Below are 115,343 nucleotides of genomic sequence, written 5' to 3' on the forward strand. Positions count from 1 at the left end.
AGCGCCACCATGCCCATGCCGTAATGCGGATTGCATTTCACGCCGTAGACGCCCTCTTGCGTCAGCGTCACGGTGATCGTTTCACCAACCTTGCCCTTGAACTCCTGGGCGCCGTCGGGGATCATTCCCTGGATGGTTTCGACATTGTGGGTCTTGTCGCCAGGCACAAACTTGACCGTGTCGCCCGGTGCCGCCTTGATGAAATTGGGCTGGAAGAGCATGGAACCCTTGTCTCCCTTTGTCAGCAACTGGACAATGTGTTCCTCGGCATTTGCGGCGCCGGCAAGAGCGAGCAGGGCGGCGGCGGCGGTAATCAGGCGAAGTTTCATGGAAAAGTCCTTTCTTGAGTGCGTCACGGCTTCAACCGTTGCAACTTTCTAGCCCACGGCGCGGGCTAGCGATTTGCGCTGGCGCAACTGGTGCGCGAAATATAGCTGGGCCGCCTGGCGGCCGCCGTGGAGTCATGAGGCAGCGAGGAGCTAAGTTTGCCGCTTGACCGCTCGGTTATCGCGCGACTGTCGCTGTTCGGGGGCCTAAACTCCGCGGAACTCGACAGCGTTCTCAAGACCCCCGGTCCGTACGGTTTGCGAAGGAGTCGCCGATCTTCGAGCCGGAGTCCGAGGCGCGCTCAGTCTATGTGGTGCTTACAGGGCATGTTCGCGTCGTGCGGATCGCACCCGACGGCTGTCATGTCATCGCCCGCTACATTAGCGAAGACGCATATCCGCCGTCGCCGCGGCGCCCAGCAGACCGACTTATCCAGCGAGCGCAATTGCTGCGGTCGACTGCGCGGTCTCGGTCTGGCCGAACGCCGTTTGGCCGGATTTGTCGCCACGTTTCCCTGGCCTTGCCGCGGGAACAATCAAATCCGAGCAGGGTTGAGGAAGTTGCCCCATCGCATCGTGACGAATGTCAGGGAAGCTTCCCCTGCTGGATGGCGAGGCTAGTGATGCGAGCCGGCCAGCGCGCTGCCCGAGCGCGATGCGAGAGTCCGGAACATCGGTACGGTGAGCACAACGGCCCGGGAAGGTAGAGCACCGCAGGTCTATGGCGCATGGTGATGACACCGCCGCGCCAACAGCGCCGATCTGCGATGCCGGCGTGCCGGCCTCGATCCGTCAGTAAGCATTGGTCGCCGCGCCCATTTTTTTCGGATCAGGTTCCAACCGGTCTGCACTACCCCCCACTTTTACGGTGATCGTGCAGCTCTGATTTTTCTTCGCCTTGGCGGCCGCCTTCAAACAGTCAAACGTCTCTGCGTCTCGCTTGCCTCACTCAAAATCCAGTCGCGAAAGCTCTTAACCTTCGCAATACGCGCTTCTTCGGTGGGGGCGATGGCGTAATACCCATCTTGGGTAGGCACGGAATTGTCGATCGCGATGAGTATTTTTCCCGAGGCCAAGGCGTGGTTTGCGGAAACGTCGCGTACTACTGCGAGACCTTGACCCGTGCGGCAGCTTGAATCAGCAATGTGTTGTCGGGATAGCTTGGCCCTTTCATGGTGCCTTTGGGCAGCCTCAGCAGGCGGCGCGCCGGCTGTCACAATTCCGAAACCGTCGGCTGGCGAGGTTTTTTGTCGGCGCGGGAAAGGCCCACACCGATCGCAGTTTGCCGGCTTCAAGCTGGCCATCGCAAAGCAACCCAACCCCAATTGGGGCTCTTTCGATTCAACCGTGCAACATGCAGCCACATCGTGCCCGGCGTCATTCGAGGGCGATTTGAATTGGCGCAGCCTTAACCGCCCGCTTTCTTCGCCGACCGGCGAACCGGTCGAAGGTCAGGTAGATGACCGGTGTTGTGAACAGGGTCAGTATCTGCGAGATCACGAGTCCGCCAACAATCGCTATGCCAAGCGGCACGCGAAGTTCGGCGCCGGGGCCATGGCCTAGCGCCAGCGGCAGGGCGCCGAGCAGCGCGGCCAGTGTCGTCATGATGATTGGCCGGAAGCGCATCAGGCATGCCTGCCGGATCGACTCGGTCGGACTGAGACCCCGTTCGCGCTCAGCCTCCAGTGCGAAGTCGATCATCATGATCGCGTTTTTCTTGACGATGCCGATCAAGAGGATGATGCCGATCATGCCCATGATCGACAGGTCCTGCCCGAACAGCAGCAGCGCCAGCAACGCACCGAGCCCCGCCGACGGCAGCGTCGAAATGATGGTCAACGGGTGGATCGCGCTCTCGTAGAGCACGCCGAGCACGATGTAGACCGCGATCACCGCCGCCAGGATCAACCAGGGCTGGCTGGCCAGCGAATCCTGGAAGGCCTGCGCGGTGCCCTGGAAGGAACCGGTGACGCTGACCGGCATTCCAGCATTGATCTCGGCGGCGTGGATCGCCGTCACCGCATCGCTGAGCGACACGCCGGGCGCCAGGTTGAACGACAGCGTCGTCGCCGGTAGCGAGCCCTGGTGGTTCACCGTCACCGGCAGGACGCCGTTCTTCACACTCGCCAGCATGCTCACCGGGATCAGCTTCTGCGTTGTTGAGGAGCGGACATACAGGCGGCTCAGCGCATCCGTGTTGAGCTGGAAGCTCGGATCGAGCTCCAGCACCACATGGTACTGGCTGACCTGCGTGAACAGCGTGGCGACCTGCCGCTGGCCGAAGGCGTCGTAGAGGACGTCGTCGATCGCCTGCACGCTGACGCCGAGCCGCGCCGCCGTCGGGCGGTCGATATCGAGCGTCGCGCTGGTCGCCGCCGGCCGCGCGTCCGACGACACGTCGAGCAGGCCAGGCAGCGCCGCAATCGCCTTTTTCATGGTCGCCGCCCATTTGTCGAGCTCGGCGGAATCGCCGCTTTGCAGCGTGTATTGGTATTGCGCCGCGCCCTGGCGCCCACCGATCTGGATGTCCTGGCGGATCAGCATGTTCAGCGTCAGGCCCTCGATGTTGGCCGCGGCCGACTTGAGTCGTGCCATCACCTGCCTGGCGCTGGCCTTGCGTTGTCCAAAAGGCTTGAGGTTGACCTGGATCTGTCCAACGCTGACCGACGGGCTGGGGTTGATCCAGAAGCCGACGTTGTCGACATCGGGATCCTTCTGCACGATAGCGCCGAGCTGTTGCATCTTCGTCGACATCGCCTCGAAGGAAATGTCGGTGGCCGCCTGTGCCTGCCCCTGGATGTATCCGGTATCCTGCTCGGGCAGGAATCCCTTCGGTGTGATCGTGTAGAGCCATAGCGTCAGCGCCAGCGTGCCGACCGTGACCAGCAGCATCAGCGCGCGATGCGCCAGCACGACGTCCAGGCAACGCGCATAGCCGTTCGTCACGGCCTGGAATCCCCGCTCCGACCATCGATAGAACTGTCCATGCTGGCGGTCGTGGTCAGGCTTGATCAGCCAGGCGCACAGCATTGGCGTCACGGTCAGCGAAACCAGGCCCGATATCAGGATGGCGATGCTCACCGTCACCGCGAATTCGCGGAACAGCCGGCCGACCACACCGCCCATCAACAGGATGGGGATGAAGACGGCGATCAGCGATATGGTCATCGAGATGATGGTGAAGGTCACCTCGCGCGCCCCGTCTATCGCCGCCATGGTCTTCGACTTGCCCATTTCGAGATGGCGGGTGATGTTCTCGATGACAACAATCGCGTCGTCAACGACGAAACCCACCGCGATGACCAAGCCCATCAGCGATAGGTTGTCCAGGCTGTAGCCGAGCAGATACATCACGCAGAACGTGCCAAACAGCGACAGCGGGATCGTGATGCTCGGGATCACCGTCGCCCAGAAATTGCGCAGGAACACGAAGATCACGCCGACCACCAGCGCGATGGTGATCAGCATCGTGTATTGCACATCGGCGACGGATGCCTGGATGATCTGGGTTCGGTCGCCCACCACCGTCAGCTTGACCGATGCCGGCAAGCTTTGTGATAGCGCCGGCAGCCGGTCCTTGATCGACTGGATGGTGCTCAGCACGTTGAAGCCGGCCTGCTTGTGGATATCGATCATTACCGAGCGCGTGCCCTGCAGCCAGGCCGCCTGGTGCGTATCCTGGGGCGCGGTGAGAACCGTGCCGAGGTCGCCAAGCAGGATCGGTGCGCCGTTGCGATAGGCCACCACCATTCCCTGATAGGCCGGCACATCGACAAGCTGATCGGTGGCGCCGAGCACGACGGTGCGCCCATCGCCGCTGAGCGAGCCTTTCGGCGCATTGACCGTCTGCTGGCCGATGACGGTGCGCACGTCCTCCAGCGTCAGGCCGCGCGCGGCGACTTTTTCGGGATCGAGTCGGATGCGCACCGACGGGCGTTGCGGCCCGTGAAAGTCGACGAGGCCGACGCCCATCATCTGCGACAACTGCTGGGCGATCACGTCCTCGGCATAGTGGTCGAGCTCGGTCGTCGCCATGATGTCGGAGCTCAGCGAAAGGGTCAGCAGCGTCGCCTCTGCCGGATTGACCTTGTGGTATGTCGGCGGGCTGGTCATGCTTTTGGGCAGCAAGCCGCTGGTCGCCGAGATCGCCGCTTGCACATCCTGCGCTGCGGCATTGATGTCGCGCGTCAGGTCGAACTGCATGACGATCGTGGTGCGGCCCGACGCACTGGACGACGTCATCTGCGTCACGCCGGAAACGCTCGACAGCGAATTTTCCAGCGGTGTCGCAACCGTGTTCGCCATCGTGTCGGCGCTGGCACCCGGAACCTGCGCCTCAACCTCGATCGTCGGGAAGTCGATCTGCGGCAACGGCGCCACCGGCAGGCTAAAATAAGCCACCGCGCCCAGCATCAGGACGCCGAGCGCCAGCAGGCAGGTGCCGACACGGCGCCGGATGAAGAGTTCCGAGATGCTCATCATTTCGTCTCCAGCGCCACCTTCTGGGACGGGTCGTCGGCCTGCGTCACCTTCACGCTCGTCCCCTCGGTCAGGCGGGACTGGCCAGACACCACGATGTTGTCGCCGGCCACCGCGCCGGAGGTCAGCATGGTGACGTCGCCGACCACATCGCCTGTGGTCACCTTGGCGATGGTAACGGTGTTGTCCGGCTTGACGACGAAGACATAGGGGCCGCTCTGGCCGCTCTGCACCGCGGCCGAAGGCAGCACGACGGCGTTATGCTCGGTACGCACACCGACCTGAACCGTCACCAGTGCCCCCGGCCAGAGCGCCTTGTCGTTGTTGTCGAATTCAGCTTTCAGCTTGATCATGCCGGTCGTCGTGTCGATCTGGCTGTCGATGGCCGTCAGCTTGCCGTCAGCGATCTTCCTGGAGCTGTCCCTGGCGTCGGCGGCAACCGGGAGCGACCCGGCGGACTGGCCGGACTGAAGGTCGGGCAACTGGTCCTGGGGCAGCGAGAACTGCACGGCGATCGGTTGCATCTGGGTGATGGTGACGATGCCGGTGGCATCATTGGCATGCACCAGCGTACCCTCATTGGCCTGCTTCAGGCCCACGCGCCCGGAGATCGGCGCGGTGATCGTAGCATAGTCGAGATTGAGCTTGGCGGTATCGACTGCGGCCTGATCGCCATCAACCGCCGCCTGCATGACCGCAACCTGGGCGCGGGCCGTATCGGCCGCCTGCGTGGTGCCGGCCCCGGACTGGGTGAGCTTCGTCGCCCGCGCTTCATCGGCGCGCGCATTGGCGAGCTGCGCGACATCCTTCTGCAAAGTGGCCTGCGCCTGCGCGAGCAGCGCGGCATAGGCCCGTGGATCGATCTGGGCAAGGATATCGCCCGCCTTCACCTCCTCTCCCTCGCCGAAGAAGATGCGCTGTATCTGTCCGTCGACCCTGGCCTTGACGTCGACCTGGTTCAGCGGAAGCACGGTGCCGAGCCCGGTGCGCGCGATCGGCAGGTCGCGTACAGAGGCAATGGCGGCGGTGACCGGAATCGGCGCGGCGGCGATCTTGGCAAGCGGCGCGGTATCGCCCTGGCGGAGCGTCAGGGCTCCGGCACCTGCCGCCACGACAAGGATCACGCCGAGCGCCAGCCACCGTACCGTGCCGAGAGCGGACCTCTGGCCGTCTGCCGTCTTGCCACTAGTTGTCTGGTTGTCTTGGTTTTCAGGGTCGTCGCGCACAGGGGGCTCCATGGTTCGACTGCCGTTGTGGCGGAAGAGACGGCTGGCATTTCTCTGTTTCAACGGCGTGCCCAAAAAATGGGAGCGCCCTTGGAGACAGTTTTCGGCCGGCGTCCCGCTTCTCGACAGGCAGCGCAGTGCAATTGCTGCATTGCACAATCACCATGGGGTCGCGTTCATGTCGGCCCGTTCGCCCGAACATGAAATATCGTTCAGGTAGGAACATTCGCTAGGGCCGCTGCGGACTGAGAACGTAGCCCGAGCCCTGCACCGTGTGGATCAGCGGGGCGGCGAACCCCTCATCCACCTTGCCGCGCAAGCGGTGGATATGCATGTCGACGACGTTGCCGCGCGGTTCGAAATCATAGGGCCATGCCGTTTCGAGCAGCATCGAACGCGTCACGATCTGGCCGGCGTGGCGCATCAGCAGCTCCAGCAACAGGAATTCCCGGTACTGGAGATCGATGTGGCGTGCACCGCGCACCGCGCGCCGGCCAAGCACATCAAGCTCCAGGTCGCCGACCTTCAGCACCGCCTGCCGCCGTGTCGGCTGGACGCGCCTTGCCAACGCGTCGAGTCGCGCCAGTATCTCCGAGAAGGCATAGGGCTTGGCGATGTAATCGTCGCATCCCGCCTGTAGGCCTTCGATCCTGTCTTGCGTGCTGGCGCGGGCGCTCAACATCAACGCCGGCACCTGGTTGCCGTGGGCCCGGATGCCTTTGACCAATTCGATCCCGTCCATCTGCGGAAGCATCCTGTCGAGGACGAGAACGTCGTAGATGTCTTCCAGCGCCATGGCCAGGCCCGTCGCGCCGTCGCGAGCGCGGTCGACGACATGGCCGGCTTCCGAAAGCCCGCGCTTCAGGTAGCTTGCCGTCTTTTCATCGTCTTCGACAATCAGGATACGCATCGGACCGCCATTCTCGCCACCGGAAGATGAACCGTTCCCATGATATGGCGAAATTGCCGGATCAGAGGATCTGGAAGGAGAAACCGAGCTTCCCAGGACCAGGCTGACGCCAAACGCACCGACCGGATTTGCATCTCCCGCAAAACATAGGCGCGAGAGGCGACCATGACCAGATTTGCTCAGTCTCGTCGCGGCCCGCCAGTGACCTTCCTTTGCCATCGTCAGGTCGCCGCTGTGGACCTCCGCCGAGGGCTTTCCGGAATCAAACATGAATCCGATTTAATGTTGGCGCGAAACCGATCTAGGTCGCATGCGTCTAAAGGAATACCATATGCAAGCAACAACATGACCTTGCTCGCCGTCGGAGTGCAGTGTGACAACCATACTGGTGATAGAGGACGATGCGCAGACCTCGCGCGAAATCGAGGCTGCGCTTGTCGACTATGGATATGAGACGCGGACGGCCTTCACCGGCCGCGACGGTCTCGTGAAAGCGATCAGCGATCCCTATGATGCCATCGTTCTCGATCGCATGCTGCCGGGCAACCTCGACGGGCTGGGCGTGCTGGCGGCGCTGCGTGCGGCCGGCATCCATGCGCCGGTGCTGATCCTCAGCGCCTTGACGGCCGTCGATGAACGCGTTCGCGGACTGAAGGCCGGCGGCGATGACTACTTGACCAAGCCTTTCGATTTCCTTGAGCTGACGGCCAGACTGGATGTCCTGCTCCGCCGGCGCAATGCACCGATAACCGAATCCGTACTGCGTGCCGGCTCGTTGGAGGTGGACCTTCTGACACACACCGTTCGCCGCCAGGGCCAGCTCGTCGACCTGCTGCCGCGGGAATACCGGCTCTTGGAATATCTTGTCCGCAATGCCGGACAGGTGGTGACGCGCACCATGTTGTTCGAGGAGATATGGCACTACCGTTACGACGAGCCAACCAATCTCATCGATGTGCATGTCAGCAAGCTGCGGCGCAAGATCGACACGGCCGGCGAGCCGTCGGTCATCCAGACGGTGCGCGGCTCGGGTTACGTCCTCAATGCGGCTGGTTGAGCTCTCCAGGACAACCAGCTTCAGGCTGGCGATCGCGTTCCTGGCTTTGTTCGGCCTGGCGTCGCTGACACTTTTCGCCTTCATCTCATGGGAAGTGAAAGGCTTTCTCTCGAACAGGGTTGACGAGTGGGTGCAGCGTGAGGGCAAGGTGCTATCGCGTCTCGATGCGACCGCGCTGGCGCAGAGGCTGGACAACCGCCAGCGCGACGACGCCACCACCGAGCGGCCGATTACCCTTTACGATGCGACCGGCAAGGTCCTCGCCGGCAACCCGCTACCCTTCCCCGCCGGACATGACAATGCCACCGCCCCGTTCGAGTTTGGCCACGGAAGCCATCTTCCCATGGCGCCCTTTCGCGGGCTGACCTGGCGATTGCCGACAGGCCAAACCCTGCTTGTTGCGCAAAGCGTCGACGAATTGAACGAATTCGGCGACGTCCTGCTCGGCGCAATGTTGCTCGCCGGCGGCGTGACGACGGTTCTGGGATTGGTTGGAGCGATCCTGATCGGCGCCGGTGCCGTCCGGCAACTGGACGACATCACCAGGGCGACCCGCAGCATCGTCAAGGGCGACCTCTCCGGCCGCCTGCCGACGCGAGGCAGCGGAGACGTCGGGCGGCTTGTCGCCGTGGTCAACGAGATGTTGGACGAATTGCAGCGGCTGATGAACGAGGTGAAAGGCGTCTGCGACAACATCGCCCATGAAATGCGCACGCCGCTGACCCGCCTGCTTGCCGGTCTCGACCGTTCGAGAAGACGGTCGTCATCCACTGCCGACTATGCCGAAAGCGTCGACGAGGCGATTGCCGAAACGCAAGGCATCTTGAAGACCTTCGGCGCGCTGTTGCGCATTTCCGAAATCGAGGACGGCGCGCGGCGGGCCGGTTTCATCGACGTCGACCTTGGCGCCATCGTCACCGATGCCGTCGAGTTCTACGAGCCGCTGGCCGAGGACAAGAACATCACGCTCAGATCCTATTTCGAGGGCGAGCCCGCCAGACCCTCGCGCGGTGACCCGAGCCTGCTCTTCGAGGCTTTCGCCAACCTGATCGACAATGCGATCAAATTCACGCCGGCAGGCGGCTCCGTCGAGGTCCGGTTTGCCCGCAGCGGCGCAGCCGACATCGTCTCTGTCAGCGACACCGGCCCCGGTATTTCCGAGGCCGACCGAACCATGGTTCTGAAGCGGTTCTACCGCGCGGAGCCGAGCCGTCACGAACCCGGCAACGGCCTCGGCCTCAGTCTGGTGGCGGCGATCGCGCGCTTACATGACATGGATATGGTGATCGAAGGACCACCCGGTTGCCGGATAGCCTTGACCCGCGACCGATCCGAGACGCTGTCGCACATAGTCGAGAATTGAGAGCCTGCTTCGCTGAGCGCTGTAGCGCATCCAAAAACAGCCGGTTGTTCGGTTGCCGAACCAGGACGTAGTGACGCGATTTCGGCCCCCGTTTCAGCGATCTTTTCGTGCAGATGGTCGGCGTGGCGTCGCGGTACCGTGACCGGGCTGATCGATACCAAGCCAATTGCGCATCAGGATCCATTAGGTCCTTTCGTTGCCACAAGTGAAGGTGCCGGGTTCTGGTCACTCAGCGGGGCGATCGACACGACCGCAGGTCGCATGATGACGCAGATGGTCGGCTCCTTCACGGAATTCGAACGTGCCATGATCCGGGAAAGGACCACGACCGCTCTCGCCAAGGCACGAGCCGAAGGCAGGATCGGGGGACGGCGCAGAAAACTCGATCCGAAAAAACGCCGGGAAATCGCCGAAAGTGTCTTGTCGGGCCGCAAAAGCTGCGCCGAAATGGCTAGACTTTACGACGTGAGCGGACCGACTGTCTCACGTATCGTCGCCGAACACCGCCATAAACTGGAGATCCTCCATGCCGACCAGTCATGACCTCAAGGGTCTGATGAAATTCCTCGCCCGCGATGAATGGCGCAAGTATTTCGAGGAGGTGTTTGAGGATCATTTCGGGCCGGCCCTCGATGCAGGAGACATGGAATTCGAGGACGTCGCCGAAATCCTCGGCGACGATTGGGCCATGACGCTGTGGGGCTGCGCCTTCGAGGATTTCCTGACCCAGGACTTCGAGGTCCAGGGCGGCAACATTGTCGATGTATATCTCAAGCGTCGCGGCTGGAAGGAAAACGCCCAATCGAAGGCCTATATCAAAGCGCTGCGAACCTCCATCATGAGCTTGTACGAAGTCAGCGAGGTGGTCCCGGGGAAGTCGCTCATGGCGCGCGACCTTATTCGCGGCGGCGAGCCGATCGCCGTTAGCGAGGGGACGGCCACGAAAACGCTGAAGCAGTGGGACAGGATCGCCGCTCGCATCGTGCCCGTGGTGGGTAAGAATGTCTTTGCAGGGGGATTGTTACCGTTCACACCGCAGGCCGCCGACGCGCTGTTCGATGGCCTGCGCCGGCTGTTCGGCAAAAAAATGCGAAGAAGCTGCCGGCCATCAGGGATGAAGACCTGCAGGCAGCGGCCTCTATGTTCACTCTTTCATGGCTGTTCGACACGTTTGAGCGGACGATGGGGATGCCGTCAGTCCAGAATGCGGACGGTGACGATCTCGTATTCCACGATGTCAGGTTTCCGCTGGCAGCAGGGGTAGCGCGGGACATTGCCTTGCAGATGAACGCCATTCCCGGCATGTCGCAGGAAAACGCAAAATCCTGGACCTGGCTAGAAGAGAAACCCAAGGGGAGACTCGGCGGCACGCTTTCTCTCGACACCACGATGGATAACGGTTCTCGCGTGCTGGGAAATGTCGAGATGAAGGGACGCTTCCTGCACCTGGCGACAAATTCAGCAGAGCGCGCGGAGAAGGGAGCAGCCCTGATCCGGCAAGCTCTGGGTGATCTCGTCCGAACGCCCCTCACCGAAATCCGCACCGTTGAGCAAATGATGGCTGATCCTCCTTCCCGCATTCAGGCAGGCGCCACATCCGATATACCGCCCGAAATCGCCGAGCAGGTCGTCCATCAGTTCCTGGACCGCCAATATCGTGACACCCTTGATCAGCCGGTCGGCATGCTCGGCAACAAGACGCCACGTCAGGCTGCAAAATCAGCAGCCGGCCGCCAAAAAGTCGCCGAGTGGCTCAAATATCTCGAAAACCAGTCCTCAAGGCAACCCGATCCGGTGGACCCGATGGCCACATATAGTTTCGAATGGATGTGGCACGAACTTGGCGTCTTCGATCTTCGCCAGTAACCGCTACTCTATATCTGTGTCCCGTAATGTACTGAGGCCCATGCGTAGTCAAAGACAAGCGGATAAGCAGTTCGGCCGACCCAAATGAGCTTCGGCCGTTCCCGCGTAGCCGTCTCGCGCTCGCGGTCATAGTCATTGCTGCGTCTTTTCGTGCATCCCATAGGAGACGCACTGATAATCGGTCCCGGAAAAGTTGACGCCCAACCGTGAGTCAGATGGCCCCCTTCCGGAATGGGCAAGCCCATGACTTCGTCACCGGGGCTCAAAAGCGCGCGATAGACAGCCTGAGGCGGGCGAGCCTGAAATCTGTGAGGGCTCTCACTTCTATGCGGTCGGGCAGATAAAGCCGCCCGACCAATTGAACAGCACCGGCATCAGGTCCCTAATAGACGAGGTACTGAGCTTCGGTCTCGGTTGCCTTAAGCAATCAGGCAGCCTTGCGTTCCTTCAACGCTTTCTCAAAGGCATCCCTGATCGGCTTGGACATGTCCTCGCTAGCCCTCATCATCACGACCTGGAGGCCCTTGGCCTGCTCTGCGGACTTTTCGACCTGTTTGCGCAGGAAAGCGGTCTGCAGTTCGATGAACTCGGACGGCGACTTCACGGCAACTAGTGCTTCAAGGTGCGTGAAGCCGGCTTCGGCATTGGCTCGCAGAGCGTCAAGCATCTTCAGGGACACCTCGTTGCCGGTGGTCTTGGCCGTTTCAAAGGTCGACTGAAAAGCCCTTTGTGTCGTTTCGGCGTCCGAACTCAATTTGGAAAATGCCTGCTTCGACTGCTCAAGGCCCTGGTCGACAACAGCGTGAACTTGCTCGGTAGCCTTGGATGGGTCGAAGGCAGGGAATTCGACGTTTTCGATCGTTTCGGTCTTGCCGGGGAGCTTGGACATTTTTTCCATCCTGTTCCAGGGCGGCCTCAAAACAAAGCCGTCCCCTTCACGTACGGAGTCGTCGCAACGGATTTATGAAGCCCACATGAATTTTGCGAGCGGGCTGCGCCGGCGTTGCGCCAATAGGGGTCGCCAATGAAGGCTGCCGGCAGGCTCAGGGCTTTTTAATCGGCCGACCTATTACAGCACGCGAAGCTCGGGAGCTTTTTTATATTATTCGCGCTTCCTTCCACATCGCTCGGTGTTACGGTGTTTCGGACGCTCGACCGATACAGCTGGCCTTCTCTTTAAGTCACGAGAAGGCGCCACGGGCACCTTCCGGCGCGCTTGCGGTGGCGCCATGTCGCGTTCGTCAATTCAACGTCGTGACGCCGGCTGCCCGGAACGTTGGCAGCGCCTGCGGAAAGACCAACACCGCCGCGCCGTCAACCAGCAAAGCCAATGCATGAAGGTATCCCGACACCATATGGGATCAGGCATTGTTCGTTAGTTGACGTCGAATCTGCCGATCACCAAGGTGCTTATCGCTCCCTGTGGTCCTGCATGCTGCCTCAACGCCAGAAGCGCCTTGTGTTGACAAAGGCGTCGTGCGCTTCCGCGGCGCCCACAAGAAACTTGGCCTTGTCTTCGGCGCTGAAGAGATCCTTCGCACCAGCCACGTCCGAAAGCTCCAGGCCTGCCAGCATATCGGGGGCGGTGGCGAGATCGTTGAGGCCACCGAACTGATCCTGCAGGTCCTCCATCACCATGATGAACCGTCGATGGCGTTTGGCTTCCGCCTTGCTCTGGTAAAGCGGCTCGAAGAACTCCGCCGCGTAGCGCAGTTTCTTTGCGGCGATGCGCACTTTATGGCGGGTTTCGTCATCGGCATCGATGAGATTGTTGCCGCCCTTCGCCACCTTTTTCCAAAGTTTATCAAATACACCGGAGGCGAAATCCCTTGACGACTGCTCGTGTAACATTTCGTCCGATTGGGTTCGCCAGTCCCTGACGGAAATCCACTCGGCGGCATCGATCAGCAAGGAGCGGGCGCGCACCGAGGAGAGCGATGCTTCGACCGCCGCATAGGCGTCGTCGCGCGCGTCTTGAAGACGGCTTGAAAGAGCCTCGCTCGAAGCGCGGTCGATCATCACGTCGATTTTGCGTGCATCGCCAAATTCCGAGGCGAGCCATGTCAATGCTTCTCGCAGGTGGTCGAAACGGCTGTCGTCGAACAGCGACTTGCAGATCGAGCAAAGGGAGCGCAGCCGTCGCAGCGACACGCGAGCCTGGTGCAGGGCCTCGGCATCGCGGGGCCAGGCCAGCGCCGTTTCATTGAGGCGAAACTGTTTCTGAGACAGGCCGCGGCGATGTGCGCGAAAGCCGTTGCCGCGCTCGTCTTGGACGTGAGCGGGGTCGAAGCCGCTTTCACAGCACCGGGCGCCGAGCCAAGCAGACGATAGCCCCGTTCCGCTTTGCTCAGCACCCCGAGATGCGCCGGCGTGATCAGGGCGACTTTCCGGGCGAGGGCATACAGCGCTGTCGGTGGGCCCGCCTTCTTTTCCAACTCGATCTCGCAGAGCGGGGCCTCGCGATCGGCTGCAACGACCTTGCCAAGATCCAAAGCGACTTCGATCGTGGCGTCGCCATCCATCACATTCCAACGATGCCGTTTGACGTGAACCTCGAACAGGGGCGCGACTTTTGGGCCAGCCCCTGCAAGCAGGTCTCGGATCTGCGGATCGTCAAGTATCGGTGTATCGCCGGCGACCGGTCGCTCCCATTGCTCGCGTGTGAACGATCCGGCCTCGGCGCCATCGCCGGCTCTGACGGTTTGTATCCGTTCATTTCCCGATTGCCGAATGCGAAGCGACAGGCCGCGCTTGGACAGATCCCATCCGGGGGTGTCGAAATAGATGGATCTCTGCTGAAGAATGGTGGGCGAGGATCCGAACGGATTTTTCTTCAGGAGCGACCCCGCACCCGACCGCGAAAGCTCGAGCTTCAGTTCCGTTTCCTGCATGATGATGTCCTCGGCGCAGCGTCGCTTCACGGCAATCGAAGGAACGCCAACCCGCATGGTGCGTCACGAGACTGTCACAATCAACCGCCCGCCTCGACCAAAAGCGGCCGGACCTCAAGCCGGCAGACAATCCGCGAGCCGGCACCACATTTCTCAGCCCTCGTTCATTTGATAATGCAAGAGAAGGACACAGAGATGGCTACCAAAGAAAGAAGGAGGCGAGCCGCGTGGTGGATCATCGAGCGCGGACATGACTTTAAGCCATGTCGGCGGTCAGGCACTGCGGCGAGCGAGTTCGGCGTCAGCATCGTTTCCAGTCCGCGACACGCCGAGCCAGGATAACACCTCGTCGCGAAGCCGAATGAAATTCGGATCGGAGCGGTCGCGCGACACTGCGTCTCCGAGATAGACTGCTTCATCGACGTCGTGCGTGACGAGCACGGCGGTCGTGCCCTCATGCCGGACGATCCTTTGAAGCTCGTCCTGCAAGCGCAGCCGGGTCAGCGCGTCGAGGGCTCCCAGAGGCTCGTCGAGTAGCAGAAAGCGCGGCTTGGTAACAAGCGCGCGGGCGATCGCCACACGTTGCGCCATGCCGCCCGACAATTGGGCGGGATACGCTTTGGCGAATTGATCGAGGCCGACGAGATGCAGATGGTCGCGAACCAGTTCGCTACGTTCGGCAGCGCTTAATCGGCTTTGACGCAGCGCAGCCGCGACATTAGCCTCGACATTGAGCCAGGGCAAAAGCCTGTGCTCCTGGAAAACGATCGAGCGATCGAGACCCGGCCGTTCCACCCTGCGCCCATCGACCCGGATGTCGCCGTCATAGTCAGTGTCGAGGCCGAGGCCGAGGACGAGCCGCAGCAAGGTGGATTTGCCGCAACCCGAGGATCCCACGATGCTGACGAACTCGCCCTCGTCGACTGCAAGATGAATATGGGACAGAGCCTGGACCTGATGGCCGGCGACACTGAACCTCTTGCTGACGTCAATAATCTCCAAACCGTGGCTTTGCCCACGTCCCCGCTCAGAAATGGCGACAGGGCCGCTCATCGGTTCCTCCAGTGCAGAAAGCGGTGCTCCAGGGAGCCGGCGATGACATTGAAGACCACGCCGACGCCACCGAGGAGGAGTACGCACAGCAGCAATAGATCCATGTGGAACAGCTGCTGGCCCTCGTTCATGCGCCCGCCGATACCTGGTGCGATGTTGAGCAGAAGCTCGGCCCCCACCGTCGCGGTCCAGGCGTAGATCAAAGCGGCATGAAGGCCCGTGAAGATTTGCGGCAGCGCACCCGGAATGGCGATGATCCGGGCGAAGTCGAACCAGCCGAAGGTCAGCACGTCGGCAAGCTCGCGATAGCTGTGCGGGATGCCGGACACGCCCTGCCACGTGTTGATCAAGGTCGGCTGGAAGGCCGCGAGCGCGATGAAGACGACCTTTCCGGTCTCGCTTCCGCCGAACCACATCGAGATGAGGGGCACCCAGGCGAAGAGGGCGATCTGGCGGTGTACCAGCAGCACCGGCCCGAGCAGGCGTTCGACGAGGCGGGAAAATCCGATCGCCAGACCAAGCGCGATCCCGGCCACACTGCCACACGCGAAACCGATCAGGTCGCGCTCCAGGCTCGCCAGTAGATTGAAGCCGAGGCCACCGTGGCTGAACTCTGCAACGCCGCGGGCCACCACCTCTTCCAGTGGCGGTAGAAAACGCGGGTCAGCAGCGCCGGCATGGGCGAGCAACTCCCAAATCGCGACCAGCGCAATCGGCACCGCAAGCGGCCGCAAATGTCGGCCGGTGAGGCGGAAGGGCGGCGGTGCGATCGGTGCGCTGTGCGACAGCCGCTCCCGACCCGCCATCGTGATCAGGCTCATCGTGGGATCTCCGGACGCCAGCGTTGCAGATGGTTTTCGGCAAGCGTGAGCAGGCCATGGATCACCAATCCGATCAGGCCGACCACGATCATTGCCGAAAGAACGAGTTCCAATTGAAAGAGCTGACGGCCATAGGCCATCAGGTATCCGAGCCCTTCGAACGATGCGATGAGTTCTACCGCAACCAGGGTCTGCCAGCCGTTGGCAAGGCCTTCTCGCAGCCCTGTGAAGATCGACGGGACGGCGGAGGGTAGCACGATCATCGTGAGTTTCGACCAGCGGCTGAACGAAAGGACACGGCCAAGCTCCACATAAGCTTCCGGAACGTCGCGCACGCCTTGGGACGTGTTCAGTACGACGGGAATGAAGGCTGACCAGCCGATGACGATGATCTTCAGGCCTTCATCGATGCCGACGATGAGAATGACCATCGGCATCCAGCCGAGGGTCGGGACTTGGCTGAGGGCCAGGAACAGTGGATCGACGAATTCGCGAAGGGTCTTCGACAGGCCAACTGCCGTGCCGAAGACGAGGCCCACCAGCGCACCGGCAGCAAATCCCTCCGCAACGCGCTCAAGGCTCGTCACCATGCTGGAGAGCAGCGAGCCGTCCTGGATGCCTTCCAGCAAAGTGTCGAACACGATCCACGGCGGCGGCAGGATCTGCTCCGGCAATTGGCCCAGCAGAGCGGCGACGGTCCAGACCGTCAGAAGCCCCAGCGGCACCACGAGGCCGAGAACCAGGATGCCGGCGGCCGGGAGAATGCGCCGGCGAGTGGGGGCAGCACCGGCGGTGCTGTCCCCATGGCCGGTCTGGGCCGCGGCCTGGCCGCTGCTCATCTTAGTTGCTCGCCGCTTTGGAGTGTTCGACCTCGCCCGCGGTCACTTTCTGGCCCTTCGCGTCAAAGGTGGACCAGTAGTTCTCGAGTTTGAGGTCCAGCAGGGCCTGCTTGAGGTACTTGGTCTCGAACCAGCGTCGATATCGACGTCCTTCTTGATCAGGCCATAGGCCTTGGCGCGCTCGGTCTGGTCCTTGTAGCGCGCGATGATGAAGTCATCGACGACAGGCGACAGGCGATGGGCCAGGGTTTTGTCCTTGAAATCGGCCTCGAAGCTTTCGACCGGCAGGCCGGCCTTCGACCAGAGCTCGAAGACTGCCTGGCGATTGGCCTCGTCTGAGCCGAAGCGCGTGGCCTTGACGAAGGCGCGCACGACCTTGGCCGTGAATTCCGGGTGGGCCTTCTCGAACTCCGCGGTGACGAGGAGCCCGGCGTTGCGCCCAAGCGTCGGGTCGTCGTTCTTGGTCGAGTAGATGATCTTGACCGCGCCGCGTTTGGCGAGGTCGAGATATTCCGAACCGCCGAAGGAAGCCTCGACATTGCCCGACACGAGCGCGGCCGTGGCGGCATTCGAGTCGAGGCTGACGAAGCGGATGTCCTTTTCGGTGAGGCCGTGCTTTTCGAGAACGCGGTCGGTGGCGATCTGCAAATTGGTGCCGCGGAACTGCGCCACCTTATGGCCCTTCAGGTCCTCCACGGTCTTGAGCTGCGAATCCGGGGGTACCGCGAGATAGAGTGCATCATGGCTGCCGGCCGAGGCCAGATATTTCGTCTGCAGGCCGCGCGAGCGGCCGACGATCGAAGGCAGATCGCCGAGGCCGGCGGCGAAATCGAGCTGTCCAGCGGCGAGCGACTCGTTGAGGGCCGGGCCGGCGCCGCGGAAGAAAGTCCAGGAAACCTTGACGTCTGGAACGTCCTTGAACTCGGCCTCGACAAGCTGCTGCACGTTGGCCACGGCGATGTAGTCGCCATAGGCATAGGGCCGGTCGTCGATGCCGGTTCCGGGATAGCCGATGCGGATGAGGGTCTCGGCCGACGCGGGAGCGGTGGCGAGAAGGCCGCCAATCAGGGCAGCAATATGCGCGAATTTCATGAGTAAGGATCCTTGCTGGAGTGAAGGGTCAGGCGGCGTTGGCGACGGCGTCGCGAACTAGCTTCTTGCGGGTGACGCTGCGGCGGCCGTCGACGCTCACTGGCACGTCGCCGTCGAGAGTGGTGCGGCGCACGACACGGGCGCGGTCGCCATAGTCGTTCACGGCGTAATGCTGGGTGGCGCGATTGTCCCAGATGGCGACGTCGTTCGCTTGCCAGCGCCAGCGCACCGTGTTTTCAATCCGCAGCACATGAGACTGGAGGAGGGCGTAGAGCTGCTCGGAATCGCTCTTCGAATAGCCGACGAAACGCTGCACGAAGGAGCCGAGTACAAGCGAGCGTTCGCCGGTCTCCGGGTGGACGCGCACCACGGGATGATCGGTCTCGTAGACGGTGGAAGCAAAAACCTCCTCATAGTGGCGACGATCGGCCTCGGTGGCATGTGGGCGCTGTGCGGCATAGTCATAGGCATTGCTATGGGTTGCCCACAGCTGTTCTGCGGTCGCCTTGAGCGCCGATGGCAAGCTGTTGTAGGCCGCCACTGTGTTGGACCAAACCGTATCGCCGCCGACGTCGGGAATGGTCACGCCGCGCAGGATCGAGATCTTGGGATAGGCGTCAACGAAGGTGACGTCAGTGTGCCAGGCATCGGCGCGGCCACCTCGTGACGCGTCAAGTTCAAGGATCGACGTCGTGCCGTTGCGTACATGCTCGGTCGGATGTGGAACGAGATTGCCGAGGCGCTTGGAAAAACGCTCCTGCTCGGCATCGGTCAGCTGATCCTGGTCGCGGAAGAAGATCACCTTGTGCTGCAGCAGAGCGGCATTGACGGCTGCTATCGTCTCGTCGGAAAGGTCGCCCGAAAGCTTGATGCCGGCGATCTCGGCGCCGATCCGGCCGGCGACCGGTTTGATCGTCAGCGAGGACGCGTGTGCGGTGGCTTGGGTTGAGGTGGTCATGTCGGTCTGCTCCTTGGTTGGACCGCCGGCGTGGCTCGGCCCTTTGCCGGGTTAGTTGACTGGGAATGGATTACTCGGCCGCCTGGCTGCCGGGCTCGCGGTGAGGGGCACGATGAGCGGGATGCTTCAACCCGAGATTCTCGCGAAGGGTACGGCCCTCATATTCGGTCCGGAACAGGCCCCGGCGGCGCAACTCGGGAATGACCAGCTCGATGAAATCGTCGAGCCCGCCGGGCACGGTCGGCGGCATGATGTTGAAGCCGTCGGCGCCGCCCTTGTTGAAGCGCTCTTCGAGCTCGTTGGCGATGGTCTCAGCCGTGCCGACAAGCTGCCAATGGCCGCGCGCCCCGGCGATGGTCTCGTAGAGCTGACGGATGGTGAGATTTTCTCGCCGGGCGAGATCGATGATCAATTGCTGGCGGCTTTTGCCGCGCTCGGTCTCGGTCAGGTCCGGCAGCGGACCGTCGAGGGGATAGGCGGAAAGATCGACACCGCCGGAGAGGTTCGACAGGAGCTCCAGCCCAACGTCGGGATGGATCAGCGACTGGATCTCCTCGAACTTTTCGCGTGCCTCGGCTTCGGTTCGCCCCACCACCGGAAAGACGCCCGGCATGATCTTCAAATCATCGGGATGGCGACCATACTTCTCCAGACGTCCCTTGAGGTCGGCATAGAAGCTCTGAGCCTCCTGGAGCGTCCGCTGGGCGGTGAAGACAACCTCGGCTGTACGGGCGGCCAGCTCCTTGCCCGCCTCCGAGGAGCCCGCTTGGACGACGATCGGGTGACCCTGCGGTGAGCGCGAGACCGTCAGGGGTCCGCGCACCCGGAAGTGCCGTCCGCGGTGCCCGAGGATATGCAGTTTCTCCGGGTCGAAGAAGAGGCCGCTATCCTTATCGCGCAGGAAGGCATCATCCTCCCAGCTGTTCCATAGGCCGAGCACGACATCAGCGAACTCTTCCGCCCTTGAATAGCGGTCCTGGTGGGCGAACTGGTTGATGTTGCCGAAATTCTCTAATTCGAGCGGATTGGACGAGGTCACAAGGTTCCAGCCGGCCCTGCCGGCGCTGATCTGATCGAGCGAGGCGAATTTGCGTGCCAGGTTGAACGGCTCGTTGAACGTGGTGGAGGCTGTTGCCACCAGGCCGATGCGCTCCGTCACAACCGCAAGCGCCGACAGGAGCGTCAATGGCTCGAAGCCGACGGCCCATTCATCAGTCCGGGAGAGGGATTTGAGATCATCCGTATGGGCCGCTACCCCATCAGCCAGGAAGATCAGGTCGAATTTTGCACGTTCTGCCGCCTGGGCGAATGCGATGCGCTGCCTGAGGCTCGTCGTTGCATCCGCGGCGGTGTCCGGGTGGCGCCATGCCGCCACATGGTGGCCAGCTGGATACATAAAGGCGCCAAGCCGTAGCTTTCCAACCTTGCTCACCTTCAGTCTCCTTTTCAGTCAACAATAGAAATTCACGATGAGGACGGCGCCTCACCGGAGTGTGCGATCTGTCAGGATTTCGGCAGCTTTGCTGTCGGCCAACAAGTTGCCAGCGTCGTCATTTCCGCCCGCACAATGCTTAGAGGCTGTTTGGAAAATCGGATTTGAGGGGTTTCGTTTGCGCATGAAGTCTGATTCAGAGCGAGGATGTGGACCGAACAGAGCCGTGGCCGTGTTGCCAAGATCGCGCGTAAGACGAAGCGTTATCCGTGTGATCTGACAGATGAGGAATGGGAGCGGATCGCGCCACTGATGCCGGTTCCTGGTCGGCGTGGGCGTCCCCGCGAGGTGGATTTTCGGGAGGGAATCAATGCGGTGCGCTATCTGGTGCGCTCAGGCTGTGGGTGGCGGATGTTGCCCATTCATTTTGGGCCGTGGCAGACGGTCTATAGCTGGTTCCGCGAGTTGGCACGGCGCTTCCTGTTTCAGACGATCCACGACGTGGAACTGATGCTCGACCGCGAGCGGCAGGGTCGCGAACCTTCACCCAGCGCTGGTGTGATTGATAGTCAGTCGATCAAGGCACCCCATGCAAAAGCACGAGGCTACGACGCGGGTAAGAAGATCGTCGGGCGCAAGCGCCATATTGCGGTCGATACGGACGGACGGCTCCTGATGGTCAACCTGACCACCGCTGACATCTCCGACAGCGCGGGTGCGCAGGCGATACTCGACGGCATCCGCAAACGCTGGCCGTGGGTCAAGCATCTCTTCGCCGACGGGGCCTATGACCGGCTCAAGCTGATGGATAAGGCCTGCTATCTCGACTTCATCGTCGAGATCATCCGCCGCTCCGACGACCAGAAAGGCTTCAAGGTTCTACCGCGTCGCTGGGTCGTCGAACGGACGTTCGGATGGATGATCCGGTGGCGACGCCTCGTGCGCGATTACGAGCAGCGCATCGATGTCTCGCAGGCCATGATCCTCGTCGCCATGGGCGGCATCATGCTACGCAGAAACGCCCATCCGTGATTTTCCAAACCGACTCTTAGGCGGCCAGGCGAATGCTGCCCGTCTCTCCAACCAGCCGACACGCTTCGATTACGGCTTGTTCCGTGCGGTTGCGGATGGCTTCGGATATGATAGCGCCATCGGCGAAGTCCCGGTCGGAGGCATAGATACCTGTCGGGATGGTCAACGCCTCGAAGAAGCCGAAGAGCGGCCGAAGCTGATGTTCCACGACGAGGGAATGACGTTCGCCGCCCCCAGTCGCCGCGAGGATGATTGGCTTTCCCTTAAGCGAGGTCGGCTCCAGATCGGGAAATGCTTGAATAGCCCAGTGTAGCTGCCTTTGAACGTCGGCGAGCCGACCACCAGGACGGCGGCGCTCGACAATTGCTCGACGATGTTTCGGGCCGATGGGTCAAGGTCGCTAAGCCGTCTGACCTGTGCGAAGGAGGGGCCGAAATCCTCGATATCGAAGGTTGCCGAATATGCGCCAATCTTCTTCGCTACCTGCCCGACTATGTGGTCGACGAACGCCCTGGTCTTCGAAGGACGAGTAAGATTGCCCGACACCCCTATCGCGAACTTTTTCGACATTACCTGGCTCCTCAAAGCGATCACCGCCACTTAACCCTATCGATTCGATAGAAATAAAAGAGAGAGCGTATTTCAAAAAACAGTCCCCAATCGGATGGAGTTTGCGGAACATCGACTGCAATTGGTTCATTCGATGCAAACTGAGACGGGTCAGGCCAATTGCGATCGCGCATCTGACGGCCAGCTTCCATCAAGCGGTGACGGACCTTTCCGTCGTGTCGAAAGGCAGCGTTGGTCCATGCATAGGCTACAGGCGTGCCTGCTTTGCATCGTGCGAGCCTTCCTTTTTTCGTCGGCATGCGGTGTCGCGCGGGAACTAATGCATCAGTACCAGACAGAACTCGCACCTGAGCCGAAACTGAGTCCGCTCACTATCTTGTATGTTGTCGCTGGCCCGACAGGTGAGGCCGTGTCAGTCCCCCGCACCGCCTAAACACGGGCTAGCCGTCTCGAGGCGGTGCAAATTGAAACAGTTTGCGCGTGACCGTGCCGCATTCTGAGAACATTCACTATACAATATAATCGCATTGCGGCATTGATTGTCTCCGCAGGCGCAGGTGCCTCTCTGGAGTTCGTCCATTCATGTCGCCCGTCCGCAAGCCCCAGCCGGTCGATCATTCCATCCTCAATGAAATGCTGGCGCTGCAACTCCAGCAGCTTGAGATCGATAATGGTGGGATGGAGGCCTTCCTCCCCAAGACGGGGTTGGCGCGAGGGACCTACTACACGATGCTGCGCGGTATCGGAAATCCGACCCTCAAGACAATCGAGCGCATCGCTTCCAAGCTCAATATGACCGTATTCGAGTTGCTGGGCTTCGAGATCGACGATGCGCGCAGGGCGCTGAAGAAGCGCGGCGTCGACTATGATGAGCTGACCTCAGCCATCCGGAAAAAAGATGAAGCTACCCGGCGTGTAGCGCGGCAGACCCGGTCGCAGAAGCTGTCGGGCTGAGAGAAACAGAAGGGCGCGCAACCGCAGGACACCGTCATCCACGCCGGCGAGCGCCTGGAAGGCCACCCAGAAGAGCGTGGCACGGTCGGCGGGCTGTGGTCCGAGGTCGACCGGGAAATCGCAATCCCCCGCCGCATGAATGCGACCACGGCGGCGTCGGGCGTCAGCGCCCGCGTCCGGGGGGAATCGCGGCGATAGTCGTCCTCGCGGCGGAGATAGCCGAGTGATCCTCCTATGGCGGCAAGGCGGCAGGTGATGCCGCAAGTTGAGCATCGCTCGCACAAAGGAATGAACGATCGCGCCGAGAAATCGCATGTGCCGCTGCGAAAACGGTAACGGGCCACGCAGGGCAGCGAATTCACCTCGAACGCCATCCAGGCATGGGCCGGGTCCGTGTCGAATGGCACTACATCGTGCCTGGCAAGCCGATGCAGAATGCCTCCATCGAGGGCTTCGACGGCCGCCGCGACGAACTGTTGAACGAGACGCTGTTCAACTCACTTTCACTGGTCCCTGGCCCCGATGGCGCGGCGACTACAACAGCGCGCGGCTCAAGTCTTCGGAATGTCGAAGCCCCCAGCCTCCTTATCCAGATATTGAAAGGTCAGGCTCGATGACGGGGAAGGTGAAGGATTGACTGGTCTGGTTTGCGGGCCGAGCTTGTCGGCCGCTCAATCGAAAGCGTCATTTGAGGCACTTGCTCCCCCGCGTGCAACTGGAAGACACGCTCGTCCAGTTCCTTGTCTACTTCCGTCAGACGGTGATTGAGGCGAAGATAGTCCGTCCAGGTCGGCGTGCGGAATGTTTCTGTCCATTGCATGGGCTTCTGAAGGTTGCGCTGGAGCGTCCAATTCCGAGCGCCGACGCGGCTGTGGACATGACGCCGCTGCCGCATGAGGTCGAGGAAGGCCTCGAGATTTCTCTCGGCTATCAGATATTCGACCTTGACCACGATCGGCCCGCTTCTTGGCTTCAAATTGAGAGCGACAGCTGGGGCGTCGAATTCCTCCAAAGGATCGGGCTCGGACTCGCGGCGCTCGCGAAGAGGAAACAGGACGCCGGCTGCGGCGACGAGCAACAGGGCTCCAGCGGAACCCTCCAGCGCCCAGGTCAGGGAATAGTTCTGGGAAACCGTGCCCCATACCCAACTGCCGGCGGCGATGCCGCCATCTATCAAGGCATAGTAGATCGAAATGGTGCGCCCCACGACCCAGCGCGGGCTGGCCAGCTGCACGCTCACGCCAACCCCGGACCAGGCGGTGACCCAACCCGCGCCGCCCAAGGCGAGCGCGATCGCCGCCACCGCAATGGAAGAGGTCAGCGCCAAGGAGAGTGAGCATGCCGCACAGGCGACGCAGGCGAGCCTCATCAGCCGTTCTTGAGACAAGCTCCGTCTGAATGTGCTGTTGGAGAGGCCAGCGAAGACGGCGCCTGTGCCGAAGCCGGCCATGAGCGTGCCATAGGCGAGCGGTCCTCCCCCCAAATGATCGCGGACAACCAGCGGCAGCAGTGCGAGTATGGCGATGCTCGCCAGGCCAAAGAGGGTTCCGCGGGCGATCGCCGCCTTGATCTCCGATGACATCGCCGTGAAGCGCAGCCCGTCATAGATCGCCGTTTTCATCGACTCACGCGGGAGAGGTGACGATCGAACCTTCCACTTGCAGCGCCATATGGTGCCTAGCGGGACCAGATAGGTGAGGGTGGTTACGGTAAAAGCTGCCAAAAGCCCAAACGAGGCAACCACGATGCCGCCGAGAGCCGGGCCCACGGTCCGCACAGTGTTGAAGCCGACGGAGAGCAAGGTGACGGCAGCGGGAACATCGCGTCGGTGCACCATATCGCCAACCGAGGCCTGCCAGGCAGGATCGTTGAGAGCGCCGCCGCTTGCGATCAAGAAGCTGAAGCCGAGGATCATCCACGGACTGACAAAGCCCAGCGCCACGGACGCAGTGAGCATCGCAGAGGCTATCACCATAAGGCAGCGGCCGGCGAACATGACCCGGCGACGACTGTAATTGTCGGCGAGAACCCCAGCGAAGACGGACAAGATGAAAGCGGGCAGGTTCGATGAAGCCTGCACCAGCGCAACCATCAGATCGGAAGTCGAGATCGTCGCCATCAGCCAGCTGATGGCAACAGTCTGCATCAGCCAGCCGAGAGAAGAGACCTGGGTCGCGAGCCAGATCGACCGAAAGGTCGGATTCCCGAGCGGCGCAAATGTCGTTGGTGCAGCCAAATCTTCATTTGATCCAGCCACCCTACTCATTTTGCGAGCCTTTGCTTTCCGAATATTGGCAGGTGTCTCGCATGCAATCTCGACTGGATCGTGGCGGCTGGTAACTGAGAGATCATGCCAATCGCGAATTTCTTACGCGTCGACGCTCCCTGGAGCGGGACATCGAGCTCTTGCCGCCGACCAATGCCTGCACGGCGCCAGCAGGAGAGCCGGACGATCGCAGCGCCACTGAGGAACGGAGCGGGATCCAGCGGACCAGATTGTCCCGGAGTTCTCGGGCGCAATGTTTCTTCGACGACCTCATTTGTTTCTAGGCCTTTGACCAAAAAGGAAGTAGGACCCTTTACATCGGCGATAAGAGCCAAAGGGCATCGTCGGTTGAGCGATCGTCGCGCTTCGCGTTACAACAGGGAGAGAGCGATGACCCATTCGGAAAAATCCCCAAGCGGCATAGCCTACCCTGACGACCTCGCGTTGCTGAAGCGAGCTATGATCGGATCTGCGAAGAACGAGGACTCCGCGCAGGCTCTGCTGAAGCGGAGCAGCTGGCCACGCGAGCTATGGACCTATTTGGTATGGGCATTTTCGACGAAGATGCTCTTTACAAGAGCCTGGCATAGCCAGCTAATCATTTTTTGGGCCCAAAGAGGGGATAGTCGCGAACACGGGAGGAAATGATCGATGGACTACGAACTTGGTATTGGCAATCAAGATGACGATCAGCCTTATGAGCTTACCTGTTTCGCTAAAAAGCATGGCCTGACGCTCCCGATTGCGGATGCCGTACTGTTCGCAAAAGGGCACTCTCGAACGGCGTGTGACACCGCTGCTTTGGCTTTCCTCTGCGCTGTCGCCATTGCCAGAAAGCAATCGGCGCGCTAGTTTTCGTCGAGAAAATCCAAGTAGCGAAGCGCGGCGCAAGTCCGGTTTCCCTGGCAGGTGTCTGATACGCCCGGTCAGGCTGCCTTCACCCATTGTGCGGCCGGCGCCTCATGCCTTTCCGTACTGGCCGGGGCTGTCCCATACGTGCTTCCAAGCCAATCCGGCATCTCCCGTTCAAATTGATTGGGCACTGCCGACATAACGGTCGGTTTTGGCACTCCGACATAAGCGCAAAAGCCGGCTGAACTCGCGTTTGGACGCCAAGCAGATCGTATCAACGATCGGGGAGCTCATCTCGCCAGCCGGCGCGAAGCATTAGGTTCCGCCAAAGAAGCAAAGATGGAACCTAACCAGAGTTTTGCGGCCGAGAGCCGCGTTAAGCAGACCCGCGCCGGTTCATCTTGCCTTCAACCACGTCATCCAAGGTGCATAGTTATGGGAGCCCGGATTCTCGCTTGTCGTTTCGCTCATTATGCTTCATCAAAGGGCACTTTGCTGAGCGATGCCTTTTCGCGAAACGCGGCCATGTTCTTTCGTTGGAAACTCACTCACCAGCGGCGTTGGATGCGCTGAGTATGTCTTGGGGAGAGTGAGGACGCTTGCAGATCTTCGACAGGATTGACTCGCTGATTGACGCAGAAGATTTCGGGGCCGCGATCGAAGAGACGCGCGCCCTGCTGCTTCAGCTTGAACAAGGGTCTGACGCGCTCACACATGCGATCGACGACTTTCTGCTCGATCTGATGACGCTGGCTTTCATTGTTGAATGTTACGGACGCGGCTTTGAACTTTTGGCGCGAACGCTTGCCCGTAGAAGACTGGCAAAGGTCAGGCTTCTGTCGGGAGGGGTCCACTCCGCCAGGCAGAAATGACCCCAAAAGTCTGACGGCTGAAGCGGCGGTCGCCCCGCGCTGCGCACAGTGACGAAGGTAATGGTACCGCCAAAAAAATAGGGCCATCGGAAAACCGAGGCCCTTTAGGTGTGAAGGTCAAAACCTTCAGAGGAACAGCTGATACGATGGAATGGGAGGAGACCATCGCGTGCATCAGCTGCAGGCTTAATGGCTAAAAGTTGTGCAATGCGCAAACACATTTTGTGCAGTGCAGCTATGCAAGAACGGCGAGGCTCCCTCCTTCCCCAAAATTTGCGCCTGGAATGTTCGTGCTGTCCCCTGTGTGCGTGCCCGGTGCAATGCGGCGGTCACGCCCTTACCGCCATTCGCGGATGATGCGTTTCATGATCGCTTTGAGCATCTCGCGGTCTTCGCTGCGACAGCAAACACCGACGCGCCCGATTTCGAGTGTCCAATCGAAAGCCGGGGCTTAAATTCTTGCCTTGATACCGGCGTCAGGCTCTCTCCAGACTATAAGCAAGGGTTGCTCAAGTCGCCTGTGCTGCCGTCAACGCCGAAGCTCGCCGACAAGAGCGGGCTCTTTAGGTGCTGCGTTGGTCAGGACACTGCGCTCGTCAGCGGCAATTTCGACATGATTGTCATTGTCGCGTTTTCGGCCGGGCCGATTGCTGATGGCGGCCGAGCGAACGGCGTGACAGCAAAAATGACAGGGTAGCCGTTGGCGATCGGTTCGCGTCGGTGCAGGGCTTGCACGGTGCATCATGTGAGGCTATATCTTGCCTCATATGGGATGGAGAGTGGAATGCTGGCGTTCGGCAATGTCGCAGACGTGTTGGGGCTGCCCGTTAAAGAGGTGGCGGCGCGGTCGCCTTTCGGGCTGATCTCGCGGATCGAGGATGGGCTTCCCATTGGGGCGCTAGAGCGCGTTGCGCATCTTCTGGCGCCTGGCGATGCCCAGTTCAAGTACCGGCTGATCCCAAAGGCGACCTACGAGCGACGCAAGATGGTACATCGCCTCTCCTCGGACGAGGGCACACGATTGGCCCGCGTGGCGCGCGTCTGGGGGCTTGCTGTCGATGTCTGGCAGAACGAAGAGGAAGCCCGCGATTTCTTGTTTCGGCCGCACCCGATGATTGAGGACAAGCGACCGATCGACGTCGTTATCCTGAGCGAGTTCGGCGCCGAAATGGTGGTCGATATCCTCGGAAGTCTGAAGTATGGCAGTGCTGCGTGACGGCGCAGACTCTCGATCGCACGCTATCGTCCTTTCGCATCGGCGATCCGGCCGGCACCTACCCGATCTTCGATGCGACCGGCTCGACAATTGCGCCAGGGCGATGGAATACGCCTGGAAGTCCTGTCATCTACACCAGCGAGCACTATTCGACGGCCCTGTTGGAGAAGCTGGCGCATGGCAGCGGCCGACTGCCGCCCAACCAGCACTACATCGAAATCACAATCCCGCGCGGACTAAGCTACGAGGTCTTTTCCCAACCGTCACTGCCCGGCTGGGACACGATGCCGGCAATGGTGAGCAAGGGATTTGCCGAAGCCTGGTGTTCGGAACGGCGCAGCGTCATCCTGCTGGTGCCGAGTGTCGTGGCGCGTCTCGATTGCAATGTGCTGATCAATCCAGCGCATCCGGAGTTTTCAAGGATCCAGACAAGTCTGCACCAGCCCGTCTACTGGGACCGGCGGCTGTTTGGGGCGTAAGGGGAGATTGGGTTCTCTGATCGCGGCTGGCGGGTGGAACAGCGTTGGTGCATGGATCCTTTGTCAACGGTTTGGCGATAGGCAGGCAGGATCGAAATCAGCTTGATTTGAGTGCCATGCCGTACAAACACAACGCAGATCGTCGTCATCACGTCGGAAAGATGAAATTCAGGGTGACGAATTGGCGTGACTACGAAGCAGGTCTGCGCCGGCGTGGTAGCCTGACCTTATGGGTAACGCCGGAGGCACTGGCGGGATGGCGCGCTCCGCGACGCAAGACCCGCGGCGGCCAAGCCCGGTATTCCGATCTCGCCATTGAGACAGCGCTGACGCTGGGTTGCGTCTTGGCAATGCGGCTGCGCCAGACCGAGGGATTGCTCCACTCGCTGCTGGATCTCATGGGGCTGAAAGTCCCAGTTCCAGATCATACGACGCTGAGCCGTCGGGCACAGAAGTGGGAGCCATCAGCCCGACGAAACCCGCCGCTGCCGGACGGCCCGCTGCATGTGCTTGTCGATAGCACGGGATTGAAAGTCTACGGCGCCGGGCAATGGCTGGAGCAGAAACATGGCGCCAGATCACGTCGCAACTGGCGCAAGCTGCATCTGGCAGTGGATACCAAAAGTGGCGCGATCATTGCCCAAAGGCTGACAGATCAGGACACGGATGATCCTTCCCAGGTGGCACCGCTGCTCGATCAGATCGACGGCGAGATCGACCAGTTCACAGCCGACGGAGCCTATGACGGCAAGCCAACCTATCGGTCTATCCTGCAGCACAGCGCAACCGCGAACATCGTCATTCCACCGCGTTCCACGGCGGTGGAAAGCGGTGATACCGGACCGCCTGGTCAAAGGGACAAGCACATTGCCGCAATCGCAAGCGACGGTCGGCTGAAATGGCAGGCAGCCACCGGCTACGGCAAGCGGGCGCTGAGCGAAACAGCCATCGGACGATACAAGGGGCTGATCGGACGGCGCCTGCGAGCACGCTCTCTTCCGGCTCAACAGACCGAGGTTGCCATCGGTTGCATCGTTCTCAACCGCATGCTGGCATGGGCACGCCCGGAGTCTATCCGGCGTCAAGTCACGCAGGCATAACCAACTACGTCGACGATCGAAATGCGTTCGATTTCATATCCGCGCACCAACGCCCGCCGGAAGACTATCGCGGCCTCACGCCTCTGATCTACAGTCACGTCAATCCTTATGGCCGTTTCGATCTCGACTTGAATAGTCGGATCGATTTTGATCGGCTGGCGGCATAATTTTTGGAGAAGCCAATGGTTGAAATTGCTGAATCATGCCTGAATGTTCTCCACCAACATGGGCTGTCGTCGGTGCAGTTCCAGTTTTGTTTCGAGAGAGCAAAGCACGATCTTCTGGCCAATGACATGGCCTGCGACGCCATCGTTGCGGAGGTTATGCAGTCCATGGACGATCATCCGGATGTGGCAACCTTGTTCGGATTGTTGCTGGATGAGGCACGAATGGGCATCGAGAATGACAGCCCATATGGAAAAGCCTTCCTGGAAAATGCGGAGAAGGCGATCAAGGCTCGCATTGCTGCCGGCGCTCGCGAGCCGCTTCACCGTTTGAAAATCGCTGGCTTGTATCGGCGTGCCGGTCTGCCCGTGCCAGACATACTGATGCTTGACCCGGTTGGGGAAAGCCCCGCCGAGGAGATCCAGATGCCGGATCTTGATGGCGCGCTTGCCGTTTTAGCGGCGGAAGTTGAAGCTGAAGGCGGCGGCGCGTATGAGTTCTTCAGTGGCCTGGATGAGATGTCGGCAGGAATGCCGGAGGATGTCAAAGCCGCGTTTGTCAATCATCTATTGACCCTCGACAATCCCTTTTTGGAGCGCTGCGCGCTCTATTGGCTGGTGTCCGGCGCATCATTGACTCGAGAGGCTGTGGCCGCCGGCCTACGAGAAAGGCTCATGCGCGGGAAGCTGGAGCCTGGAACCTTATCCTATCTGCCGATCATTCGCGGCTGGTTGCCGGCGAGCGCCGCCCGGGCGGCTATCGATGACATTGGCAAGCTGGCTCGGCGACAAGGTCTTGCCAATGTTTCCAATCAAAACAGGGCGGAGCCGATAGTCAACGACATCATGGCGACCACCGCTGACGGTGTCGGAGCGCAAGGCCTGACGATTGTTGGAAAACTGCAAGCCCAGACATTTGTCGCGATGATCCTGTTAAAGACCGGATACGGCATCAAAGATGCCTTTGTCATTCGTTGCCGCTCAAAGCGCGAAGCAACCAGCATCGTCTCTTATGCCCGCCAGGAAGCAAACAGCGTCCGAATAGATCGAATGACTGCCGAGCTGCTGCTGGAGGCGGCTCTGGCGGATGGGATAGAAAACGGCCATCCACCAGCGCCAGGCTTCATTGACGTCATGGAGGCTTGCAGCTTGAGCCAATTGCGGCCCCAGGAAAGGGATCTGCAGGCTTTGCTGGATCACGTCGATCCGCAAAAGGAAATCCAGAATGCGCCAGCGGCACAACTGGATCGGATGCTCCACAACGAGACTGTACTGGATGCGCTCGTCCCGTTCACCGACAGCTGGTTTGAAGACACAGGAGAGACACGCGATATCATTCGGGGATCCCGCTCGGCGCGGACTGTTGAAAAAGAATCTGGGCCTTTCTCGAAGGCCGACGAGACATCTGGGCAAGGCGATTTCTGCAAACCGCGATCATTCTCAAATCGGCTAAAAAGGAGCGACTGTCAAAAGCACTGGCAGCCGCAGCCTTTGCACTGATACACAACCATCCCCTACAGGGCATCCCGCTCATGGAAGATATCGTTATGACCACACTGGATGCAGGCGGTGCACCTTTGTAGTGAATATTTCTGGTATACCCATCATGAACATTGTCAATGAACAGGTCGCGTTCGTGGTTTCCTGTTTATTTTGGGTCCAAAACGATATATTGAACAAATTGACACGATGGCAAACTCAAATTGAACAGTTAGCATGGTTAGAACATGGCTCGTATCGGATATGCCCGTACATCCACAACAGACCAGAACCTCGCCGCGCAAATCGCCGCGCTCAGGAACGCCGGCTGCGAGGTCATCCGCGAGGAGCAGAAAAGTGGTGCATCGCTCGAAGGTCGTCCGCAACTGATGACCATTCTCGACTTCATCCATGCCGGCGAAACTCTTGTCATCACCCGCATCGACCGGCTGGCCAGATCGTTGCGAGATCTTCAGGTGATAGTCGACCGACTCAAGGCCAAGGGCGCGCATCTGGTGGCCACCGAGCAGCCCGTCGATACCTCCACAGCCGCCGGCAAGGCGTTCTTCGACATGCTCGGCGTCTTCGCGGAATTCGAAACTAACCTGCGGCGCGAGCGGCAGGCTGAAGGTATCGCCGCCGCCAGGAAACGTGGCATCTACAAAGGTCGCCCACCGAAGATTGACCGCGCAGAAATCCTGCTTCGCCTCCAAAAGGGTCAGGGACCCAGCAAGATCGCCCGCGATCTCGCCATATCACGTGGCACGGTCTATCAGGTACGCAACGGTGCTTCCGAATGAGCAAGGCCAACCGCATCACCCGTTTAACATCCGCCGCCTGCGAGCAGATTCAGGCCCGCATGCTTGAGGCTTGCAGAAAGATCGCCTCAGATCACGGACTGGTCATCGAAAGTACCGGGTGGCGTGGCCTGGAACCTGGCTTCTCATTCGAACCAGCATTCCGCATCAGTATTCCCGCGCCAGACGGCAAGACGCTCAATCTGGATAAGGAGATGTTCGCCCTGCTGGCCGAACAGTACGGCCTGGAGGCTGCTGACTTCGAACGCGAGTTTATCGCTGGTGGCGAGCGTTTCCGGATCACCGGCATTGATCCACGAAGACCTAAATATCCCATCTCCGTCGAGCGTATCCCCGATCGCCGCGGCTTCAAGTTCACCGCCGACAATGTTGCCATGTTGCTCAAAGCTCAGGTCGAACCCTGACGTTCACCAATCGTTCTTCAACTTGGCCAAAATCCCAGCTTCGAGCCGACAGGGCCAACACGTCGAGAACAAACCCGTCCTGATCAACGGCGCGCCAAAGCCAGTGTTTCTTTCCACCGATGGTGATGACAACCTCATCGAGATGCCATTTGTCGCCGAGCTTGCCGGCCGATCGCTTCCGGATATCATTGGCAAAGTGTCTGCCAAATTTCTCAGCCCAAAGTCGCACGGTCTGGTGAGAGACGATGACGCCACGAGCTGCCAGCATATCCTCGACCATCCGCAGGCTGGTAAGCGCTGTTGTGGGGCCACCTTTCGGGAGTGGTCGCGATCTGTGAGGTTGCCGATCCTGTATTGGAATCGGAGATCGGCTTGTGTCTGGACTTGACCTTACGCTTGACCCGGAGCGGCAGCTTCGGCGTTTCGAGGTGATCAACGGTGCTGGCGGCCGGCGTCATTGGTCTGTGGATGACAAAGCGCGGATCATCGCGGAGACGCTGGAGCCGAATACAATCATTTCCGAGGTCGCCCGCCGTTATGGTCTCAGGCCGCAGCAGGTCTTCGCCTGGCGCCGGGAAGCGCGCAAACAGGCAGCTTCGGTGCAGCAAGATTCTCCTGCCTTCGTGCCGGCGGTTGTGGCGCCGGAACCTGTAGCCAGGCGTCCACCGAAGCAGCGGAAACTGCAAGCCACCCGAGATGCCGGCATGATCGAGCTTGAGATCGACGGCATCGCCATGCGGGTCGGCCGTGGCGCCGATACCAGGACGGTGGCGGCGGTGATCCGCGCGCTGAAGGCGACGTCGTGATCGGGCCGACGGGTGCGGTCAAGGTCATGGTGGCGACGAAGCCGGTCGACTTCCGCAAGGGCGCGGAGGGATTGGCGGCGCTGGTGCGCGAGACGATGGGCGCCGATCCGTTCAGCGGCGCGGTCTACGTCTTCCGGGCCAAGCGCACCGACCGGATCAAGCTGATCTTCTGGGACGGCACCGGCGTCTGCCTCTATGCCAAGCGTTTGGAGGATGGGGAGTTCCGCTGGCCGAAAGTGCATGACGGCATGATGCGGCTGACGGCCGCGCAACTGTCGGCGCTACTCGAAGGGCTGGACTGGCGGCGGGTCCACGAGGCGCGCCGGACCCGCGTTCCGGCGCAGGCAGGCTGATCCGCGACCAAGTGAATCAGCCTGGATTCCACTGTCGCCCGGCGTTGACGAATATGGTCTGATCCGGTCATGGCGATGACGGCTGACCAGCTTCCCGACGATCCGGACGCGCTGAAGGCGATGGTCCTGGCGCGCGACGTCGAGAATGCCCGCCTGATCCAGATCATCAAGGAATTGCAGCGTCATCGCTTCGGCCGTCGTGCGGAGACGCTTCCCGAGGATCAGTTGCTGCTGGGGCTCGAAGAGGCCGAGCAGATCGAGGCCGCCGGCGAGGAAGAGAAGGAACAGCCCGATCCTGGCGAACGTCAGGCGCGTGTCGCCAAGCGCCGGGCGAACCGCGGTGCGTTGCCACCCCACCTGCCGCGCACGGAGATGGTCGTCGACATCGAGGACCATGCCTGCCCGTGCTGTCGCAATGGCCTGCACCGGATCGGCGAGGACGTGAGCGAGCGGCTCGACATCGTTCCGGCGCAGCTGCGCGTGATCGTGGTGCGCCGGCCCAAATATGCCTGCCGCGCCTGCGAGGACGTTGTCGTGCAGGCTCCGGCGCCCGCGCGGCTGATCGAAGGCGGCCTGCCGACCGAGACCACCGTCGCGCAGGTGCTGGTGTCCAAATATGCCGATCATCTGCCGCTCTATCGCCAGGCGCAGATCTACGCCCGGCAGGGAATCAATCTCGATCGCTCCACGCTCGCCGATTGGGTCGGCCGCGCCGCCTGGCACCTGCGTCCGGTCCACGAGCGGCTGCTTGGCAAGCTGAAGTCCTCGCCAAAACTCTTCGCCGACGAGACGACCGCGCCAGTGCTCGATCCCGGCCGCGGCAAGACTAAGACAGGTCAACTCTGGGCCTATGCCCGCGATGACCGACCATGGGAAGGGAGCGACCCGCCGGGCGTCGCCTATGTCTATGCGCCGGACCGAAAGGCCGAGCGTCCGATCGCTCATCTCGCGGGCTTCACCGGAATCCTTCAGGTCGACGGCTATGGCGGCTATCGTGTGCTGGCCGACAAAAGCGGCGTGACGCTCGCCTTCTGCTGGGCACACGTGCGCCGGCGCTTCTATGAACTGGCCGTGTCCGGACCAGCGCCGATCGCCAGCGAGGCGCTCAGACGGATTGGCGAACTCTACAAGATCGAGGATGACATCCGTGGCCGATCGGCCACCGAGCGTCGTGCGATGCGTCAAGACAAAAGCCGCGCCATCGTCGTCGATCTCGAGCCCTGGCTTCGCGAGAAACTCGGTCTGATCAGCCAGAAGACAAAGCTCGCCGAGGCGATCCGCTACACGCTCTCGCGCTGGGAAGGCCTCTCGCGCTTCCTTGACGACGGCCGCATCGAGATCGACAGCAACACCGTCGAACGCTCGATCCGTCCGATCGCGCTCAACCGCAAGAACGCGCTCTTCGCAGGCTCTGACGGCGGTGCCGAACACTGGGCAGTCATCGCCTCGCTGATCGAAACCTGCAAACTCAACGATGTCGAACCGCTCGGCTATCTCGCCGATGTCCTCTCCAGGATCGTCAACGGCCACCCCAACAGCCAGATCGACGACCTGCTGCCTTGGGCTTACATCCCGGCTCCCGAGCTCAAGGCCGTGGCCTGAGAACACCGCTTACGCAGGCTGAGCGGAAACCGGAAATAGAGCCAAACGGCATGGGCAATCACCTGCGCCGGAAATCGGTGGCGACGATAAAGAGGATCACGGGAAAATCTGGTCATGCCGCCAGATCCCACATTTTGATCGATGCCCGGTTAACGTTACGGTGCCGGATCGGCTTCAGCGACCGCCGTGACCGATCCCGGAGCCGGGTTTCCGCATCGCAGAGGCATATCGCCGCGTGATTGGTATGGCTGCCGTCGATGACCATGCGATCTGGTCGGCCATGGCGCGCAAGAGCCTGACGAAAGAAGCGCTTAGCGGCCGATAGGTCACGGTTTTCGCTGAGGAAGAACTCCACCGTGTCACCGACGCTGTCAGCATCCGAACAAGGAGGCTATCCCCAGGTCCGCTCAATTGATCATCGACCTCGTGCCGCGCTCGGCTCGATCCGCTTCTGCGACGGTACGCCGCGTCCGCCCCGGCGCCACACGAAGAAGCTCGCCACCTGGTAGGCGCGAAGCCAATCGCTGAATAGAAAACGTTTCAGACCGCATAGATAAAGCCGCGTGCCATAGGAGTCGTGCCCCTGGGTGAAGGTCAACATGCCATCATCATTAGGAATCGCCAGGAAGGTGTAGTCATCACGCGCTCGCTGCTTGAGCAAGCAAGCAGCGCATCGCTGCGCGACCTGCGTGAATGTCGATCTTGGGTCTAGCGCAAAACCCGACAATCGAAGTGCTGCCTATGTGATGGATGCTCTCGACCATGTCGCCGATCACCTCCAAGATCCGACGCTTTTGCTCTTCGAATATCCCTGGCCATGCTGGATCGTAGTCGACGACTTTATCGCATTCATTTAGGCAACGGATTTTCGGCGGCTTGCCTGATTCGCAGAGCTGCCGAAATGCGCTCAGCCTTGCGCTGGCGATCGCGTGAGTTTGCCCGAGGGGGTAAGTGTGCGACGGCTCGCCGGTCGCAATGACCGAGATCCGTTTCTGGTTGAGGTCGCTGAGGGTACTGTGGCGCGGCGGACGGACCGAATGATCGATCTCTGGGACATCGGCACCTACGACAGCGAGATAAAGGATTATCTCGAGTCCCACCGAGACATCATCGACGGCTATTCTGCCCTCGAGCGGAAGAAGGACATCATGGTCGCCAAGCTGGCGACCTGGGTGCCGATCCAGCCGAACCGGTTCCAAGGCGACTACGCGGCGACGGTCGATGGCCTTGCCGAAATCATGTCAACGAAAACGTTGCGGACATTCCACTACACCCGGATGACTGACGACGAGGTTGAATCCGTGCAGGCCGAAGGCATGGTTCCGACCTCGGTGGATTCCCTGACGGATGTATTTGACAAGGGCCGTTCTGCTCTGATGTCCTGGAAGTGTGCTCTCAGGGCGTTCTGTCCCGGCAGACGGTCGAGACCGCGGCGCGCGCAGCAAAGTCAGGGCTGGCCGGCAGGCCAGCGAGCAGTATGCACGACTTGGCCTTGACGGAGCGAGCACGTCGCTATCGTTCGCCGGCTGCGGGATGGATCGGCGAAGCTGTTTTTGTTATTCTGTCGCGGCTCGGGTGACCGCGTGGCGAAGAACAGGGTCGAGGTTGCAACCCTGTCGCTCAGCCTATGATCGTCGCACCTCATGTGCGGCGCCCGAGCGCCCCTTCGGCGATTGCTGTTTCCATGTAGCGACGAAGCGACGGTAGACTTCCTCGGCGTTGCCGATCGTCTCGCGCTCGCTCTCGCGTACCGACTTGTTGCTGTAGTCGGCAGCAGATCCCTTTGTCTTGCCGCCGCGAAGAGACGGATAGCCGGCGGTCAATTCCAGCTTTCGGAGCTTCCAATCCAGGAGCGCCGAGCGGCTCCAGATGTAGTTTTCGTCCTTGGTCAGCATGTGCCAGACGATGACCGCCAGCTTGCGCGCAGTCGCGACCGCGGCAACGTGCTTACCTCGCTTGTCGCGGATGCGCATGAAGAAGGCCCGCAGCGGGCCAGGCACGCCGGAAATGACCCACGCCGCCTCGACCAGCATCGACCGCGCGTGGGCTCGGCCTTGTTTGGTGATGCGGCCGTGATAGGCCGGCTTGTCGCCGGACTGCCGGACCCGCGGGTTGAGCCCAAAATAGCTGACAAGCTTTTCCGGTGATGAGAACCGTTCGACATCGCCAATGGCCGCCACGATACTCAGCGCGACCGTGACGTTCACGCCGGTGATCGTCATCAGTCGCTTGCCCCGAGGCTCCTGGAGGGCCGTCTGCGCGAGACTCTTGTCTACTTGTGCAAGCTCACCACCAAGGCGATCGAGTTCACCGGCATGGCGAAGGACGACACGGCGCTGATCCTCGGCGAGCGGCTGAGCCTCCAGCCAAGCCCTGCCCCGCTTTGAGAACAGGGTGCCCTTGTAGGGCGGGATCAGGTTGGCGTGCAGAACGGAATGGATTCGGTTTTTGAGACGGGTCATCTGGGAGACGAGCTGCGTTCGTTCGGCCACCACGCGACGACGCGTCTCGGTTTCCTCGTCCGGCATCCAGACTTCAGGCAGAAAGCCACTCGCATGAAGCTTCGCCAGCACTGCCGCGTCGATCTTGTCGGTCTTGACCTTGGCCCAGGCGATGGCCCGGACCAGGATCGGATTGGCTATAACCACGCGGCCCACAAAAGGCGACAATAGTCGCACGATCGCACTTGTATTGCCTGTTGCCTCGATGACGATCTCGTCATCCGGCTTGAGCTTCATGGCGAACTGCAACAGGCGGCTGCGTTCAAGATCGATCCTCCCCGCATCCCGGATTTTGCCTTTCTCCAAGATCGCCATTTGGGCGAATGATCGGTGAACATCAAGGGCAATGATTCTCATTCCCGGCTCCTTTCCAGGGTCAGCAACCATGGGAGCCGGCGGGCTACACGACAACTACGGATCCGCGCTCGCAGCGCAACCGGGCAAGTCGAAGGGGGCGGCCAGATAACAACTCGAACTCTCAGTTCATCAGGTACTTCGGCCTGCCCGCCATGCGTGCTCCCGACACCCCAATCCCGGTAGGTGGACGGTAGTCGATCCATCCGTGCAAGAAAATACGGATTGGCGCGTCGCGCCTATTCATGCCTGATAACAACCGCGTCGATCGTCAGGTCGCTGCCGGAGGGTTGACACCGGAACAGGGCACTAGGATCATCAAGCGACCCCGCCTGCGCACGGATTTCGGCGTCCGCAAAGGCTTCTGGTCAACAACTGTGCCGCTCCATCCGGACGAATCCGCCGTGAAGCTGCTCGTCCAGCACTGGGGCGGCGAATCCGCTTACTGGCTGCTTGTTGGAACGGAAGATGAGGACGTGATCAGCGTTCTGAAGGAAATCGGCCGCGGCAGAGTCTTCGAGATCACGGTACCGCTTGCGGAAGCCAACGGTGGCTTGGCAGGCTTTAGCGCCGCCAGGATTGCCGTCAGGGAATATGCGTGCAGCCTGGGATCCGAATTCCTTCGCGAAGGCCTCGATCTCGGCGTCGAACACAAGCTGCCCCCCTCCAACATTCTCAGGATTCTTTCGGAGGGTGAGGAGGGGTACACGGTGATCGGGAGGGGCTACCCGACCACCTATAAGAAACCGGAGTAGGGTGACAGGCGCGCAGTCGAGTTTTCCCACGGCATCGGTCAATTTCTCAGTTTGGGGAACATGACGTGCGCCAGGATGGACATTCTGCTGAATTTCACCTGCCGGCGCTGTTTCGTGGACGCGCGATTGGGACCAGTTCTATTGCCCGTCTCGGCTCAAGCCGGGGCGAGCATCTTTGCGTTATGGGAGGATTTGCTCACCATGACTCAAAGTGGCGGCCATGGAGATCGCCTCAGAAGCGGCGCCCGATTGGAAACATTAGCACCTCCGCGTTTTGGCGTGGCTGCTTGAACTCTTCGACGGCAACCGCCTCAATTAACAGGTCCAAGGCTTCGCGTCCCCTCTGGCTCATCGGGTCATCGCCACGAAGGTAGTGATACGCTCGATCTAAATGCACTCGGGCGGCGGAAAAATCGCTTGTCATATGACCCTCTCAGTAGCCGCCCGCATTAGCCGTCTACGAGGTGAGGGTCGCGCAATCGTCAATATCCACAGACGGATTTGATTTAAATCGGGGATAATCCGGGGGATTAGCCAGGTCGCCGGCTGCCTTTTGCGAGATATAGCGTGCATTCGAACAGGATCGCCCGGATGTCAGGGTGCTCCGGTCTCAGGCGCGAGAGGAATGCCGGGCGTTGTCCCGTTGTTTGAAATGTGGCCGCGTGAGGCCGACACCGCGCTTTTCAGGCAGGCCGTGCACTCACGGCTTCCCACGCGGCCATTGCCTGGCGTCGATGGGCTCGAATTCGCGCTGCGGAGCGGTTGGTCTGGGATGGGACGAAGAGATTTCGGACGGCGGAGAAGATCATCAAGGCGGTTAGCCGCCTTGATGCACGGCGATGAGGTTTTGGCGGCCTGGAGCGGCGATCTGGCCGCCGTTGCAGTGCTTTTCCACGCGCCCCGTCAGGCGCCGGGATTGCTCCGTCGTGATGGCAGGCGGGGGTTTGCAGGTTGCGGTCGACGGGTTCGTTTCGGGCGCCTGCGCCCCATCGTTATGTCGCGAGTTGGGGGATGCGATCGAGGACGATGCGCAGGATGCGCTGGTCGGGGCATGATGTCGGCAGGTGCAGGCGGATCTGGGTTTTCATCTCGACCACCCGCGCGGCGATCTTGATGAGGCGCAATCGCAGCGTGTCGAACTGGGCGACGGCAAAGCTCGAGCGTTTGGGCATCGCAGCGCGCAGGCCCCACATCAGCCAATAGGCGCCGGCATGCAGGAACAGCCGGAACTGGTTGGCCGTCGCTCTTGTGCAGGACGTTCGGTCGGCGGCGAGATGCGTCTTCCAGGACTTGATGTGGTTCTCGGCCGCTCCGCGGCGGCAGTAGAGATCCTCGTAGAGCGCCTTGGCTTTCCCGCCTGCAAGATTGGTGACGATGAAGCGGGTGTCAGCACCTTGGGCGCCGACCTCGACGCGGGCGATGATGCGCTCGACGCGGCTCCAGCTGGCGGCCCCGTCAACAAACTCCTTGAACCTGCGGACCTTGTTCGTCTTCGACGCTTCAAAGCGCGCCATCGTGCGGGCTTCCAGGTCCGCGACATGCTTGCGCAGCGTCGTGGTGGGCGCCACGCCGAGGATGAAGTCGACATCGTTGGCGCGGCACCAGTCGATGACCTGCGGACTACAATAGTGGCTGTCGGCCCGGATCAGGATCCGTGTGTTCGGCCAATTGCTCCGGATCGCCCGCACCAGGCGGCGCAGATGGGGGCAGATCTCAGCCCCGCTCGGCCGACTGGCCGGTCGCAGGATCGCGCTGACGAACCGGCCCGCACCGTCGAACACTACGATCGGCTGGAAGCCGTATTCGTCGTAATGCGCGTTGAACAGGCGCAATTGCTGGCCGCCATGTACGGCGTCAAAGGAAACATCTCCAGACTGCCCATCACCAGGACCTTCCCGCCTCGGCAACGATCATGCGGGAGGGCCACGCCTTTGAAGGGCGGCCTCTGGCCGTAATCAGCCGCCTCAAACGCCGCGGCGAGCCAACGCTGCTTTTAGAATTGCCGGACGGCAGCCGGACCTACATTCCCGTCGCGTGGACGGATCTCGGGGGCCTGGGGGGTGATTCCACAGCCTCGCCGGCTAATCACTCCAGCATTGGGCGGCTTTCAGACCTTCTGCATCTGCGCTTTCTGACCGACGCTCTTCTTGAACGGCGCGGCGAGTCGCCGCCCGATGACAAGGAGGAGCGACATGCAACTGAAGCTGAGATTCGCCGAGGAAGACCGCAAGCGGCCTCCCGACCCACCCACCTGGGAGACGCTGGACGCCGAGGCGCGGGCGGAGGCGTTGCGCCGGCTCGCCCTCGTGATCGCGCGCATGCTGACAGTGAGGGAGGCCGGTCATGACTGAACACAGCAAAATCGCCGCCGGTCACCAGGCCCGGCTGGCTGTCGTCTACCTGCGCCAGTCGAGCGCCTCACAGGTGGAGAACAACCGTGAATCGACCGAGCGGCAATACGCGCTCTCCGGTCGGGCGCGCGAGCTGGGTTGGCCGGACGAGCGTGTCCTGGTCATCGACGAGGACCTTGGCCTGTCCGGCTCCGGCAGCGTCATGCGCGCCGGCTTTGCGCGGCTGACCAGCGAGGTGGCGCTGGCCCGGGTCGGCATCGTGCTTGGCCTGGAGGTTTCGCGGCTGGCGCGCAACAATGCCGACTGGCACCGGCTGATCGAGTTGGCCGGGCTGACCGATACGCTGATTGGCGATGCCGACGGGATCTACCACCCGGCTCTGTTCAACGATAGGCTTTTGCTCGGGTTGAAAGGCGCCATGAGCGAGGCCGAATTGCACGTCCTGCGCGCCCGCCTCAATGGCGGCATCCGCAACAAGGCAGCGCGCGGTGAATTGCGCCGCGGCCTACCGATCGGCTTCGTCTGGGGCGAGGCGGACGGCGAGATCCTGATCCATCCCGACGAGGCCGTCGCCCATGCCATCCGCACCGTCTTTGCCCGCTTTGCCGAGCTCGGCTCGGCGCGCCGCGTGTGGCTGTGGTTCCGCGAGCAAGCGATGAAGTTCCCGCTGTGGCTTAATGCACGCACCGAGCTGCGCTGGGGCGAGGCCAGCTACCACGCGGTTCACAGCGTGCTTGCCAATCCAGTCTATGCCGGCGCCTATGTCTATGGCAAGTATCGCCGAGAGACGGTGCTCGACGAAACCGGCGCGCGGTGCAAGCGGATACGCAAGCTGCCGATGGAAGACTGGCAAGTGCTGATCAAGGACCACCACCAGGGCTATATCGATTGGCCCACCTTCGAGGCCAATCGAGAGCGCATGGCGGCCAACACCCAACCCCGGACGCACGCCAAGGCGCAGGAACAGGCCGGTGGCGCCGCCAGAGAGGGTGGCGCCCTGCTGCAGGGCATTGCCCGCTGCGGCCACTGCGGGCGACGGCTGCACACCCATTATCGCGGCCGCACCGTGACGCCGGGCTACCATTGTCCCGGCAAGGTGGTCGTCGAGGGCAGAGGCGTCCATTGCCTCAATGTTGGCGGCGGGCAGATCGATGAAGCCGTGGTGGCGGCCTTCCTGGAGGCGCTGGAGCCGGTGCGCCTGACCGCCACGCTCGAAGCGGCCGAGCGGCTGGAGAACGATCGCGACGCAGCACTCAAGCAATGGCGGCTCGACGTGGAGCGCGCCGCCTTCGCCGTCAACCGCGCCGAGCGCCGCTATTGCGCCGTCGATCCCGACAATCGCCTGGTCGCCCGCAGGCTCGAGCAGGAGTGGGAGGAGGCGTTGCGCGCCCTGGAGGCGGCAAAGGCGGAACTGGCGCGGCGCGAGGAGCAGCGTCCGCGCGTCCTGTCGGCCACGGAGCGGGAAAAGCTGCTTGCCCTCGGGGCCGATCTGGCGAGCGTTTGGTACGCGCCCACCACCACGCCGCGTGACCGCAAGGAATTGCTGCGCACGCTCCTCGATGAGGTCACCCTCCATGTCGATCGCGACGAGGCAGCGGCGCTTCTCGTCCTGCGCTGGAAGGGCGACGCTACGAGTCGCCTCACCGTCGCCTTGCCGCGCTCGCGGCCGGCGACGGTTCGTACCGACGAGGACACGCTGGCGCTGCTGCGGCGGCTGGCACCGCATTATCCCGACGCGGTCATTGCCGGCGTCCTCAACCGCCAGGGCCGCCGAACGGCGTACGGCCACCGGTTTGACGCCAACCGCGTCGGCTATCTGCGTAAGCACTGGAAGATTCCCGCCTGCAAGGCCAAGCCACCAGCCGCCGACGGCGACATCGTCACCGTCCGTCAGGCCGCTGCCGCGCTCGGCGTGGCGCCATCGACGCTTCACCGCCATGTCAACGACGGCCTCATCCCGGGCGAACAGGTGACACCCGGTGCGCCATGGCGCATTCGCCTGACCGCCGAACTCAAGGCCCGCTTCCTGGCCACGCCTGGCGAAGGCTTTGAGCCCATCCGCGACGCCATGGAGAACCTCGGCCTGTCGCGCCAGGTCGTGTTGCAGCGAGTAAAACGCGGCGAACTCGAAGCCGTCCATGTCGTGCGTGGACAGAGAAAAGGCCTATGGATCAAGACGATAGACCAAAATCCCAGCCTCTTCGAACAGATACCGTGAACCAGGGGGTATTATGACAATGGATCCAACGTGTCGTCGATGTCGAGCACAATCCGCTTCGGCACCTGCCGGAAGGAGGCGCAGTAAAGGTCGATCATCGCTCGCCCCATGGCGACCAGCTCCCGCACGCCGGGCAGGTTCTCCAGCCTGCACATCGTCGACTGGGAGGCCAGATCCCGACCCGACGGCAGCGCATCCTGGGCCATCTTGAAGACCGGATCGGAGCGCAGCCGGTTGGCGTCATTGCCATCCTCATAGCCGGCGGCGATCATCTTCCTGCGAAAGCCGATCATGTCCGCCAGGCTGTGGACGACCTGGTCCGGGCAGCGCGGATCATCGATGCAACGCGCCAGACGGTCGGCCACCCGCAGTCGTTTTTCCACCTCGGCCAGCGCCAGAACGCCACAGTTGGAGGACAACATGCCGCCGTCGAAACGGGCGACGACGGACTTGCCGCCCACTGATGACAAACCGCTCAGCGGCAGGGTAAGATCATTCATGGCGGGTGTGGTCTCCGGGAAATGATTCGGATCGGCTTTAGCAACCAAATCCTACGTCATTTCAACGGTTTGCTCCACATCCGCCAACCCGCCGTGAATTTTTCGGGCTAGGGCATAGGTCATCGATGGAAGACACCGACGCCTTCGATTTCATTGAACGCTGCGAATCTCATCGGCGATCAAAAAGCCTTCTGGACGACCTTCTTTCGACGGTGAAAGTGCTGGGCTTCGATCATCTGATTTTTAGTGGGGTTCCCGTCGATAGTCGAAAATTGGCTTCGATGGTGGAGCTGAACGGTTGGCCTGTGGCTTGGTTCGAACGGTATGTCAGTGCCAATCACGCGGCTGTCGACGGGGTCAGCATCTTTGCCGCTCGCACACTGAAACCTTTCTTTTGGGCTGACATTCCAGAAAGGTTTTCCGCAACTAAACAATCGAGTGCGGTGCAGGGTGAAGCGCGAGAATTCGGCATGCGCAGCGGATTTGCCGTTCCGATGCTCAGCCTCCATCACGGGCGATCCGTCATGTCTTTTGCATCGCCGGGCAACCGATGCGACATTTCAGACCGTCAAAAGAAACGGCTTGTTGCCATGGCAATGTACGCGGGGCAGTCTTTGGCAGAAAAGGATGATGAGCCGCCTCACGGCCCAACAATTACACAGCGGGAAAAAGAGATGCTGTATTGGGCGGCCCTTGGCAAATCCGCCTGGGAAATATCTGAGATACTCGGCTTGGCGGAGAGAACGGTGGAGTGGCACCTCCAATCGACTCGCAAAAAATTCGGCGTTGCCAAAACCATTCAAGCAATTGTTGAGGCCATAAGACGGGGGATAATACACCCTTGAATTTGTCAACCCGTACTTGTCGCGGGTGACGACTGGCGCACGAATCGTAACTTTCTTGCTAGAAAGCGGAGAGAACGGCGATGATTCAAGCGCACGTTGTTACGAGCGAGAACAAACACCTGTATGCGCACGAATTCGACCAGTTTCTGCGCTGGCGACATGATATTTTCGTCAACCAAAAAAGATGGCGGCCAGAAAGCCCTGATGGCCGGGAAACCGATGAGTTCGACACGAATGCTGCAACGTACATCCTGGGAATTGAGGACGGCGACGTGGTTACATCGGCCAGGCTGATACCGACCAGTCAGCCTCATCTGGTCTCCAAGATGTTTCCACAGATGTGCGAGCGCACCGGGGTTCCGTGCCGATCCGATTGGGCGGAATGGACCCGCACCTACGTTGTGCCATCCAAGCGCAGTGTGTCCCGTCGCGGCACTCTCACCGAATTGTGCTGCGCGGTGATGGAATTCGCTGTCGAAGAAGGGCTCTCTGCCATCGGAGGCATCCAGGAAACCTGTTTCATGTCGCATCACCAAGTTCTCAAATGGCAGGTCACGCCGCTCGGCCTCGCCCAGGAAATAGAAGGCGAAATGTGCATTGTGGCCTACATCCACGTCGATGACGCGGCGCTGAAAAGTGTTCGCCGCCTACTCGGCATCGATCGGACGCTGCTCGTGAGGCGGGGCCCATTGAAACCTTTTATCCAGGACGGGCATTAAGATCTGGCCGAACAATATACCCAGCGAATGAAGCGGTTCGGGCGTGACGACAGTTTTGTAATACGCTGCGGCCCTTCTCGCGCTGCAAATGATGAGAGGAATCGTAACGCCTAAGTGAAGGTAGATCGTGCCATGATGCGCATAAATCTACTGGCCTAATCGGCCCGAAGCTGATGAGGTTGTCTAATCGCCGTGGGGACGTCAAGTATCTTCGTTCTTGGAGATGCGTTTGCCGGGTACACGGTTGTCTTCGCGGTCGACATCGGTCGCCGCATGATGGAGCTTCGCGGGAGGAGCCTTCAATGTGGACGACGCACTTTGCTGAGTCAGCGGTGCAACCCCATCAGCGGAATGGCTCGGCCCCACGTCCCGGCAGGGACGTCTCAGGCGCTCAGATCCTGAACGCTATCCGCAAATTTCATGTTGTTGCTCCTGCGTTCCGATCAAAGAGCTCGCCAGTCTTGAGCATCGCATGCATCGTGACCGCCAGTTTGCGCGCTACGGCAACGGCCGCGCGTTTGAAGCCGATCCTCTCGCGGAGCTTGAGGCCCCATGTCCGCAGGGTGCTCTCGGTCGTGCTACGCGTCAGAATGACCGACGCTGCTTCGTAGAGAAGCCCTCGCAAATGGCGGTCACCGCGTCGGGATATATGGCCGTCATAATCGACTTCTCCGGATTGGTAGCGGCGCGTCGTCAGGCCGATCCAGGCGCCAACAGATCGGGACTTCTTGAAGTTGCCCGGATCTTCAATGGCAGTGGCGAAGGAGGTTGCGGTGATGGCGCCGATGCCAGGGATCGACATGAGTATGCGGCATGCCTGGCTCTGACGTGCATCTGCGACGAGCTGGCGCCCAAGCTCGGCGGCACGAATCCGTATCCCGCGCCAGGCTTCCAACATCGGCAGCACGATAAGAGCAAGTTCCTTGTGATCGATAAGAAGGCCCCGAACGTTCTTCTCGAATGTGGTTCCCTTACCTGCAGGAACGAGCAACCCGAATGTCTTCATGAGCCCCCGGATCTGGTTTGAAAGCTCGGTGGTGATTCGGACCAGCCGGGTGCGAGCCGACACGAGCGTCCGGGTCAACATGCTGTCGAAACCTTTCACGCGCACCTCGCGAAAGAACCCGACTTCTGCAAGCTGCGCCAAACCATCGGCATCATTCGCATCCGTCTTATTCGCCGCCATATCGAGCGCAGCTTTGGCGTGACGGGCATCGATGCAGATTGCCGGTAATCCCTTGGCGCGTAGCGCATGATAGAACCATACGGAGAGAGGCCCCGTTTCGAACACCACTCGTTTTACAGCTGGCGCCCGCTTACGGACAAGCTCGGCAATGATGTTGGGATCAGATGCGCACTTCCCGCGCCAGATCCGTTCGCCTTCACGGCGGATCGAAACTGCCGTCTCTTTCATCGACACATCGAGACCGATATATTCTTCCATGGCTGTTCTCCATTCGATGTTTGGGCCCGGCGTCAGCCGTGAGCCCGTATTTCCATCCTATCGGGGAACAGCCACCCTCCAAGACTACGATTGATTTCTAGGGCAACTCGCTCCCGCGATTACCCCATGTGGAAGGCCCTTCCCGAACGGCATCAAAAGTGCCCAACGTGGTCGTGAAACGCCACAAAGCAGAAGGACCGCTCCATGAAGAATATTACCACAGTCGGGCTTGATTTGGCCAAATCCGTTTTTCAGGTTCATGGGATATGAAGATGGAGCCGTGATCGTGCGTCGTGCTCTGCGCCGCTCGCAGTGGATGTGTTGCAACGTTTTTGTTACTCGCGAGTGGCAAGGAGCCTTCGATCATTTCGGAGGTTGCAATGTTCAAAGGCGGCCAGTTCGACCAATCCGTGATCCTGCTGTGCGTGCGCTGGTACCTGGCGTACAATCTGAGCCTGCATGATCTTGAGGAGGTGATGGCCGAGCGCGGGCATTACGGTCGATCACACGACCATCCACCGCTGGACGGTTCGTTTCTCGCCCTTGTTGCTCGAGCGTTTCAACCGGCGCAAGCGTAGCGTGACCGGCAAATGGCATGTCGACGAGACCTACATCAAGGTCCGCGGCCAGTGGATGTATCTCTATCGCGCCATCGACACTGTCGGTGACACAGTCGAGTTTTGGTTCAGCGAGCAGCGCGACCTGCCCTTCCGGGCAGCGGGTGTGTCGCCGCCAGGACGACGATGGCTCCGCCACAACCGTTGGTAGCAGCGCTTCATGGCTACTGCGGACGACAGTGTCGGGTTTACGATGATGTCGGAGATGGGGCAGCTCGCCACGTTGGAATTGAAGGTTTTATTCCTTTGGCATGATTAGTGCAGCAGATGATCCGCAAACGTTGCACGCAACCGATACAATGAGATGAGAGGTGAGCGTCATCCGGATTCTTTGCGTTAACGGTCCCTCAGTCTTCACGGGGTGGGCAGCCGCGCGGGCGCTGGCGCACGCCGGCCATCCCGGTAGTCATCGAGCCAGTCTGCGTAGAACAGGAAGCAGGATGAAAGCGAGATCAGCATGAACTCGAATTTGAAATGTTTGGCCCAAGCAACTGCCATCGCCTTGCTCTGGAAGGTCAGCGCTACGTCGGCGCACGAAGGTATGTGGATGCCGGGCCAGATTACGGAAGTGGGCGCGGCCATGCGCGCGGATGGGCTCCAGCTCGATCCCGCCCAGCTGCGCCGTCTGGACACTGGCAGGGGCTGTCACGTTGTCTAAAGGGCGGCGAGTGTAACGCGGTGAGATGCCGTTCAGGCAGTGATGCCGGCAGCGGCTTTCCATTCGGCGATGGCTTGAAGGCGATGATTGCGGATTTGGGAGGCAGAGCAGTTTGTGCGGGCTGGAACGAAGAGATTGCGGAGGGCGGAGAAGACCGACACAAAGTGCTGCAATGAGCCAATCGACCGGAAGCCCTGCCGCATCCGCTCCCGTTTGCGAAACGGCACATGAGAATTCTCCGCCCGGTTGTTAAGGCCTTTGTGCGAACGATGCTCGACATTCGCCATGACTTGGCGTTTCGCCGCGCCGTAGGAGCGCAGCCTGTCCGTGACCATCCGCTTCGGAGTGCTCCCCTGCTTCTTCAACAACCGGGTCAGCAAGCGCCGGGCAGCCTTGGTGTTGCGGCGGGTCTGGACGATCTCATCGAGCACGTAGCCGTCCTGGTCGACAGCGCGCCACAACCAGCGTCGCCTGCCATTGATGCTTACCGCGACCTCATCAAGAGGCCAAATGTCATCCTTCGACGGCGGCTTCCGGCGGATGCGACGGGCATAGTCGGGTCCATATCTGCGGCCCCAGCGGCGGATCGTCTCATACGAAACCACGATCCCACGCTCCAGCAGCATCTCCTCGACATGGCCCAGGCTCAAGGGAAATCGGTAATAGAGCCAAACGGCGTGCGCAATGATCTCGGTCGGAAAGCGATGGTTGTTGTAGCGGGCGGCAGCTCGCTTCAGACATGCCCGGTGCCTATCGTCAATCCGTTAACGCTGAAACAACGTGACAGCGCCCGGCGGAATCAACGACGGCGCCACCACGTCGCACCGATGGCCGAGGCGCGTGAGTTGGCGATGAACGCCATAGCCGCACGGGCCGGCCTCATAGCAAACGCCAGCGGCTTGCCGGACCGTCCGAGACGGTCGCACAGCTTGCTGATGGTATCAGCATCATTGGCAATCTCGCCGAGATAGTCCACCGCGCCGGAGCGTCTGCTCTCCGCCACCGAGATCCGTTCCTTGTGAATATCAAACCGACAAATCTGATATGGTCCATATGGCCCGTCTCCCATGCATGAGGCTCTGCGCCGGCCAGCCGGCTTAACCCTCGTACCGTTGCATATCGGATGACGGGCCGCCCTCAGGCCAGCAATCATAGGGACTAGGATGCGAGCATTGCCAGACCCCCAGTAGATTCCCCAGTAGATTGAACATTGGCGCTTGTTAAAATCATGGCCGTGGGGTCGCATCGGAGCCGTCACCATTGAGGGAATGCAAGGGCATGACCAAGCCTAAAACAATAATGACCGCGACGACCGGATAGCCATTCGGTCAAACCGGCAAGCCGGCGACCGAATTCCGCTCTATTGCAGAGATGGGTCGAACAGGTCCGAACAACTCCATGTCCGGCCGATGACGAGCACTGGAAATCCACAGAAGGCAGCTTAATCGACCCGCATGCATCGCAGGCAACAAACCATCGCCAACCAGAGGGATCAGAAAATGTCCAAGACCGCAGACAAGCCGAGCGAAACCGTCGAATTCCGGGCCTTCGACCCTGGCAAGGCCACCGATCAGTTCCGCGTTGTCGCCGAAAAGGGGGTCGAGCAGTCAAAGGAAGTGCTTGCCAAATTCCAGTCGAGCGCTGAAGATACCCAGAAGGCGCTTCAGTCGACCTTCGAAACTGCCAAATCGGCCGGCAATGAACTGTCACTGAAGATGCTTGCCGCGCTGCGCGCCAATGCCGAAGCCGACTTTTCACATCTTGAAACTCTGGTCGGCGCGAAGTCGCTGTCCGAGGTAATCGAGCTGCAGACGACCTTCCTACGCAAGCGCGTCGAAATGAGTGTCGCGCAAGCCAAGGACATCCAGGCGCTCACCACCAAGGCGGTCACCGACGTTTCCAAACCAGTAAAGGACGCCTTCGAGAATACGCTCAGGGATCTCAAGGTCGCCTGATCGTTCAAGCGACCGAATACCCCGCGTGTCAGCACGGCCCGCTGACACGGGGACCGCAGTGACCGCACCGTTCCCATGACGGCGACGTTCCGCCTGGAATGCGATGCGACCTGCTTCGTCAGGCGGGGCGTGCAATGCAAAATGAGCATACGCACATCAGAGAGATCGTCGACCAGAAGGATAACGAAATGGCCAAGACCGAAGATCAAGACATCGAAACAGTCCACTTCCCGGCATTAGACCCTGCCAAAGCCGCCGATCAGCTGCGTGTAGTCGCCGAAAAGGTGGGCGAGCTGTCGACAGGAGCTCTCGTCAAATTCGCGTCGGGTGCTGAAGACGCCCAGAAAATGCTCAAGTCCATCTTCGAAAACACAAAAGCGGTCAGTAACGAGCTGTCGTTGAAGACGATGGGTGCATTGCGGGCCAACGCCGAGGCAGACCTCTCTCATCTACAGGCGTTGGTTGGCGCGAAGTTGCCGTCGCAAGTTATCGCGCTGCAGTCGAACTTCTTGCGCAAGCGGGTCGAAATGTGTGTGGAGCAGGCCAAGGAATTCCAGGCACTCAGCACCAAGGGGGTGGCCGACGTCACCAAACCGATCAAGGACGCCTTGGAGAAGGCGCTGACCGACGTAAAGGCGGCCTGACCGTCCCGGCTTGCCGCGGTGGAAAAGCACCCGCAGGTGTGGGATGCAGCCCTCCGGCACCTAACGACGGCAATTGCCACCGCAACCAACCTGCTCAATCCGGACCTGATCGTCTTTGGCGGCCACCTGGCCGAGGCCCCGGAAAGCTTCATCGACCACATCCGGGCCGGCGTCCTGCCGCCGATGCGCGATGTGCTTCGGATCGAGCGGTCTAGCCTTGGCCCCGGCGCCGGCGCCATCGGTGCTTCCGCAGCGGCGCTCGACCAGTTCTTCTATTCGGGGATGTCGCGATGAGCGAGGCGGCGAAAGCGACGCGCGCCAGTGGCGGGCCGCAGGAGGGCCACGGCACCGACTATGCCGGCCTTGCGCTCAATCTTTGCGGGCTCGTCGCCGGCATCGCCATCTGGTGTGCGCTGACGGCGGGAGGCGCAGTGGGCCTGCCGCCGCCGCCACAGGTCGCGGCAAGGTTTGCTGATGTCATCGCCAGCGGGCAGCTCGCCACCGACATCCTATCCAGCCTGGCGCGGGTACTGACTGGCTTCCTGCTCGGCGTGATCCTGGCGATCCCGGTCGGCTTCGTCATGGGCTGGTACAAGGTCGCGCGTCCGCTCATCGAGCCCTACCTGCAGTCTTCCGCATGATCCCGCCGCTAGCCATCATTCCGCTGGCGATCAGCGCCCGGGACATGACGATCTTCCTGCTCGTCATCATTCCCGCCTCGACGCCGTTCATCCTGGTCGGCATGCGCATCGGGCTCGGATCGGCCTGGGCGACGCTGGTCGCGGCCGAGCTGATCGCCGCGCAGACCGGCCTCGGTTTCCGCATGCAGCAGGCACAGCTCTACTACGACCTGCCGGCCATCTTCGTCAGCCTGATCACTATCGGCATCCTCGGCCTTGCCATGGACCGCATCCTGCAGGTGATCGAGCGCCGGCTGACCGTCTGGCAGGAGCGGGTGTGATGCCGCCCAAGATGGTCTTCGACAACGTCACGCGCCGGTTCGACCTCAAGGACAATGCCTTCGTCGCGCTCGATTAATCAGAAGGAATGACGACGATGCTCTCAAGACGACAGATGCTTGGCGCTAGCGCCCTTTTGGTCGGGTCGGCCGCGTGGACCAAGACATCGGCGCAGGGGTTGCCTGACGCGCCGATCATGGAATCCCCCGACATGCAGCCGCCGCTCTTTCCAAAAGGCGGCCCCGACTACCAGCCGGTGGTGACGCTCAACGGCTGGACCCTGCCACATCGCATAAACAACGGCGTGAAGGAATTCCACCTCGTCGCCGAACCCGTCGAGCGCGAGATGGCGCCGGGCATGACCGGCTACTTATGGGGCTACAACGGGCAGTCCCCCGGTCCGACAATCGAGGCCCTGGAAGGCGACCGCGTCCGGATCTTCGTCACCAACAAGCTGCCGGAGCACACCACTATCCACTGGCACGGCATGATCCTGCCGTCGGGTATGGACGGCGTGGGTGGGCTGACGCAGCCCCAAATCCCGCCTGGGAAGACCTCCGTCTACGAGTTCGACCTGGTTAAGAGCGGGACGTTCATGTACCACCCGCATTCTGACGAGATGGTCCAGATGGCCATGGGCATGATGGGCTTCTTCGTCATCCACCCGAAGGACCGAAGGAAAATCCGCCTGAGATGGCAGTCAGACGCGCGCCGTCTGGTGCATCGTGACGAGCCCGGCGCTTATTACGAGGCACAGCGTTTGGCCGCTCGGGCACGGGCTTCAGGGCAAGCCGGCGAATTCGTCCATTGGGCCAAGGTGGCGGCCGAAATAGCGAGGATCTCGCCTCGTTCGCATATGGATATCGCAGTGGTCCAGGCGATCGTCGACGATGAGACGCGACGCGGAGAGGCTTCTCGCAGCCATAACGATTGAACTGGCGGCCGCGCCGAGATCGCTTCGGCACGGCACGGAAGCCGTCCTTTCAACCTGAGGCGCTGGACGGGACCGGATGTACCCCGCTCTTCATGGATGGCTTTCCTGGTCCTCCGCCCGACCTTTCCGATCAACCCGCATATGTGGAACGGGCGCTGTCACGTTGTTTCAGCGTTGACGGATTGACGATAGGCACCGGGCATGTCTGAGGCTGCCGCCCGCTACAAGAACCATCGCTTTCCGACCGAGATCATTGCTCACGAGCGTTGGTGCATGGATCCTTTGTCAACGGTTTGGCGATAGGCAGGCAGGATCGAAATCAGCTTGATGCGAGAGCCATGCCGTACAAACACAACGCAGATCGTCGTCATCACGTCGGAAAGATGACATTCAGGGTGACGAATTGGCGTGACTACGAAGCAGGTCTGCGCCGGAGACGGCCGGTCATGCAATCGGGCTCAAACCTTGGATGCCGAAACAGTCCTGGAGTTCTGCTCATGCGTTGCTAAATTTAACCCTTGACCCCAAGAAGCCCATGTGAGGCCAGGTACGGGGTGACGACAAGAACTGTGCGTGGCTGTACGACATTTGAGAACGTATAGCGAACAAGGCTTGTCGCAGGCATTACCGAGGCCTCCCGCGCCTTTCGTCTCGAGATGCCTCTGCGAGTTTTTTGCGCACTGAGAGCCGAACTGGTCGCCCGCCGGTGTGTGCTGCCGCTTCGCGCAGTTTGGCGCGAGGTGTCAACTTATGGGTATCGCCGGTGGCTTGCTCTGCCTCACCCCGATCTATCACAGGTGGTTTGACGATCTGGGGAATGCCAAGAGGCTGCTTCGATCCGACCCCCTCATGCGGCGTGGTCGGCAGAGGGTCACGCTTATGCTTGTCCGGCTTGGCTGCGAGTCGTGGCGACTTGATTTCGGCCCCTGTGTCTCGAACCTTTTGCGTCGTGTCAGATTTCCTGGCTCGCCGCTGCTCAGTGTTGGCCTTTGGCATCGCGCTCCGACCCTGTGCGATGGCTGTCGAAGGGCCTGGTACATCCAGTTCAATACCGAACAGGGCGGCCATATCGTCGTCGGCGAGGACACGCTCGTTTGTTGTTGCCTCGGTCATTGACGGATCGACGCCGATGGCGATGAGTTCATTGCGATCGACGCCTCGCAGTGTGAAAAGTGCATCCGGATTGGCATCGAACCTTGCCCCGATGCCATAAGCCACGGCCGCGACATGCTTGCACATCTCGGCCCAATCTGGGCAAGTGCAAGCCAATTTGATTTCCTGGGGGCCAGGGAACAGGCCATCGCCCTCCCGGCAAACGCGTTCCATCACCTTTTTCGCCAATTTGCCTTGCAACAGTTCGACGATCGAGCCAATCGAGCCGGTGCAATCGGCGCAAATCGCACTCCAGCGCGGCGGGGTGGCCGGGGCAATGTCAATGCGCACCTTGTAAATCTGCGAACCGCTGACCAGAGCCTCAACGCTGCCCTCGGCGATGGAAAGATCCACGACCGAACCGTTCCTGACATAGGTGCGCCCGCGGGGCAAACGATTGGAAAAATCGGAATAGCGCTCAAGGTTGTCGCACCAAGCTTTGCCCCAGAAACTTGCCGCAATGCGCCGACCCTCGATGACAACGGGCGAAACCGTCTGCCCTTTTTTCAACAGGAGCTTGACCTGCTTTGCCGCATCGGCACGCCGTTGTGCGACCGAAACGTAAGGCTTGTAACCCCAATAGCTCATACTGGCTCCATCATCGCGCTGGAGAGATCAAGCCGAACAAGATTAAGCAGTTCACGGTTCCCCATTTTGGTGAGGTTGACCTCACCACCACCGCCCAGCAACTGCGTGGCCATATGCTGCTTCGCTTCGATCATCTCATCGATCCGCTCTTCTATGGTGCCACGGCAGACGAACTTATGCACCAGTACGTTGCGCTTCTGCCCAATCCGAAAAGCGCGATCAGTTGCCTGATTCTCGACCGCAGGATTCCACCAACGATCAAAGTGTACAACATGCGAGGCCGCTGTCAGCGTCAAACCCGATCCGCCAGCCTTGAGCGACAGGACGAAAAACGGAATATGCTCGTCCTCCTGAAACCGGGCCACCAGATCCTTGCGCTTGGCCACCGCCGTCGCACCACTGAGCGCCAGGCCCGGTCGGCCAAACACCCCGGTCAACAGCATGGACAACGGCTCGATAATCTCGGTAAACTGGGTGAACACCAGCATCTTTTCCTGACGGCTCGCAACGGTCGTCGCGATGTCAGCAAGCCGCTCGAATTTACCGCTGTCGCCATGTGCCCAATCTGAGCCCCCTCCATGGGCAGTATGGTTGCAGATTTGCTTGAGCCGCATCAGCGTCGAAAGAACCAGACCGCGCCTGCTCATATCGTCGCCGGATTCCTCAAGCAGGCGCTCGAAATTGTCGACCGTGTTCTGATAGAGCGCCGCCTGTTTCCGGCTGAGCGAGCACCAGGCTTTCACCTCGGTCTTATCGGGGAGATCAGCGATGACGCGGCGGTCGGTTTTCATCCGCCGCAAGATATAGGGCGCGACGAGCCTGCGTAGGGGGGCGTAGTTCGGTGGCTGCTGCGCCGCGAGTTGCTTGGCAAAGCCGCGAAAGGCACGCGCGGTCCCCAGCAAGCCAGGGTTGAGAAAGTCAAAAATCGACCACAGATCGCCCAGAGTGTTTTCAACCGGTGTGCCGGTGAGCGCAATTCGTCCCTCCGCGCGCAGGGCCTTGACGGCGCGCGTCTGCTTGGTTGCGACGTTCTTGATCGCCTGCGCCTCGTCGATAACCACCAGATGCCAATGCGTCTGCGCCAGCCAGCCCTGTCGCAACAACGAGGCATAGGAGGTAACCACCAGATCAGATTGGCTGAGAAACGTGTCCGGTGCCGACAGTTCATCGCGCGACACGAATGCGGGATGCGCGATGAACACCCGCAACGAGGGTGCAAAGCGATCGGCTTCTGCGGCCCAGTTGGCCAGCAGCGAGGCCGGGGCCACGATCAGGATCGGGGGCAAGCCAGGCGCGTTTGCGCGCATCGCCAGCGCGAGCGCCAGCACCTGCACTGTCTTCCCCAAGCCCATATCATCGGCAAGACAGGCGCCGAGCCCGAGGCGCGTGAGAAACGACAGCCACTGCACGCCCACTTGCTGGTATGGACGCAGGTTCGCCCGCAACGCATCGCCCGGCAAGGCGTTGTCCAGCGTTTCCGGGTTTCGGCAAGCGGCAAGCGCCTCTGCGAACCACGGCCCTGCCCGCACCTGCCCCCATTGCGCAGCGAACGCGGCAGCATCGTCGCGTTCGTCGCCAATCCCGGCGCCGGCAAGCAGTCGCATCGCCTGTCCGAACGATATGCCTTCCTCGTTGGCGAGCCGTTCGATTTCCCCGTAGCGATCCAGGGCGGCCGCCAACCGGTCGCGATCGAGTTCGATCCATTTGCCGCGCAACAGCGCCAGTCCGTCCGCTGCTGACAGAAGCTGTTCGATTTCCGCAGCGCTCAACGCCTCGCCATCGAGCACGACCTCGATCGAGAAATCCATCAGTTGCTCGGTCCCCACTCTTGAAGGCTCGCTGGCGCCGACAACTGCCTCGACCATCGGGCGGGCAGGGCGCTGGTTCGGCCACGATGCCGGCATCCGCACGATGATCCCCGCTTGCTCCAGCGCGGTCAAATCCGACAGCATCTGCATCGCCTCGCCAGGCGTCCAGCGCAGGGGATGGAAGATCTCGCCCGAATCGACGATGGCCTTGAGCCACCCGCAGCGTTCGCTTGCCCGACTGACCGGTTCCAGCAGCTTCAGCAGTTGGCCTTTGGCGCCAGTTCCGGCAAATTCGCGCAGCGCGCCGCCAAGGGGTGCGTGGCGCAATGCGTTTTGCGCACCGAGGCCCGGCACATACGTTGCGAGAAACGCAAACGGCCGCTCGGCATCCTTGCGGTTTTCGGCGAGATTGAAATGCACGCGTCCAACATGCCGCCAGCGACTGTCGTGACGCTCGAGATAGGCCGAGAGGTCAAGCCCGCTGGCTGCCAGATCGGCTTCAAGGGCAGCCCTGAGCGATGCCCATAGGTCAGCAAGCACTGTGGCATCAAGATATTCGCCACCACGCATCGGTGGCGCTTCATCGACAAGGCCGTTGAGGTCGTCGGTGCCAGGGCAAACCACTCCACCAGTTTCCGCATGGCAGCGCGCCGCGATGAAGCGGCAGGCAAAGTTTTGCCAGAACGCGAAGTCAGGTGACAAAGGCGTATCGGTGACAAGGCCCAACGTGAGAAGCCCGAAGCCCGCCCCGTGATGAAAGGCATCCTTGATGTGCGCCGCGACAGTAGCGTCGAGAACGAATCCCTCGTCTGCTTCTTCCAAACGCAACGCGCCATGCGGAGAGAGCGCCGAGACAAGACCCGTTTGCGCTGGATCGGTGGGCTCATTTGCCCCGGTTTCTTCTCCCCGTTGAATGCCATGGCCATATTCGCTCGTGTGCACCCCCTGCGAAAAGGCTGGCCTTGGTCCGGCTTGAATTTTGGGCGTTCTGCTCACGCCGCCTCCACGATTTTCTCTTTGGTGGCATGACGGAGCGGACGGAATGTGCCCTCGGGGCGGCCTTCCCCATTCCAATCATAGATGCCGGTAAGGTTGATGTGCTCCCATATCTGCGGGGAGATGTGGCGGATGATTTCATCCGGCAGATCGTGCCCTTCTGCCCGCAGGCTTTCAACGACTTGCGAGAGGTAGACCGTGTTCCACAAGATGATAGCGCTGACCACGGCGTTGGTGCGCGGATATGAAATCGAACGCATTTCGATCATTAATGTAGTTGGTTATGCCTGCGTGACTTGACGCCGGATAGACTCCGGGCGTGCCCATGCCAGCATGCGGTTGAGAACGATGCACCCGATGGCAACCTCGGTCTGTTGAGCCGGAAGAGAGCGTGCTCGCAGGCGCCGTCCGATCAGCCCCTTGTATCGTCCGATGGCTGTTTCGCTCAGCGCCCGCTTGCCGTAGCCGGAGGCTGCCTGCCATTTCAGCCGACCGTCGCTTGCGATTGCGGCAATGTGCTTGTCCCTTTGACCAGGCGGTCCGGCATCACCGCTTTCCACCGCCGTGGAACGCGGTGGAATGACGATGTTCGCGGTTGCGCTGTGCTGCAGGATAGACCGATAGGTTGGCTTGCCGTCATAGGCTCCGTCGGCTGTGAACTGGTCGATCTCGCCGTCGATCTGATCGAGCAGCGGTGCCACCTGGGAAGGATCATCCGTGTCCTGATCTGTCAGCCTTTGGGCAATGATCGCGCCACTTTTGGCATCCACTGCCAGATGCAGCTTGCGCCAGTTGCGACGTGATCTGGCGCCATGTTTCTGCTCCAGCCATTGCCCGGCGCCGTAGACTTTCAATCCCGTGCTATCGACAAGCACATGCAGCGGGCCGTCCGGCAGCGGCGGGTTTCGTCGGGCTGATGGCTCCCACTTCTGTGCCCGACGGCTCAGCGTCGTATGATCTGGAACTGGGACTTTCAGCCCCATGAGATCCAGCAGCGAGTGGAGCAATCCCTCGGTCTGGCGCAGCCGCATTGCGAAGACGCAACCCAGCGTCAGCGCTGTCTCAATGGCGAGATCGGAATACCGGGCTTGGCCGCCGCGGGTCTTGCGTCGCGGAGCGCGCCATCCCGCCAGTGCCTCCGGCGTTACCCATAAGGTCAGGCTACCACGCCGGCGCAGACCTGCTTCGTAGTCACGCCAATTCGTCACCCTGAATGTCATCTTTCCGACGTGATGACGACGATCTGCGTTGTGTTTGTACGGCATGGCTCTCGCATCAAGCTGATTTCGATCCTGCCTGCCTATCGCCAAACCGTTGACAAAGGATCCATGCACCAACGCTCAGCCACGGCATAGTCTGCCGCTTCAAAGAGCGCCATCCGCTTAAGTCCGGATCCATTGCAGCAAAACCCTGTCATTTACCAACGTTTTCTATCCGCTCAGGAGCGCGGCGCCGGCCGCACTCCCATTTCCTTGAGCAACCGGCCCGCGCCGTCGATCTTGTCCATGGTCCAGATCATGAAGCGACTGTCGACATGGATGCTGCGATTGCGGTCCGCGTCGGGGGCCCAGTCCGAGATCACGCCCTCGAGCGTGCCGTCGAACACGAGACCCACGAACTCGCCACGCCCGTTCAGCGTCGCCGAGCCACTGTTGCCGTTGGTGATGTCAACCGTGGACATGAAGTCGACCGGCAACGTGCCCAGCGCCGGCGCGACATATGGGCCATAGTCCTTGGCCCGAATCGCGGCAACCACGGCATCCGGCGCATCGAACTCGCCCCTGCCAGTGTGCTTGGCCAGAAGTCCCTCGGCCGTGGTGAAGGGCGTCCAGATCTGCCCATCGCGCGTTCGCCCTGCCACCTTGCCCCAAGTGATGCGCAGCGATCCATTCGCGTCGGGATACACTGGCTGGCCGATTGCCTGCCGATAGACACGCAGACCCTGCATATAGGTCGCGCGGGGCGCCTGCGTACGGCCGGCGCGGTCCTTCTTCGCGACCTCCGCAGCTATGTCGCCGGGATAGAGCGCGACCGCCAGCTTGATGAAAGGATCATCCGACGCCTCGAAGGCAGTAGCCGGCTTACCGAGCCAGCCGAGCCGCGTGGCCGTGTCGGCGAGTTTGGTGTCCGCATAGAGTCGGTCAAGGCCGATTTGGTCCAGAGCGGTCTCGAACGCAGTATCGCGATCCTTTGCGTCCAGCCGACGATATTCATCGAGCGCGGCCTCGAAGAGCTTGCGATCGATGTCGGGCAGATAACGGAGTTCTATCTGCGTCAGTTGATCGACGGTCTCGTTAAGGTCACGATCCTGAAAGCCGCTTTCACGGTCTTCATCGGGCTTCTCGTGCTCCTTCGCCCAGCGATAGAGAGTGCGCGCGGATGAGAGGATTTGCGCGCGGTCCAGCAGCGCCTGCCGCAGCCCCTTGAGTGAGGCCCGGCTATTCTCGGCCACCATGGCGTCCAGTTCGCGGATTGCTGTGTCATAGCGCGCCTGCCGCGCGGGATCGTCAGCGACCCAGTCGCGATAAGCTTTCTCCTCGTTGGCCTTGCGAGCATCGAGCCCAATCGCATCGGCGCCGGCGAGATCGCCCGCTAGTTTCTTCTCGTAGTTTTCCGCGCCTTGCAGGATGGCGGCGTAGCGGATCTGCGCGTCACGATTGCCTGCCGTGGCTCGCTTGATCTGGGCGGCATAGTCCGACAACAAACGCTGCAGCAGCGGTTCGTAGTCCGCGAAGTTGAACTGGACTTCGCCAGCGGTGCGCAACCGATTGGTCGTCCCCGGAAAGCCGGCGACCATCACGAAATCGCCTTCTTGAACACCTTCATGGGCGATGCGCAGCCAGCTCTTCGGCCGGTAGGGCACATTGTCGCGCGCATAAGGCCGGGAGGAACCATCAGGAGCGACATAGGCGCGATAAAAGCCGAAGTCGCCTGTGTGGCGCGGCCACATCCAATTGTCCGTTTCGCCGCCGAAGTTACCGATGCCGAGCGCGGGCGCATAGGCGAGGCGCACGTCCTGAATTTCGAGCTTCTGCTCGAGATAGTAGGAGTCGCCGCCATAATAGCCCTCCACGTCGCAGCGGCGATTGGGCTGTGCTTCACATGCAGCGATGAGCGCCTTGCGGTTCGTGTCGAGCCGCTCATAGCGGGCAAAGCCGTTCAGCTTGTCCGAAACGCCCTTGAGCATGTCGGCGGTCACATCCCGCATATCCTCGATCACATAGATGCGGCTGCCAGGCGCCGCGGGCAATTCTTCACCCAGGCTCTTCGCCAGAAAGCCGTTTGTGAGATAGTCCTGTCCCTCCTTGCTGTTGTACTGGATAGATCCGAACACGCAGTGATGATTGGTTGCGACCAGCCCTTGTGGACTGACGAAGGAGGCGGAGCATCCGCCCAGTGATACGATCGCGTTGAGCGGGCCAGTGTCCAGACGGCGCAACAGGGCGGGATCGATCTGGAGCCCATCCACGCGCATGGCCGCGCCCACGTCCGCAATCTGGCCCGGCATCCACATACCTTCGTGCGCCGACGTAGCGCTGACCTTCCAGAGCAAGGCGATGGCAGTTGCTTGGGCCAAACATTTCAAATTCGAGTTCATGCTGATCTCGCTCTCATCCTGCTTACTGTTCTACGCAGACCGGATCGATGACTATCGGGATGGTCGGCGTCCGCCCGCGCGGCTGGCACTCCGTCACGACTGAGTGGACCGTTGACGCTCACCTCTCATCGTATCGGTGGCGTGCATGCTTGCGGATCATCCGCAGCACCAACCGTGCCAAAGGAATAAAACCTTCAATTACAACGTGGTGAGCCGCCCCATCTGTGTCCGATCTCCCGCATCGTCGTAAACCCGACAGAATTAAATGGAAAACGACACCTGCGTAACGCCGCCATGCAAATCTGGAACAAATCGCGTGTGTCGCCGCGGCACGACAGCCGTCCCCGCCAGCTATCGCTGCATCAAGCCGCTGATAATTTTACAGTGCCCGCACTCCTCCTCGTGCGCCAACGGTCAGTCTGGTGTCGCGAATTGAGGCGCGCTAAAGCCGTCCGGCTCAGCCGATCATGGCGCTTCGGTTGCCGGGTTCGAGGTCGTGGCCTCTGCCGCTGCGCGATTCTAGCATTTGCGCCTTGGAGAGCTCTGCTTCAGCCTCGGCGAGAGATGGCTCGGCTGCGGTTCTCTGCCGCAGAAGGTCCGATTGCGAACTCTTGAGGTTGTCACGACGCAGGCGGGCGGCCTTGGCGAACGTCGGGTAAGCGAAATGATTGATATCGGAGATGCCAGCCTTCGTTTCCTCGGCGTTGATCTGGAAGTCCAGTTCTCGCGCCATGCGTTCGAAATCGGCAATCATCATGTCTAGCTGCTGCAGCTGTCGCCGCTTCTCATTCACCTGAAATTGCTTAAGTCGGACCAGATTACCTCGTGGCTTCATGACTCGGTACTCCCGTACACATTTCGTCCGATCAAACCGCTCTCCTCCCAGCCCCTTAACGTTAGGCCTACAGCGACTCTCACGGTTTCCGCTGCGACAGGAAACATATTGTCCAAAATCCTTGGCCGATGGCTATGAGTTCAATGGCATCGACAAGCATGCGGGCGAGGGACTTAAGGGGCGGTAAAAAAGGTGAAATAGGGCGATGTCACGCTGTCTGCATATGAACCCGTTGAGACCTGGCGGCCGCTGATGTCAGCAGACCATGGCCACGGCTTTCCATTTCGCCATGGGCCGCGTCTCTCTGCAGCGCGATCAAACCGGCATAGGTGCCCACAAAATTCCGAAGCGGGGATTCGTTCTCGGGGACTTTGCGACAGCCGTTTGTGCGCTCTTCCAGGAGCTTGCGACAAAACCGGCATCAGTGCCTCAATCGGTTTTGCACCAGTTCGAACTGTTCCCCTTCGCCATGTGACAGGGTTTCCCTGCCGCGGACTACTACGAGAACTCCGCCAACATGATGGACATCAGGGCCAACTCCCTTGCGATGCAGAACATCGTTGTCATTCCATCATGCCTTCCCTCGTTCATATGCTGGACGTCTTCGTATTGGTGAGGCTGCCGGTCGCAGTCTTTTCCCTTGCTTTCTGCAAGTCGATGCCGATGCCATGGTCTGGCTGCGTTCTCTCCATGGTCCCCAATAAGCGCCTTACGTATGCGCTATTGTTTGGATGCGTGCCGACATACATTTCCAGCACCATCAACGGCATTCCGCCTGTTAAGCCGTGTAGGCGGAGGCGACGATTTAGCCCTCAGACACGGATGAACCGGTTCGTGTTCCTCAACCTTCCAATACTTCAGCCTCGGGAACCATCTCGGCGTAACGACTTCGCCTCAATCCCCTTTACCTGCGGGCTACGTCACCCTGCCAGTTGACAGCAGGTCACCGCCGCTTGGGCTCATGCCCCCTCACAGCAGGGGACAAGGCACTTCTTCAAATCCTCCTTTCTCTCTTGCATTCCAGTCATACGCTTCCCCCTGTTCGGAGCGAGGCGCACTGTAGGTCTCGTCCGCATGCCATTTGCCGGTCACGGCGCGCTTGCGCCGGTTGAAGTGTTCCATCAGCAGCGGCGCGAAATGAACGACCCAGCGATGGATCGTTGAATGATCGACGCTAATGCCACGCTCCGCCATCATTTCTCGAAGATCGCGTAGGCTCAGTCCGTAGGCCAGATACCAGCGATTGCAAAGCAAGATCACAGATTGGTCGAAATGGCGGCCTTTGAACATCTCAACTCTCCGGGGAACACCGGAGCCCAATGCCATGCGCCTCGTTACCAAAGACTTTGCAACACATCCACATCAGGGGCATTGAATGTCATGATTAGATACAGCGGTCGCGATAAATCGGCGCAATCTTACATTTAAGCGCAGTGCGACACGAGTGCTGCGACGCTGGTGGCCATCGCAAGTAGTTCCTCGCGTCTCGTCGGAAATGCGACGTATTCGTTCATCAGTTACTGGTCCAAATTTCCCTCCCTATTCACACAGTTCGCCCTCTGGACGCTTCGCCCTGATGGCGGTGATCGATCATCGTGGCCCTCAGCCTTCGGATTGTTTCTCCGCCGAGTTCACGCTCGACACTGTCAATATGCCACTGCGTCTCAGGATGGGCGAGGAGAGCCGTCATTGTTCTCGCTTGGGTCTCAAGACGGATTGCGTATTGTTGGGGCGATAGGCCTCGCTTCTCCCAATGTGCCTTGAACGAGCCGAGATGAGCCCGAAGTTGTCGAGCCGAAAGCGCGTAATCTCGGGCGATGTCCGACGTTGATACGCCCACAAGGCGAAGCAGCATTGCTACCACCACGCCGGTCCTGTCTTTACCGGCCGTGCAGCAAACTATGGTCGTCTTCGCGGTCTGAGCGGCGTACGCGGCCGCTAGGTCTACGATGACGTTATCTGCAGAGGGCATTAGCCGCACATAGGATGAGAAATAATCCTGCCAAGTCGGGCGCACGACATCGAGGAGAAAGCTCGGGTCCGACAGAGGACGGTGCCAGAACTCCGCTCCCAGGCCTATCAACGCCTCGGGCATCCCTTCCCTGTCGATCTCCCGAGTCGTGCGCAGATCCAGGATTCGCAGTGGCCCATATTCGGCCATTAAATGCCGAGCGGTTGGCACATCCAAGTTGATCGGGGCCGCACTACGCAAAAGGCGCCTTGGGTTGACGAAACCGCCGTCCGCCACCCGTAGCCCACCGAGCCCACGCATATTTCGCGTGCCTTCCAGGCGGATCAATCGACTCGTCAATAGTGCCATTCTGAATAATCGTTGCCGCAGCGGCCCGACGATGCCGAAACACGATGCAGGAAGCGCGACCTACGATGTAGCCCGCTGATCAATACTGGCCCCGAGACTCGTCAACTGCCCGGCAAGATCCGCATAGCCGCGCCCCAGGTGTTCGACACCTTGGATGATTGTTTCGCCATCGATACCGAGGGCGGCCAGCACAAGGGTAGCGGCGGCCCGCAGATCATTGCCTCGGACCGTTTGCCCTGGCCGGGCCGCCCGGCCAGGGGTGATATGTAGGACAGGTCCATCACTGTGCATTTCGGCTCCCAGAGCCGTGAGGCCGCTGGCGTAGTCGAAGCGGTTGACCCATACATGCTCTTCTATCTTGCCCCCCCTCTCTGTACCCGACAGGAGCAGCGCGAAGAATGGTTGACTGTCGCTGAATATTCCATGCGAAGAGACGCGAATGTCTATGCCGTTCATATGATCGGCCCGTAGGCTCAACCTCGACTGCTTCAAACGCTCGACGGTCAGGCCCATGCGATCAAAGCAGTCAAGTTCGGCGGCCAGTCCTGCCCATGTTTTGTCAGCGATCCCGGTCAGCCGGATGTCTGCTTGAAGGTAGGCGGCGAGCGTGAAGAAGGTCACGATTTCGATCGCGTCGGACGACACCTCATATTGGAACGCCTGGAGGCAAGGCCGCCCCTCAACACGCAAAACGTCGTCTCGATCCTCTATGCTCACCCCTGCGGCGATCATTCCGCCAATCAGGTCAGCCACGTCCGCCTTGCGATAGGGGCTGTGGATTTCGGTCACTCCAGCCGCCGTTGCAGCACACAAGAGCGCGGCTTTGGTGGCGCCCGAGTAGAGGGGACCGGTCAATCCCCCGCCATTGGACAGTTCCTTGGCAAAGTCAGCCATGTTGATGGTGCAGCCGCATAATTGCTTGCATGAGGCAGAGAGCATCCCGCCCTGGATTTCCGCAGTGGCGCCAAATCTTTGCAACACTTCCCGGATGTGCTCGAGGGGACGCTCTCCCCCGCTGACGCCTCCCCGATCCTGCATCCACCGAACGGCCCGGCGTGGACCTCCCCTAACTTGCCGAGCAGCCCTGGAACCATGTAGAGAGAACCATGCACCCGGCGGGTCAGAGCACTTGGAAGCGTGCCGTTGGAAATTGTTGTCGGATCGACCAGCAATCGGCGACCTGCGCGATCGTGGCGAGCGGACGCACCTGCATGCACTAACAGTTCCGCGATCACTCTGACATCTTCGACGTCAGGAACGTTCGCGAGTTCGAAGGGCCCGCTGGCCAACATCCCGGCCGCCACGAGAGGCAGCGCGGCATGCTTAAAGCCAGAAATCTGTACCTCCCCAGCGAGGGGCCGTCCGCCGTTCACCACCCATGAGGATGTCATGATGCAGAGCCCGCTGTCATCAGCACGGCTCCCTTCTGGGTTTGATGCCTCTGGGTTCGGAACTGAGGAAATTCGGCTTGCCACCGGCGAACGATGGCCTCTTCGTCCGCCCGGTCCGCATCGTCCAGAAGGAGACAGGGCGATGGGCCGAGCTGTTTGGCAAAAAGCGGAAGCATCGGGTACCGGGCCAGCGCGCCGGTCTTGCGCGGCGGACCATCGACGACAAGAAAGTCATATGCGATGGCCGGAACATTGGAGATGTCGTACCAGTCCCACTGCTCGCCACCGATCACGTGCGTCTGTAGCGGAGCATCAATGACGGTGATGTTCTGGACGCCGTGCCGAACAGCCCATTCGCGGGTCAGCTGCGCATATTGGGGCAGGTGCTCCAGCGCATAGACATGGCCAGCCCAAAGCTGCATGCAGTGTCCTAGCAAAACCGTAGAGATACCACTGCCGGCCTCCAGGACGGCGCGCGGACGCCGACTTGTGGCCTCCGATACCAGAAGATCCGCAAAATCGGCCCCGATCGTGAATTCGCCTAGAGGGGGCAGGCCATCCCTAAGGCGGAATGGACAAACCCCATCGGCTGCGCTTGCAAACGCGCCCTCGCCGTCGACCGAAGACATTACAAAGCGCGGAACATGGCGGTCAGCACTTGTCGAAGGCGAGGTGCACCCTCACTCTCCTGCGTCCTGGTTACCATGTGCCAGGAATTATCGCTTCGCCGAAGTATAACCGACGAGTTCAGGACTGGCGGTATTTCGGCAACGACGTCCTTCTCTTGGTCTGATCCCAGGATACGAAGGCAGCCGCCCCATTCGCGCTCCCAGCCCGGATTGAGATTGAAAACCTGGGTGACGACCTTGTCCGGCTTATCCGTATGCGGGCCGAGCCATCCCCCCGGCGGGTAGTGCCACAGGGACAGTTCGAGATTGAGACCGCTCAGGTCGATACCAATCACTTCGCTCATGGCGGTGCGATATTCGCTGGACCTCAAGGCCCGGAGGAAATCCCGCCAGGCCGGCGTATATTTGTCGTCGTCTTCAGCATTTAGAGCCTTGCTTTCGAGGCGGTAAGGTTTTCTATGTCCGGGGTCACCGCTGGGCCTTTCGCTGGCACTGAACCCCGCTGCGGGGATGGTAGCGGCGAGACGCTCGGCAAAACCGGGCGAAACAAATTCATCGACGACCGCCCAAAAATACGGGTCGTTCCGCCATTGTGCCCCTCGCAGGGAGTGTACCAGCTCACTGAAACTAGCGCTCATCATTGACCTCCGAAAAATGCACCAAAACGCAACGCCGAGGCGCGTTGGACGCGCTTTCGAGCATAGACACTGCATGCCAAGACTGACTTGATGGCAGCAGGACAACTGACATGTTGGGACGGGGAGGAACGCTCCTCACCACATCGTCCATCTTGTCGGAGCCCAGGATCAGAAGATCCCCCCCCGACCAGTCGGTCTTGAGGGTGCTGCAGATAGACGATTTGGGTGAGGCGTTTGTCCGGACGGTCCAGATGCGGGCCAATCCAGCATCCTTCCGAATAAATCACGAACCGCACTTCGGCCAACGTCCCCCCCAAGGGACTTGCCGGTCAACTTCTCCAGGCCGGCTATATTGTGGTCGCCGACCAAGGCACTGACGGCCTCCTGCCAAAGTGGAGTCAGGCCATAATATTCCGGTTTCCGCTCCCCATTCTTCATCACCATCAAGTTGTATGTCTTGTAGCTTTTGGCGGAGGGCCCGCCGGCCTTCTCCGTCAGGACGAAACCATCGCAAGGAAAGCTATTAAATAACTGATCATAGGTCGCATATTCAAAGTAATCTACAATACATCCCCAATGAAATTTTTCACTATGGAACGAACAATTTTCAAATCGTAACGAAATATCCGCATAACTATTCATGACTCACACCAGAGATCTACGGATGCCAATTCGATTCATGACTTTGTGGCGCGATCAGCATGGTTCCCGAACAGCAGTTTGTAGAGCAGATCTTTCTGCTCACCCGAGTAAATATCCTCGACGAACATCTGGCGATTGAACCCACCAACCTCTTCCAGCGTCATATCCGCCTCGATCCTGTCGTATGGCGTGTAGACGGTCGGTCGCACGCGGCTGCCCTGTGCAAGGACCTCCGAAATAGTCTGATCGATCCCCTGGATGCTGTCGCCCGGCAACCCGACGATGACAAAGCAGTTCAACTCAACCCCAGAGGCGCGGCCCGCGCTGGCAAGCCGCCGAAATGCGTCTAGGCTATCTTGCTTGATCTTCGGCAAACTTCCCGCAGCGCCAACGTCCAGCGTCTCGAGGCCTATGCTCACCCGCACACAGCCGGCGCCCGCCATGGTGGCCAGAAGCTCGGGATCGAGATGGAACAACGTGGTGACGCATTTCCAGGGAAACCTCAGGCCGCGCCGCTCCTTTTCCGCACAGAATGCCCGAACCCACGCCTTCTTCAGTGTGAAGGTCGGGGCGTAGAACGAAACATATTCAAACGGCCCCTCGTCAAAGGATTGTTGGATATAGTCGAGGGTAGGCACGACCCCTGCGCGTCGTTCGCGTAATCCCTGCATGGTGGGAACGTCGCAATAAGCGCAGCCGACTGAGCACCCCCGCGCCAGGGGCACAACAAGCTCACGGCGTTCGGGAATGCCGCAGAATTTGTTCGAGTCCTGCTGGTACAGCCGGTCATACGCTCCGTAGGGAATATCCCGGACGTCGGGGAAAGCCCAATGCTCGGCATGGAGAAAAATCCCGGGGGCAGGTTTCCCGTAGCCGTCTTCCTGCCGGAGCGAGACGCCCGGTGGTATCGTCTTTCCGTCCGCAATCCAGTCGATGAAGCCGGCCACCGACGCCTCGTAGTCGCCTGCCGATGCAATGCCGTGGAATCCGAAGCGCTCAAAGAGGCCCGGAACCTGATTGGAAAGCCGGCCGAAGGTCATCACCTTGGCTGAGGGAGAAAATTCGCGCACGTAGCGCAGCATTCGCGGAAAGGTGTCGACGCCGTCAAAGTCGTTCAGCAGTGCTATGACGTCGAACTTCTGCACCAGGAGTTCAGCGATATCGCGCCAGGTTAAGTTCAGAGCTGCACAGTCCAGAGCAACTATTTCGTCCGAATGCCTCTGGCTTCTGAGGTAAGTAGAGACCTGGAAGATCGGAATATGATGCCCTGCATTGAAGTAACTAGGGATATATGGTGGAATAATGCATAGAACGCGCACGATATCTATCCGCCTAATATCTGCAAAATGTCACGAACTGATTTATAGCCATCGTGGCATAGCAGCCACTTGGAAGAAACATCTCTACGGTTACTTTGTTGCGCCCTTGATGAAACTCGTCGAGACCGTGTTCGACGACCCTGATCCGCGCCTGTATCAACCCCGGACGAACCTCGGGATCGACTTCTGGAAAGCCCGGCGCACACGAAAAACGTCGGAGCGGATGAGTCAGAGCTCGCTGGCGGATGCGCTCCAGCAGTCGAGGCTCTACAGTGAGGAGGCACTTCAGGGGTGGACGCGTCAGTTCCTGGACGCCAGCCTCACCGGCAATACTGTCTGCCAGCTGGGTGTTCCATTGATAGGACGAATAAGCCGCGTAATATAAACGCACAATTCGCGGGTCCAATTCGCAAAAGAATTGTTCGGCGCTGCCCGACCAGGATTGCGCCAACAGCGCCTCCTCCGCCCGTGACTGCCTCAACAGCGCCAGCGCTTCGTCGTAGGCGCCCGCATGCAGCCGGTCGCCAATCAGGTGAGTGGTCTTCGGACCGCCGGGAACGCCGAAGCGTTGCGTGTCGTAATAGTTGATGAAGACAAGTTCGCTCGATCTTCGCGACGCCAGCCTTGCGACTAGCTTCTCATCCAAATCCCGGATTGCGATCCTGAACGCGTTGCCGATCAGGTGGCCGACGCGGATCGCTCCGCCCTCGCGGCCCAGGCTCACTACTTGAATAAATTCGGACTTCCCTTCGTACGCAGCATTGAAGCTCTGCACGCTCTCGGCGGGCAGGTCAGCACCGACGCTAATGTGCTGCTCCGTGACGGCGTCTTCGTCCTTCAGCCCGGCATAGGCGACTACCTTGGCGTCCACTCCAGTCGCCTCGGCGAGCCGTCGAACGGCCTGAAACGTCGTGAAGCCCCGCTTACGCAGTAAAAAATACGGATGGACCTCGGAGGGACGCGCAGCCAAAGTTGGCATCAACACCTCTTGGACCAAAAAGTCCTCTGGCACAAATTTTAATCGATGATTGTACCCATCCCCAGGCAAGTTCAACAACTCCGGAGCTTTATTGGCGATCACTTGGTGACAGTTAGGTATGCGTTTGGCGTGTAGTGGATGTCAACCACTTACACATTGATATCTTCGAATATATTTTCAGATATTATTTGTTTTCGCTTGACCTTGATTTATGTAGAGGTAGATAATTCGGCATGTGAAACTCAAGCTATGACTCATAGGATGGAATTTCCCCGCCAATCTCAAACAGCCGAATGCGATATTTGGCGGTTTCCGTTGCCGGAAGTCGGTGATCTCGCACGCCACAACCGCCTTCCCGCCAATCACGGGATCAATCTGCGAAGCTGCGAACTGCACCATCCCCGGATGACAGAGCTTTTGCGGGAGGTCGCGCCCGACACCGCGCATACCCAGTTCTACCCCTTTGCTAGCTTGGCCATAGGAGGGATCGGCCGGCGGCTTGGCGTTCCCTCGGAGCGGCTGACGCTGGCCGCAGGGTCCGATGCTCTGATCGCTGCGATTGTCGACGCTTTTGGGTCGGCCACCGGGCGCATGATTCTGCAGGTGCCCAATTACTTCGGCTGGGCGCACTATGCCGCGCTGCGAAAGCTTGACGTAACCCACGCGTCTATCAGGGTGCCGGATGCGATGGCGATGGGGTTTCAGGCGCTTCTGGATACATTACGGAGTAAGCCACCGTCGCTGGTGGTCATTTCCAACCCCAATAGCCCCACCGGTCACCTAATGTCCGGCAGTGAACTGATTGAGCTGGCCGAATCGTGCGGGCGACATCACCACCTGCTGGTGGTAGACGAATGCTTCGCAGCCTTCGCGGAAACGGACCACGTCGAGCTCCTCGGATCTTACGACCACGTCTTCCTGGTACGGTCATTCTCAAAGAGTTTGGGTCTGGCAGGCGCGCGGATCGCCGTCGGCATGTCGCCACCCCGTCTGGCTCGCCTTCTCGGTGCCTACAGAATGGACGGCGCTGTTTCAGGAGCATCCCTTCATATGCTTGAGGCCCTGCTCGGTCGGCCGGAGGAGCTCAAATCGATCTGGAAGGACATCATTCTGGCGCGCGAGAAATTCGGGGCAGCATTGGCGCTCCAGCGGCCGGGTTGGCGGGTGCTCCCGTCGGCCGGCAACTATGTGAATGTGGCCGTCCGCGGCTACGAGCCGGCCGAGGTCGTCAAGCATCTCGACACGCGTGGGGTCTATATCCGCGACACTAGCCGGGAGGTTGGTCTGGCTGGATGCGTCCGCTTCGGGATAGCGCATTGGCCGCTAATGCAGGGCGTGCTGGACGCCATCGCGGCTGTTCCGCCGCCTGCTGCTCAAACAAGTGACTGAAGGTTCCGTCGGTGCGTCAATGACAGACAGAGTTTTGTTCGCGAACGGCTGTTCTATGTGTTACGGAACCGACCTGTTCGACGATCCGAATACCGGGTTCTGCTTTGACAATGAGGCACGGTGGCGGGCCGCCTGGCCGGGTCAACTGGGGCGGCTGCTTGGCTATACGAGCGTCGTCAATGACGGATTTCCCGGCAGCTCCAACGACCGCATCCTGCGCTCGACCATTCGCTGGCTGGTGGAAGATGTCCCTGCGCTGAAAGCGGCCGGCGCGGAATTGCTGGTCGTGATCGGCTGGTCATCGCCGATGCGCCGGGAGTTCCATATTTCCGGCGAGTGGCGCCAGCTCATTCCATACCATGACTATACCGATGCGCCTGCGGCGATGATCAACCGAGCCTATCGTGAAATCGCGTGGAGCGATGAGGAATCGGCCATACGGTTCGCCACGCAGGTCCTGACGCTCAAATGGGCGCTCGAGCGTGCGAGCATCCCCTACCTGTTCTTCAATGCGCTTGAGAGTCTGGCCGACATTGACGAGCATTCGGGCGGCAGCCTGCAGCCCTATATGTCCCAGATACTTGATCGGCATTTTTTTGGCTCCGGGCAAAATGGGGAGCCCGAGCGCATACAAGCCGCCGCGACGGTAAAGGCCTCGGGGGGTCATCCTGACGGTGAGGGCCACATAGCATGGGCGGCTGCTCTTGCCGAGTATCTCCAGACGCAGGGGGTCGCCCAGAAAAGCGTCGGGTGCACGGGGATCGCCTATTCCGGAACGACCAAAGCCAGAATCCTCGATCGGAAGGTCGGCCTGCCGAAGCGGCCGGGCGCGGCCGCCGCAAGAAAGGCGCCGCCCGAGCCAGAGCGGCCGAAGGGCCTGGTTGAGCGTATCTTGGCGAGCCGGCGGCGGGATCCATTCATTTATGAGTAGGCCAACCGCTCCTGACATTGTCGGCGCGAGCTGTCTCAGTCATGATGCGGCGCTCGCGGTTGTCCGCGACGACGAGATTGTCTACGCGGCCCATTCGGAGCGTTTCAGCCGTCAAAAGATGGACCGGTATCTTTGCGATGGGCTTCTGGACGATGTGGAAGCCCATGTCCGCATCCCCTTCGAGATCGCCTATTATGAGAACCAGAACCTTAAGCGCAGCCGTGAACTGTTCGCCGGGCAATATCGCCGGCTGCTGACGACCCCCGGCGCTCGCAGCTATCTGGCGCGGTTCCCCTTGTTGCGAGGACGGCCTGTCGCGTCTCATGGTCATCATTTCTCCCATGCGTGCGGCGGCTATTTCACCTCGACTTTCCGGGATGCCAGCATCGTCGTCATAGATGGTATAGGCGAATGGGACACTCTTACGGCATGGCGTGCATCCGATCGCACGATCGAACGCGTGCTGACTGTTCGTTATCCGCATAGCATCGGCCTGTTCTATTCCGGCTTTACCGACCGTTGCGGCTTCCGGCCGAACGAGGAAGAATACATCATGATGGGCCTGGCGGCGTTCGGAGACGATCGATACGTTGACCACATTTTCGATGATTTCATCGCCGATCCTCGGCCAGACCGCTTGCGGTTCCGCCGGAACCTCCACCGGGGGATACGCGACTGGCGGACCGACCTCACCGATATCGAGAATATTGCAGCGAGTTGCCAAAGCGTGACCGAGCGGCTGCTGCGGGAAGTGTTCCAATGGGTGAGAACGGAGCTACCGAGCAAGAATCTGGTCTATTCCGGCGGCGTTGCGCTCAATTGCGTCTTCAACGGAATGTTGGCGCGAGAAGGCTGGTTCGACAACATATGGATCATGCCGGAACCGGGGGATGCCGGCAGCAGCCTCGGCGCCGCGCTCGCACAGCGCGGAGAATGGGTGCAGTGGCGCGGACCCTATCTCGGCCACGACATCGGCCGGGGACTCAATATCGACGGAGCGCTTCGCAGCCTGGTCAAGGGTAAGGTTATCGGCGTTGCGCATGGTCGCGCCGAGTTCGGGCCGAGGGCATTGGGCAATCGAAGCCTGCTTTCGGACCCGCGAGGTCCCGGAGCTAAGGAAAAGGTCAATCGGATCAAAAAACGGGAGCTTTTCAGGCCTTTTGCCCCCATCATTTTGGAGGAACATGCGCCAGAGTACTTTGAAATGCCTCTGCAGCGTGTCCCCTATATGCAGTTCGTCGCCAAGTGCCGAAAGCCGGAAGCGATTCCAGCAGTTTGCCATGTGGATGGAACCAGCCGCGTCCAGACCCTAAATGCAGCGCAGAACGCCTCAGTGCATCAACTTCTAAACGCATTCTACCAACAGACACGCTGCCCGTTGCTGCTCAACACCTCCCTCAACATCAAGGGGGAGCCTCTGGTGAACTCCGCCGAGGATGCCCGACGCTTCTCGGAATTGCATGGCATAGAGATTTTCTAGAGATCGCTTATGTTGTCCAAATCCCGTGCCAGCAGGATCAGCGTCTTCGGCTCTCCGGGTAGCGGAAAATCGACCTTTGGACGGCGGCTCGCTCATAGCCTCGATCTGCCCTTACTTGCCCTCGATGATCTCTACTGGGGGCCGAATTGGGAACGCCCGAACAAGCAAGATTGGCTCCACACCCTAAGAATGCAGCTTGCTGCCGAGGCCTTCGTCGTCGAAGGCGGATATGTCGAAACGATCGACATGCGCATCGAAAGAGCGGAGCTGGTCTATTTGGTTGAAGCGCCGGCCTGGCTTTGTGAATGGCGCTTTGTCGCTAGGGTCATGCGCATCGCCGGCGGTGACATGAGCCTTTTGCCGAAACGGGTTCCGCTAGATTCGCGCCCCACTCCCACGGCGAGGGGCGATTTCACCCGCATGCTGGCCAAAATAGCCAAATACCGCCAAGAGGTTAGACCGTTGATCTTGAGCGCCGCGAAACGGCACGGTGTCCCGCTTGTGGTCGTCGACAGCGGCATCAGCGCCCAATCCGGCCGGCTCGCTGCCCCAAGCCCATTCTAATATGACATGACAATCGGCGAGCGCGCAGATGGACAGTAGACAGCGGTTTGTCGGAGCTGCGGCGCGACTACGACCATGCGGCCTCCTTCCTCACCTCAGTAACGCCGTTCGGTGAGGGTCTGCGACGAGACGCGGCACAGATTCGACTAAATGTTCATCGCTAATCACCTCCTCAATGGGGGCGGCCAAGGAGCTGTTCAAATGGGGCCCTGTGAGCAGCGTTCGTACGTCGATGCGGGCCAGCGGTTTCGGCGCTTCTTCCGGTGACGCCGCTGCAAGATCGGTCATCGAGGCAGACTACAACGAAGCCCGACCGCGCGCAGAACGGGACGACACGAGTTCCAGGCCCTAACCCGCAAGGCCGTGACGCGGGTCGACCACCGTCAAGTGAGACACCACCCCGGTCGAGAATGGCGGCGGCCTCTGATGTTTGGTGAACCGACATTTGCCGATGCCATCCCGGACCGTCTGGTTCACAATGCTTATCGCCTCGAACTCGACGGGCCTTCAATGCGCCGCTCGAGTGACTCCACCGAAGAAGTTGACGAAGGCCACCGCGCCTGGCATCAAAACCATGCCTACGCGGCAACGATCCTAAGTGACCGGATACCCCGGAATGGTTCACCGGATGTTGTCGGAACAGCCGACCGGATGCGGCGGAATGCGCAATAGGGGGGTAGAAAAGTTGATAGAAATTGTAATGCCCCGAGAGGAATGGCCTAATGAATTTGCAATCTTGAAGCAGTCCGTTATGCGCGCGGCACCTTCTGGTGCCTACATCCATCATATTGGTTCGACGGCCGTGCGAGGTCTTCCTGCCAAGGATGTAATCGATATTCAGCTTACGGTAGGTGACCTGTCTCAAGTGGACGATACTGCCTTTGCGCGAGAGGGATTTAATCGCGTACTAGGTAAAGTTGACCATAGCCCTCCAGGGCTGGACCTTCCAGAAAAGGATTTGCTTAAGCGCTTTTTTCAAAGCACTGACCGGAAAGCAAACTTGCATATTCGGGAAAAAGGTCGCTTTAATCAGCTCTATTCGCTCCTTTGCCGGGATTACCTGCGCACGCATTCATTAGCGGCTAGTGCATATGCACGCATAAAGCAGAGTCTCGCTAAATTACACCCCGATAACGCGGAGGCATATTACGAAATCAAAGACCCCGTGTTTGATATCATTATGGAGGCGGCGAACGAATGGGCGAAGAGCACGGGTTGGTCGGAGCCGCCACATGATTAGCCTTCGTAAGCCTTAAACCGGTACCCGGCTCTTCTGCTCATGGTGCCTTCAAGCGTTCCCCTCCGGCAGCGTCCAGAGCGCATCGATTGAGGGGGCGCTTTCTGGTCGACGCCATTGACAGCGTGGCCCCAGCGCACGCCAATCAATTTTCATCTGTTGAAAAAGACGTGCACTCACGTGCGAACTCTATCGTGAAGAACTCACCGTTCATTTCGGCGTCGCGCGCCATAGCGCCATAGCCTCCCAATTGACATAGTAGCGCAGAGAGTCGGGTATCGTGACGCTCTCGGCGGCCAGCTCTTCCATCTAATTGGCAAGGCTGGCGAACTGGCCGTTAAAACGGCTGAATTGGGACACGGGGAGGATTGGTTGCGTTCTGGTCAGGCAGCGAGAAAGGCGAACTGTTCGGCCAAGGGACGGATTGGGATTGAAGGCGTTCCAGCGCCTTTCTGGAGAAGCACTTGGCCGACGGCAGGTCGCGCTACGCGCTGAAATAGAATTCGACGCTGTCGATGGCGCGGTAGAGATACCGTCACGGCCCGCCTGGGCGCGTCGTCATGCCCGACTTGAACAGTTGGAGGTGAACGGATGGCGAACGCTGTCCGTTAAGCTATTGAATTCACTCGCCTTGAGTTTTCGGCGCGAAAATGTGTGGTAACAACAGTTGATCTGCTCGCCGTATGTTGTATGGATTTTATGGCATTTATTCGCTAACAACGCTGGCATGTTTGTCGTTGAGAGAGTCGCGCGCGGCCACCGCTATCTTTACCTCGTGGAAAGTGTCCGCGACGGCAAAACCGTTCGCCAGCGCACGATAAAGGCGCTGGGCCGCAAGGATGCGCTGGTTGCCAGCGGCGAACTTGACAGATTGGCGGCCTCGATTGCGCGCCATGGCGAACGCAGCCTCATCCTGTCCGACATTGACGCGGGGCGAATTGCCTCTCGCCGCATCGGCGGTCCGCTGTTGTTCGGGCGGCTGTGGGAGCGGCTCGGGATCGGCGAGGTGCTGGAAGAGGTGCTGGAAGGGCGCCAGTTCGGCTTTGCGGTGGAACGGGCGGTGTTCGTTGGCACGCTGCATCGGCTGTTCGTCTCGGGCTCGGACCGCGACTGCGCGAACTGGATGGCCGATTATGGTATCGAGGGCGCCGAGGGTCTGGCGCTCCATCACTTTTACCGGGCCATGGCGTGGCTGGGCGAGGAACTCGGCGAAAAGGCGCAAGGCGCGCTGGTGGCGCGCTGCGTGAAAGACGCGATCGAGGAAAAGCTCTTCGCGCGCCGGCAGGACCTGTTCACCGACCTCAGCCTTGTGTTCATGGACACCACCTCGTTATCCTTCTACGGCGCGGGCGGCGAGACGCTGGGCAAGCGCGGGCATTCCAAGGACTTCCGCCCCGATCTGGCGCAAATGATCCTGGCGCTGGTCGTTGATGCCGAGGGCCGGCCGATCTGCACCGAGATGGTACCCGGCAACACCGCTGACGTGACCGTCCTGTTGCCGGTGGTCGATCGGCTGCGAACGCGCTTCGGCGTCACACGCGCCTGCGTTGTCGCCGATCGCGGCATGATCAGCGCCGATACCATCGCCGCGCTCGAAAAGCTGGGCATGGAATACATTCTGGGGGCCCGCGAACGCTCGATCAGCGTGATCCACAACGTCGTGCTCAATGACGCGGCACCGATGGTTCCGCTCGTTCTCGAGCGCCAGCGCGGTGAAACTCAGTTGTGGGTCAAAGAGGTCAAGGTCGGTAAAGACCGCTACATCGTCAGCCGCAATGACGCCGAGGCCGAGAAGGACAAGGCCGACCGCCAGGCGATCATCGCCGGCCTCGAGGCGCAGCTCAAGAAGGGCGACAAGGCACTGGTCGGCAACTCGGCCTACCGGCGTTACCTCAAGACCAGCGGCAAGAACTTCAAGATCGATGTCGGCAAGCTTGCCGAGGAAGCCCGCTACGACGGTATCACCGTGGTGCGGACCAACGCGAAGGTGACCCCGCTCCAGGCCGTGCTGCGGTATCGCGATTTGCTCGAGGTCGAGAGCCTGTTCCGCGCCGCCAAGGCAACCTTCAATACCCGGCCGATCTTCCACCAATCCGATGCCGCCATCCGCGGGCATGTGTTCTGCTCGTTCCTGGGGCTCGTACTCAGCAAGGAACTGTACCGCCTCTGCCGGGCCAAAGGCCTGACGCCCGAATGGCAGCCGCTTCTACGCGATCTCGACCGCCTCCAGGAAGCCACCATCGAAAAGGATGGTCGCATCGTCACCACCAGAACCCACGTTACGGGCCAAGTGGGCAACGTCTTCAAGGCATCTGGCATCGCTCTGCCACACAACCTCGACGAACAACTCGCCTGAGATCATCCCCAAAATGTAGTGGTAACACGCGCCGGCGCGCGCCTAACGTGCTGATATAATAACATATTCTTACAGGCGGTGTTTAAGTGGGGTCATCGTTTTCGACGAGGTTGGAGTCGATGTCGACGCAGCCGTCGTCCAGGAACAGCCGGAAACCGGCTTGGCGTTTCAGCATATAAGCCATGGCCTCGCCGAGGTCGGACTTGCGCGAGACGCGCGCGGTCTGAGTTGTCAGCCAGGTGAAGAACTCGTCCACCAGCGGGCCGGACAGGTTCTGGCGGACAGCCCGGCGATGATCGGGGTCACAACCTCGGATGATGCTGTCCTCGATCTTGTAGAGGGCGGCGATGCGCAACAACGCCTCGTCGTTTGTAGGTCAGCACATTCCGGTGCCATCCCACACCAGGATTTTTACACGATCCCCGCGCTTCGAACGGAAGATCACGGTGACCCCGGAATTCGGATCAAGCTTCAACTCGGCCTGCACCATCAATGCCAGCGCCTGATGGTCACAGCGGAAGTCCACCGGGCGCGTCGCGATCAGGATCGGCAATCGTTGGCCCGCGACGATCATGCCGTCCCGCGCATCGCGCGCACCAAGGCCGCAGCCCGGTCAACCGGCACATCGCCGGGAACCCTCACTCCGAGGTCTGCGCCTATTTCTACTGTCACCATCGGCGTACTAGCCCGTCTTATGCACGACGTTGCGTCTGAGAGGTTGGCGGATGTAGCCTAAGCGATTGATTTAGCGTAGGATTCGGTTGTCTAAGCCAACCCTGCCACCGCCTCTCGCGAGCCACACCCGCCATGACCGATGATACGTTGCTGCCGCTCTCATTTCCAGCCGTTGGACGCAAGAAGATCACAGCTGCGTTTGACGGCGGACGCATCACCTCGGATGGTGGCGTCATGCTTTTGGCAGCGGCCGAGCGACGCCTGCAACTGGCCGACAGGCTGGCCGCCGCGATCCACGATCCGCGCGATCCAGCGCGGGTGACGCACGCCATGGCCGACATTGTGCGCGCCCGCATCTTTGCGATCGCATGCGGCTACGAGGATGCCAACGATCTCGACCGGCTGCGCACCGACCCGGCCTTCAAGCTCGCCTGCGGGCGGCTGCCCGACAGCGGGATTGATCTGTGCTCGCAGCCGACATGCTCGCGCCTCGAGAACCTGCCCGACCTGCGCACCGTCATCCGGCTCGGCTGGGTGCTGGTCGATCTGTGGCTGTCGAGCTATGCCGCGCCGCCCAAAAGCGTCACGCTCGACATCGACGACACGGTGGATGTCGTTCACGGCCATCAGCAGCTCTCGCTGTTCAACGCCCATTACGACGAGCGTTGCTTCCTGCCGATCCACATCTACGACGCCGCGACAGGACGCCCGGTCGCCATGATCCTGCGTCCTGGCAGGACCCCGGCGGGCAAGGAGATCCGCGGCCATCTGCGCCGGCTTGTCCGGCGCATCCGCGCCCGCTGGCCGACCACCCGCATTCTGATCCGCGGCGATGGCCACTATGGCCGGGCGCAAGTCATGGCATGGTGCGAGGACAATGCGGTCGACTACCTCTTCGGATTGCCCGGCAACAAGGTTCTCCAGCGTCTCGTTGATGAAGCCGCCGACGATATCCGCACCCGCCGCGCGCTCGAGCAGAAGCCGGTGCTGCGCGGCTATGCCGAGACCCGATACAAGGCGAAATCCTGGAGGACGGAACGCCGCGCCTGCGCCCGCATCGAGGCAACCACCCTCGGCCTCGACATCCGCTTCGTCGTCACCAATCTCGACAAAGGCTCCGCCGAGCATGTCTACGATGTGATCTACTGCGCCCGCGGCCAGGCCGAAAACCTGATCAAGATGCACAAGAGCCAGCTCGCCTCCGACCGCACCAGCTGCCGCTCACCGATTGCCAACCAGGTCCGTCTCGTCCTGCACACCGCCGCATACTGGTTGATGCTCACCCTGCGCGAGGCAGTGCCCACGACCCATCATCTGTGCAACGCCGAGTTCTCTACACTGCGGCTCAGGCTTCTCAAGCTCGGCGCCCGCGTCACCGAAACCGTCTCGCGCATCCGTCTGGCCTTCGCCGCCGCCTGTCCCGAAGCAAGTCTGTTCCGAACGATCGCCATCACGCTGCAGCCCGCAGGGCCATGAGCGCCGGGGCATCAAAGCCCCACCGAACCCGATACCTTGACCCTCCAGCGCGTTCCAAAGTCCAGTCTCAGCTGCGGTGAAAAAGACGCCTCACACCTTCATGACCGAACGCCAAGCGGCAAGGAACCAGGCCGCTCGTGAATAGGACGGGCTAGCGGTAGCAGTCTTCGGCTCTGTCGTAATTGCCAGTGGCACTAAGGCGGGTTCGAATGGGCCGCTATTCTCGCAAGGGCACGGCCGGCATCAGTTCCGCAGGCAGTGCCAAAGGACCGCGACAATCCGCGCCTTCAGACATTGGGCCATCCTCGGTTTCCACGACGCGGCTCGACAACTTCGCATCGCCCAACAAAGAACAAATCCCTCGCCATCCGCCATCCCAAAAATCCAGCTCCTGCCGAAAACCTTCTGGCAGAAACCTCAATGTTCAGAAACAAGCGAAATCAATGTGTAGGCGGCGCATACGCCGGAGTCATTATTTGACAATCAGATCGAGCAGGACCATCGGCGTATCAAGCGCCGTGTCCGAATGATGCTCGGCTTCAATCCCAGCAAGCGCCGACACTATCCTGCCTGGCATCGAAATGGCCCACATGATGCGCAAGCGACAGGTATCCATTGCGCTTCGACTTTTGACGAGTTCAGCATTGTCACATCTCATCACAAAGCGATACTCGATCAAACCCTTAATTGTCTAAGATACTTACATAAGTATCCGATAGTAATTTCGCCGTACGTAGAACAGGCTGAGAGATCCGATACCAGCCATGTACAGAAGCGAAATAATTGAATTAATTTTCACATATATTAACAGTTGTTTCGCATCTTTTTTCAAAGTTGGCAGGTTTGACGTGGTAACTTACATCCCCTGCGGCCGATGGCGCGGCGCTGCACACTGGGAAGAGAGGATTTGTATGCTCGAGGATGGACCCGATGCGCGCGACGCCAAGAACACAGGGAAGTAAGACAGGACAAGTATATGATCGCCTCAAGTCGGTGATAGTGCTCCAGAAACTTCCTCCACGCACACCGCTTGAGATGAAGAACATCGCCGAGAGTTTCGGCGTGAGCATCACCCCGGTGCGAGAGGCGCTGATACTGCTCGCCAACGAGGGCATCATTGCCAAGGACAGCACGCGAAGCTATGTCACGCGCGCACTTAACAGCCGTGAAGTCCAGAACGACTACGAAGCGGCGTTCATGATCGCCCGCTACTGCGTCGAAAACGCGATAAAGCCCTTCGTGGCCACCGGTTTACGTTTTGTCGATGCGAGAGTACCTGATAATCCAACCGCGCAAGATAATGCACAGATCGTCGCACTTGCAATTGAGGCACTCTATGAGCGTTTGGCCGGATTGACCGAGAACGAACGCATGGTGCGGCTAATGCTGGAGTTAAAAGATCGAACGAGTTTTGTTCGGCAACTGTACCTCCAGGACCAAGGACGTCTCGATGCAAGCATTTCCGCTATGACATCGTTCATCCAATACGTAGAGGTCGGTGAAATCGAAAAGGCAATTGGCAACCTTAAAAAGCAATATCAGAGAAAATACGATGTAATCCCCGATTTGGTTCGAGAAGGAAACATTTACGCGCTAGAAGCCGTTGATATATTTAATAAACAAGGTTAACCCGGCGCGGAAGGCGGAAGGAAGCTATAGCCGGCTCGCTTAAAAAGGTAGGGACGGTCGGATCTCTAAATAGCCGTGTGGGCGTTGTCACGTTGTTTGAAATGTGGCCGCGTGAGGCCGACACCGCGCTTTTCAGGCAGGCCGTGCACTCACGGCTTCCCACGCGGCCATGGCTTGGCGTCGATGGGTTCGAATTTGGGGTGGATTGAAAGTACATGTAAAAAGTTCACAGGGGCAGGTCGAAGGGCAATTGTTTCGGCACGAGTGGCGCAGGCCGGTCGTCCATGTCGAGTTCGTACTTTCCAAATCGGCGAATGTGCCGACGGGTGTAGGGACTGAGGGCAGCAGCAAGCTTCGGAGTGACGTGCAGGCCGTCATTGGCCATGGAAGCAAGAGCCTCGGTCAAGTCGGCGACATTTGAAAGCATGATAGCGTTCGCGACCAGGCTGGCATATTTGACCTGCTTTTCCTGCTCGACCGGATCCCCGCTCTTGATGATTGGACCGCCGAATGTGATCCAGTCGAGGAAATCATTGAAGGATTCGATTTTCGTGGTTTCGGCGCAGATGGTGCACCGGATCTCGGGATTGGCGATATAACGCAGCAGGAACAGCGTACGCTCGACCCGACCGAGTTCGCGGAAGGCTTGGTATAGCCGACTTTTCCGGTTGTGCGATCCGAGTTTGCGCAGCAACATGGAGGGTAGGACCAAGCCGGCCTGAATGGAGAGGACGACCTGCATCATGTCCTGCCAATGCGTCGAGATCAAGCTCCAGTCGATTTCGCGGGTGAAGAGCCTGTCAATATGCTGGTAGCGCACCGATTTGTCGGGCCGATAGAAGGTGGCGTCACCCCAATTGCGCATACGCGGCATCAGCATGATGCCGAGAAAGCGGGAAAGACCAAAGACAGGCTCGCTTTGACCCTGGGTGTCGGCATGGAGGATGTCCGGCTGGATTGTCGATCGGTTCTTCATGAGGCCGTCCAGGATATGGACCGCTTCCCAGACGCCGCAGGGGATGAAGGTGGTGAACAACGCGATATAGTTGTCAGCGATGTGATGATAGGCGATGCCACCATAGGCACCGTAACGGATATGCTGAGCACCCAGGAGGTTGTTTTCGCGAAGCGGGACGTGCGTGCCATCGGCGATCGCCGCCCGGCCGGCGCCCCAGATTTTCGGCAAGGGGAAGCGATTGTAGGAGCGTTGGTGCATGGATCCTTTGTCAACGGTTTGGCGATAGGCAGGCAGGATCGAAATCAGCTTGATTTGAGTGCCATGCCGTACAAACACAACGCAGATCGTCGTCATCACGTCGGAAAGATGACATTCAGGGTGACGAATTGGCGTGACTACGAAGCAGGTCTGCGCCGGCGTGGTAGCCTGACCTTATGGGTAACGCCGGAGGCACTGGCGGGATGGCGCGCTCCGCGACGCAAGACCCGCGGCGGCCAAGCCCAGCGTTGGTGCATGGATCCTTTGTCAACGGTTTGGCGATAGGCAGGCAGGATCGAAATCAGCTTGATTTGAGTGCCATGCCGTACAAACACAACGCAGATCGTCGTCATCACGTCGGAAAGATGACATTCAGGGTGACGAATTGGCGTGACTACGAAGCAGGTCTGCGCCGGCGTGGTAGCCTGACCTTATGGGTAACGCCGGAGGCACTGGCGGGATGGCGCGCTCCGCGACGCAAGACCCGCGGCGGCCAAGCCCGGTATTCCGATCTCGCCATTGAGACAGCGCTGACGCTGGGTTGCGTCTTCGCAATGCGGCTGCGCCAGACCGAGGGATTGCTTCACTCGCTGCTGGATCTCATGGGGCTGAAAGTCCCAGTTCCAGATCATACGACGCTGAGCCGTCGGGCACAGAAGTGGGAGCCATCAGCCCGACGAAACCCGCCGCAGCCGGACGGCCCGCTGCATGTGCTTGTCGATAGCACGGGATTGAAAGTCTACGGCGCCGGGCAATGGCTGGAGCAGAAACATGGCGCCAGATCACGTCGCAACTGGCGCAAGCTGCATCTGGCAGTGGATGCCAAAAGTGGCGCGATCATTGCCCAAAGGCTGACAGATCAGGACACGGATGATCCTTCCCAGGTGGCACCGCTGCTCGATCAGATCGACGGCGAGATCGACCAGTTCACAGCCGACGGAGCCTATGACGGCAAGCCAACCTATCGGTCTATCCTGCAGCACAGCGCAACCGCGAACATCGTCATTCCACCGCGTTCCACGGCGGTGGAAAGCGGTGATGCCGGACCGCCTGGTCAAAGGGACAAGCACATTGCCGCAATCGCAAGCGACGGTCGGCTGAAATGGCAGGCAGCCACCGGCTACGGCAAGCGGGCGCTGAGCGAAACGGCCATCGGACGATACAAGGGGCTGATCGGACGGCGCCTGCGAGCACGCTCTCTTCCGGCTCAACAGACCGAGGTTGCCATCGGTTGCATCGTTCTCAACCGCATGCTGGCATGGGCACGCCCGGAGTCTATCCCGCGTCAAGTCACGCAGGCATAACCAACTACATTAAAGATCGAAATGCGTTCGATTTCATATCCGCGCACCAACGCCTATCCGCGCACCAACGCCGCGCCGATACCATCGCCGCGCTCGAAAAGCTGGGCATGGAATACATTCTGGGGGCCCGCGAACGCTCGAGCAGCGTGATCCACAACGTCGTGCTCAATGACGCGGCACCGATGGTTCCGCTCGTTCTCGAGCGCCAGCGCGGTGAAACTCAGTTGTGGGTCAAAGAGGTCAAGGTCGGTAAAGACCGCTATATTGTCAGCCGCAATGACGCCGAGGCCGAGAAGGACAAGGCCGGCCGCCAGGCGATCATCGCCGGCCTCGAGGCACAGCTCAAGAAGGGCGACAAGGCACTGGTCGGCAACTCGGCCTACCGGCGTTACCTCAAGGCCAGCGGCAAGAACTTCAAGATCGATGTCGGCAAGCTTGCCGAGGAAGCCCGGTACGACGGCATCACCGTGGTGCGGACCAACGCGAAGGTGACCCCGCTCCAGGCCGTGCTGCGGTATCGCGATTTGCTCGAGGTCGAGAGCCTGTTCCGCGCCGCCAAGGCAACCTTCAATACCCGGCCGATCTTCCACCAATCCGATGCCGCCATCCGCGGGCATGTGTTTTGCTCGTTCCTGGGGCTCGTACTCAGCAAGGAACTGTACCGCCTCTGCCGGGCCAAAGGCCTGACGCCCGAATGGCAGCCGCTTCTACGCGATCTCGACCGCCTCCAGGAAGCCACCATCGAAAAGGATGGTCGCATCGTCACCACCAGAACCCACGTTACGGGCCAAGTGGGCAACGTCTTCAAGGCAGCTGGCATCGCTCTGCCACACAACCTCGACGAACAACTCGCCTGAGATCATCCCAAAATGTAGTGGTAACACGCGCCGGCGCGCGCCTAACGTGCTGATATAATAACATATTCTTACAGGCGGTGTTTAAGTGGGGTCATAGCTGGGACGACGAAGCATTGACGCGCGGGATTCTCGAGCCTCTATAGAGGCTTGGCAGGGATTTGTGTACAAAACAGCCAAAAGTGAGCTAACTCGCTGTCAGTAAAGGTTTCTTACACGAATCCCTACCGACCCTCCCGCTCAGGAATCCCGCCCGACCCCATACGCGTGCAGGGCTGCTTATTCCGACTGAGGCGCCGGCTGCATGGGCAGCTCCGCCGGTGCGTCGACCCAGGGGTCGTCCCTACCCGCCGTCCCCTCCGATTCGCCTTCCCATTCGTCGCGCGCCTCGTACCACTCGTCGCCGATCTGCTCAAGCGTGCCGACCAGGGTGCGTTCGGCGGACGCCCGCTGTGAGGGGCTGAAGAACAGCGGCTCATGCGGCACACCCGCCATCTCGACCCCGGCTACGTCGTGCACATCCGCTGCAGCCGGCGAGCGGTGCCCGGCGACCAGCTCGAAACCCAAGGCCATCGCGCTCCGGCCGAGTCGGATCGCCTGCTGTTGGCCCCAGCCGAGCGCTCCGCTCGTAGCCATGAGGCCCTTGGACATGACGTCGCCGGCCACCCGGCCGAAGAGCAGGTAGGCCGCCGTGTAGCCGACGGTCCCGGCTATGAAGCCCGATGGGTTGGCCCTGGGGTCGTCCATGTAGCCGCTCATCACAGCGGCTACGGAGAAGGGCAGGCCGATCGTCATACCGCCGACGGTGTCGCTCACGCTGTCGTTCATCCCCGCGTGCGTGACGTGCGGGCTCAGCGCTTCACGGAGCAGGAACGTCGACGAGACGACCGCATCGGCGATGAAGTCAGGTAGGGCCAGCCCGTTGTTGCGCATCAGGGCGATGTTTGACCCGAGGACGGCGAAGGCTACGGTCGCCAGCGCGAGCTTTCCCTTCAGGTCGGGGTTGTTTGCGAACGATGCGTCCAGGGTCCGGCGCACCGCCTCTAGGGGGGCCTGGTGGGTCATCGCTTGCGGCGACCGGGCTCTCCTGCCGCGTCCCGGTCGCTACGAGCCGCTCAAGGCCCGTCACGATTCTGGACAGGTCCTGCTTGAAGAAGGTGAGCTGCCGATCCATGTGCGGCGTGATCCGCCGGTCCTTCTGGAATTCGCCGACGGAGCGGTTGACGTTGCTCAGACCCGCGCGCAGATCGCCCACGACTCCCTCAATGGCGTCCCTGAAGCCGTCGGGAAGATCACGCCTGCGGTTGAAGGCGCCGTTGAAGCGCAGCCGCATCGAGTCCATCAGGTCCTGCCCCAGCCGCAGGCCGAACATCATCGCCCCTTGCGCTGCCGCTGCGCCGGCGACGAAGCCGGCGTTGCGCTGCAGCGGCGCGGCCTTGGCGTAGAAGGTGGGTACGGCATAGATCAGCGAGATGAAGAAGACCAGGCTGTGCCGGTTGATGGCGTGCTTCATGAACAGCTTGGCGTCCGTTGTCGGGCGTCGCATAAGCGAGACCAGCTGTATCGCCGTATAGGTGTAGGAAGCAATGTTGAACGCAGCGTAGGTGCCAGTCTTCTGGGTGAACAGCGTGGCGAGCGGCAAGGGGTAGAGCAGAAGCGTCAGCGCTCCCTAGTATATCCGCTTCGCGGCACTCGCGTCGTGCTGCAAGGTGTGGATGTCGGTCTCGAAGCTGGTCATGACCGGCTCGAGATAGCGCCGGGCCTCTGCCAGGAACTCCGCCTCCTCTGGTGTCGACGCCTGCTTGTCCAGGTGCGACCGCAGTTCATCGACCTTCTCGCCCATGGCGGCCAGCAGCGTCTTCGGCTCTCGACATCCGGGCTCGGTGACCAGTTCGTTACGCAGCTTGCCCACGAACTCGCTGTCATCGAACTGCCGAAGCTCCTGGACGACCGACAGGTTGCCCAGGAAGGCGGCGATCCGCGACGAGCAATCGCGCATGAGCAACCCGCTCTCGACGTCCCTCGCTTCGCCGGGATTGGCCAGGCGCGGCTGGCTCGCCCCGGAACGGGCCGGTTGCGGAAGCAAATCCGGGACGCCTTCATCGTCCCCGGCTTGCACAATGGCCGGTATGACTTCGGGCCTCGAAGGCCGCTGGCTGGAGATCGACAGCAGGTCCGCGAGGCACATCGTGGTTTCCGAAGCCGGTCTCGGGCACGCGCGTGCTTGCGTGCCGTCCGTGGGCCACAGAGTGCCGCTGCCGTGTCCCGCTTCGATCTCGATGCTGCGGTCGGCGGGTGACGATCCGTCGCCCGCAACCGGGTCGTGCGGATGCGCGTTAGGGCCAAGGCTTGCGGTTTTGATTTGCATGATGGAGTCCTTGCGGGGGTAGATTGAAAGTACGTGTAAAAAGTTCACCCGGTCGACGCTTTTGCCGATCGGACGCGTTTGACGATTTCACCAACGCGGCCTCGACTGGCTTTTCCTCCGATTTTCTCTTGAATCTTTCGAATGCTCAGATCGGTTGATGCGGCAAGCACCTCGATCTCTTCAACCAACAGAATTGGGAGACTTGGCCGTCCGAGATGCTTGCCGCGCGATCGCGCCGCCTGCATTCCAGCGGTGACGCGCTCGCTAATCAAAGAGGACTCCAATTCTGCCATGGCTGCGATGATGGTGAACATGGCCCGCCCCATGGGGCTTGCGGTGTCTATCTGATCCTGAACGCTGATAAAGCGCACGCCGAGGTGATCGAATTCCTCGAGGGCGATCAGAAGGTGACGTGTGGAGCGGGCGAAACGGTCGAATTTCCAGACCAGGACACAATCGACCTCACGGTTACGAACACTCGCCATCAAGGCGTTGAGCCGGGGGCGTCCCTCGCGGCGGCCTGACACCGCAATGTCGCAGTAGTCTCCGACGATCTCCAGTCCGGCGCGCGCAGCGTAGCCATGCAACCCATCATATTGCAGATCGGGCTTCTGCTCCGGCGTGGAGACGCGCAGGTAAAGTGCCGTGCGGTTTTTGGCATGGAAGTGACGATGATTGCGTCCCAGAATGTCTTCCTTTCCGGACGGCGAATCGCTATGTCCTAACGCCTTCAATTCATACACTTTCCGTCGCCCCTTCGGCGGACCCTTTTCTGGACATCTCATGACCTCGATTGACCGCACCGCTTACCCGCGTCCTGGCGACCCTCTGACGGCTGAGGAACTGAACGTCCGCTACCTCCTGAATGAAGCCGATCTCTTCTTCGTTCGTGATAAGGCGCTCACCGATACCGGTCGCCTGACACTGGCGACGGTGCTGAAGGGCCGGCAGGACCTTGGCTACTTTCCATCGGTGAGCGACGTTCACGTCGGTACGCTCGCTTATCTGGCGGCGCAACTTGATCTGGACGCCGTGCCCCCGTTGCTCGACGAGACCCGTCAAAAGACGACGCTCCACCGCTATCGGACGGCGGTACGCATTCATCTCGGCGTGGCGGCTTATTCCGAAACTGCCGAGCAGTTGGTATCGGTCACCGTGCTTGCGGCAGCCGAAACGATGAGCGATCCGGCGGACCTGATCAATCGAGGCATTGAAGCTCTGGGGAAGGCTTCGATTGATTTGCCGGCCTTCAGCACACTGGACCGGCTGGTCAACCACTTGCGAACCCAGGTCCACACGCGCATGTACGACCAGGTTGCAGTTCGGCTGACCGCAGATGTTGTCGCGGCTCTGGATGGATTGCTGACGGTCCCGCCGGGAGCCGCGACAACCCCTTTCAACCGGTTGAAACAGACGCCTGGGCCAGCGCGCCCAGAGACAATCAGGCTGTGGATCGAGCGCCTCCACTGGCTGAACAATTTGATTGATCCTGATCCGCCTCTGGCAGACATAACCCACACCAAGCTCCGGCAATTCGCCGCCGAGGCCCGGGCTTTGGAGGTGAGCGAACTTCTTGCCATTGCCCGGCCAGGACGGCGCTACCTTCTGGTCCTGAGCCTTCTGCGACAGGTCCACGCGCAATGCCGTGACGAACTGATCGAGATGTTGTTGCGCCGTGTCCGAAAGACGCAGGCCGCCGCCAAGGAAAAGCTCAAAGCGTTCCAGGAGCAGCACCGTGACGTCGAGGAGAAACTGATCGCTGTTCTGGGACAGGTGCTGGAAACGGCTAAGGAAGGCGAGAGCGACACCGATACTGGACGTCGCATCCGCGCTCTTTTGGCCGAGCAGGGCGGCGTCGAGGCGTTGTCGCAGCAATGTGAAACGGTCAGCGCCTGGCATCGCAACAACGATCTGCCGCTGCTGTGGCCAATCCACGCCAAAACCCGCAGCCTCTTGTTCCAGCTGCTGGACTTGATGGAGATTCGCTCGGCGACACAGGATCGCAGCCTGCTTGACGCATTGTCGATCGTGATCGAACATCGTCACGCCCGCCGTGACGAATTGGCTGGACCGCTTGAGCTGAGCTTTGCCTCGCAGCGATGGCAAAGCTTCGTGGCGAAGCGCCGTGGTGGCAGTACAGTGGTCGATCGTCGCGCGCTCGAAGTCTGCGTCTTCATCCATCTGGCGGACGCGCTGCAAGCAACGGATCTGTTCGTTGTCGGCGCCGAAACCTTCGATGATTACAGGACTCAGCTCCTGCCTTGGCCGGATTGCGAAGCGCGGCTGGCAGAATATTGCGATGCGCTTGGCCTTCCCGGGAGCGGTGAACACCTTGTCGATCAATTGCGGCGAGAACTGACGGCGACAGCAGTGGCGGTCGATGCGGACTTCCCCTCCAACGCGGAACTGACCATTGACGCTGACGGCGTGCCGCACCTCAAACAGCTCAGGGCCAAGTCGCTGCCCGAGGGATTGCAGGGCTTCGAGATGGAAGTCCATGCTCGCATGCGCGAACGCCACCTGCTCGATATTCTCAGGGACGGGACTTTCTGGACCAACTTCACGCGCCACTTCGGCCCGCCTTCCGGAGCCGATCCGAAGCTCACAAGAGCCGAGCAGCGCTATGTCTTCACGACTTTTGGCTATGGTTGCAATCTCGGCCCCGTCCAGGCCGCCCGCCATGCTCCAGCTATCGCCAGCGCCGATACGTTGCGTCGCCTCAATGCCCAGCATATCAATACGTCCAAGCTCGAAGCCGCAATGACGGACCTGATCGACGCCTACAATCGGCGTTGGTGCGCGGATATGAAATCGAACGCATTTCGATCATTAATGTAGTTGGTTATGCCTGCGTGACTTGACGCCGGATAGACTCCGGGCGTGCCCATGCCAGCATGCGGTTGAGAACGATGCAACCGATGGCAACCTCGGTCTGTTGAGCCGGAAGAGAGCGTGCTCGCAGGCGCCGTCCGATCAGCCCCTTGTATCGTCCGATGGCCGTTTCGCTCAGCGCCCGCTTGCCGTAGCCGGAGGCTGCCTGCCATTTCAGCCGACCGTCGCTTGCGATTGCGGCAATGTGCTTGTCCCTTTGACCAGGCGGTCCGGCATCACCGCTTTCCACCGCCGTGGAACGCGGTGGAATGACGATGTTCGCGGTTGCGCTGTGCTGCAGGATAGACCGATAGGTTGGCTTGCCGTCATAGGCTCCGTCGGCTGTGAACTGGTCGATCTCGCCGTCGATCTGATCGAGCAGCGGTGCCACCTGGGAAGGATCATCCGTGTCCTGATCTGTCAGCCTTTGGGCAATGATCGCGCCACTTTTGGCATCCACTGCCAGATGCAGCTTGCGCCAGTTGCGACGTGATCTGGCGCCATGTTTCTGCTCCAGCCATTGCCCGGCGCCGTAGACTTTCAATCCCGTGCTATCGACAAGCACATGCAGCGGGCCGTCCGGCAGCGGCGGGTTTCGTCGGGCTGATGGCTCCCACTTCTGTGCCCGACGGCTCAGCGTCGTATGATCTGGAACTGGGACTTTCAGCCCCATGAGATCCAGCAGCGAGTGGAGCAATCCCTCGGTCTGGCGCAGCCGCATTGCGAAGACGCAACCCAGCGTCAGCGCTGTCTCAATGGCGAGATCGGAATACCGGGCTTGGCCGCCGCGGGTCTTGCGTCGCGGAGCGCGCCATCCCGCCAGTGCCTCCGGCGTTACCCATAAGGTCAGGCTACCACGCCGGCGCAGACCTGCTTCGTAGTCACGCCAATTCGTCACCCTGAATGTCATCTTTCCGACGTGATGACGACGATCTGCGTTGTGTTTGTACGGCATGGCACTCAAATCAAGCTGATTTCGATCCTGCCTGCCTATCGCCAAACCGTTGACAAAGGATCCATGCACCATGTGTAGACGCCCGTTTGGCAAGAGGAATCTTTAGTTGGCATTGCGCGTTGTCGGGTGCTGACATGTGTCCGGCCTGTGATGCGGCTTTCACACATGCCGCGGGCCCTTATGGTGTTCGCAGGTCAGGTCCAAATCAACGCCGCGTGCTCTTGAGACACTTTGGTGCACACTGGTTTTCCTGATCCCGTCTCACGACCGTTGCGCCATACTTCCGATGACCTCTCTCGCTGCGACGTCCCCTCGGTTACGTTGGCTTTAGACCGCAGCAACCGGAGCTCTGTATATTCCTCCCTTGGCCATGATAGCCCAGATCATTCGCGCCATCTTGTTGGCAAGCGCCACCCTCACCAGCATCGGTGGTTTATGCGCCAGCATCTTGGCCAGCCACGTGCCTGGTGTTGCACCCTTGCGGGCGGGCGCGCCACACAAGCTCGCTATTGGCCCCTATGATCAGGAGCCGCCGCAGAGATCGATCCCCCATCTTCGTCGTGGAGCCGAGACGCTGTTTGCCGCCTGTCGAATGTTGTCGCGGCACAAGCCCAAGCCATGCGGCGAAGTCCCGCCCACGTTTGAAGGTTTCAGGCGATGGCGCCAGAGCCACCAGTGCGGTGGCAATCAATGGGAGCGTTGGTGCATGGATCTTTTGTCAACGGTTTGGCGATAGGCAGGCAGGATCGAAATCAGCTTGATTTGAGTGCCATGCCGTACAAACACAACGCAGATCGTCGTCATCACGTCGGAAAGATGACATTCAGGGTGACGAATTGGCGTGACTACGAAGCAGGTCTGCGCCGGCGTGGTAGCCTGACCTTATGGGTAACGCCGGAGGCACTGGCGGGATGGCGCGCTCCGCGACGCAAGACCCGCGGCGGCCAAGCCCGGTATTCCGATCTCGCCATTGAGACAGCGCTGACGCTGGGTTGCGTCTTCGCAATGCGGCTGCGCCAGACCGAGGGATTGCTTCACTCGCTGCTGGATCTCATGGGGCTGAAAGTCCCAGTTCCAGATCATACGACGCTGAGCCGTCGGGCACAGAAGTGGGAGCCATCAGCCCGACGAAACCCGCCGCTGCCGGACGGCCCGCTGCATGTGCTTGTCGATAGCACGGGATTGAAAGTCTACGGCGCCGGGCAATGGCTGGAGCAGAAACATGGCGCCAGATCACGTCGCAACTGGCGCAAGCTGCATCTGGCAGTGGATGCCAAAAGTGGCGCGATCATTGCCCAAAGGCTGACAGATCAGGACACGGATGATCCTTCCCAGGTGGCACCGCTTCTCGATCAGATCGACGGCGAGATCGACCAGTTCACAGCCGACGGAGCCTATGACGGCAAGCCAACCTATCGGTCTATCCTGCAGCACAGCGCAACCGCGAACATCGTCATTCCACCGCGTTCCACGGCGGTGGAAAGCCGTGATGCCGGACCGCCTGGTCAAAGGGACAAGCACATTGCCGCAATCGCAAGCGACGGTCGGCTGAAATGGCAGGCAGCCACCGGCTACGGCAAGCGGGCGCTGAGCGAAACAGCCATCGGACGATACAAGGGGCTGATCGGACGGCGCCTGCGAGCACGCTCTCTTCCGGCTCAACAGACCGAGGTTGCCATCGGTTGCATCGTTCTCAACCGCATGCTGGCATGGGCACGCCCGGAGTCTATCCGGCGTCAAGTCACGCAGGCATAACCAACTACGTCGACGATCGAAATGCGTTCGATTTCATATCCGCGCACCAACGCCGCCAGCATATCCTCGACCATCCGCAGGCTGAGCGGAAACCGGAAATAGAGCCAAACGGCATGGGCAATCACCTGCGCCGGAAATCGGTGGCGACGATAAAGAGGATCACGGGAAAATCTGGTCATGCCGCCAGATCCCACATTTTGATCGATGCCCGGTTAACGTTACGGTGCCCAGGTATGCATTCAGCCCCCGCGCCGTTTGAAAATATTGCTGCCTCTATTCGAGGCCCGTGCGGGACCTTCCCGGCACCTCATGATGCTTTCTCCATGGACCACTGAACGCGCTCTGCGAGGAAAGCCGCAAACGGGCGTACGTCCATATCCACACTCGCGCTTTCCAACCCCGCCAGGTACCGGTCACGGTCTTCCACCCTCACAACTGTCCACGGGTAGCCACCTGAAGCCAGCATCGCGTTCATGAGAAAACGCGCCATGCGGCCGTTACCATCGGGATAGGGGTGGATGTACCCAACAAGCCAATGGCCAAGCACAGCGCGGACCGAAGGTTCAGTCTCCTTCTCCAGCAGGTCAAAGAGGGCCGCCATTCCTTTCGGCACCGCATCAGAGCGGGGCGGCACGTGGCGCGATCCGCGCAGGTAGACAGGATGACTGCGGTAACCGGCGAGTGCCCCGGCACGCAGGATACCCGCGGCAACGGAAGGCTGGAATAATTCCCGATACCAGTCTCGATGCGCTTCACGCACGAAGGCGCCGGGCGGCGCCCCGCGAATAATTTCAGTGACGGAGTCTCGCACTTTCTGAAACGCCTGCCAGTATCCGCGCGCCGCTAGGGCATCGCGGTTCTTGCGGTCTTGTTCATCTATTTCCGGGTTCCACCCCCCTTGGCGTACCCGGTCGATGAGGTCCGGCGTAACGCTGTATCCTTCAATCGAAAGCGAATGGTAAGCGTCACGCTTGTAGATGTCCTCGACGAATTTCAAATAAGGGCGGGGGTCGGCAGGAAGGCCGGGAGCAGCAGGAAAACTATCAATGACCGCCTGCCGTGCGTTATCCCAGATCGCGTGAATTCTGCCGACGATCGGCGCTACACCTTTGATAGTTACAGGTACGTTCTGCTGCTCGCTGAATGGGTCCGTCTCGCGAACATCATACCCTGCCCCCTTCATTGACTTGAGGATTTCGTCCGCAAAGAGGGCCGTCCGGCGCGCCTGAACGCACCGGCCAGACGTCCGGCAACGGCAGAGTGTCCGCCATCCAGAAGCCTGCTCAAAACCCCGGAAACGTCTTTGACGGCGGCGAGTGCGACCTGGGCTTCAATCGGTGAACGGTGGAAGAATGCCTCCGGGACTTTCACCAGAGCTGCGTCGAGGGCAAAGAGGCGAAGCCCGTCTTTTTCGACCACGTCTTCCTGAGCGAGTATCTGCTTCTGCCGGAGATCGTAAAGCGAGGTTCCGAACAAAAGCTGCAGAGTGTTGTTGCCGCCCTTGGGAGTGTAGACAATGACCTGAGAAGGGATAGCGGTCGCTTCGGCATGCAGCAGAACCGATTGCTCGGGAGAAAGGTGCCAGTCGTTCCCGAAACGGTCCCGGCAATACAGGGCACAAAACTCCCAAAATGATGCGTACCAAGGGGTGGTGTCACCTTCCTGCGCGTGTGGGCCGGTGGATATCAGCCACCCCTTTATAACCTCACGTAAGAAGCCATTCTGGAGAAGCCGCTCGCGATGAACCCGCTTGATTTCTTCGGACTTGATCACGCGGCGCCCACCACTCTGCAGTGCCTTGAGGGCGTCGAGCGCGTCAGCGAGTTTTTCATTAGGAGTGGCCATAGCCGAATCTCTGCAAGTTTTTAGTGTTGTACAAAAACAAGTATATGATGCTGATCCATTGCAAGTCAATTGTGACGCGTTAAAACACGTATATTATGACGTGCTGACGCACGTTTGTTATGATAAACTACTGATTTTTATGATATAACTTGCGTGTTCGGCGCGAGGGATCGTCACCCGCAGGGGCCCAGACGCCCTGCGGCTCGGGGTGTCGGCCTAGAGCCTGACCCACCGGAGCCTTGGCGCAGGTGGGACGCGGCCCTCCCTCTCCCTCTCAAAATCATCATCTGCGGCGCGGCAATCAATGTGAGAGCGCAGCGTCAATCAGGATGAGAATGCCGGCGGATTGGAACGCAGGGAGGGCGTAGCCCGACTGGAGTTTCAATCCGCCGGCGGCGCGTTCCTTTTTCGGGGGCGTTCGTCTGGTGATCACGGTCGGCCGGGTATGCCGGTGGTTTTTCCTGTTGGGGAGGAATCACTTTGTGCCCGGCCGCCACGTAACCGATCACCAGATGAGGCTTTTCATGAAGTTCCGGCAGACCAATACGACGGCCGTCGCGGCGGCGAAGGCGTCGATCAGTATCGCCACGGCCTATCGCATCGAGAAGGATTCAAGACTGCCGTCACAAAAGAAGGCGCCGCGGCAACGGCGCCGTGCCGACCCTCTCGCCGATATTTTCGAAGCCGAGGTCGTGCCCATGCTGAGGGCAGCTCCGGGTATTCGGGCGATCGCCATCTTCGACGAGATGATCCGGCGTCATCCCGAGCTTGGAGCCGGCATTCGCCGCACGATCGAGCGCCGGGTCCGAGCCTGGCGCGCCGTCCATGGCGAGGAACAGGAGGTCATCTTCCGGCAGCTTCACGTACCCGGGCGCATGGGATTGTCGGATTTCACTGACATGGCCGCCGCCGGCGTCACGATCGCCGGCCAGCCACTCGATCACCGGCTCTATCATTTCCGGCTCGCCTATTCCGGCTTCGAGCATGCGCATGTCGTGCTCGGTGGCGAGAGTTTCGTCGCTCTGGCGGAAGGCCTGCAGAACGCGCTGTGGTCGCTCGGCGGGGCTCCCCGCGAGCATCGCAGCGACAGCCTCTCGGCGGCATTCCGCAACCTGGACAAGGACGCCCGGGAGGACCTGACGCGCCGCTACGACGAACTGTGCGGCCACTACGGCATGATCCCTTCCCGCAACAATCGCGGCATTGCGCATGAGAACGGCTCCGTCGAAGGCCCGCACGGCCATCTCAAGCGGGCGATCAATGACGCGCTGCTGATGCGGGGATCGAGCGATTTCGACGACCTGGCAGCCTACCGTCGCTTTGTCGACGAGATCGTCAGCCGCGTGAATGCTCGCAACTCCAAGCGCATCGACATCGAGCGGGCCGAACTCCAGGAACTGCCCGCCCGGCGCACTTCCGACTACGAGGAGGTCACCGTGCGCATCACGTCATCGGGCGGGTTCACGCTGCGTAAGGTGTTCTACACCGTGCCCTCACGCCTGATCGGCCACCGCCTCAGAGTGCGGCTCTTCGATGATCGGCTGGATATCTTCATCGGCGGCACGCATCTCATGACGCTGCCGCGCGGGCGCGCCTCTTCAACCGGCAAGCACGACCAGGTCGTCAATTATCGGCATGTCATCCATTCGCTGCGCCGCAAGCCGATGGCGCTGCTCAACCTCGTCTATCGTGACCAGCTCTTCCCCCGCGAGGCCTACCGGCGAACCTTCGACGTGCTCATAAAGCGACTGCCTGAGCGGCAGGCCTGCCGCACCATGGTCGAGCTTCTGGCCATGGCGCACGAGCGCGGCTGCGAGAGCGAACTGGCTGATCTACTGACCGCCTCGCTAGAGGCACGGCGATTGCCCGACATGGCTGCTTTGCGCGAACGGTTCGCGCCGGATCCCGCCCGGCTGCCGAGTGTCGTCGTGCGTCTTGCTCCGCTCAACGCCTATGAAGCCCTGCTTGGCGCCAACCTGACAGGAGATGCGGCATGAAGACGAACCCCGCTGTCGATTCCGCCAGGGTGAGCTTGCTCCTCAACGAACTGCGCCTGCCGGCCATCAAGGTTATGTGGCCGCAGTTTGCCGAACAGGCCGACAAGGAAGGCTGGCCGGCCGCTCGCTTCCTGGCTGCGATCATTGAACATGAACTGGCTGAGCGCGACCGGCGACGTATCGAACGCCATCTCGCCGAGGCGCGCCTCCTGCCGGGCAAGACCCTCGACACATTCGAGTTCGAAGCCGTGCCGATGATCTCCAAGGCTCAGGTGATGGCCATTACCGCCGGCGACAGCTGGCTCGAGAAGGGAGCTAACCTGCTTCTGTTTGGCCCTCCAGGCGGCGGAAAGAGCCATCTCGCCTCGGCCATCGGACTTGCCCTTATCGAGACCGGATGGCGGGTCATGTTCACCCGCACCACTGATCTCGTCCAGAAGCTTCAGGTCGCGCGCCGCGAACTCGGCCTCGAGGCCGCCATAAATCGCCTCGATCGCTTCCACCTGATCATCCTCGACGACCTCGCATATGTCACCAAGGACCAGGCCGAAACGAGCGTGCTGTTCGAGCTCATCAGCGCCCGCTACGAGCGGCGCTCCATGCTCATCACCGCCAACCAGCCCTTCGGCGAATGGGGGAAGGTCTTCCCAGATCCCGCTATGACGCTCGCCGCGGTCGACCGCCTTGTCCACCACGCGACAATCTTCGAGCTGAATGTCGAGAGCTATCGGCGGCGCGAGGCCATCGAGCGAAAGCGAGGGCCAGGCCGGCCGGCCTCATATGCGACGCCCGCAAACGTCAATCCTGATTGACGCGCCGCGACAATCAAACCGATAAAACCTCTTGCGCGCGACAATCAATGCCGCGATCATCAGCATCACCGCGACACCAGATTCTCATCCAGATTGTCGCGCACCTCTCTTCCAGATTGATGAGGTGGAACGGCCCGCTCCGACAGCATCAAGTGCTAACGTGGCCGTTGTTTCAACGCCACCAAGGAGGGACCGTTCCGTGACGCAGATTAACACCATCGGGCTAGATTTGGCCAAGCAGGTTTTCCAAGTTCACGGCGCAGACGCCGAAGGCGCGCCGCTGTTCAACAGGCGGTTGCGCCGGGCCGAAGTGCTGCGCTTCTTCGAGAAGCAGCCAACCTGTCTCGTCGGCCTCGAGGCCTGCGGCGGGGCACATTACTGGGCGCGTGAGATCGCAGCACTCGGCCATGACGTCCGGTTGATCCCGCCGGCCTACGTCAAGCCCTTTGTCAAGCGCGGCAAGACCGATGCTGCCGACGCCGAGGCGATCAGCGAGGCGGTAACCCGCAAGACCATGCGCTTTGTGCCGATCAAGTCGGCCGAGCAACAGGCGGCGGCGATGGTGCTGAGGACGCGAGCTCTGCTGCTGCGCCAAAGAACACAAGTGATCAACGCCTTGCGCGCTCATATGTCCGAATTGGGCATCATTGCGGCTGCCGGCCCGGCGAAGGTGGCGGCATTAGCCGCGATCGTGCGTGACCCGACAGATGCTCGCCTGCCTGCGGCGGCGCGCTTCGCCCTGACGGCCCTTGTCGACCAATTAGACACTCTGAGCGAACAGGTCGAACGACTTGAGCGCGAGATCGTCACCGAGGCAAAGCATGACGAAGACATGCGCCGTCTGACCACGATCCCGGGCGTCGGCGCGATCACAGCGGCGACCGTCAAGGCGCTGGTTCCCGATCCGGACGGGTTCAGGTCGGGCCGTCACCTTGCCGCTTGGCTTGGGCTCACGCCGAGGTCGCATTCGAGCGGCGGCAAGGAGCTGTTGGGCGGCATCTCGAAGATGGGCAACACGGAGCTTCGATCTCTCCTTGTAAATGGCGCTACCTCTGTCCTGCGCCATGCCAGAAACAACGACAGGGCACTGCCCTGGTTGACCGCGTTGCTAGCGCGTCGGCCCTTCAAGGTCGTCGCCATCGCGCTTGCCAACAAGATCGCGAGGATCATCTGGGCCCTGCTAACGAAGGGCGGGACCTATCGGAAACCTGGTGGGATGGCGGTTCGTGCGGCAAACGCCTGAGGGCAGAGTACCGACACGAGCTACCGGAGAAGAGCCAGGAAGAGGCGAGGTGCATTGAGCAGACGATGATTCCACGGGACGAAATCCCGACGCGGGAGAGGCTTGCGCGACAATGTGCTTCGAGCACGTCAGATTGATCAGCCACCCGCTTCGCGGACTTCATCGAGGCCAGCGGTCATGGGCCGCGCTGAAAGGCCGGACATATGACTGCACCGTTCCCGCGTGATGAAATCGACTAAAAAAGCCCTTGCAACGCGGGCCGTTCCACATATGTCGCGCTATAATCATCCCGGCCCCGCCGCCGCGCCTGCTCCCTTTCAGCCTTCCGCTCCGCCCGCGAGATGCGCGGCACAGCCACACCATCCCCGCCATCGCCGCCGCCATCCTCCGAACCATCCCGCGCCGCCCGCGCAAAATCCCCCGCCAGATCGACGGCACTCTTCCACGGCTCCTCCCGCTCCAGCGCCTCATGGTGTGCCTGCCGCAGGTCGGTCTCAGGCTCGTACCGCGGCGTTGTATCTTTTATTGGTGTGGGTTTAGGCAAGCGGTAACCGCAATAGGCTTTGTAGCGTAGCCATGCCTTTCAAACACAATACCAGCCGCCGCCATCATATTGAGAAGATGAAGTTCAGGGTGACGAACTGGCCAGAATATGAGGCAGGACTTCGTCATCGCGGCAGTTTGACCCTGTGGGTGGCGTTGGTGCGCGGATATGAAATCGAACGCATTTCGATCATTAATGTAGTTGGTTATGCCTGCGTGACTTGACGCCGGATAGACTCCGGGCGTGCCCATGCCAGCATGCGGTTGAGAACGATGCAACCGATGGCAACCTCGGTCTGTTGAGCCGGAAGAGAGCGTGCTCGCAGGCGCCGTCCGATCAGCCCCTTGTATCGTCCGATGGCCGTTTCGCTCAGCGCCCGCTTGCCGTAGCCGGTGGCTGCCTGCCATTTCAGCCGACCGTCGCTTGCGATTGCGGCAATGTGCTTGTCCCTTTGACCAGGCGGTCCGGCATCACCGCTTTCCACCGCCGTGGAACGCGGTGGAATGACGATGTTCGCGGTTGCTGTTGCGCTGTGCTGCAGGATAGACTGATAGGTTGGCTTGCCGTCATAGGCTCCGTCGGCTGTGAACTGGTCGATCTCGCCGTCGATCTGATCGAGCAGCGGTGCCACCTGGGAAGGATCATCCGTGTCCTGATCTGTCAGCCTTTGGGCAATGATCGCGCCACTTTTGGCATCCACTGCCAGATGCAGCTTGCGCCAGTTGCGACGTGATCTGGCGCCATGTTTCTGCTCCAGCCATTGCCCGGCGCCGTAGACTTTCAATCCCGTGCTATCGACAAGCACATGCAGCGGGCCGTCCGGCTGCGGCGGGTTTCGTCGGGCTGATGGCTCCCACTTCTGTGCCCGACGGCTCAGCGTCGTATGATCTGGAACTGGGACTTTCAGCCCCATGAGATCCAGCAGCGAGTGAAGCAATCCCTCGGTCTGGCGCAGCCGCATTGCGAAGACGCAACCCAGCGTCAGCGCTGTCTCAATGGCGAGATCGGAATACCGGGCTTGGCCGCCGCGGGTCTTGCGTCGCGGAGCGCGCCATCCCGCCAGTGCCTCCGGCGTTACCCATAAGGTCAGGCTACCACGCCGGCGCAGACCTGCTTCGTAGTCACGCCAATTCGTCACCCTGAATGTCATCTTTCCGACGTGATGACGACGATCTGCGTTGTGTTTGTACGGCATGGCACTCAAATCAAGCTGATTTCGATCCTGCCTGCCTATCGCCAAACCGTTGACAAAGGATCCATGCACCAACGCTGCCAGCATATCCTCGACCATCCGCAGGCTGAGCGGAAACCGGAAATAGAGCCAAACGGCATGGGCAATCACCTGCGCCGGAAATCGGTGGCGACGATAAAGAGGATCACGGGAAAATCTGGTCATGCCGCCAGATCCCACATTTTGATCGATGCCCGGTTAACGTTACGGTGCCGACAGGGCAACCAAGGGAACGACGCACCTGCACCAAATATGCGGAAGAACCCCTGATTGACGCTGCGCTCTCACGTTGATTGCCGCGCCGCATTTTTGGGCCGGTGCTGGCGATCATGCCTTATGACACCGTCGAGGAGGCGATCGGCACCGCCAACGACACCGTCTATGGCCTGGCCTCCTACATCCAGGCCAAGGACATCAAGAAGGCCCGTGAAGTCGCCGCCCGGATGCGCACCGGCAATGTCTACATCAACTATCCCCAGTGGGACGCCGGCCTGCCTTTCGGCGGCTACAAGCAATCCGGCAACGGCAGAGAATACGCCGAATACGGGCTTGAGGATTTCCTCGAGATCAAGGGCATCGCGGGCTACGAAGCGGCGGAGTAGGGGCTACCCTTCTGGATCGGCAACCAGCCGATCCCGGTGCTGGAGGAAGCCGGTGCGGCTTCATTCTTCCCGGAAAGCTTTCTGGATCTGATCCGACAGCGGCTTCACCAGATAGGAAAGCATCGTCCGATCGCCCGTCGGGAAGAACACTTCGGCCGGCATGCCCGGCGCCAGCGCCAGCCCGTGCAGCTTGGCGACCTCGGTTTTCGGCAGCGTCACCCGCGCAACATAGAAGGCTGCTCCGGTGCGCTCTTCGGTGGTGAGATCCGCCGAGATCCGCGACAGCGTCCCGGTCAGTTCCGGCGTGGTTTGCCGATTGAAGGCCGACAGGCGCAAAATCGCATTCTGGCCCATCGTCACCTGGTCGATATCCTGCGGCGCGATATGCGCTTCAACGGTCAGGTCGTCCGTTACCGGTACGATCTGCATCACCTGCTCGCCGGGCGTGATGACCCCGCCGATCGTATGCACGGCCAGCTGCAGCACCACGCCATCCTGCGGGCTGCGCAGATCGATGCGCTTCAACTGGTCCTCGGCCGCTACCTTGCGTTCGACGAACTCGGAGATCTTCCCTTGCGTTTCGCGTAAATCGGTCGCGACCTCACTGCGAAGATCCTGGTCGATCTGGATGATCTGCAGTTCGATCTCGGCCGCCTTGCCTTTCACCTGGGCTATTCCCGCGGTCAGCTGCCCATGCTCGCCTTCGAGCCGCACCGCGTCCCGTTCCAGCGACGTCATGCGCTCGATTCCTATCAGCTTGCGACGCCACAGGGACCGCACGCCTTCCAGCTCGATCTGGATCAGCTCGATCTCGCGGCGCTTGGCCTGCAGCTGCTCGGTCAGGCCGGCGGTCTCCTGCGTCAACTGGGCGATCCGTTCGCGCAACTGCGATCGCTGGCCGGACCGCGCCTGGCGCCTGAAATCGAACAACGATTGTTCTCCGGCCATCGATGCGGCGACACCCGCTTCGTCGCGCCGCGATGTCAAGACCTCCGGGAAGCTGATCGTGTCCTTGCCGTCACGCTCTGCCTCCAGGCGCGCCAACCGTGCATAAAACTCATCCAGACCTTTTGAGACGATCGCCAGGTTGGCGCGCGTTGTCGTCTCATCCAGGCGCACCAGAATATCGCCCGCTTTGACCCGGTCGCCTTCACGCACCCTGATCTCGCCGACCACGCCACCCGTCGGATGCTGAACCTTCTTTACATTGGAATCGACCACCAGCCGGCCAGCTGCGATCACCGCACCCGACATTTTGGTCACTGCCGCCAGGCCGCCAACACCGCCGACGAGCAGCAGACAGGTAGCAACCCCAGCCACGAGATAGCGGTGGACCTGCCTATGATGCAAAGCGGCTCTGTCCTCGCTCATGCCGGAACCCCTCTCTCCGTGGCGGCAACGACCTTGAGCGGTGCTGCCGTTCGGAAAACCTTGTTCAGCACCTCATCCTTCGGACCGAAGGCCTGCACATGCCCATTGGCCATCACCAGCACGGTATCGACATTGGCCAGGACAGTGGATCGGTGTGCGACGACGATAACGATGCCGCCGCGGTCCCTGATGCCCTGGATGGCGGCGGACAAGGCCACTTCACCGTCTGCATCGAGATTGGAATTCGGCTCGTCCAGGATGACCATGAACGGATCGCCATAGAGAGCGCGCGCAAGGGCGATGCGCTGCCGTTGCCCCGCCGACAGCGACGCGCCGGCTTCGCCAACCCTTGTGTCGTAACCGTCGGCCAGATGCACGACGAGATCATGCACGCCGGCGGCCTTGGCCGCCGCAAGCACCATATCGGATGACGCATCCGGGTCGAAGCGGGCGATGTTCTGCGCAATCGTTCCATCAAACAGCTGCACATCCTGCGGCAGATAGCCAATATGTTTGCCCAGCTCGTCGGTCGGCCACTGGTCAAGCGTCGCGCCGTCCAGCCGCACGGCGCCCCGCGCCGGCAGCCAGACACCGGCAAGCGCACGCACCAGCGACGATTTACCGGAAGCGCTCGGGCCGATGACCCCCAGACCCGCTCCCTTGGCCAGTGAAAAATTGGCGTCCCACACTACCGGCGTCCGTTCGCCCGGCGGCGCGACACTGACATTCTCAACCGCCAACACGCTGACAGGCGCGGGCAGGGTTACGCCGGTTGCGCCTTCCGGCAGCGCGGACAACAACTGCTTCAGGCGTGCCCAGCTTTGCCGCGCCGCAATGAAACCCTTCCAATGCGCTATCGCCAGTTCGATCGGAGCCAGCGCCCTGCCCATCATGATCGAGCTTGCGATCATGATGCCGCCGGTCGCCTCTTGCTGGATGACCAGATAAGCGCCGATCGCCAGCATGGCCGATTGCAGCATCAATCGCAGGATCTTGGAAATCGTGCCAAGCGTTCCCGCCACATCGCTGGCTGCGGCATGGGCGTTCAGGTACTCGGCGTTGACGGCATGCCATCGTTCGGCGATACGCCCGCTAAAACCCATGGCCTGCATGGCTTCGGCATTGCGCCTTGTCGCCTCGGCCAAGGTGCTGCGGACGGCTGCGTGCTGTCCGGCGATCCTTGTCGGGCCGCGGGTCCGGAATTCGGCCAGAAGCGTCAGCGCAAACAGCACAACAGCGCCGGCAAGCGCGGTAACGCCGATCCAGAAATGAAAGATGAAACAGATACCGATATAGAGCGGCATCCATGGCAGGTCGAACAGCGCGGTCGGTCCGGCACTGCCGATAAAGGCGCGAACCTGATCCAGATCCCGCAAGGGTTGCAGCCCGTCGCCAGAAGGCTTGGCGCGCAACGGCAGGCGCATCAGCGCCGAATAGACCGACGGGCTCAGCTTTGCGTCCAACCCCTGTCCCAGCCGCACCATGAGGCGAGAGCGGATCAGCTCCAGCACCCCTTGAAACACGAACAGTGTTCCCGCAAGCACCGCCAACCCGAGCAGCGTCGGCACGCTGCGACCCGGAACGACCCGGTCATAGACTTGCAACATGAAGAACGAGCCGGTCAGGGTCAGCACGTTGACGACCCCGCTCATCAGGACAATGCCCGAAAAAGCACGTCGAAAGGACGACAGGATTCCAACCAGCGTAAGCGGCGGCGATGGCGTCAGCTGCATGCGAGCTCGCAATCAGGATATGGCATCTCGCCCCTCAATACGTAACTGCCTTGAGTATGACATGAACGGGCAAGCCCGCCTCGAACTGGGCGCTGCCCCGTGCGACCAGCCAGCCATCCGCACGCTCCAGGCGCGCAACGATCCGCAGCGTTGGTGAAGCCGTCGAGTTTGCGGGCAGGGGCAGGGAAAATTCTATCGTCTTTGAGCCGCCCTCGCTTTTGAGACTGGTTTTGGCGGCGCGACGCCGCGCACTGTCCTGAATGGCGGGGTCCTCGAGGTAGATCTCGAGATGACCTTCCGGGATGACCTTGCCGCCCACGAACGTGACTGCGCCGCGAATATCTGTCGATTGCGCAGCGGCTGCTCCGGCTGCCCCGGCGGCCGCGGCGACAGCCGCAACTCCTGCGGCCATTAACACTGTGCGGCGGTCGGTCATTGCGTCCTCTCCCTTTTCGCTGCGGCGACGCGCTTCAGGAGGGAAGCCTGAAAGCCCCCCTCCTGGTAACGCGTTAGATGACAATGAAGTCCGCAGCCGAAAGATCCAGATTTGTGTTCAGGTGCGCAAATTGAATGGCTGCTTCCTGTCCAGAACCATCGGCGTCGTAAGACAATATTCCATTGTCGGTATCGTAGATGATGCGGTCGTCGGCATCATGAGCAGCACCGGCTGCACTCTTGTAGAATGAGCCCAGGGCGAGGGCGCCGTCGCCGCCAACGCTGGCAAAGATCAGGTTGTCGAGCAGGATCGTATCGTCGGCGACCTTGAAGTCCTTGATCCAGTCGATATTGCCGTTCCCGAGTTCTGTCGAGAAGCGGAAATAGTCCTGGCCCGCGCCGCCGGTCAGCGTGTCGGCAGCCAGCCCGCCATCCAAAAGGTCGTTGCCGCCGCCGCCGGAGAGCGTATCGGCGCCCGCAACCCCCGGCTGAGCCGGCGCAGGCGGGAATTCGACCGATACGTTGAGCTTGTAGGTCGAGCCCTCCGGCACGGATTCCACCCAGCCATCGCCGGGAGCCGTGTCCGACCATTTGCCTTCCAGAATATAGTAGGTTCCGGTTTCCTGAACGATAAAGCTCGTGCTCGAATCCCGGCCGTTGTTGGAGCCCGGGTCGTTGCCGCCGTCGTCGTTCTGGGCGACGACATTGCCATCGCTGTCCAGCAGCCTGACGATGCTGTCATGGACATTGGGGTCGGCAATTCCATCGATGTCGATGGTGATGATCGTCCCGGCCGCCAGGTTGAGGCTGTAATATCCGCCGAGGCCGTTTCCGGTCGCGTTGACGGTGGTGTGAAGGGTGGTCGTCGAATCGAAGATATCGGGATCGGCGGCCAGCGAGAAGTTGTTCGAGATGTCGAAGGCGGTTGAGGTCGAATTGTTCGTCGCATCGGGTCCGAGCGTGGCGTAGCCGGTGCCCATGCCCGGGCGGGGCGGAGCATCGCCCTGATAGGCGAAATCGCCGAGCAGGGTGTCATCGCCGCCGCCACCGTCGATCTTGTCGGCGCCGCCCTGGCCGGTCAGCACATTGGCCGAACCGTCGCCCGTCAGGCGATCGTTGAAACCCGAACCGGCCAGATTTTCGATCGAGATATAGGTGTCGCCGCCGGATTTGCCGCCACCCAGCTTAAGGCTGAGCCCGCTGGCCGCGTCGGCGTAGTCCGCCGTGTCGCTGCCGGCGCCGCCATTCAATGTGTCGGCGCCGCCCCCGCCGGTCAGCGTGTCGTTGCCGGCGCCCCCTGAAAGTTTGTTGGCCTGGGCATTGCCGATGAGATGGTCGTCGAAGAAGGAACCGACGGCGTTTTCGAAACCGACGAGGATGTCGTGCCGGATAACCGTGCCGCGCCCGACGATCTGCACCGGGCCATCGCCGTCGCCGCCGCTGGCCGTGCCATTGGCGAGGTCGATCGTCACACCCGATGAGCTGCCTTCGTAGACGACCGTATCGATACCGGCGCCGCCATCCAGATAGTCCTGGCCGGCGCCGCCGATGATGGTGTCGTTGCCGGCCTCACCGTACAGGATGTCGCCGTCATTGCCGCCATCCAGTATGTCGTTGCCGCCGCCGCCATTGAAATAGTCGCCGCCGCCCCGGCCCCAGAAATGATTTGCCGCCGACGTACCTATGAAACGGTCGATGCGGTCATCGGACCCGATCAGGTTCTCGATGCTGTAGAAGGTGTCGCCCGTAGCGGTGCCGCCATTGGCAACGTTCGTGGCGAGGTTGACGAGCAGTTGGAAGGGGCTTTCCTTGCTGAAGTCGACCGTGTCGACGCCCGCGCCGCCCCTGAATATGTCGATGCCATCCTGGCCGCTCAGCGTATCGTCGCCGGCGCCGCCGTCGAGAATATCGTTGCCCTGGCCGCCGAGGATCGTATCGTTGCCGCCGCCGCCATAGAGCGTGTCATTGCCGTCGTCGCTCTCGGTCTGGTCTTCAAGGTCGGCGACATCGATGGTGTTGTTGATGTCGCGGCTGGCGAGCGAGTCGCGGCCGCCGATGATGAGGTCATCGCCGCCCTGACCGAAGATCGTGTCGTTGCCGGCGCCGCCGTCGAGCGTATTGTTCCCGTTGTCGCCGAAGATGATGCTGGTCATCGTGTTGTCGCCGATGATCGGTGGTGGGGTTTCGGTGCCACCGCCTCCAGGCTGGAGTGTCGACTCGTCGGCGTAGATGATGTGTTCGACGTTGGCGATTTTCCGGATATTCAAGTTCCGGGACAGCAGAACGACCGTGTCGTTCCCGCCATTGGCTTCCTCGCGCACGATGTCGTCGAGGGAGTCGACGAAATAGATATCGTCGCCGCCATTGCCGGCCATGCGGTCGCCGCCGCCGCGGCCATCCAGCACGTTGTTTCCGTCGTTGCCGATCAGGACGTCGTCATGGCTGCTGCCGATGCCGTTCTCGATGTAGTAGTCGGTCCCATCGGCGTTGTGCCCGGCAAAGATCGACACATTGTTGCTGTGGCCGTTGACGCTGGAGAACTGTCCGGCGCGCAGGTCAAGGATCGTGCCCGCCGTCGAGCCGGAGAAGTCGATCGTGTCGGTTCCGCCGGTGTCATGGATCACAAAACCGATATCGTGCTGCATGCCCGAGGAGGTCAGCCGGTATCCATCCACAGTACTGCCGAAGCCGTAGACGTTGTCGCCCGTGTTGAGGTCGATGTGCTGATAGGTGCGCACCCCGTTCTCGTCGACGGTCGAGAAAAAGCGGCGGATGACCGCCTCGATGTCGGCCATCATCGGCGTTGCTGCCGACCAGCGGGTGGGTTCACCGACATCGATCCCGTCGAAATAGGACATGACGCTGTATTGCTGGCGGTCGTAGGTCCAGGTCGCATTGTTCAGATAATTGATCTGCACGCCGCCGGGACCGCTGTAATTGTAGAGGCCGGGATGGTTCAGGCCGAACTCATGGCCGAATTCATGGATGAAGGAATCGAACACATAGCCGCCAATATCCGTCTTGTTGTGCTCGGTGTCGTGGAAACGCTGACCAATGCTGACATAGCGGTCGTTGGAATAGGCGCTGCCGTCGTCCTCCTCGCCCAGTTCGGGGCTGACAACCTGCATCCAGTCGGTTGCGCTGTTGTAGGGTGCGTTGTCGACGATTTCGAACTTCAGAGGGGTGACACTGGCCCACATCTGCAAGGCGCCGATCGCCGCGGCCTTGTATTCGGGATGGTCATTGAGGTCGGAGACATTGATCCGTAGCGTGCCCGCCGCGATCGCCGGCGTCAGCGACCGGTCCAGCGCTCCAAGGTAGGTGAGGTAGGCCTCGTAGTCTTCGCTTTTGCCGTACGGGTTATCCGGCGTCTGGTCGTTGACCCACCATTGATCGCTGGTTTGGCTTGGGTTCGGCATCCTTGGGACTCCTTGTCTCACAGCCGTGGCAATTACGGTTGCTTGGGCCAAACAGTTCAAATTCAAGTTCATGCTGATCTCGTTCCCATTCTGTGTATTGTTCTTCGCTGATCTGGATCGACGAGCTATCGGGCTGACCGGCGTCCGCAAGCGCCTGCGCGGCAGCCACTGGGTGAAGACTGAGTGGACGGTCAACACAAAAATCTGGATGACGCTCCCCTCACATTGTATCGGCGCAACGTTTGCGGATCATCCGTTGCACTAATCGTGCCAAAGGAATAAGCTTTCAATCGCCTGCGTGGTAAGCTGCCTTGCGTGTCCGACCTCCGACATTTGGTTGTAGACCCGACACTCTCGTCCTCGCTCGGGGCTTGTCGCAAATTCGGACCCTTAACTGGGCGTTGTCACGTTGTTTGCAATGTGGGCGCGTGAGGCCGATACCGCGCTTTTCAGGCAGGCCGTGCACTCACGGCTTCCCACGCGGCCATGGCTTGGCGTCGATGGGTTCGAATTTGTGCGGCGGAGCGGTTGGTCTGGGATGGGACGAAGAGATTTCGAACGGCGGAGAAGATCGACACGAAATGCTGCAATGAGCCGACCGACCGGAAACCCTGTCGCGTTCGTTCCCGTTTTCGTCCAAACAGCACGGGCCACGATTTCGATCGGATAGCGGTGGTTCTTGTAGGTCGGTGCACTCACGGTCATGGGCGCGCTGCTACCTCAATTTCCTTACCCCTCAATCAATGTGACACCACCTGCGCACCCTCTCGTGAATGCGCTCGGCAAAGGCTTCGGCGAAGCGGTCGGCCAGCGCCTTGACCATGATCGACGAATAATCGTCATTGGCCCTCTCGAAACGTTCGGCGATCGCCACCTCCTCGATGCCGGCGGTGACGATGAAGCCGCCGATGTAATCTGGCTTGCCGCTATCCACTGGCGCGACGAAATCAGACAGTGCGACATTGGCCTTGCCGTCGCGCCTGGTCAGTTGCTGGCGCAAGGTGAAAAATGTCGCTAGTGCCTTGATTCCAACACTTGGTGCCCACGTCTGACGGCTGCGATGATGTTGTCAGGGTCTGCTTTCCAAAGGAACGGCTTTGGCTCTTCGTTGTGCTCTTTGAGAAATCGGTTGATGGCTGCCTGAAGATCAAGATCGTGTCCCAGGGAGTTCTCTAATCGGCTTTGTCAACGGGCTCCTTTCTCCTCGTTGATGCAGCGCGTGCCGGGCTCAGGGTTCTCTCCGGGGTCGATCGCAAGGATCGCCGCATGTTTGCGTTGGAACGGGTGGGTCGAAGTGGTGTTCGCGGTTCCGTTGGACCGCATGCGTGGGAGCGACCTCATCCGTGCAGCGTCCCGGCAAGGACGCATCTCGGGAATTGGAGTTGTTAGGGAATCGAAAGCTCCTCCTCAGGCTGCAGCAGCAGAGTGGCGGAACGGCTCGTTCGTCTTCCACATGGCGTGGAGGATAACGGCGGGTGGTGTCACATTGATTGAGGGGTAAGGAAATTGAGGTAGTGACCGTGAGTGCACCGACCTACAAGAACCACCGCTATCCGATCGAAATCGTGGCCCGTGCTGTTTGGCTCTACTTCCGCTTCAATCTGAGCCTGCGCGATGTCGAGGAAATGCTGCTCGAACGCGGGATCGTCGTTTCCTACGAGACCATCCGCCGATGGTGCCGAAAGCACGGCCCTGATTATGCGCGCCGCATACGCCGCAAGTCGCCGACGAAAGACGATGTCTGGCACCTGGATGAAGTCGTGGTGCGCATCAACGGTCAGAAATGCTGGTTGTGGAGAGCGGTTGATCAGGACGGATATGTGCTCGACGAGATTGTCCAGACGCGTCGCAACACCAAGGCCGCCCGGCGCCTGCTGACGCGACTTCTGAAGAAGCAGGGTCTGCCGCCAAAGCGTATGATCACCGACAAACTGCGCTCCTACGGGGCGGCCCAACGCCAGGTCATGCCGAACGTGGAACACCGCTCGCATAAAGGCTTGAACAACCGGGCGGAGAATTCTCACCTGCCGTTCCGAAAACGGGAACGAACGCGACAGGGTTTCCGGTCGGTCGGCTCATTGCAGCATTTCGTGTCGATCTTCTCCGCCGTTCGAAATCTCTTCGTCCCATCCCAGACCAACCGCTCCGCCGCACAAATTCGAACCCATCGACGCCAAGCCATGGCCGCGTGGGAAGCCGTGAGTGCACGGCCTGCCTGAAAAGCGCGGTATCGGCCTCACGCGCCCACATTGCAAACAACGTGACAACGCCGGTGCGCAAGGAGTTCTGGGGCTACGTGCCAGAGGAATCGTTGGCGTCCGACGAGCTGATCGGCGAACCCTATCGCGGCATCCGCCCGGCGCCCGGCTATCCGGCGCAGCCCGACCATACCGAAAAGGCCACACTGTTCCGGCTGCTCGACGGCGAGCGCAGTGCCGGAGTAAGCCTGACCGAAAGCTGCGCGTGTGGCCGGGTTCCTCGGTGTCCGGCATCTATCTCGCGCATCCCGAAAGCTATTATTTCGGCGTCGCCAAGGTCGAACGCGACCAGGTCGAGGATTATGCGCGCCGCAAGGCGATGCCGTTGGCCGAGGTCGAGCGCTGGCTTGGCCCCATCCTCAACTACGTGAAGGCACACTATGCCGAAGCGGCTGAATAGCGGCGGCAAGCGCTGTCGTCTCTTCGCTTTAACAGTGTCGTTTTCGTGTGGACGGGGCTCAGGTGCTGGTGTTTTGCGCACCAACGCCCATTAAAGATAGAATGAGTTCGAAACGAAGTGATAGTGATCTGTATAAGTAAGTTCTAAAATTCGTTCGTTCAGTTTTGGTAGAAGTAAAGTTTGGCGTTTTCGGCTTTTCAAGCTAGACAGATCTCCGGATCTGGCGCACTATCTTTTCGGAATACAATCTCGAGCTAATATGTAGGGAGGGGACCCATGTCGCGTCCTGGATTGATGGTGCGTGCGCGAATTCTCGCGGGTGTTTTCCTCAGCAGCCTGGGACCGATCGCGGTGCTGCCCGCGGCGGCCGAGATCCTCAATCCACCGGTGCTGCAGGACGAACGGGCGCCGATTGCCAAGCCTGCCCTGACGGAGCTCGCACCGGCTCCGCCACTGCCCGGCAACACGCTGCCGGTGCGCGGCGACCGCCTGCTCAATCTCAAGCTCGACTACATCGACAACCAGATCTACAACCCGTCCACGGGCGGCTACGACAAGGTCCATCTGCGCGGCTACACCGGCAAGGGCGTCGATCCCAGCGCTCCTTATGTCTCGCCGACGATCGAGGCAATTCCAGGCGACACGGTACGCGTCACCCTCGACAATCAGTTGCCGGCAGGACCGCAGCCCGGCGACCCCGGCTGCATGCCCGACGGCCAGATGCCCGACATCCCCCACTGCTTCAACGGCACCAATCTCCACACCCACGGGCTGTGGGTAAGCCCATCGGGAAACAGCGACAATGTGCTGTTGTCGATCAACCCGCAGACGCGGTTCACCTATGAATGCAACATCCCGTCGGACCATCCTTCCGGCACGTTCTGGTATCACACCCATCGCCACGGCTCGACCGCGCTGCAGGTGTCGAGCGGCATGGCCGGGGCGCTGATCATCCGCGGCAACCGCTTGCCGACCCCGACCGCGCATGGCGACATCGATACGCTGATCCCGACCTCGGCGATCCCCGAGCGGCTGCTGGTGATGCAGCAGATCCAGTATGCCTGCCGCGCGCCCGCGGCGAAGCCCGGCGATCTCGGCCCGATCAAGCAGGACATCAACGGCCACTATTTCTGCGATCCGGGCGATGTCGGCGGCATCGAGGGCTATGACCAGTTCGGGCCGGGCACCTGGCCGGCATCGGGGCGCTATACCTCGCTCAATGGCAAGGTGTTCAATCCCAACGACCCCTTGAAGGCGACGCAGGGCCAGATCGAGCGCTGGCGCATGGTCCATGCAGGCGTGCGCGACACGATCAGCCTGCAGTTCTTCAAGGTGAATGACGGCAAGTTGAAGCCGGGGGTGAAAACGCTGCTGAATGCCATCACCACCGCGGCGTTCATAAAGGATACGTGCAGCACCACGCCGGTGCCCTATACGCTGATCGCTGCCGACGGGCTGACGATGGCGGCATCGCAACCGACCAAGCTTGCAACCTTCCAGCCTGGCTATCGCTTTGACGCGCTGGTCGTCTTTCCAGAAGCCGGGCGCTACTGCGTGATCGACTCCTCGGCGCCCAAATCCGGTGTGGTCAACGCGCTCGACGTCGGACCGCAACTGCTCGCCTTGGTCGACGTCGCGGCGGGAACGCCGGTCGACAACGTGGAAACCTACGTCAATCGCAAGCTGCTTGCGCTCGCCGAGGCCAACATGCCCGCGGACGTCAAAGCGACTGTCGTGGCCGATCTCAAGGCCGGAACGAAATTCACCAGCTTCACGCCGCATCCCGACATCACCGACGACGAAGTGAAGGGCAACGGCACGCAGGAACTGACCTTCTTCATCGACACGACCGGACCGGACACCAAGTTCGAAGTCGGCAACACGCTCAACACGGCCGACGCGAAGCCCTACGAGGCGACCCGCATCGACCGCTCGCTGCCGCTGGGCAAGGCGCAGGAATGGACGTTGCAGTCGCACTTCGTCAGCCATCCGTTCCACATCCACGTCAATCCGTTCCAGATCGTCTCGATCATCGATCCCAACGGCAAGGACGTCAGCGCGCCGGGCGCGATAGACGACGCCGGCGGTGCGCCCTACGATCCGCAATATGCCGGGCTAAAGGGCGTGTGGAAGGATACGCTGTGGATCAAGAGCCTGATCCCGCAAAACCTGCCCACGGGTTTTTCAGGCATCTACACGATCACGCTGCGCACCCGCTACGAGCGCTATATCGGCGAGTACGTGCTGCACTGCCACATCCTCGACCATGAGGATCAGGGCATGATGCAGAACGTTGCCGTGGTGCTGCCTGACCAGGTGGGCGACGACGCGCAGAGCGACGCCATGCAGATGGATGGGATGCAGATGGGTGGCCACGATGCCCACAAGTAAGGCGCAGGCGCCGGAACCCGATGCGCCGTTTAGATGGAGCGACGTCGAGGCGATCCTAACCGCTGCGGGCGGCAACGATGGACCAGGCAGCCTGACCGGGTTGACGCTGCCGGATTTCCTGACGCTGCAACTGCAGGGCATGCCGCTGATCGCGCCGCTGACCACAACGTGCTGCGGCACGAGCGACGCCAAGGGGCGCGGCGCGCGCTCGGTGCTGGTCCGCGGCTTGCGCGGACTGCCGCCCTTCGACGGCAGGCAGTTCCCCCGCCTGCCCTGGGGCGGCAAGCCGGTCGCCGACGACGACATCGACCGGATCGAGACCTGGATCGAGGAAGGCTGCCCCGGCGAGCTGATCGAGACGGTCGCGCTTGCCGGCGAAGTCAGCGTGACGACCGAGGCCCGCGTCGAGGTGAAGGGGCTTCCCGGCCCCATCTTCGGCCCGGCATCCGATCCCGCGGCATGGCGCTACGCCAAGGGCGAATTGCGCCAGCGCATGGATGTCGATGTGCTCGACGACGCGCAGAAAGAGCGGCTGCGCCATGCATTTCGCGAGCTCTACAAGCTCAACAAATGGGTCGGCGACAAGCGCAGCTACAACAATCTGGCGCTGATCCACCAGAACCATTGCCAGCATGGCTGGGAGCGCTTCCTGCCGTGGCATCGCGTGTATCTCTATGAATTCGAGCAGGCCTTGCAGGATTTCTGCCCCGACGTGACCATGCCGTGGTGGGATTTCCCGGCCGAGCGTTACAAGCCGGACGATCCGGCCAACGGCGCAATCCTTCCTGATGCCTTCAAAGGCTTCCTCACCCAGGACTCGGTGCGCTTCCTGCGCGACAAGGGTTTTCCGGCCAAGATCGACACGCTGGTCGGCCAGTTCTGGGCCAATCCGACGCAAATCTACGACGCGGTCAGCAAGGCATGCGGCAAGGAGTATGTGGCCGGCGAAAACCGCAAGCGGCTGATCGACGCGGTGCTTGAGGCCAATTCGCTGTGGTACCCGCTGCGCTACTCCAGCCAGTTCGGCAAAGGCACGATCAACACCGTCATCCATTACCATTACCCGGCACAGGAGGACATCGACGAGATCCTCAGCCTGCGCACCTTCCGCGACTTCGGCGGCGGCAGCCTCTATGTCGACAGCTTCGGCTTCCTCGACCAGAACCCGCACAACACGATGCACATCTGGACCGGGGGCATGAACCCTGCGTTCAAGACCAGCGCTCCCCCCGACCGCAACAGCGCGGTGCGCGTTGCCGGGCGCAAATTCCACCAGCGCGACGATCTCTACTCCGAGCCGCAGTTCGGCGACATGTTCTCGAACCTGACCGCGTCCTACGACCCGATCTTCTGGCCGGTGCACGCCAATATCGACCGGCTCTGGTGGCGCTGGCAGCAGCACCATCCCGGCGGGCTGCCAGCCGATCTCGATTCCGCACTGACGCCGTGGAGCTACGCGGTGCGCGATACGCTCGACATGAACCGTTTCGGCTATGAGTATGTCCGTGGCGGATGCCTGATGCCGGTGGGGCTGACCAATCCGGTCGGACGCTTCGTCTCGGCGCCGATTGCGGTGCCTGAGGCGACCAAGAGCTTCCGCTCGGTCGAAGTGCGGCTGCACCGCGTGCCTCAGCTGCTGCGCTCCTGCTTCATTCGCGTGTTTCTCAACACGCAGGATGCCGACGCCTCGACGCCGCTCAACGTGCCGGGCTATGCCGGCTACGCCGCCGTGTTCGGTCATGGCGAATGTTATGGCGGGCCTGGGCATTGCGAGAGTCCGCAAGCGGAGAACCGCAAATTCGATCTGCGCGAGCGCAGCATGAACACGCCGCGCAACCACCGCATCGATGTGACGCGCGCGGCACGCCGGCTGATCGCGGCCGGCGCCACCAGCCTCACGGTGAGCCTGGTCGTGATCGGCGCCTCCTATAAGGAAGACCGCGAGCTGCTGCGGCTTGATGGGGTTTCGCTCAACTTTCTCGACTGACCAGAAGACGCGGCCGGCGCAGGCGCTGAGGGGAAATCAAATGGCCGACCCAACAGTCTATCGCATCCACCCCGCCGTCGGCATCGCCCGGCTCGGCGACAGCCCCGAAGGTTTCTGCATCTCGCCGGAAAAGCCGGCGCAGTTGCCGATCGAATGCGACGCCAACGGCAATGCCGCGAAAGGCGACGCGCCGATCAAAAACTTCAAGGACAGCGAGGGCCGCATCAAGCGCCAGGCCGCGCGTTTCCAGATCTTCGTCTATGACGCGGCCAATCCACAGGGTAGCCCGCTGAAGATCGGCGACCATGTCGAAGGTGGCGGCAATCGCGGCAAGCTGGTCGACATCCAGTGGCGCGTTCAACTCGCCAACAAGAAGGCGGCATGGT

83 protein-coding genes and 35 pseudogenes (2 of these 118 only partly in view) are annotated in these 115,343 nt (G+C 60.7%); 59 read left to right on the forward strand and 59 right to left on the reverse strand.

Going from position 1 to position 115,343, the window contains the following annotated elements:
* The 4 genes from HB777_36175 to HB777_36190 all read right to left on the reverse strand — a co-directional run.
* Positions 1-329 carry the 5' portion of a pseudoazurin gene (locus tag HB777_36175; GenBank protein QND69207.1) on the reverse strand. It extends 106 nt beyond the left edge of the window, so only the first 329 of its 435 coding nucleotides appear in the window; it begins with the start codon at positions 327-329; its stop codon lies beyond the left edge, outside the window.
* Between the two features lie 1,374 nt (positions 330-1,703).
* Positions 1,704-4,805: an MMPL family transporter gene (locus tag HB777_36180; protein ID QND69208.1), complete on the reverse strand. Its 3,102-nt coding sequence runs from the start codon at positions 4,803-4,805 to the stop codon at positions 1,704-1,706.
* A complete protein-coding gene (locus HB777_36185) occupies positions 4,805-6,043 on the reverse strand; it encodes an efflux RND transporter periplasmic adaptor subunit (GenBank protein ID QND69209.1) in 1,239 nt (412 codons plus the stop codon). Before HB777_36185 ends, HB777_36180 begins: the two co-directional genes overlap by 1 nt.
* 217 nt (positions 6,044-6,260) lie before the next feature.
* Positions 6,261-6,941, reverse strand: a complete 681-nt coding sequence (locus HB777_36190) for a response regulator transcription factor (protein QND69210.1) — start codon at positions 6,939-6,941, stop codon at positions 6,261-6,263.
* Between the two features lie 373 nt (positions 6,942-7,314).
* On the opposite strand from HB777_36190, the gene HB777_36195 reads away from it, so the two are divergent.
* The 4 genes and pseudogenes from HB777_36195 to HB777_36210 all read left to right on the forward strand — a co-directional run bounded on the left by HB777_36195 (position 7,315) and on the right by HB777_36210 (position 11,227).
* Positions 7,315-7,998, forward strand: coding sequence for a response regulator transcription factor (locus HB777_36195; protein QND69211.1), 684 nt, complete (start codon positions 7,315-7,317; stop codon positions 7,996-7,998).
* Positions 7,985-9,361: a HAMP domain-containing protein gene (locus HB777_36200; protein QND69212.1), complete on the forward strand. Its 1,377-nt coding sequence runs from the start codon at positions 7,985-7,987 to the stop codon at positions 9,359-9,361. Before HB777_36195 ends, HB777_36200 begins: the two co-directional genes overlap by 14 nt.
* 204 nt (positions 9,362-9,565) lie before the next feature.
* Positions 9,566-9,904, forward strand: a pseudogene (locus HB777_36205) (recombinase family protein).
* Positions 9,888-11,227 (forward strand): annotated as a pseudogene (locus HB777_36210) (hypothetical protein). The pseudogenes HB777_36205 and HB777_36210 overlap by 17 nt, the downstream one beginning before the upstream one ends.
* Positions 11,228-11,235: 8 nt before the next feature.
* Here HB777_36210 and HB777_36215 read toward each other — a convergent pair.
* The 9 genes and pseudogenes from HB777_36215 to HB777_36255 all read right to left on the reverse strand — a co-directional run bounded on the left by HB777_36215 (position 11,236) and on the right by HB777_36255 (position 20,277).
* The gene (locus HB777_36215; protein ID QND69213.1) at positions 11,236-11,493 is read right to left on the reverse strand and encodes a hypothetical protein; all 258 of its coding nucleotides are present in this window, start codon (positions 11,491-11,493) and stop codon (positions 11,236-11,238) included.
* A gap of 161 nt (positions 11,494-11,654) precedes the next feature.
* Positions 11,655-12,116, reverse strand: a complete 462-nt coding sequence (locus HB777_36220; GenBank protein ID QND69214.1) for a phasin — start codon at positions 12,114-12,116, stop codon at positions 11,655-11,657.
* Between the two features lie 551 nt (positions 12,117-12,667).
* A pseudogene (locus tag HB777_36225) lies at positions 12,668-14,118 on the reverse strand (inorganic triphosphatase).
* A 273-nt stretch (positions 14,119-14,391) separates the two neighbouring features.
* Positions 14,392-15,171: an ABC transporter ATP-binding protein gene (locus HB777_36230; GenBank protein ID QND69215.1), complete on the reverse strand. Its 780-nt coding sequence runs from the start codon at positions 15,169-15,171 to the stop codon at positions 14,392-14,394.
* Entirely contained in the window at positions 15,168-15,992 is an 825-nt protein-coding gene (locus tag HB777_36235) for an ABC transporter permease (protein ID QND69216.1), read from the reverse strand. The genes HB777_36230 and HB777_36235 overlap by 4 nt, the downstream gene beginning before the upstream one ends.
* Positions 15,989-16,831 (reverse strand): ABC transporter permease, encoded by an 843-nt coding sequence (locus HB777_36240; GenBank protein ID QND69217.1) that lies wholly within the window; start codon positions 16,829-16,831, stop codon positions 15,989-15,991. Before HB777_36240 ends, HB777_36235 begins: the two co-directional genes overlap by 4 nt.
* Before the next feature lies 1 nt (position 16,832).
* Positions 16,833-17,923 (reverse strand): annotated as a pseudogene (locus tag HB777_36245) (ABC transporter substrate-binding protein).
* 28 nt (positions 17,924-17,951) lie between these two features.
* Positions 17,952-18,881 carry a TauD/TfdA family dioxygenase gene (locus HB777_36250; GenBank protein ID QND69218.1) on the reverse strand — a complete coding sequence of 310 codons (930 nt, stop codon included), beginning with the start codon at positions 18,879-18,881 and terminating at the stop codon, positions 17,952-17,954.
* A gap of 70 nt (positions 18,882-18,951) precedes the next feature.
* Entirely contained in the window at positions 18,952-20,277 is a 1,326-nt protein-coding gene (locus HB777_36255; protein ID QND69315.1) for an LLM class flavin-dependent oxidoreductase, read from the reverse strand.
* A 243-nt stretch (positions 20,278-20,520) separates the two neighbouring features.
* On the opposite strand from HB777_36255, the gene HB777_36260 reads away from it, so the two are divergent.
* Positions 20,521-21,345, forward strand: a complete 825-nt coding sequence (locus tag HB777_36260; GenBank protein ID QND69219.1) for an IS5 family transposase — start codon at positions 20,521-20,523, stop codon at positions 21,343-21,345.
* Positions 21,346-21,361: 16 nt separating this feature from the next.
* Here HB777_36260 and msuE read toward each other — a convergent pair.
* Positions 21,362-21,915, reverse strand: a pseudogene (msuE, locus tag HB777_36265) (FMN reductase).
* A gap of 582 nt (positions 21,916-22,497) precedes the next feature.
* Between msuE and HB777_36270 the strand changes: the two are divergent.
* The 3 genes and pseudogenes from HB777_36270 to HB777_36280 all read left to right on the forward strand — a co-directional run bounded on the left by HB777_36270 (position 22,498) and on the right by HB777_36280 (position 23,375).
* Positions 22,498-22,869, forward strand: coding sequence for an XRE family transcriptional regulator (locus HB777_36270; protein ID QND69220.1), 372 nt, complete (start codon positions 22,498-22,500; stop codon positions 22,867-22,869).
* 237 nt (positions 22,870-23,106) lie between these two features.
* Positions 23,107-23,202: pseudogene (locus HB777_36275) on the forward strand (IS6 family transposase).
* A gap of 15 nt (positions 23,203-23,217) precedes the next feature.
* Positions 23,218-23,375 (forward strand): annotated as a pseudogene (locus HB777_36280) (transposase).
* 98 nt (positions 23,376-23,473) lie between these two features.
* Here HB777_36280 and HB777_36285 read toward each other — a convergent pair.
* Positions 23,474-25,135: an MFS transporter gene (locus tag HB777_36285; GenBank protein ID QND69221.1), complete on the reverse strand. Its 1,662-nt coding sequence runs from the start codon at positions 25,133-25,135 to the stop codon at positions 23,474-23,476.
* 651 nt (positions 25,136-25,786) lie between these two features.
* Between HB777_36285 and HB777_36290 the strand changes: the two genes are divergently transcribed.
* From HB777_36290 to HB777_36330, 9 genes and pseudogenes are all read left to right on the forward strand, one after another.
* Positions 25,787-25,987 carry a hypothetical protein gene (locus HB777_36290; GenBank protein QND69222.1) on the forward strand — a complete coding sequence of 67 codons (201 nt, stop codon included), beginning with the start codon at positions 25,787-25,789 and terminating at the stop codon, positions 25,985-25,987.
* A 599-nt stretch (positions 25,988-26,586) separates the two neighbouring features.
* Positions 26,587-26,859, forward strand: a complete 273-nt coding sequence (locus HB777_36295) for a hypothetical protein (protein ID QND69223.1) — start codon at positions 26,587-26,589, stop codon at positions 26,857-26,859.
* A gap of 304 nt (positions 26,860-27,163) precedes the next feature.
* Positions 27,164-27,556, forward strand: coding sequence for a hypothetical protein (locus HB777_36300; protein QND69224.1), 393 nt, complete (start codon positions 27,164-27,166; stop codon positions 27,554-27,556).
* A gap of 87 nt (positions 27,557-27,643) precedes the next feature.
* Positions 27,644-28,075, forward strand: coding sequence for a DUF2384 domain-containing protein (locus HB777_36305; GenBank protein ID QND69225.1), 432 nt, complete (start codon positions 27,644-27,646; stop codon positions 28,073-28,075).
* Positions 28,072-28,554 (forward strand): RES family NAD+ phosphorylase, encoded by a 483-nt coding sequence (locus HB777_36310; protein QND69226.1) that lies wholly within the window; start codon positions 28,072-28,074, stop codon positions 28,552-28,554. The genes HB777_36305 and HB777_36310 overlap by 4 nt, the downstream gene beginning before the upstream one ends.
* A 116-nt stretch (positions 28,555-28,670) precedes the next feature.
* The gene (locus HB777_36315; GenBank protein QND69227.1) at positions 28,671-29,654 is read left to right on the forward strand and encodes an IS5 family transposase; all 984 of its coding nucleotides are present in this window, start codon (positions 28,671-28,673) and stop codon (positions 29,652-29,654) included.
* 182 nt (positions 29,655-29,836) lie between these two features.
* Positions 29,837-31,401, forward strand: a pseudogene (locus HB777_36320) (hypothetical protein).
* 144 nt (positions 31,402-31,545) lie between these two features.
* Complete coding sequence (locus HB777_36325) at positions 31,546-32,097, forward strand: recombinase family protein (protein QND69228.1); 552 nt, start codon at positions 31,546-31,548, stop codon at positions 32,095-32,097.
* Complete coding sequence (locus HB777_36330; GenBank protein ID QND69229.1) at positions 32,094-32,519, forward strand: hypothetical protein; 426 nt, start codon at positions 32,094-32,096, stop codon at positions 32,517-32,519. Before HB777_36325 ends, HB777_36330 begins: the two co-directional genes overlap by 4 nt.
* A 55-nt stretch (positions 32,520-32,574) precedes the next feature.
* Here HB777_36330 and HB777_36335 read toward each other — a convergent pair.
* Positions 32,575-32,808, reverse strand: a pseudogene (locus HB777_36335) (IS6 family transposase).
* Positions 32,809-32,893: 85 nt separating this feature from the next.
* On the opposite strand from HB777_36335, the gene HB777_36340 reads away from it, so the two are divergent.
* The 3 genes from HB777_36340 (at position 32,894) to HB777_36350 (ending at position 35,280) form a co-directional block, all read left to right on the forward strand.
* Positions 32,894-33,325: a transposase gene (locus HB777_36340; GenBank protein ID QND69230.1), complete on the forward strand. Its 432-nt coding sequence runs from the start codon at positions 32,894-32,896 to the stop codon at positions 33,323-33,325.
* Complete coding sequence (gene tnpB / locus HB777_36345; protein QND69231.1) at positions 33,322-33,678, forward strand: IS66 family insertion sequence element accessory protein TnpB; 357 nt, start codon at positions 33,322-33,324, stop codon at positions 33,676-33,678. Before HB777_36340 ends, tnpB (HB777_36345) begins: the two co-directional genes overlap by 4 nt.
* Positions 33,679-33,747: 69 nt before the next feature.
* A complete protein-coding gene (locus HB777_36350; GenBank protein ID QND69232.1) occupies positions 33,748-35,280 on the forward strand; it encodes an IS66 family transposase in 1,533 nt (510 codons plus the stop codon).
* A gap of 11 nt (positions 35,281-35,291) precedes the next feature.
* On the opposite strand, the pseudogene HB777_36355 reads toward HB777_36350, so the two are convergent.
* The 3 pseudogenes from HB777_36355 to HB777_36365 all read right to left on the reverse strand — a co-directional run bounded on the left by HB777_36355 (position 35,292) and on the right by HB777_36365 (position 36,146).
* Positions 35,292-35,396, reverse strand: a pseudogene (locus HB777_36355) (IS6 family transposase).
* Positions 35,397-35,446: 50 nt separating this feature from the next.
* Positions 35,447-35,653, reverse strand: a pseudogene (locus tag HB777_36360) (IS6 family transposase).
* A gap of 42 nt (positions 35,654-35,695) precedes the next feature.
* Positions 35,696-36,146: pseudogene (locus tag HB777_36365) on the reverse strand (GrpB family protein).
* A 171-nt stretch (positions 36,147-36,317) separates the two neighbouring features.
* Here HB777_36365 and HB777_36370 point away from each other — a divergent pair.
* Complete coding sequence (locus tag HB777_36370) at positions 36,318-36,776, forward strand: hypothetical protein (GenBank protein ID QND69233.1); 459 nt, start codon at positions 36,318-36,320, stop codon at positions 36,774-36,776.
* 129 nt (positions 36,777-36,905) lie between these two features.
* Here HB777_36370 and HB777_36375 read toward each other — a convergent pair whose 3' ends face one another.
* The gene (locus HB777_36375; GenBank protein ID QND69234.1) at positions 36,906-38,138 is read right to left on the reverse strand and encodes an IS110 family transposase; all 1,233 of its coding nucleotides are present in this window, start codon (positions 38,136-38,138) and stop codon (positions 36,906-36,908) included.
* 242 nt (positions 38,139-38,380) lie between these two features.
* Between HB777_36375 and HB777_36380 the strand changes: the two genes are divergently transcribed.
* The gene (locus HB777_36380; GenBank protein QND69235.1) at positions 38,381-38,890 is read left to right on the forward strand and encodes a hypothetical protein; all 510 of its coding nucleotides are present in this window, start codon (positions 38,381-38,383) and stop codon (positions 38,888-38,890) included.
* Positions 38,891-39,122: 232 nt separating this feature from the next.
* Here HB777_36380 and HB777_36385 read toward each other — a convergent pair whose 3' ends face one another.
* Both HB777_36385 and HB777_36390 read right to left on the reverse strand, forming a co-directional pair.
* Complete coding sequence (locus HB777_36385; protein ID QND69236.1) at positions 39,123-39,314, reverse strand: hypothetical protein; 192 nt, start codon at positions 39,312-39,314, stop codon at positions 39,123-39,125.
* Between the two features lie 568 nt (positions 39,315-39,882).
* Positions 39,883-40,752 (reverse strand): annotated as a pseudogene (locus tag HB777_36390) (IS1380 family transposase).
* A 330-nt stretch (positions 40,753-41,082) separates the two neighbouring features.
* Here HB777_36390 and HB777_36395 point away from each other — a divergent pair.
* Together HB777_36395 and HB777_36400 are read left to right on the forward strand one after the other, a co-directional pair.
* Positions 41,083-41,241 carry a hypothetical protein gene (locus HB777_36395; protein QND69237.1) on the forward strand — a complete coding sequence of 53 codons (159 nt, stop codon included), beginning with the start codon at positions 41,083-41,085 and terminating at the stop codon, positions 41,239-41,241.
* Complete coding sequence (locus tag HB777_36400) at positions 41,234-43,459, forward strand: recombinase family protein (GenBank protein ID QND69238.1); 2,226 nt, start codon at positions 41,234-41,236, stop codon at positions 43,457-43,459. Before HB777_36395 ends, HB777_36400 begins: the two co-directional genes overlap by 8 nt.
* A gap of 23 nt (positions 43,460-43,482) precedes the next feature.
* Here HB777_36400 and HB777_36405 read toward each other — a convergent pair.
* A pseudogene (locus HB777_36405) lies at positions 43,483-43,959 on the reverse strand (IS1380 family transposase).
* A 125-nt stretch (positions 43,960-44,084) separates the two neighbouring features.
* Between HB777_36405 and HB777_36410 the strand changes: the two are divergent.
* Together HB777_36410 and HB777_36415 are read left to right on the forward strand one after the other, a co-directional pair.
* On the forward strand, positions 44,085-44,804 hold the full coding sequence (locus HB777_36410; protein QND69239.1) for an autoinducer-binding protein: 720 nt from the start codon (positions 44,085-44,087) through the stop codon (positions 44,802-44,804).
* A gap of 80 nt (positions 44,805-44,884) precedes the next feature.
* Positions 44,885-45,523 (forward strand): autoinducer synthase, encoded by a 639-nt coding sequence (locus HB777_36415; protein QND69240.1) that lies wholly within the window; start codon positions 44,885-44,887, stop codon positions 45,521-45,523.
* 418 nt (positions 45,524-45,941) lie between these two features.
* Here the strand turns inward: HB777_36415 and HB777_36420 are convergent, their stop codons facing one another.
* Complete coding sequence (locus tag HB777_36420; GenBank protein ID QND69241.1) at positions 45,942-46,967, reverse strand: IS110 family transposase; 1,026 nt, start codon at positions 46,965-46,967, stop codon at positions 45,942-45,944.
* A gap of 380 nt (positions 46,968-47,347) precedes the next feature.
* Between HB777_36420 and HB777_36425 the strand changes: the two are divergent.
* A pseudogene (locus HB777_36425) lies at positions 47,348-47,672 on the forward strand (IS6 family transposase).
* A gap of 266 nt (positions 47,673-47,938) precedes the next feature.
* On the opposite strand, the gene HB777_36430 reads toward HB777_36425, so the two are convergent.
* The 3 genes from HB777_36430 to HB777_36440 form a co-directional block, all read right to left on the reverse strand.
* Positions 47,939-48,166, reverse strand: a complete 228-nt coding sequence (locus tag HB777_36430; GenBank protein QND69242.1) for a hypothetical protein — start codon at positions 48,164-48,166, stop codon at positions 47,939-47,941.
* A gap of 108 nt (positions 48,167-48,274) precedes the next feature.
* Complete coding sequence (locus HB777_36435; GenBank protein QND69316.1) at positions 48,275-48,979, reverse strand: IS6 family transposase; 705 nt, start codon at positions 48,977-48,979, stop codon at positions 48,275-48,277.
* A 62-nt stretch (positions 48,980-49,041) separates the two neighbouring features.
* Positions 49,042-49,245, reverse strand: a complete 204-nt coding sequence (locus HB777_36440; protein QND69014.1) for a hypothetical protein — start codon at positions 49,243-49,245, stop codon at positions 49,042-49,044.
* 496 nt (positions 49,246-49,741) lie between these two features.
* On the opposite strand from HB777_36440, the gene HB777_36445 reads away from it, so the two are divergent.
* The 6 genes and pseudogenes from HB777_36445 (at position 49,742) to HB777_36470 (ending at position 53,171) form a co-directional block, all read left to right on the forward strand.
* Positions 49,742-50,197, forward strand: coding sequence for a phasin (locus HB777_36445; protein ID QND69243.1), 456 nt, complete (start codon positions 49,742-49,744; stop codon positions 50,195-50,197).
* A gap of 188 nt (positions 50,198-50,385) precedes the next feature.
* Positions 50,386-50,841 carry a phasin gene (locus HB777_36450; GenBank protein QND69244.1) on the forward strand — a complete coding sequence of 152 codons (456 nt, stop codon included), beginning with the start codon at positions 50,386-50,388 and terminating at the stop codon, positions 50,839-50,841.
* Between the two features lie 9 nt (positions 50,842-50,850).
* A pseudogene (locus tag HB777_36455) lies at positions 50,851-51,135 on the forward strand (ROK family protein).
* Positions 51,132-51,802, forward strand: a pseudogene (locus tag HB777_36460) (ABC transporter permease). The pseudogenes HB777_36455 and HB777_36460 overlap by 4 nt, the downstream one beginning before the upstream one ends.
* A 95-nt stretch (positions 51,803-51,897) precedes the next feature.
* The gene (locus HB777_36465; GenBank protein QND69317.1) at positions 51,898-52,734 is read left to right on the forward strand and encodes a multicopper oxidase domain-containing protein; all 837 of its coding nucleotides are present in this window, start codon (positions 51,898-51,900) and stop codon (positions 52,732-52,734) included.
* Between the two features lie 338 nt (positions 52,735-53,072).
* Positions 53,073-53,171 (forward strand): annotated as a pseudogene (locus HB777_36470) (IS5/IS1182 family transposase).
* A 430-nt stretch (positions 53,172-53,601) separates the two neighbouring features.
* Here the strand turns inward: HB777_36470 and HB777_36475 are convergent.
* From HB777_36475 to HB777_36500, 6 genes and pseudogenes are all read right to left on the reverse strand, one after another.
* Positions 53,602-54,474: pseudogene (locus HB777_36475) on the reverse strand (hypothetical protein).
* On the reverse strand, positions 54,471-57,197 hold the full coding sequence (locus HB777_36480; GenBank protein QND69318.1) for a DEAD/DEAH box helicase: 2,727 nt from the start codon (positions 57,195-57,197) through the stop codon (positions 54,471-54,473). Before HB777_36480 ends, HB777_36475 begins: the two are co-directional and overlap by 4 nt.
* 77 nt (positions 57,198-57,274) lie before the next feature.
* Entirely contained in the window at positions 57,275-57,547 is a 273-nt protein-coding gene (locus HB777_36485) for a transposase (protein ID QND69245.1), read from the reverse strand.
* A 12-nt stretch (positions 57,548-57,559) separates the two neighbouring features.
* The gene (locus tag HB777_36490) at positions 57,560-58,543 is read right to left on the reverse strand and encodes an IS5 family transposase (GenBank protein QND69246.1); all 984 of its coding nucleotides are present in this window, start codon (positions 58,541-58,543) and stop codon (positions 57,560-57,562) included.
* 173 nt (positions 58,544-58,716) lie between these two features.
* Positions 58,717-60,876: a S46 family peptidase gene (locus tag HB777_36495; protein ID QND69247.1), complete on the reverse strand. Its 2,160-nt coding sequence runs from the start codon at positions 60,874-60,876 to the stop codon at positions 58,717-58,719.
* A gap of 457 nt (positions 60,877-61,333) precedes the next feature.
* Positions 61,334-61,711, reverse strand: coding sequence for a flagellar export protein FliJ (locus tag HB777_36500; protein ID QND69248.1), 378 nt, complete (start codon positions 61,709-61,711; stop codon positions 61,334-61,336).
* Between the two features lie 265 nt (positions 61,712-61,976).
* Between HB777_36500 and HB777_36505 the strand changes: the two genes are divergently transcribed.
* Positions 61,977-62,186 (forward strand): hypothetical protein, encoded by a 210-nt coding sequence (locus tag HB777_36505; GenBank protein QND69249.1) that lies wholly within the window; start codon positions 61,977-61,979, stop codon positions 62,184-62,186.
* A 584-nt stretch (positions 62,187-62,770) separates the two neighbouring features.
* Here HB777_36505 and HB777_36510 read toward each other — a convergent pair.
* From HB777_36510 to truD, 9 genes and pseudogenes are all read right to left on the reverse strand, one after another.
* Positions 62,771-63,001 (reverse strand): annotated as a pseudogene (locus HB777_36510) (IS6 family transposase).
* 253 nt (positions 63,002-63,254) lie between these two features.
* Positions 63,255-64,031: a tyrosine-protein phosphatase gene (locus tag HB777_36515; protein QND69250.1), complete on the reverse strand. Its 777-nt coding sequence runs from the start codon at positions 64,029-64,031 to the stop codon at positions 63,255-63,257.
* 60 nt (positions 64,032-64,091) lie between these two features.
* On the reverse strand, positions 64,092-64,925 hold the full coding sequence (locus HB777_36520; GenBank protein QND69015.1) for a hypothetical protein: 834 nt from the start codon (positions 64,923-64,925) through the stop codon (positions 64,092-64,094).
* Complete coding sequence (locus HB777_36525; GenBank protein QND69251.1) at positions 64,883-65,422, reverse strand: hypothetical protein; 540 nt, start codon at positions 65,420-65,422, stop codon at positions 64,883-64,885. The genes HB777_36520 and HB777_36525 overlap by 43 nt, the downstream gene beginning before the upstream one ends.
* Complete coding sequence (locus tag HB777_36530; protein QND69252.1) at positions 65,419-66,051, reverse strand: class I SAM-dependent methyltransferase; 633 nt, start codon at positions 66,049-66,051, stop codon at positions 65,419-65,421. The genes HB777_36525 and HB777_36530 overlap by 4 nt, the downstream gene beginning before the upstream one ends.
* Positions 66,051-66,689 (reverse strand): 2OG-Fe(II) oxygenase, encoded by a 639-nt coding sequence (locus HB777_36535; protein ID QND69253.1) that lies wholly within the window; start codon positions 66,687-66,689, stop codon positions 66,051-66,053. Before HB777_36535 ends, HB777_36530 begins: the two co-directional genes overlap by 1 nt.
* A 168-nt stretch (positions 66,690-66,857) precedes the next feature.
* On the reverse strand, positions 66,858-67,331 hold the full coding sequence (locus HB777_36540; GenBank protein QND69254.1) for a hypothetical protein: 474 nt from the start codon (positions 67,329-67,331) through the stop codon (positions 66,858-66,860).
* 35 nt (positions 67,332-67,366) lie between these two features.
* Positions 67,367-68,476, reverse strand: a complete 1,110-nt coding sequence (locus tag HB777_36545; GenBank protein QND69255.1) for a radical SAM protein — start codon at positions 68,474-68,476, stop codon at positions 67,367-67,369.
* A 187-nt stretch (positions 68,477-68,663) separates the two neighbouring features.
* Positions 68,664-69,731, reverse strand: a complete 1,068-nt coding sequence (gene truD / locus HB777_36550) for a tRNA pseudouridine(13) synthase TruD (protein QND69256.1) — start codon at positions 69,729-69,731, stop codon at positions 68,664-68,666.
* Positions 69,732-69,890: 159 nt separating this feature from the next.
* Between truD and HB777_36555 the strand changes: the two genes are divergently transcribed.
* From HB777_36555 to HB777_36585, 7 genes and pseudogenes are all read left to right on the forward strand, one after another.
* The gene (locus HB777_36555) at positions 69,891-71,018 is read left to right on the forward strand and encodes a histidinol-phosphate aminotransferase family protein (protein QND69257.1); all 1,128 of its coding nucleotides are present in this window, start codon (positions 69,891-69,893) and stop codon (positions 71,016-71,018) included.
* 34 nt (positions 71,019-71,052) lie between these two features.
* Entirely contained in the window at positions 71,053-71,949 is an 897-nt protein-coding gene (locus HB777_36560) for a hypothetical protein (GenBank protein ID QND69258.1), read from the forward strand.
* Positions 71,942-73,429: a hypothetical protein gene (locus HB777_36565; GenBank protein ID QND69259.1), complete on the forward strand. Its 1,488-nt coding sequence runs from the start codon at positions 71,942-71,944 to the stop codon at positions 73,427-73,429. Before HB777_36560 ends, HB777_36565 begins: the two co-directional genes overlap by 8 nt.
* 9 nt (positions 73,430-73,438) lie before the next feature.
* The gene (locus HB777_36570; GenBank protein QND69260.1) at positions 73,439-73,993 is read left to right on the forward strand and encodes a hypothetical protein; all 555 of its coding nucleotides are present in this window, start codon (positions 73,439-73,441) and stop codon (positions 73,991-73,993) included.
* Positions 73,994-74,419: 426 nt separating this feature from the next.
* Positions 74,420-74,515 (forward strand): annotated as a pseudogene (locus HB777_36575) (AAA family ATPase).
* A 139-nt stretch (positions 74,516-74,654) separates the two neighbouring features.
* Positions 74,655-75,233, forward strand: coding sequence for a GrpB family protein (locus tag HB777_36580; GenBank protein QND69261.1), 579 nt, complete (start codon positions 74,655-74,657; stop codon positions 75,231-75,233).
* A gap of 724 nt (positions 75,234-75,957) precedes the next feature.
* Positions 75,958-77,586 carry an IS1634 family transposase gene (locus HB777_36585; GenBank protein ID QND69262.1) on the forward strand — a complete coding sequence of 543 codons (1,629 nt, stop codon included), beginning with the start codon at positions 75,958-75,960 and terminating at the stop codon, positions 77,584-77,586.
* A gap of 97 nt (positions 77,587-77,683) precedes the next feature.
* Here HB777_36585 and HB777_36590 read toward each other — a convergent pair.
* Both HB777_36590 and tnpB (HB777_36595) read right to left on the reverse strand, forming a co-directional pair.
* Positions 77,684-77,953, reverse strand: a pseudogene (locus HB777_36590) (transposase).
* Positions 77,954-77,962: 9 nt separating this feature from the next.
* Positions 77,963-78,160, reverse strand: coding sequence for an IS66 family insertion sequence element accessory protein TnpB (gene tnpB / locus HB777_36595; GenBank protein ID QND69263.1), 198 nt, complete (start codon positions 78,158-78,160; stop codon positions 77,963-77,965).
* 233 nt (positions 78,161-78,393) lie between these two features.
* Between tnpB (HB777_36595) and HB777_36600 the strand changes: the two genes are divergently transcribed.
* From HB777_36600 to HB777_36610, 3 genes and pseudogenes are all read left to right on the forward strand, one after another.
* Positions 78,394-79,737, forward strand: coding sequence for an IS1380 family transposase (locus HB777_36600; protein ID QND69264.1), 1,344 nt, complete (start codon positions 78,394-78,396; stop codon positions 79,735-79,737).
* A 458-nt stretch (positions 79,738-80,195) separates the two neighbouring features.
* A pseudogene (locus tag HB777_36605) lies at positions 80,196-80,345 on the forward strand (IS6 family transposase).
* Positions 80,346-80,667: 322 nt separating this feature from the next.
* Entirely contained in the window at positions 80,668-81,366 is a 699-nt protein-coding gene (locus tag HB777_36610) for a GntR family transcriptional regulator (GenBank protein QND69265.1), read from the forward strand.
* Between the two features lie 226 nt (positions 81,367-81,592).
* Here the strand turns inward: HB777_36610 and HB777_36615 are convergent.
* A pseudogene (locus HB777_36615) lies at positions 81,593-82,570 on the reverse strand (transposase).
* A gap of 75 nt (positions 82,571-82,645) precedes the next feature.
* On the opposite strand from HB777_36615, the pseudogene HB777_36620 reads away from it, so the two are divergent.
* The 3 genes and pseudogenes from HB777_36620 to HB777_36630 all read left to right on the forward strand — a co-directional run bounded on the left by HB777_36620 (position 82,646) and on the right by HB777_36630 (position 84,743).
* A pseudogene (locus HB777_36620) lies at positions 82,646-82,822 on the forward strand (IS5/IS1182 family transposase).
* A gap of 80 nt (positions 82,823-82,902) precedes the next feature.
* Positions 82,903-83,886, forward strand: coding sequence for an IS5 family transposase (locus HB777_36625; protein QND69266.1), 984 nt, complete (start codon positions 82,903-82,905; stop codon positions 83,884-83,886).
* 35 nt (positions 83,887-83,921) lie between these two features.
* Positions 83,922-84,743, forward strand: a complete 822-nt coding sequence (locus HB777_36630) for a hypothetical protein (GenBank protein QND69319.1) — start codon at positions 83,922-83,924, stop codon at positions 84,741-84,743.
* Positions 84,744-85,019: 276 nt separating this feature from the next.
* On the opposite strand, the pseudogene HB777_36635 reads toward HB777_36630, so the two are convergent.
* Positions 85,020-87,108: pseudogene (locus HB777_36635) on the reverse strand (type III effector).
* 44 nt (positions 87,109-87,152) lie between these two features.
* Entirely contained in the window at positions 87,153-87,851 is a 699-nt protein-coding gene (locus HB777_36640) for a recombinase family protein (GenBank protein QND69267.1), read from the reverse strand.
* A 40-nt stretch (positions 87,852-87,891) separates the two neighbouring features.
* On the opposite strand from HB777_36640, the gene HB777_36645 reads away from it, so the two are divergent.
* A complete protein-coding gene (locus tag HB777_36645; GenBank protein ID QND69268.1) occupies positions 87,892-89,946 on the forward strand; it encodes a Tn3 family transposase in 2,055 nt (684 codons plus the stop codon).
* Between the two features lie 4 nt (positions 89,947-89,950).
* Here the strand turns inward: HB777_36645 and HB777_36650 are convergent, their stop codons facing one another.
* Both HB777_36650 and HB777_36655 read right to left on the reverse strand, forming a co-directional pair.
* Complete coding sequence (locus tag HB777_36650) at positions 89,951-90,934, reverse strand: IS5 family transposase (protein QND69269.1); 984 nt, start codon at positions 90,932-90,934, stop codon at positions 89,951-89,953.
* Between the two features lie 327 nt (positions 90,935-91,261).
* Positions 91,262-91,628: pseudogene (locus HB777_36655) on the reverse strand (IS110 family transposase).
* A gap of 77 nt (positions 91,629-91,705) precedes the next feature.
* Between HB777_36655 and HB777_36660 the strand changes: the two are divergent.
* Positions 91,706-92,689, forward strand: coding sequence for an IS5 family transposase (locus HB777_36660; GenBank protein QND69270.1), 984 nt, complete (start codon positions 91,706-91,708; stop codon positions 92,687-92,689).
* Positions 92,690-92,739: 50 nt separating this feature from the next.
* Here HB777_36660 and HB777_36665 read toward each other — a convergent pair.
* Positions 92,740-92,868, reverse strand: a pseudogene (locus HB777_36665) (IS6 family transposase).
* Between the two features lie 128 nt (positions 92,869-92,996).
* A pseudogene (locus tag HB777_36670) lies at positions 92,997-94,534 on the reverse strand (Fic family protein).
* Between the two features lie 482 nt (positions 94,535-95,016).
* Between HB777_36670 and HB777_36675 the strand changes: the two are divergent.
* The 4 genes and pseudogenes from HB777_36675 (at position 95,017) to HB777_36690 (ending at position 99,282) form a co-directional block, all read left to right on the forward strand.
* Entirely contained in the window at positions 95,017-96,531 is a 1,515-nt protein-coding gene (locus tag HB777_36675) for an IS21 family transposase (protein ID QND69271.1), read from the forward strand.
* Entirely contained in the window at positions 96,528-97,343 is an 816-nt protein-coding gene (locus HB777_36680) for an ATP-binding protein (GenBank protein QND69272.1), read from the forward strand. The genes HB777_36675 and HB777_36680 overlap by 4 nt, the downstream gene beginning before the upstream one ends.
* A gap of 199 nt (positions 97,344-97,542) precedes the next feature.
* On the forward strand, positions 97,543-98,586 hold the full coding sequence (locus HB777_36685; protein QND69273.1) for an IS110 family transposase: 1,044 nt from the start codon (positions 97,543-97,545) through the stop codon (positions 98,584-98,586).
* 576 nt (positions 98,587-99,162) lie between these two features.
* Positions 99,163-99,282: pseudogene (locus HB777_36690) on the forward strand (IS5/IS1182 family transposase).
* 53 nt (positions 99,283-99,335) lie between these two features.
* On the opposite strand, the gene HB777_36695 reads toward HB777_36690, so the two are convergent.
* Positions 99,336-100,325, reverse strand: a complete 990-nt coding sequence (locus tag HB777_36695) for an IS5 family transposase (GenBank protein ID QND69320.1) — start codon at positions 100,323-100,325, stop codon at positions 99,336-99,338.
* A 75-nt stretch (positions 100,326-100,400) separates the two neighbouring features.
* Positions 100,401-100,526, reverse strand: a pseudogene (locus tag HB777_36700) (IS6 family transposase).
* 140 nt (positions 100,527-100,666) lie between these two features.
* Here HB777_36700 and HB777_36705 point away from each other — a divergent pair.
* A pseudogene (locus tag HB777_36705) lies at positions 100,667-100,963 on the forward strand (aldehyde dehydrogenase family protein).
* 60 nt (positions 100,964-101,023) lie between these two features.
* Here the strand turns inward: HB777_36705 and HB777_36710 are convergent.
* The 6 genes and pseudogenes from HB777_36710 to HB777_36735 form a co-directional block, all read right to left on the reverse strand.
* On the reverse strand, positions 101,024-102,334 hold the full coding sequence (locus HB777_36710) for an HlyD family type I secretion periplasmic adaptor subunit (protein QND69274.1): 1,311 nt from the start codon (positions 102,332-102,334) through the stop codon (positions 101,024-101,026).
* Positions 102,331-104,067 carry a type I secretion system permease/ATPase gene (locus HB777_36715; protein QND69275.1) on the reverse strand — a complete coding sequence of 579 codons (1,737 nt, stop codon included), beginning with the start codon at positions 104,065-104,067 and terminating at the stop codon, positions 102,331-102,333. The genes HB777_36710 and HB777_36715 overlap by 4 nt, the downstream gene beginning before the upstream one ends.
* Positions 104,068-104,101: 34 nt before the next feature.
* Entirely contained in the window at positions 104,102-104,503 is a 402-nt protein-coding gene (locus HB777_36720; protein ID QND69276.1) for a hypothetical protein, read from the reverse strand.
* A 73-nt stretch (positions 104,504-104,576) separates the two neighbouring features.
* The gene (locus HB777_36725) at positions 104,577-107,921 is read right to left on the reverse strand and encodes a hemolysin (GenBank protein ID QND69277.1); all 3,345 of its coding nucleotides are present in this window, start codon (positions 107,919-107,921) and stop codon (positions 104,577-104,579) included.
* Between the two features lie 754 nt (positions 107,922-108,675).
* A pseudogene (locus tag HB777_36730) lies at positions 108,676-108,939 on the reverse strand (hypothetical protein).
* Positions 108,936-109,100: pseudogene (locus HB777_36735) on the reverse strand (IS630 family transposase). Before HB777_36735 ends, HB777_36730 begins: the two co-directional pseudogenes overlap by 4 nt.
* 341 nt (positions 109,101-109,441) lie before the next feature.
* Between HB777_36735 and HB777_36740 the strand changes: the two are divergent.
* From HB777_36740 to HB777_36760, 5 genes and pseudogenes are all read left to right on the forward strand, one after another.
* Positions 109,442-110,140, forward strand: coding sequence for an IS6 family transposase (locus HB777_36740; protein ID QND69321.1), 699 nt, complete (start codon positions 109,442-109,444; stop codon positions 110,138-110,140).
* 53 nt (positions 110,141-110,193) lie between these two features.
* Positions 110,194-110,579: pseudogene (locus HB777_36745) on the forward strand (methionine synthase).
* 276 nt (positions 110,580-110,855) lie between these two features.
* Complete coding sequence (locus tag HB777_36750; protein QND69278.1) at positions 110,856-112,970, forward strand: multicopper oxidase domain-containing protein; 2,115 nt, start codon at positions 110,856-110,858, stop codon at positions 112,968-112,970.
* The gene (locus HB777_36755; GenBank protein QND69279.1) at positions 112,957-114,957 is read left to right on the forward strand and encodes a tyrosinase family protein; all 2,001 of its coding nucleotides are present in this window, start codon (positions 112,957-112,959) and stop codon (positions 114,955-114,957) included. Before HB777_36750 ends, HB777_36755 begins: the two co-directional genes overlap by 14 nt.
* A gap of 40 nt (positions 114,958-114,997) precedes the next feature.
* On the forward strand, positions 114,998-115,343 hold the beginning of the coding sequence (locus HB777_36760; protein ID QND69280.1) for a hypothetical protein. The gene runs 2,300 nt beyond the window's last position; the window shows 346 of its 2,646 coding nt (coding positions 1-346); its start codon is at positions 114,998-115,000; the stop codon falls past the right edge of the window.

It is taken from the genome of Mesorhizobium loti (assembly GCA_014189435.1).
GTDB classification, from domain to species: domain Bacteria; phylum Pseudomonadota; class Alphaproteobacteria; order Rhizobiales; family Rhizobiaceae; genus Mesorhizobium; species Mesorhizobium loti_G.

Bases quoted from the DNA above. Each gene is read 5' to 3' on its own strand.
- HB777_36570 (QND69260.1), top strand. From the start codon at position 73,439: ATGTTGTCCAAATCCCGTGCCAGCAGGATCAGCGTCTTCGGCTCTCCG.
- HB777_36710 (QND69274.1), bottom strand. From the start codon at position 102,334: ATGAGCGAGGACAGAGCCGCTTTGCATCATAGGCAGGTCCACCGCTAT.
- HB777_36220 (QND69214.1), bottom strand. From the start codon at position 12,116: ATGTCCAAGCTCCCCGGCAAGACCGAAACGATCGAAAACGTCGAATTC.
- HB777_36350 (QND69232.1), top strand. From the start codon at position 33,748: ATGGCGATGACGGCTGACCAGCTTCCCGACGATCCGGACGCGCTGAAG.
- HB777_36430 (QND69242.1), bottom strand. From the start codon at position 48,166: ATGGCCGCGCCCACTTCCGTAATCTGGCCCGGCATCCACATACCTTCG.
- HB777_36185 (QND69209.1), bottom strand. From the start codon at position 6,043: ATGGAGCCCCCTGTGCGCGACGACCCTGAAAACCAAGACAACCAGACA.
- HB777_36645 (QND69268.1), top strand. From the start codon at position 87,892: ATGACCTCGATTGACCGCACCGCTTACCCGCGTCCTGGCGACCCTCTG.
- HB777_36505 (QND69249.1), top strand. From the start codon at position 61,977: ATGGCCACGGCTTTCCATTTCGCCATGGGCCGCGTCTCTCTGCAGCGC.
- HB777_36750 (QND69278.1), top strand. From the start codon at position 110,856: ATGTCGCGTCCTGGATTGATGGTGCGTGCGCGAATTCTCGCGGGTGTT.
- HB777_36190 (QND69210.1), bottom strand. From the start codon at position 6,941: ATGCGTATCCTGATTGTCGAAGACGATGAAAAGACGGCAAGCTACCTG.
- HB777_36625 (QND69266.1), top strand. From the start codon at position 82,903: ATGCCGTACAAACACAACGCAGATCGTCGTCATCACGTCGGAAAGATG.
- HB777_36580 (QND69261.1), top strand. From the start codon at position 74,655: ATGCGCAATAGGGGGGTAGAAAAGTTGATAGAAATTGTAATGCCCCGA.
- HB777_36565 (QND69259.1), top strand. From the start codon at position 71,942: ATGAGTAGGCCAACCGCTCCTGACATTGTCGGCGCGAGCTGTCTCAGT.
- HB777_36695 (QND69320.1), bottom strand. From the start codon at position 100,325: ATGCCGTACAAACACAACGCAGATCGTCGTCATCACGTCGGAAAGATG.
- tnpB (QND69263.1), bottom strand. From the start codon at position 78,160: ATGATCGTCGCGGGCCAACGATTGCCGATCCTGATCGCGACGCGCCCG.
- HB777_36555 (QND69257.1), top strand. From the start codon at position 69,891: ATGGAATTTCCCCGCCAATCTCAAACAGCCGAATGCGATATTTGGCGG.
- HB777_36715 (QND69275.1), bottom strand. From the start codon at position 104,067: ATGCAGCTGACGCCATCGCCGCCGCTTACGCTGGTTGGAATCCTGTCG.
- HB777_36500 (QND69248.1), bottom strand. From the start codon at position 61,711: ATGAAGCCACGAGGTAATCTGGTCCGACTTAAGCAATTTCAGGTGAAT.
- HB777_36200 (QND69212.1), top strand. From the start codon at position 7,985: ATGCGGCTGGTTGAGCTCTCCAGGACAACCAGCTTCAGGCTGGCGATC.
- HB777_36520 (QND69015.1), bottom strand. From the start codon at position 64,925: ATGGCTGACTTTGCCAAGGAACTGTCCAATGGCGGGGGATTGACCGGT.
- HB777_36330 (QND69229.1), top strand. From the start codon at position 32,094: ATGAGCAAGGCCAACCGCATCACCCGTTTAACATCCGCCGCCTGCGAG.
- HB777_36535 (QND69253.1), bottom strand. From the start codon at position 66,689: ATGAGCGCTAGTTTCAGTGAGCTGGTACACTCCCTGCGAGGGGCACAA.
- HB777_36395 (QND69237.1), top strand. From the start codon at position 41,083: ATGCAACTGAAGCTGAGATTCGCCGAGGAAGACCGCAAGCGGCCTCCC.
- HB777_36485 (QND69245.1), bottom strand. From the start codon at position 57,547: ATGATCGAAATGCGTTCGATTTCATATCCGCGCACCAACGCCGTGGTC.
- HB777_36445 (QND69243.1), top strand. From the start codon at position 49,742: ATGTCCAAGACCGCAGACAAGCCGAGCGAAACCGTCGAATTCCGGGCC.
- HB777_36490 (QND69246.1), bottom strand. From the start codon at position 58,543: ATGCCGTACAAACACAACGCAGATCGTCGTCATCACGTCGGAAAGATG.
- HB777_36230 (QND69215.1), bottom strand. From the start codon at position 15,171: ATGAGCGGCCCTGTCGCCATTTCTGAGCGGGGACGTGGGCAAAGCCAC.
- HB777_36410 (QND69239.1), top strand. From the start codon at position 44,085: ATGGAAGACACCGACGCCTTCGATTTCATTGAACGCTGCGAATCTCAT.
- HB777_36325 (QND69228.1), top strand. From the start codon at position 31,546: ATGGCTCGTATCGGATATGCCCGTACATCCACAACAGACCAGAACCTC.
- HB777_36680 (QND69272.1), top strand. From the start codon at position 96,528: ATGAAGACGAACCCCGCTGTCGATTCCGCCAGGGTGAGCTTGCTCCTC.
- HB777_36600 (QND69264.1), top strand. From the start codon at position 78,394: ATGACCGATGATACGTTGCTGCCGCTCTCATTTCCAGCCGTTGGACGC.
- HB777_36380 (QND69235.1), top strand. From the start codon at position 38,381: ATGCCTGATAACAACCGCGTCGATCGTCAGGTCGCTGCCGGAGGGTTG.
- HB777_36495 (QND69247.1), bottom strand. From the start codon at position 60,876: ATGAACTCGAATTTGAAATGTTTGGCCCAAGCAACTGCCATCGCCTTG.
- HB777_36385 (QND69236.1), bottom strand. From the start codon at position 39,314: ATGACAAGCGATTTTTCCGCCGCCCGAGTGCATTTAGATCGAGCGTAT.
- HB777_36465 (QND69317.1), top strand. From the start codon at position 51,898: ATGCTCTCAAGACGACAGATGCTTGGCGCTAGCGCCCTTTTGGTCGGG.
- HB777_36540 (QND69254.1), bottom strand. From the start codon at position 67,331: ATGAATAGTTATGCGGATATTTCGTTACGATTTGAAAATTGTTCGTTC.
- HB777_36650 (QND69269.1), bottom strand. From the start codon at position 90,934: ATGCCGTACAAACACAACGCAGATCGTCGTCATCACGTCGGAAAGATG.
- HB777_36720 (QND69276.1), bottom strand. From the start codon at position 104,503: ATGACCGACCGCCGCACAGTGTTAATGGCCGCAGGAGTTGCGGCTGTC.
- HB777_36285 (QND69221.1), bottom strand. From the start codon at position 25,135: ATGAGTAGGGTGGCTGGATCAAATGAAGATTTGGCTGCACCAACGACA.
- HB777_36530 (QND69252.1), bottom strand. From the start codon at position 66,051: ATGTCTTCGGTCGACGGCGAGGGCGCGTTTGCAAGCGCAGCCGATGGG.
- HB777_36515 (QND69250.1), bottom strand. From the start codon at position 64,031: ATGGCACTATTGACGAGTCGATTGATCCGCCTGGAAGGCACGCGAAAT.
- HB777_36290 (QND69222.1), top strand. From the start codon at position 25,787: ATGGACTACGAACTTGGTATTGGCAATCAAGATGACGATCAGCCTTAT.
- HB777_36180 (QND69208.1), bottom strand. From the start codon at position 4,805: ATGAGCATCTCGGAACTCTTCATCCGGCGCCGTGTCGGCACCTGCCTG.
- HB777_36400 (QND69238.1), top strand. From the start codon at position 41,234: ATGACTGAACACAGCAAAATCGCCGCCGGTCACCAGGCCCGGCTGGCT.
- HB777_36415 (QND69240.1), top strand. From the start codon at position 44,885: ATGATTCAAGCGCACGTTGTTACGAGCGAGAACAAACACCTGTATGCG.
- HB777_36235 (QND69216.1), bottom strand. From the start codon at position 15,992: ATGAGCCTGATCACGATGGCGGGTCGGGAGCGGCTGTCGCACAGCGCA.
- HB777_36270 (QND69220.1), top strand. From the start codon at position 22,498: ATGTCGCCCGTCCGCAAGCCCCAGCCGGTCGATCATTCCATCCTCAAT.
- HB777_36725 (QND69277.1), bottom strand. From the start codon at position 107,921: ATGCCGAACCCAAGCCAAACCAGCGATCAATGGTGGGTCAACGACCAG.
- HB777_36585 (QND69262.1), top strand. From the start codon at position 75,958: ATGTTTGTCGTTGAGAGAGTCGCGCGCGGCCACCGCTATCTTTACCTC.
- HB777_36610 (QND69265.1), top strand. From the start codon at position 80,668: ATGCGCGCGACGCCAAGAACACAGGGAAGTAAGACAGGACAAGTATAT.
- HB777_36255 (QND69315.1), bottom strand. From the start codon at position 20,277: ATGTATCCAGCTGGCCACCATGTGGCGGCATGGCGCCACCCGGACACC.
- HB777_36315 (QND69227.1), top strand. From the start codon at position 28,671: ATGCCGTACAAACACAACGCAGATCGTCGTCATCACGTCGGAAAGATG.
- HB777_36260 (QND69219.1), top strand. From the start codon at position 20,521: ATGTGGACCGAACAGAGCCGTGGCCGTGTTGCCAAGATCGCGCGTAAG.
- HB777_36250 (QND69218.1), bottom strand. From the start codon at position 18,881: ATGACCACCTCAACCCAAGCCACCGCACACGCGTCCTCGCTGACGATC.
- HB777_36660 (QND69270.1), top strand. From the start codon at position 91,706: ATGCCGTACAAACACAACGCAGATCGTCGTCATCACGTCGGAAAGATG.
- HB777_36450 (QND69244.1), top strand. From the start codon at position 50,386: ATGGCCAAGACCGAAGATCAAGACATCGAAACAGTCCACTTCCCGGCA.
- HB777_36305 (QND69225.1), top strand. From the start codon at position 27,644: ATGCTGGCGTTCGGCAATGTCGCAGACGTGTTGGGGCTGCCCGTTAAA.
- HB777_36375 (QND69234.1), bottom strand. From the start codon at position 38,138: ATGAGAATCATTGCCCTTGATGTTCACCGATCATTCGCCCAAATGGCG.
- HB777_36420 (QND69241.1), bottom strand. From the start codon at position 46,967: ATGGAAGAATATATCGGTCTCGATGTGTCGATGAAAGAGACGGCAGTT.
- HB777_36240 (QND69217.1), bottom strand. From the start codon at position 16,831: ATGAGCAGCGGCCAGGCCGCGGCCCAGACCGGCCATGGGGACAGCACC.
- HB777_36370 (QND69233.1), top strand. From the start codon at position 36,318: ATGATCGATCTCTGGGACATCGGCACCTACGACAGCGAGATAAAGGAT.
- HB777_36525 (QND69251.1), bottom strand. From the start codon at position 65,422: ATGACATCCTCATGGGTGGTGAACGGCGGACGGCCCCTCGCTGGGGAG.
- HB777_36755 (QND69279.1), top strand. From the start codon at position 112,957: ATGCCCACAAGTAAGGCGCAGGCGCCGGAACCCGATGCGCCGTTTAGA.